Consider the following 115,343-nt stretch of genomic DNA (forward strand, 5'->3'; position numbering starts at 1 on the left):
GAAGCGCCTCACCCGAAGCAAAAACATTCCGCAGACTCGAGCACCCACCAGCACCCGACTCCGCCACGAACACCGACATCATCGACGGCACGAAATGCACCGTCGACACATGCTGATCCACAATCGTACGCACCAGATACGACGGATCACGATGACCATCAGGACGCGCGATCACCAAACGCGCACCCACCTGCAACGGCCAGAAGAACTCCCACACCGACACATCGAACGTCGCGGGCGTCTTCTGCAGGACCACGTCGTCGGCGGACAGCCCGTACTGGGCGTGCATCCACACCAGGCGATTCACGATCGCCTCGTGCGAGACCGCCACACCCTTCGGGCGCCCCGTCGAACCGGAGGTGAAGATCACGTAGGCGGTGTTCTGCGGGCGCAGCGGGCGGTGCCGTTCCGCGTCGGTCAGCGGCTCGTCGGAGAATCCGGACAGGTCGAGCCGGTCGATGCGCACCTGTCGCGACACCGTCGTGGTCAGATCCGCACCCGAGGTGAGCACGCACACCGGTCCCGCCGTGCGCAGGATGTGCTCGACGCGTTCGGCCGGATGATCCGGATCGAGCGGCACGTACGCGCCGCCCGCCGCGTTCACGGCGTAGAGGCCGACCAGTAGATCCAGCGAACGCCGCATCGCCACACCGACATACGACTCAGGGCCGACACCGGCCTGCTTGAGCCAGCGCGCGAGGCGGTGCACCCGACTCGCGAACTCGGCGTAGGTCAGACTCGTCCCCTCGAAGGTCAGCGCGGTCGAGTCCGGGGTGCGCAGGGCCTGCGCCTCGAACATCGAGACGAGCGTGCCCGCCGCCTCGCCCACCGAGGAGGTCAGCGCGGCGTCGACCGGGAATTCGCTGTCGTTCCAGCGCTCGAGCACCTTGGCGCGTTCGGCGTCGTCGAGCAGGTCGATATCGCCGAGGATCACGGCCGGATCGTCGGCGACACCGCGCAGCACCCGGAGGAATCGCTCGGCGAAGGAATCGGCGAAGCCCGCGTCGAAAAGGTCGGTGGCGTAAAGGAGTTCGGCGTCCATCGGCGCCGTGCCCGCTTCCCGCCCGAAGGCGTCGACCACTTCGCCCAGGGTGAGCTGGAGGTCGAATTTCGCGGTCGGCTGGTCGATCGCCAGCTCCGAGACCCGAAGGCCAGGCAGTTCGAGGGTGGTGCGGCCGAGGTTCTGGAACGACAGCATCACCTGGAACAGCGGGTGCCGCGACTGCGAACGCGCCGGGTTCAGCACCTCGACCAGCCGCTCGAACGGCACGTCGGTGTGGGCGAAGGCTTGCAGGTCGCGTTCGCGCACCTGGGTGAGCAGTTCGGCGAAGGAATCCGCCGGGTCGATCCGGGAGCGCAGGACCAGCGTGTTCACGAACATGCCGACCAGGTCGTCGAGCCCCTGCTCGCCGCGTCCCGCCGCGGGCACGCCGACCGCGATGTCGTCGGCGCCGGACAGGCGCGCGAGCAGCGCCGCGAAGGCCCCGTGCACGACCATGAACAGGGTGGTGCCGCTGTCGTGGGCGACCCGGTTCAGCCGTTCCACCAGCTCGCCCGGCACCCGGAAGCGATGGGTGCCCGCGCCGTAGGTCGCCACCGCGGGCCGGGGACGCTGCGAGAGCCGCAGTTCCTCCGGCAGTCCGGCGAGCGCGGCGCGCCAGTAGTTCAGCTGACCGGTCAGCAGCGAGTTCGAATCGTCCTCGTCGCCGAGGGTTTCGCGCTGCCATATCGCGTAGTCGACGTACTGCACCGGCAGCGGCGCCCACCCCGGCTCGGCGTCCGAGCGCCGCGCGATGTAGGCCGCCATCAGGTCGCGCACCAGCGGACGCATGGAGAAGCCGTCGGCCGCGATGTGGTGCACGACCACCGCGAGCACGGCGTCCTGGGTGGTGTCGCGCCAGCGCTTGCCGTTCTCGCCCTCGAGCTGGTAGATACGCACCCGCACCGGCGGTTCGGCGGTCACGTCGAAGCCGCGGATCACGAATTCGTAGAGCGCGCCGGGAAGTTCGTCCTCGCGGACCGCGCGCACGTCGAGTTCCGGAATCGCACGGGCCATCGGGAGCACCTGCTGATAGGCGATGCCCTCGTTGGACGGATAGATGGTGCGCAGCGATTCGTGCCTCGCGATCACGTCGGCGAGCGCGCCGCGCAGCGCGTCGAGGTCCAATTGGCCGTGCAGGCGCACCGCGACCGGGATATTGCTCGCCGCGGAATCGGTGTCGAAGCGGTTGAGGAACCAGATGCGCTGCTGCGCGGGCGACAGCGGCGGGAACTCGGGCCTGGTGCGCGCCACGAGCGCGGCGCGACCGCCGGTGCCCTCGTGCGCCTCCATGCGCGCCGCCAGCGCCGCCACCGTCGGCGCCTCGAACAGCAGGCGCACCGGGACGGAGGTGTCGAGCGCGGCGCTCAGCCGCGCGACCACCTGGGTGGCGATCAGCGAGTTGCCGCCCAGATCGAAGAAATCGTCGTCCAGACCCACCGGACGCTCACCCGACACACCCAATACCTCCGCGAAGGTATTGGCCACGATCTCCTCGATCGGCGTCGAGGGCGCACGGAACTTCTTCGCCTCGAAGACCGGTTCGGGCAGTGCCCGCCGGTCCAGTTTGCCGTTGACCGTCAGTGGCATCGCCGGGATAACGACGATGGCGGCGGGCAGCATGTAGGAAGGCAGCACCGCGCCGAGATACGCACGCAGGTCCTCGATGTCGAGCGCGGCGGCGGCATCGCCGGGCACCACGTAGGCCACGAGCTGATCGCCGGTACGGGCGTCGGACCGGACCAGCACCACGGCCTGCGCGACCGCGTCGTAGCCGGTCAGCGCCGACTCGATATCGCCGAGTTCGATGCGCAGGCCGCGCACCTTCACCTGGAAGTCGGTGCGCCCGAGGAACATCAACACGCCGTCGGCGCGCCGGGTCACCAGGTCGCCGGTGCGGTACATGCGATCGCCGGGCGGGCCGTAGGGGTTCGCGACGAAACGGTCGGCGGTCAGGTCGGGCCTGCCGAGATATCCGCGGGCCAACTGGAAGCCCGCGTGATACAGCTCGCCCGCGACGCCGACCGGAACCGGGTGCAGGCGCGAATCCAACACCAGCGCTTGGGTATTCCACAGCGGAACACCGATCGGCAGCGCGCTGTCGACCACGGCGGGCACGGGGTAGTGCGTGGTGTGCACGGTGGTCTCGGTCGGACCGTACAGGTTGTGGAGCGCGGTGTCGGCGACGCGACGCATCGCGTGCACCGCCTCGATCGGGAAGGTCTCGCCCGCCATCAACAAGGTGCGCAGCGAGGCAAGGGCGGTCCGCCCAGCGACCGGGTCGACACTGCCCGCGAAGACGGCGAGCATGGACGGCACGAACGAGGTCATGGTGACCCGGTTCGCCTCGATCACCGACACCAGGTACTGCGGATCGCGGTGACCGTCCGGGGTCGCCACCACCATGCGCGCGCCCGCGGTGAGCGGAACGAACAGCTCCCACACCGACACGTCGAAGGTCGCCGGGGTCTTGAACAGGATCGCGTCGTGGCCGCCGACGCCGTACTCGCCCGCGATCCACCGCACATGGTTCACCACCGCGAGATGCGGGATGGCGACGCCCTTCGGCCTGCCCGTCGACCCGGACGTGAAGATCACGTAGGCCGGATGCCGGGGACGCAGCGCGACGATCCGCTCCGCGTCGGTCACCTCGGCATCGGAGAACGCCGTGAGGTCGGCCTCGCCGAGCACGATGACCTCGATACCGGGAGCGACGAAACCGTCACGCGCGGTGGTGATCACGCATACCGGCGCGGCGGATTCGAGCACGTAGCCGATCCGCTCGGCGGGCTGATCCAGATCAAGCGGCACGTAGCCGCCGCCTGCCTCCAGCACCGCGTAGATCGCGACGACCAGATCCACCGAACGTCGCATGCCGAGGCCGACAAGGGATTCCGGCCCGACGCCGGAGGCGATCAGCCTGCGGGCCAGCCTGCGCACCCGACTCGCGAACTCCGCGTAGGTCAAGGTCTCGCCGTCGGGCCCGACCACGGCCACCGCGTCGGGCACGGCCCGCACCTGACGCGCGAAATCACCCGCGAGAGTCAGGGTGGAGTCCAACTCGTGCGCGGTGTCGTTCCACCGGTACAGCGCGAGTTCGGTCTCGGCGGCGTCGAGCAGGTCGATATCGCCGACCGGCACATCGGGATCGGCGATGATCGCCGCCAGGATGCGGTCCAGCCTGCTCGCGAAGCCCGCGATCGTCTCCTCGTCGAAAAGGTCGAGCGCGTAGGAGAATTCGGCCGACATGCCCGAAGGCTCGCCGTTCTCGTCCTGGATCTCCTGCAAGGTCAGCTGCAGGTCGAATTTGGCCAGGCCCGCGTCGTAATCGATGCCGTTGATGGAAAGGCCGGGCAGTTCGAGATTGGCCTGCTTGGTGTTCTGGAACGCCAGCATCACCTGGAACAGCGGGTGCCGCGCCTGCGAGCGGGCCGGATTCAGGACCTCGACCAGCCGCTCGAACGGCACGTCGGCATTGGCGAAGGCGTGCAGGTCCTTCTCGCGCGCGGTGGCGAGCAGATCGGCGAATCCCGCCGCCACGTCGACCTCGGTGCGCAGCACGAGGGTGTTGACGAACATGCCGATCAGGTCGTCGAGCGCGGCCTCACCGCGACCGGCCACCGGGGTGCCGATGGCGATGTCGCTGGTGCCCGACAGGCGGGCCAGCAACACCGCGAGCGCGCTGTGCATCACCATGAACGGCGAGGCGTTGTAGCGGCGGCCGAGTTCGACCAGCGCGGACTGGGTTTCGCCGGAGATCACGAACGGGTAGGTGCCGCCGCTGTAGGTGGCGGCCGCCGGACGCGGACGGTCGGCGGGCAGCACCAGTTCGTCGGGCAGCTCGGCGAGTTCGCGCGACCAGTACGCGATCTGGTTGGAGATCAGCGAAACCGGGTCGTGCTCGGAGCCGAGCACCTCGCGCTGCCACAGCGAGTAGTCCGCGTACTGCACCGGAAGCGCGGTCCAGGCGGGCGGCTCCCACAGGGTGCGCGCGGCGTAGGCGACCATGACGTCGCGGGCCAGCGGACCCATGGACCAGCCGTCGGCGGAGATGTGGTGCATCACCATGCCGAGCACGTATTCGGTCTCGCTGATTTCGAAAAGCCGTGCGTGCAGCGGCACTTCGCTGGTCACGTCGAAGGCCATGGAGGCCAGGTCGATCAGGTGGTCGAACAGCGTGTTCTCGGTGACCCGGTACGGGGTGAGGTCGGGCACGATCTGGGCGGCGTCGAGCACAACCTGCACGGGGCCGTTGACGGTCTCCGGGAACACCGTGCGCAGCGATTCGTGCCGGTCGATCACGTCGATCACCGCGACCTGCAGTGCCGCGACATCGAGTTCGCCGGAGAGCCGGATGGCGACCGGGATGTTGTTCACGGCCGATTCGGTGTCGAACCGGTTCAGGAACCACATGCGCTGCTGGGCCAGCGACAGCGGCACGTCCTCGGGTCGTTCCCGCGCCACCAGCGCCTTGCGCGCGCCGTCGCCCGCGCGCGACTCGACGCGCGCGGCCAGCGCGGCCACCGTCGAGGCGTCGAAAAGCATGCGCACGGGGACGCGGGTGTCGAGCGCGATGCCGAGGCGCGATGCCACCTGGGTGGCGATCAGCGAGTTGCCGCCGAGTTCGAAGAAGTCGTCGTCGACACCGATGCGGCCGATGCCGAGCACCTCGCCGAAGATCTGCGCGACGATCTCCTCGATCGGAGTCGACGGCGCGCGGAACACCTTGACCTCGAACACCGGCGCGGGCAGCGCCTTGCGATCCAGTTTGCCGGATGCGTTGAGCGGGAACGCCTCCAAGGTCACGAAGGCGTTCGGCACCATGTACGCGGGCAGCTCGTCGGCGAGTTCGCCGCGCACCGCCTCCACGTCCACCGCGTGTCCGGCGGCCGCGATGACATAGGCCACCAGCTGGTCGCCGAGGCGATCGTCGGAGCGGACCAGGACCACGGCCTGCGCCACCGAGTCCAGTCCGGTCAGCGCGGCTTCGATCTCGCCGAGTTCGATACGCAGACCGCGCAACTTCACCTGGAAGTCGGTGCGGCCCAAGTACTCCAGTTCGCCATCGGCGGTCCAGGTGACCAAGTCACCCGTGCGGTACATACGCCCACCGGCCGGATCGAACGGATTCGCCACGAAACGGTCGGCGGTCAGATCGGGACGCGCCACATACCCGCGCGCCAACTGCACGCCCGCGAGATAGAGCTCACCCGCGACACCTACCGGCACCGGATGCAGACGCGAATCCAATACCAGGACACGGGTATTGAACACGGGCGCGCCGATCGGCACGGAAACCGTATCCGCGTCGGTCACCTCGTGGAACGTCACATCGACCGCGGCCTCGGTGGGACCGTACAGGTTGTGCAGTCGAGCACCTGTCAGTTCCCGCAAACGCTGCGCCGTCGCCGCGGGCAAAGCCTCACCCGAAGCGAACACGTTCCGCAGGCTGACGCATTCGTCCGCACCGCCCTCGGCGACGAACACCGACAGCATCGACGGCACGAAGTGCGCGGTGGTGACCTGCTCCTCGGTGATGACGTCGACCAGATAGCCCGGATCGCGGTGCCCGTCCGGCTTCGCGACGACCAGTCGCGCACCGATCTGCAACGGCCAGAAGAACTCCCACACCGACACGTCGAAGGTCGCCGGCGTCTTCTGCAGCACGACGTCGGCGGCGGTCAGACCGTATTCGGCCTGCATCCACACCAGGCGGTTCACGATCGCGTCGTGCGCGACCGCGACACCCTTCGGGCGACCCGTCGACCCGGAGGTGAAGATCACGTAGGCGGTATTCGACGGGCGCAGCGGCGTGACGCGTTCCGCGTCGGTCACCGCGGCATCGGAGTATTCGGCGAGGTCGAGCGAGTCGATGGACAGCGTGGGCGCCTCGCCCGCGTCGAATCCGTCGCGCGCGGTGGTCAGCACGCAGACCGGCGCCGCCGTCTCCAGCACATATCTGGTCCGGTCAGCCGGGTGATCCGGGTCGAGCGGCACATACGCGCCACCCGCGACCGTCACCGCGTACATGCCGACGACGAGTTCGAGCGACCGGCTCATGCCGAGCGCCACCATGGACTCCGGGCCGACCCCGAGCGAGATCAGATGCCGGGCGAGGCGATTGACCCGCGCCGCGAACTCGGCGTAGGACAGAGTCGTACCCTCGAAGCTGACCGCGGGCGCGTCGGCGCTGGTCACGGCACGCTCGGCGAACATCGAGACCAGCGTCGCCGCCGGGATCTCGCGCTCGGTCCGGTTCCATTCGACGAGCACCTGATCGCGTTCGGCATCGTCGAGGATGTCGATGTCGTGCACCCTGGATTCCGGTGCGGCCACGACGGTTTCGAGCACACGTAGATACCTGCGGGCGAATTCCGCGACGGTGTCGGCGTCGAACAGGTCGGTGGCGAAGGAGACCACCGCGCCCATGCCCGCGGGTTCGCCGTGCGCGCCGCGCTCCTCGGTGACCGTCCACTGCAGATCGAATTTGGCGATGTCGACGTCGAGTTCGTCGGCGGTCACCGAAAGGCCGGGCAGTTCCAGGGTCGCGTGCGACATCTCCTGGAACGACAGCATCACCTGGAACAGCGGGTGCCGCGCCTGCGACCGGGTCGGGTTGATGACCTCGACCAGGCGCTCGAACGGCACGTCGGAGTAGGCGAAGGCGGCCAGGTCGGTTTCCCTGGTGCGGGTGAGCAGTTCGGTGAACGGCACCGTGCCGTCGACCTGCGAGCGCAGCACGAGCGTGTTGACGAACATGCCGATCAGATCGTCGAGCGCCTGTTCGCCGCGGCCGGCGACCGGTGTGCCGATGGCGATGTCGTCGGTGCCCGACAGCCGCGCCAACAGCAGCGCCAGTGACGCGTGCATCACCATGAACAGCGAGACGCCTTGCGCGCGAGCCAGTCCCGCGAGTCCGGCGTGCAGGTCGACGTCGATGTCGAAGGCGACCCGGCTGCCGAGGAAGCTCTGCGCGGGCGGGCGCGGGCGATCGGTCGGCAGGTCGATCTGATCGGGCAGTCCGGCCAATTGCCCACGCCAGTAGGCGATCTCCCGCGCGGCCAAGGATTCGGGATCGGATTCCGAGCCGAGCAGTTCGTGCTGCCAGAGGGTGTAGTCCTGGTACTGCACCGGCAGCGGCGACCAGGCGGGCGACGCACCCGCGGCCCGCGCGAGGTAGGCCGAGGCGACATCGCGCGAGAGCGGCCCGAAGGAGAAGCCGTCGGCCGCGATGTGGTGCACGACGAAAGCGACGGCGTGATCGGGAGTTCCGTTGGTGGATCCGCCGGTCACCTTGTAGATGCGAACCCGGATCGGCAGTTCCCGCGACACGTCGAAGCCGGTCGAGGCGAATTCGGTGAGCGTGGCCTGCAATTCGGATTCGTCGATGGAGGCGACCGAGATGGCGAGGTTGATCTCGTCGTCGGGCACCACCTGCTGGTAGCCGCCGTCACCGGATTCCGGGAACACGGTGCGCAGCGAATCCTGGCGCGCCATCACGTCGTTGAGCGCGGTGCGCAGCGCGGCCAGATCGACGTGGCCGCGCAACCGCACCACGAACGGCAGGTTGTAGGTGGGCGCGGTGGGATCGAACTGGTTGATGAACCACATGCGCTGCTGCGCGGGCGAGAGCGGCACGCGGCTCGGCAACGGCCGGGCGACCAGCGGCGGCCGCGCACCGTCGGCGGGAGCGGCCTGCTCGGCGCGCGCGGCGATACCGGCCACGGTCGGCGTCTCGAACAGCGCGCGCACCCCGATACTGGCGCCGAACGCCGCGCTCACCCGGGATACGACCTGGGTGGCGACCAGCGAGTTGCCGCCGAGATCGAAGAAGTTGTCGTCGATGCCGACCCTCGGCTGGGACAGCACGTCGGCGAAGATGCCCGCGACGATCTGCTCGGCCTGGGTGCGCGGCGCACGGAAACCCGCGGCGTCGGCGCTGAACACCGGCTCGGGCAGCGCCTTGCGGTCGAGCTTGCCGCTGGTGTTCAGCGGGAACGCCTCTAGCACCATGACCGAAGCGGGCACCATGTAGTTCGGCAGCCGCTCGGCGGCGAATCCGGTGAGTTCGGCCGGATCGACGGACTGCCCCGGCGTCGGCACCACGTAGGCGACCAGCTGCTGACCGGTTGCCGTATCGACCACGAGCACCGCGGACTGGCTGACCGACGGGTGCGCCAGCGTCACGGTCTCGATCTCGCCGAGTTCGATGCGCTGCCCGCGGAACTTCACCTGGAAGTCGGTGCGGCCGATGTATTCCAGTGTGCCCGAAGGGTTCCAGCGCACCAGGTCGCCGGTGCGGTACATCCGCTGCCCGTGCGTGCCGAGCGGATTGGCGACGAACCGGTCGGAGGTCAGGTCCGGCCTGCCTCGATAGCCGCGCGCCAGTTGCCGACCGCCGAGATACAGCTCACCCGGCGCGCCGACAGCGGCCGGACGCAGCCGCGAATCCAGAACGTAGACCTCGACATTCCACTCCGGGATGCCGATCGGCACGGTGACCGTGTCGGCGGCGGTGGCTTCCCAGTAGGTCACCGAGACCGCGGCCTCGGTGGGGCCGTACAGGTTGTGCAGCCCGGCCGAGGAGATCGCGCGCAGGCCCGCGGCCGTCTCCGGCGGCAGCGCCTCGCCGATCACGAACACCGCGCGCAGCGACTCACATTGCGCGGCAGTGGCATTGGCGACGAAGACGGTCAGCATGGACGGCACGAAGTCGGTGACGGTGACGCCGTGGCGGGCGATCGTCTCGGCGACGTAGAGCGGGTCGCGATGCCCGTCGGGGGTGGCGACCACCAGTTTCGCGCCGACCATCAGCGGCAGGAAATAGCCCCACAGCGAGACGTCGAAGGTGGTCGCGGTCTTCTGCAGGTAGATGTCGCCGGGGCCGATCCGGTACTCGTCGAGCATCCACAGCTGCTGGTTGACGATGGCGTGGTGGGTGACGGCGACGCCCTTGGGCCGACCGGTCGAACCCGATGTGTAGATGACGTAGGCGGTGTTGTCCGGCCGCAGCGGCGCCGAACGGTCGGCGTCGGTGACCGGGGCGGCGGAGAAGCCGGACACGTCGAGCGTGTCGATCCGCACCCGTCGCACCGTCTCCGGCAGCTCGAGGTCGTCGTCGGCCCCGGTGAGCACACACACCGGGGCGGCGGATTCGAGGATGTAGGCGGTGCGCTCGGCCGGGTGGTCGGGGTCGATGGGGACGTACGCGCCGCCCGCCTTCAGCACCGCGTGCATGCCGACGACCAGGTCGAGCGAGCGCCGCATGCCGAGCGCGACCAGCGCCTCCGGGCCGACGCCGTCGGCGATCAGCGCCCGCGCCAGCCGGTTGACCCGCGCGCCGAACTCGGCGTAGGTCAGCGTGTCGCCCTCGAAGTCGAGGGCGATGGCGTCGGGCGAGGCCGCGGCCTGCGCGTCGAGCAGCGCCGACAGGGTGGTGTCCGGCACGTCCCGCAGCGAGTCGTTCCACTCCAGCAGGGTGAGTTCGCGCTCGTCCTCGGTGGTGACCTCGAGATCCCACACCGGCGTTTCGGCGTCGGCGGCCAGGAAACGGCCGAAGAACTCCAGGAACCGCGCGTGGTGGGTGCGCGCCTCGTCCTCGGAGTAGAGATTCGGGTTGGTCTCGAAGTCGATGTGCGAACGGGTGCCCGCGACCGACTGGTAGAAGTTGACGCCGAGATCCTCGATGCTGCCGGTGGACAGCACATTGAGCTGCCCGACCATCGGGCCGAGCGTCATCTCGCTGTGGAACAGCATGATGTTGACCCACGGACCGAAGAACTCGGTGGTCACCACGCCGTCGCCCGCGCTGTCGCGGCGGATGTCCTCGTGCCGGTAGCGCTGGTGACGCAGCGCGCCCGACACCTCGACCGTGACGGCCTTCAACAAGTCGGCCACGGTGGTCTCGTGCGCGACCGTAAGGCGCAGCGGCACGATATTGGAGACCACGCCGCCGGAACGGCGCATGGCGGCGGTGGTGCGCGCCGTCACCGGGAGGCTCAGGATCACGTCCTGCGCGCCGGTCAGCTGGGCGAGGTAGGCCGCGAAGCCCGCGATCAGCAGCCCCGCGGGGGAATTGTCGTGGCGCCGCACGGCCGCGCCGAGCAGGGCTTCCTGGTCGGCGCTCAGTGCCGCGCTCGCCACCCCGTTCACCGGGGACGGCGGCGCGGAGCGACCCGCGAGACTCGACCCCTCCTCCAGGCCCGCGACACGTTCCGCCCAGTGCGCGCGGTCGGATTCGAAGCGGGTGCTGTCCCGGTAGGCGATCTCCTGCTCGTAGAGCGTGCGCAGATCGGTGGCCTTGGCCGGTTTCGCCTTCTCACCGGTCACGGCAGCGGTGTAGAGCTCGGCGATGCGCTGCATGAACGTCATCGCGCCGAAGCCGTCGAGCACGATGTGGTGCGCGCGCGAGTACCAGAACCAGTGGTCATCGGCCAAGTGCAGGGCGGCGGCGCGGATCAGCCGGTCGCCGACGATGTCGAGCGGGCGGCTGTACTCGGCCCGCATCCACTCGGCGGCGGCCGCCTCGGGATCGTCGGCGACGCGCAGGTCCACGTATTCGAGGGTGGAGTCGAGCGCGGGGTCGACGGTCTGCACCGGCTCGCCGTCGACCTCGACGATCTTCACGAAGCCGGAGCCCATCTCGACGGCGGCGTCGCGGCTGGCCTGTTCGAGCGCGCCTACGTCCAGAGCACCGCGCAGATCGACATACTGTGCGATATTGATCGGCACCTGCGGATCGACGTGCTGGGCATACCAGATGCCCAGCTGCGCGGGCGACAGTGGGAAGTATTCGCCACCAGCTTCGCCGTTCCCGCCGAAATCCAGCCGGTCCAACCGTAACCTCGCTTCCGGAACACCACGCAAGCGCTCCCCGACGACACCCGGACAGGACGCGCACCGTGTTACGGCGGCGTCTGTATTCCCAGGTTCAGTTCTCGTACATCAATCAAGCAAAATGTTCTTCTGGCACTATCTGCGCGGGGACGTTGTTGTTACATGGTCCCCGCTGTCCTACCTACACACCCAGTGCCACGAAACCCACCGACCGGCCGTGCCGGGACATCGAGTGCTGACCACCGCAACAATCTACCGTCGCGCACCGCGACCGACCAACCAAGATCCATAGCTGGGACACATCACCCCTGGCAGTCTCCACGTGTCGGGTTTGCTGGGCGCGTTGTCCGCGCGTCGGCCCCGGTCACCCGATGCGTTCGCGGGCGGGGTCGTAGAGATGGGACGTGACGCAGTCGACGGCCGGGGTGAGCGCGCGGCCGACCAGGATGACCGCGGCCCGGCGCAGATCCGCCGCCTCGACCCGGTCGGCGATATCGGCGAGCGTGCCGCGCAGCACCAGCTCGTCGGGCTGGGAGGCGCGGTAGACCACCGCGACCGGACAGTCCGCGCCGTACTCCGCCACCAGTTCGGCAGCCAACGGGCGGACGCGGGTCACCGCCAGATGCAGGGCGAGGGTCGCGCGAGTGCGCGCGAACCCGGCCAGCGCCTCACTTTCCGGCATCGCCGTAGACCGCGCGTGCGTCCGGGTGAGCACGACCGACTGCACCAGTTCCGGCACCGTCAACTCCACCCCGAGCGTGGCCGCCGCCGCCGCGTAGGCCGGAACGCCCGGCGTGACATCCCACGGGATGCCGAGGGCGTCGAGCCGACGGGTCTGCTCGGTGAGCGCCGAATACAGGGAGGGATCGCCCGAACACAACCTGGCCACGTCCCGACCCGACCGGTGCGCCCGGGCCAGCCGTTCGGTGATCTGCTCGATATCCAGATGCTGGGTATCGACCAGTTCGGCGTCCGGCGCGCACTGCGCCAACACCTCGGGGTCCAGGTAGGTGCCCGCGTACAGGCACACCGGGCTGGCGCGGATCAACGTGACCGCCCGCACCGTGAGCAGATCCGCCGCACCAGGTCCCGCTCCGATGAAATGCACGGTCATGCGGGTCAGTGTAGGTGCGGGCGGATGGCGACTCAGGCGGTGGCGTCGAAGTGGGCGATGACCTTCGTTGGGTGCACGCGCACCACGAGTTCGCCCGGCACGCCGTTGCGCTTGCCGAATTCCTCCGCGCGATCCGCGCCCATATAGCGGCCACCGAGCACGGTGGCGGTGCGCAACAGTTCCTCCGGATCCTCCGACAGGGTGACCGTGCCCTGGATCTGGACCGACGCGTACGGCGGTTCCTCCTGGTCGACCACGAGGGCGATCCGAGGATCACGGGCCAGCGCCTTGCCCTTGGCGGTGGACTTGCCGGTGTTGAAGAACAGCGTCGCACCGTCGACGGCGAACCAGATCGGCGTCACCAGCGGACGCCCATCGGCGGCGACCACCGCCACCTTGCCTGTCCGGGTGCCGTGGGAGAGGAATTCGCGAACACGGGGATCCGACAGATCTGCCATGCGATCAGCCTAGTTGCCCCAGCGCACGGGTGCGGCGCGCCGTATTCAGTCGCTGTCGAGCGCCGCGAGCGCCATCGCGCGCAGGATCGGTTTCGCGCGGGCGGCGGTGGCCGAGGTGGCGCTGTGCGGGGTGGAGTTCATCAGGCCGAAGGCGGCGTGCGCTCGGACGCGTGCGGCTTCCTCGGACAGGTCGGGGCGCAGTTCGCGCAGGACGCTCACCCAGATCTCGACGTAGCGGCGTTGGGTGCGGCGAAGTTCGCGGCGCGGGCCCGCGGGCACCTTGTCCAGGTCTCGGTCCTGGATGCGGATGAGTTCGGGCTCGCCCACCGCGAAGTCGAGGTGGAAATCCACCAGTGCCGCGAGGGCGATGCGCGGCGTCCCGGCCTCGTCGGCGACGCGTTCGCCGCCCGCGAGCAGGCGCAGGCTTATGCCGACGAGCAGTTCGGTGAGCAGCGCTTCCTTGCTCGCGAAATGCCGGTAGACGGCGGGACCGCTGATGCCGACGGCGGCGCCGAGATCGTCGAGGCGCACGCCGAGGAATCCGTGTTCGGCGATGAGCCGCGCGCCTGCTTGGAGCAGTTCCTTGCGGCGCTCGGCCTTCAACTGCTCGCGGCGAGTCAGCGCGCCCACCTCGATATCGGTCACCCGCCCTCCTTCCGCGACCCGGGCGTTCCGCCCACTCGAGACTCGGGCATTCCGCCCCCTGGACATCCCAGTTAATCAAGATTAACCTGAATTCCAGTTATCGGCGACTAACTGGACGGCGGGACGGCGTAATGACGGTTACCCATGCGGTCGACAATCGCGGCGCCCATCTGGCGCTGGTCGACGACCTGCGGGAGCGGCTTGCCGAGGCGGCGCTCGGCGGCCCGGCCAAGGCCAGGCAACGCCACATCGCGCGCGGCAAGCTACTGCCGCGCGAACGGGTCGACCAACTCCTTGATCCCGGCAGCCCCTTCCTCGAACTGTCCCCGCTCGCGGCCACCGGCATGTACGACGACGAATGCCCCGGCGCGGGCGTCATCAGCGGAATCGGGCGGGTGTCGGGGCGCGAATGCGTGATCGTCGCCAACGACGCCACGGTCAAGGGCGGCACCTACTACCCGATGTCGGTGAAGAAGCATCTGCGCGCCCAGGAGATCGCGCTGCAGAACAATCTGCCGTGCCTGTACCTGGTGGATTCCGGCGGCGCGTTCCTGCCGCGCCAGGACGAGGTGTTCCCCGACCGCGAACACTTCGGGCGCATCTTCTACAACCAGGCCACCATGAGCGCCGCGGGCATCCCGCAGATCGCGGCGGTGCTCGGCTCGTGCACGGCGGGCGGCGCCTACGTGCCCGCGATGAGCGACGAGGCCGTGATCGTGCGCGACCAGGGCACCATCTTCCTCGGCGGCCCGCCGCTGGTGAAGGCGGCGACGGGCGAGGTGGTCACGGCGGAGGAATTGGGCGGCGGCGCGCTGCATTCGCGCACCTCCGGCGTCACCGACCACCTGGCCGAAGACGACCGCGACGCGCTGCGCATCGTGCGCCGCATCGTGGCCACCCTCGGCCCCCGCCCCGCGAGCCCGTGGGCGATCACCGCGAGCACACCGCCCGCCGCACCGGAATCCGAACTCTACGACGTGGTTCCGGTGGATCTGCGCACACCGTACGACGTGCGCACGGTCATCGAAAGAATCGTCGACGGCGGCAGTTTCGAAGACGGTGACGGATTCCAGGAGTTCAAGGCCGAATACGGCAAGACGCTGGTCACCGGATTCGCCCGCATCCACGGCCATCCCGTCGGTATCGTCGCCAACAACGGCGTCTTGTTCAGCGAATCCGCAATGAAGGGCGCGCATTTCATCGAACTGTGCGACAAGCGCAAGATCCCGCTGCTGTTCCTGCAGAACATCACCGGCTTCATGGTCGGGCGCGACTACGAGGCGGGCGGCATCGCCAAACACGGCGCCAAGATGGTGACGGCGGTGGCCTGCGCGCGGGTGCCGAAGTTGACCGTGGTGATCGGCGGCTCCTACGGCGCGGGCAACTATTCCATGTGTGGGCGCGCGTATTCGCCGCGCTTCCTGTGGATGTGGCCGAACGCGAGGATCTCGGTCATGGGCGGCGAACAGGCCGCATCGGTGCTGTCCACCGTGCGCGGCGACCAACTCGACAGCGGCGGCAATCCCTGGTCGGCCGAGGACGAGGAGGCGTTCAAGGCGCCGATCCGCGAACAGTACGAACACCAGGGCAATCCCTACTATTCGACCGCGCGACTGTGGGACGACGGCGTCATCGACCCCGCCGACACCAGAACCGTTCTCGGACTGGCACTCTCGGTCTGCGCACAGGCCCCGCTCGATCCTGTTTCCTACGGCGTGTTCCGGATGTGATGACGACGATGCCAACGAACCCGGTGCCCGTGTACTCGGCGGCGAACCACCCGAATCCCGCCCCCGTCAACCGATCCCAGCCGGTGGCCTTCGACACCGTCCTGGTCGCCAATCGCGGCGAGATCGCGGTGCGCGTCATTCGCACGCTGCGCGCCATGGGCATTCGCTCCGTGGCCGTCTACAGCGACGCCGACGCCGACGCCAGGCATGTCCGCGAGGCCGATGTCGCGGTGCGGCTCGGCCCGGCGCCCGCGCGCGAGAGCTACCTCGACATCGACAAGGTCGTGGCCGCGGCGGTGCGCACCGGCGCGCAGGCGGTGCATCCCGGCTACGGATTCCTCTCCGAGAACGCCGCGTTCGCCGCGGCGGCAGCGGCGGCGGGCGTGGTCTTCCTCGGCCCGCCCGCGCGCGCCATCGAGGTCATGGGCGACAAGATCACCGCGAAGAACACCGTCGCCGCCTTCGACGTCCCCGTGGTCCCCGGCATCGCCGAACCCGGACTCACCGACGCCGCCCTGATCGCGGCCGCCGCCGACATCGGCTATCCGGTGCTGGTCAAGCCGTCGGCGGGCGGCGGCGGCAAGGGCATGCGCATGGTCGAGGATCCGGCGCTGCTGCCCGCCGCGCTGGTGAGCGCCCGCCGCGAAGCCGCGGCCGCCTTCGGCGACGACACCCTGTTCCTCGAGCGTTTCGTCACCCGGCCGCGCCACATCGAGGTGCAGATCCTGGCCGACCGCTTCGGCACGGTGATCCACCTCGGCGAGCGCGAATGCAGTCTGCAACGCAGGCACCAGAAGGTCATCGAGGAAGCGCCGTCGCCCCTGCTCGACGCCGCGACCAGGGCGCGGATCGGCGCGGCGGCCTGCAACACCGCGCGCAGCGTCGACTATGTCGGCGCCGGCACGGTCGAATTCATCGTCTCGGCCGACCGCCCCGACGAGTTCTTCTTCATGGAGATGAACACCCGCCTGCAGGTGGAACATCCGGTGACCGAACTGGTGACCGGCGTCGACCTGGTCGAATGCCAGGTCCGGGTGGCGGCCGGTCAGAAGATCGGCGCGGCGCAGCACGATATCCGCCTGGTCGGGCACGCGGTCGAGGCGCGCGTCTACGCCGAGGATCCAGGTCGCGGCTTCCTGCCGACCGGCGGCACGGTACTCGCGCTCTCGGAGCCAGAAGGCCAAGGGGTGCGCGTGGATTCGGGGCTGCGCGTGGGGTCGGTGATCGGCAGCGACTACGACCCGATGCTGTCGAAGGTGATCGCCCACGCGAGCGACCGCGCGGGCGCGCTGGCGAAACTCGATCGGGCGCTTGCCGATACGGTGCTCCTCGGCGTCACCGCGAACACCGAATTCCTGCGTTTCCTGCTCGCCGACCCCGACGTGGCGGCCGGGCGACTCGACACCGGCCTGCTCGACCGCCGCGTGGCCGACTACACCCCCGCGCCGGTCGGCGACGACGAGTTCGTCGCCGCCGCCGCACTGCACTGGCTGCGCCGTTGGCCCGCACCGGGTTCCGACCCGTGGTCGATCCCGTCGGGCTGGCGGCTCGGCTTCCCCGCGCCAACCACTCTGCGACTGGCCGCGGGCGATCTGATCAGGCACGTGCACTTCACCGGGACCCCGAACGCGGGCCGCGTCCGACTCGACGAGGACACCGCCGAATCCACGCTGACCGTCGCCCGCGCCGACGAGCCGGACACCATCACCGTCACCCGCGACGGTGTGCGCGCGAACGTCCGCGTCGTCGAATCCGGAGCCGAGATCTGGGTGGCGACCGGTTCGGGCGCGGCGCTGCTGCGGGTCGTGCCGGAGACCAGTGTGCGCGGCGGCGGTGATCACGTGGGTGATGCCGAGATCCGCAGCCCCATGCCTGGCGCGGTGATCGCGGTGCCCGCGACCTCGGGCGCGCCGGTCGCCGCGGGCGCGCCGGTGGTGGTGGTCGAGGCGATGAAGATGGAGCACACGCTCACCGCGCCGGTGGCGGGCACGGTGGAGATCCTGGTCGAGGCGGGCGAGCAGGTGCGCCTGGATCAGCCACTCGCGCGCATCGTCGCCGAATCCGAAACAGCCGCAGCAGAAACGGTCGCATCCGATCCAAGAGGTGCCGAGCGAGAGGGACTTTCCGCATGACCGACTACCTGTCCACCGGGTCACTGCCCGAGGACTACCGCGACCTCGCCCTCACGGTGCGGGATTTCGCCCGGTCGGTGGTCGCCCCGGTGGCCGCGGAACACGACGCGAACCACACCTTCCCGTACCGGGTGGTCGCGGGCATGGCCGAGATGGGCCTGTTCGGCCTGCCCTTCCCCGAGGAGTACGGCGGCATGGGCGGCGACTATTTCGCCCTGTGCCTGGCGCTGGAGGAATTGGGCAAGGTCGATCAGAGCGTGGCCATCACCCTGGAGGCGGGCGTGTCCCTCGGGGCCATGCCGGTCTACCGATTCGGCACCGACAAGCAGCGCGAGGCGTGGCTGCCCATGTTGACAAGCGGACGCGCGCTGGCCGCCTTCGGCCTCACCGAACCCGACGCGGGCAGCGACGCGGGCGGCACGCGCACCACCGCGGTCCTCGACGGCGGCGACTGGGTCGTGAACGGCAGCAAGCAGTTCATCACCAACTCCGGTACCGATATCACCGCGCTGGTGACGGTGACGGCGGTGACCGGCCAGACCGGCGGCAAGAAGGAGATCTCCACCATCCTCGTGCCCGCCGACACACCGGGCTTCGTCGCCGAACCCGCTTACAACAAGGTCGGCTGGAACGCCTCGGACACCCATCCGCTCAGCTTCACCGACGTGCGCGTGCCCGAGGAGAACCTGCTCGGCGAACGCGGCCGCGGCTACGCGAACTTCCTGCGCATCCTCGACGAGGGCCGCATCGCGATCGCGGCGCTTTCGGTGGGCGCGGCGCAGGGCTGCGTCGACGAGAGCGTGCGCTACGCCAAGGAACGGCTGGCCTTCGGTCAGCCCATCGGCCGCAACCAGGCCATCGCGTTCAAGATCGCCAGGATGGAGGCGCGGGCCCACGCCGCGCGCACCGCCTACTACGACGCGGCGGCGCTCATGCTCGCGGGCAAACCGTTCAAGAAGCAGGCATCGATCGCCAAGCTGGTGGCCAGCGAGGCGGCCATGGACAATGCCCGCGACGCCACCCAGATCTTCGGCGGCAACGGCTTCATGAACGAATACGCGGTGGCCAGACACTATCGTGACAGCAAGATCCTGGAAATCGGCGAGGGTACGACGGAGGTTCAGCTGATGCTGATCGGGCGGGAGCTTGGTCTGTGAAACGCATCGTGCAGCGCGGCCTCTGGTTCGAGGAGTTCGAGACCGACGTGGTCTACGACCACCGCCCGGGACGCACCATCACCGAGGCCGACAATGTGCTGTTCACCACGCTGACCATGAATCCGCAGGCGCTGCACCTCGACGCCGCGTTCGCCGACGCGCAGCCGCCGTTCAACCAGCGCCTGGTGAATTCCATGTTCACGCTGTCCACCCTGGTCGGCCTGTCGATCGGGCAGCTCACCCAGGGCACGCTCGTCGCCAATCTCGGCTTCTCCGATATCGCCTTCCCGAATCCGCTGTTCCACGGCGACACCATGTACGTCGAGACCGTGGTCAGCGACAAGCGCGAATCGAAGTCGCGTCCCGGCGAGGGCATCGTCTCCCTCGCGCACACCGCGCGCAACCAGAACGGCGATATCGTCGCAACGGCGACCCGCAAGGTGTTGGTCCGCAAGCAACCGGAGGATTCATGAGCTGGCAGATGCCGGGCACGGGGTGGCTGTTCTGCCCCGCCGACCGTCCCGAACGCTTCGAGAAGGCCGCGGCGACCGCCGACGTGGTCATCCTCGACCTCGAGGACGGCGTCGCGGCCGCCGACAAGCCCGCCGCGCGCACCGCGCTGATCGACACACCGCTCGATCCCGAGACCACGGTGGTGCGGCTCAACGGCGCCGACACCGAGGACCATTCGCGTGACCTCGAGGCCCTGGCCCGCACCGGATACCGGCGGGTCATGCTGTCGAAATCCGAAACCGCCGAGCAGGTCCGCAATCTGGCCGCCTACGAGGTGATCCTGCTGGTCGAGTCGCCGCTGGGCGCGCTCACCGTCGCCGAGACCGCACGGGTCGACAATGTGATCGGCGTCATGTGGGGCGCGGAGGATCTGGTCGCGGGACTAGGCGGCAAGTCGAGCAGGAACGCCGACGGCGGCTACCGGGACGTGGCCAAGCACGTCAGGTCCACCGCGCTGATCGCCGCCAAGGCGTACGGGCGTTTCGCGCTCGACTCGGTGTATCTGAACATCCGCGATCTCGACGGACTGCGCGCCGAGACCGCCGACGCGGTGGCCGTCGGCTTCGACGCCAAGGTCGCGATCCATCCAACGCAGGTGTCGGTCATCCGCGCCGGTTTCGCGCCGTCGGAGGAGGAAACGGCATGGGCGCGGCGGGTTCTGGACGCGGTGCCGCATCATCGGGGCGTGTTCGCCTTCGAGGGCCGTATGGTCGACGCACCGGTGTTGCGTCACGCCGAACAGATCGTCCGGCGCGCGGCCGGCGTGAGCTGACCACGAGCGGGAGGAGCCGGCGTGCAACCACAGTGGGTGCCGACCGAACGGGATGTCGCCGACGCGCGGATCACCGATTTCGCGCGGTACGTCGAATCCGAGACCGGCCGCGCCGCACCGGATTACCGCTCGCTGTGGCAGTGGTCGGTGGACGACCCGGCCGCCTTCTGGGGCGCGCTGTGGCGCTACTTCGAACTCGGCGAGATCGCCGGTGAGGTGCTCGCCAGCGCCGAAATGCCCGGTGCGCGTTGGTTTCCCGGCACGAAACTCAACTACGTCGATCAGATCGTGCGGCAGGCGCGCACCGACCGCCCCGCCATCGTCCACGTGCGCGAGGACGCCGAACCGCGCGAGGTCTCCTGGGTCGACCTGATCGAGGACACCGCCGCCTTCGCCCGCACCCTGCGCGCCCTCGGGGTCGGACCGGGCGACCGGGTCGCGGGTTACCTGCCGAACATTCCCGAGGCCGTGGTCGCCTTCCTCGGCACCGCGGCCGTCGGCGCGGTGTGGAGCGCCTGCGGACAGGACTACACGGCGAAGGCCGCCCTCGACCGGCTCGGCCAGCTCGAGCCGACGGTGCTCGTCACCGCCGACGGCTACCGCTTCGGCGGCAAGACGCACGACAAGCGCGCGGATATCGCCGCCTTGCGCGCCGGTCTGCCGAGCCTGCGCGCCACCGTCGCGGTATCCCAGCTCGACCTGCCCGTCGAGGACGCGACACCGTGGTCGGACGCGGTGCGCGACACCGACAATGCCGCCGCGCTGATCGAAACCGAGCCGGTGGATTTCGACCACCCGCTGTGGATCGTGTTCTCCTCCGGCACCACCGGCCTGCCCAAGGGCATCGTGCACGGACACGGCGGCGTGGTGCTCGAACATCTCAAAGCCATTGCCCTGCAATCGGATATCGGTTCCGAAGACACGTTCTTCTGGTACACGAGTCCGAGTTGGATGATGTGGAACTTCCAGGTCGGCGGCCTGCTGGTCGGCGCCACCGTCGTCTGCTACGACGGCAGCCCGACCTACCCGACTCCGGATGCGCTGTGGCACATCGCCGCGACGGTGCACGCCTCGGTGCTCGGCGCCAGCCCCGGCTACGTACTCGCCTGCATCAAAGCCGGTTCGGTGCCGCGCGCCGACCACGACCTGAGCGCGCTGCGCACGGTCGGGATCACCGGATCGGCCCTGCCGCCCTCCTCCGCGCTGTGGTTGAGCGAGAACGTCGGCGAGCACGTCCAAGTGTCCTCGATCAGCGGCGGCACCGACGTGGTCTCGGCCTTCATCGGCGGCGTGCGCACGGTCCCGGTGTGGCCGGGCGAGCTCTCGGCGCCGTACCTCGGGGTGGCGCTCGACTCCTTCGACCCGACGGGCGCCCCGGTGCGCGGCGAGGTCGGCGAACTCGTCGTCACCCGCCCGATGCCGTCCATGCCGGTGCGCTTCTGGCGCGACGAGGACGGCAAGCGCTACCACGACGCGTACTTCGACACCTACCCCGGCGTGTGGCGCCACGGCGACTGGATCACCATCACCGAACGCGGCAGCATAATAGTGCACGGCCGCTCCGACTCCACCCTCAACCGCCACGGCATCCGCATGGGCAGCGCGGACATCTACCAGGCCGTCGAACAACTCCCCGAAATAGCCGAAGCCCTTGTCATCGGCGCCGAACAACCCGACGGCGGCTACTGGATGCCCCTGTTCGTAGTGCCTGCCCCCGGCGTCGAACTCACCGACGAACTCCGCGCGCGCATAGCCGCGACCATCCGCACCGAAGTCTCCCCCCGCCACGTCCCCGACGAAATCCTGCTTGCCCCCGGCATCCCCCACACCCGCACCGGCAAGAAACTCGAAGTCCCGATCAAGAAACTCTTCCAGGGCGCCGACCCGTCCCGAGTGGTGGAACGCAGTGCCGTGGACAACCCCGACCTCCTCGACTGGTACGCCACCATCCGCCCGAAAACCACCTGAACGATTGTCCAGGGCGGCGACCCGCTGTTTCACCCACCGATCCGCGTACGCTCGCACCGATCGCGACCGACCACGGTCGAATCGACAGCGCGGCGCACCGGCCCGATGGCGATGCGGTTGGTGAGGTCGATTCGTGTATGCGTTCGACCTGGGCAAATCGTGGGCGGTGCGGTCTCGATACGATGGCGGGCATGAGTGTCGACAATCGCCGAACGGCGCGTCAGGCTGTCAGCGGCGAGGCGGCACCTCGGGAGATCCGGAGGCGGCCCAAGAATCGGCGGGCGCAGATCGCGGCGGCCTCCGCCGCGGCGTTCGGTTCGCTCGGTTATCACGGGGTGAGCATGGAGGACATCGCTTCGGGTCTCGGGATCAGTTCGGCGGCGTTGTATCGGCATTATCCGAGCAAGTACGCGTTGTTCCGCGAGGAGCTCATGCGGGTCGGGCGGGCGATGACCGAATCCGCTGAGTTGCCCGAGGAGGCCGCGCAGTGGTCGGCGCGGGAGCGTCTGAGTCGGATGCTCGACGCATTGATCGGGTCGACCATCGAGAACCGGGCCAGTGTCACGCTGGTGCGGTGGGAGGCGCGGTACCTCGAGGAAGCCGATCGGGCGTTGCTGTTGGAACAGCAGAAGGCGCTGCTGGACGCTTTCGGGGCCGAAATAGCCCGGCTGCGACCGGAACTGAGCGTCGACGATCTGCGGGTGCTGAGTGTCGCGATACTCAGCGCGGTCACCAGCATCGCCGATCACCACGCCACACTGCCCGTCAAATCCCTTGTCCGGCTGCTGTCCTCGGCCTGTGCGGCGATCTCGACGGCGCCGCTGCCGCCGCCGGTGGACAGCGTCGAGGAACCGGCGGCCGTCGAGATCCCGGAATCGTTCAAACACGAACTGCTGCTGCGCAAAGCGGTGGAGCTGTTCCACGATCGCGGCTATCCGAATGTCAGCGTCGAGGAGATCGCCACAGCGGCCGGTCTTTCCGCGGCGTCCGCGGTGTACCGCTTCTACCGGGGCAAGAGCGACCTGCTCGCCGCGGCCTTCCGGCGCGCCGCCGACCGGGTGTCGGCGGCCATCGGCCCCGCGGTCGCCTCCGCCACCGATCCCGAGGCCGCGCTCACCACCCTGATCGGCCACTACGTCGCGGGATCGTTCGCGGAGCGCGCGCTGACCTTCGTGTATTACACGGAGTTCCAACATGTTCCGATCGAGGAGCGGACAGCGCTGCGCAATATCCAGCGGCTCAGCGTCGAGGAGTGGGCGCGGTTGCTGCGCGAGGTCCGCACCGAGCTGTCGCCCGCCGAGGCGCGGTTCCTCGTGCACGCCGCCTTCGCGCTCGTCGTCGACCTCGGGCGCGCCTTCGGCTCGGCGCCGTTCGCCGCGCAGGCACGGGTGGGTCTGCTCATGCAGGTGGTGCTGTTCGGGCGCCCGTCCGAGACACCCGCCGACTCCTGATCCGCGCGTCTCCGCTGTGTCACCCCGGGGCGGAGCCATGTCGCGACAAGGCCACATATGTTATGTGAAATTCTTCCCCGTGATAGTTGGATCACCCACGTAGACACCGCCGTTACGCCACGCATGTGTTATTTAAGTCAACAATGATTCGTCCACGTCGAGGTCAGTTTGCGCGGCCGGATATTGGGTTACCATCGCTGCATGGACGCCCCGAAACGCCGCGCCCGCCCGGCGACGCAGGCCGACGACGCCGCGCCGCAGCGCGTGGTTCGCCGTCGCCCCCGCGATCGGCGCGCGCAGATCGCCGCGGCCTCCGCCGAGGCGTTCGGCGCCCAGGGTTACCACGGCGTCAGCATGGAAGACATCGCCTCCCGCCTCGACATCAGTTCCACCGCGCTCTACCGGCACTATCCGAGCAAGTACGCGCTGTTCCGCGAGGAAGCGCTGCGCCTGAGCGCCGCGAGCGAGGATTCGGTGCGCCTGCCCGACCACCTGGCCGACGCACCGCCGGCGCCGCGCCTCGAGCACACCCTCGACGCCGTCATCGCGACCTCGATCGCCAACCGCCGCAGCGCGGCGCTACTGCGCTGGCAGAGCCGCTATCTGCAACCGGAGGACTACCGCACGCTCATCGACCAGCTCGTCCGCGCCTACCGCGTGCTGAACGCGCTGCTGGCCGAGGTGCGCCCCGACCTCGACGGTGCCGACCGCGCTGTGCTGTCCACCGCGACGCTGAGCGCCATCGGAAGCATCGCCGATCACCACGTCGCCATGCCGGTGCGCACGCTCGCGACACTGCTGCGCTCGGCCTGCCTCGCGGTGCTGCACTCGGATCTGCCCGAGGTCGGCGCGCCGCCCGAAACCCCTGCGGCAGTCGAGATTCCACTCACGTTCAAACACGAGCTGCTGCTCGAGCGTGCCATCGAACTGTTCCACGAACGCGGCTATCCCAATGTGAGCGTCGAGGATATCGCGGCCGCCGCAGGCCTGCCCGCCTCCTCGGCGGTGTACCGGTTCTACCGCAGCAAAGGTCACCTGCTCGCCGCCGCCTTCCGCCGCGCCGCCGACCGGGTTTCCGCGGCCATCGGACCGGCCATCGGCGCCGCCGCCGGACCGGAACAGGCGCTGAACACCCTCATCGAGCTATATGTGCGCGGCTCCTTCGGCGAACGCGAACTCACCTTCGTCTACTACGCCGAGATCAGCAATGTGCCGCCGGAGGATCGCACGGTGCTGCGAAACATCCAGCGGCTCAATGTCGAAGAGTGGGCCAAGCTGGTGGTCGGGGTCCGCCCCGAACTGTCCGCCGCCGAGGCAAGGGTGCTCGTGCACGCGGCGCTCGCGCTCGTGGTCGACATCGGTCGGTGGCTCGGCGCCGAGAGTCCGATCTGTTCGCAGCCACGTGTCATCCGGCTCATGCAGGTCATCCTGTTCGGGCGCGAGACCACGGTCTGAAGCCGACCGCGTCACCTCACTGCGCCGAACTCGGCGCGAGCGGCGAATTCACCTTGCCGACAAGCCATTTCCCGTCGATCTTGGACATCCGCAGCACCATCGACAACTGGCCGGGCGCGGGTTTGCCCTGGGTGCCGACGCTGGTGATGGTCTGCCCGATCACGACAATGGCCTCGGCGGATGTCTCGTCACCGGATTTGATGGCGCACTGCACATCCGTGGCCTTGGAGACCACCTCACCCTGCGAAAGCACCTCTTTCAGTTCCTTGCTGGTGTCGTCGAACTGCTTCTTCCAATCGCCGGTCGCGCCCGCGAGCACCGCCGCGAAGTACTGGTCCAGGTTCTTGGCGTCGTATTCGGCGAGTACCGGGGCGTACGCGCAGGCCGCGGCGCGGGCCTGTTCGTGCGCGGCCAAGGTGGCATCGCTCTCGCGGTCCTGGAGGAAGTAATAGACCGAGGTCACCAGGGACGCGCCGAGTAACAACGCGAGGGCCGCGCGAATGGCGACAAGTCCTCTCGGGCCGGGCCGCATTCGGGCGAAGAGGGCAGCTGAGCCCGCCTTCGCACCGGATTCGTCGGTACCGGGGAACGATTCGGCATCAGCACCGGTGGAGTCGGCGGATTCAGCGGCCTTACCCAACTCGACGCCTGCGGACGCCTTACTCTCCGTCCGGGCGCTGTCTGCGACCGCGGCTTCCTCACCGACAGTCGCATTCTCGTTTTCTCTGTCGCTCACTGTCTCTCACTCCTCATCTACCCGGTGCGGGTCGGGACAATTCGTTGCCGGTCACACCGGGCGGCGGCCCGGAACCGTTGTCGGGCACGTTCGGTCGCGGCGCGTTCGCCGAACCGCGCACTTGCAGCGCCGGATTGTCGGTGACGCAGTAGTTGTAGAGCCGCACTCTCGTGTCGGTCTGTACGAGCGTCGGCGCGAGCGGTGTGGTCGGATAGTCGCAGGTCGGGCGCGGCCAAGGGTCGACCAAGGTGTGGAACGCGCCGTCGTAGGCGGGGATGCTGACCGCGCCGACGCCTTCGCGCAGCGAGGGGAACAGCGCCGCGATGGCGGGTGCGCGCAGTTTGGCGGAGCGGGTGATCGCGACGAAGTTGGTGACCAGGTCGGTGATCGGGTCCGTGGTGTCCTCGATGAATCCGCCGAGAGTGGCGAGTTGTCCCGGCGCGAGGTCGAGGAATCGGCGCACTTCCTGGTCGGCGGCGGTGAGCTGTTCGAACAGCGCGCCCGCGCCCGTGGTGAGGGTGGTCAGGTCGGGTTGGGCGTGCGAAGTGGTCTCGGCGATGACGCCGAGGTTCTCGATGAGCTGACGGGTCTGCGGGAGCAGATCCTCCAGTCCGGCCATGGCCCTGCTGATTCCGGCGATCATATTGCGCAGCCGGTCCGGCCCGCCCGCCAGCGCCTTGTCCAGTTCGTCGACGATCACGTTGAGCCGCTGCGGATTCAGCCCGCCGATCAGCCCGCTCAGGTTCACCAGTAGCGACTGCACCGCGACCGGCGCCGAGGTCTGCGACCGCTCGACCACCGACCCGTCGGCCAGGTACGGCCCGGTATCGGAATCCGGCCGGAAGTCAAGATACTGTTCGCCCGCCGCGGAGAGCCTGCCCACCGCGACGGTCCCGCCGACCGGGATCTTCGCGGCCCGGTCGATCTCGGCCACCGCGACAACACCGGTCTCCGAAGCGCGGACCAGCGCGACCTTGCCGACCCTGGTTCCTCGGAAGGTCACATCGTTGCCCGTCGACAGTCCGCCCGAGGTCTGCAATTCGACATCGACCCGGTAGGTGCTCGGCAGCGGATCGAAGCGCAGCACCGCCACCGCCAGATACGACGACCCGAGCACGAGCACGAGCACCAGACCCAGGTTCGCGACGCCGACGCGGTGGCGGACCAGATAGTTCCAGAGTGGGATGTTCATCGTCCGCCTCCCGGCCGCGGCGGGCTGTTCAGCCTGCCGAGCACTTTCTCGAGCACCTGGGTGAGGCTGCCGACGAACGCGGGCAGGTCACCGAGTTCCGGTGCGCGACTGCCGCTTCGGTCGGTCAGCGCGCCGACGCTCAGGAACGAGATCTGCGCCATGAAGGCCAGCGAAGGCCCGTCGAAGGAGGCCATGAGCGCGGGATACAGCTTGTCGAATCGCTCCAGCGCCTGCCCGAATTCGCCCGCCTGCGCGAAGCCCGACATGAGTTTCTGGATGCTCTCGAAGAGACTCACGAATTCCGGCCCGGTGGTGTCGGTGAAGTCGCCGAGCGCGGCCATGGTCACCGAGACCTTCTGGATGAGCGCGGTGATGTCGCGGTTGTTCTCCGCGACCAGGCCGAGCAGCGCCGGGAAGGTGTCGGCAGCCTGGCCGAGTTCGGTTTTGCGCCTCGCGAGTTCGCCGGTGAGCACCGAGATTCCGGACAGCACGCCGTCGATGTCGGCGGTGCGCTTGTTGAGCGCCTCGATGACCCCGCTGAGTTCGGTGAGCAGATGCGCCAATTGCGGTGCGCGCCCGCCGAACATCGAGTTCATCTCGGCGGTGATCCTGGCGGCCTGATTGAGTCCGCCGCCGTTGAGAAGCATGGAGACCGACACCATCAACTGTTCGACGGAGGCGCCCGCCGAGGTGAGTTCGGTGCCGATGGTGTCGCCGTCGCGCAGCAGTGGCGCGTTCGGATCGGGGGCGGGCAGTGTCATCGCCACGAAGATGTCGCCGAGCGGCGTCGCCTGTCGCAGTTCGGCCGTCGTGCCGCGCGGCAGCTGGATATCGGTGCGGATCAGCATCTCGATGTCGGCGATGAAGTTGGTGGTCTCGATACCGGTGACCACGCCGATATCGGTGCCGCCGATCTTGACGTGCGCTCGGTCCGGCAGGTTCAGCGCGTCGCGGAACGCCACGTGGATCGTGTAGCCATCACCGCCGATCCCCGGTTTGGGCAGCGGCACATTGTCGACGGTGACCGCGCACCCACTGGCGCCCACCGCGGCGACCGTGCAGACGGCGAGCACCGTGCGCGCCAGGTAATCCCGCGTGCGGGCGATCATTTCGTGATCCCGAGCAGCGCGGCGGTGAGTCCGAAATCCGGTCCCATGTCCTGAATCTTTCCGGTGCGGCAGCCGTCGAGGCGCATCTGCACGCGTTCGCAGAACAGCGCCAACGCCTCGCCGTCGAGCACCGCCTTGTCGAGCAGTCCGTGCACGCGCAGCGCGCGATGTTCCCGGCTGATCGCGTTCGACAGGTTCTGCAGGAACAGCGGCGCCACGTCGACGATCTCGGTGACGGCGCGGGCATTGGCGCGCATCTGCTCGGTGATCGTGACGAAACGCGTGACCGCACCGGCCAATTGGTCGCGGTTCTGGCCGACCACGGCGGAGGTGTTGGCGACGAAGTCGTTGAGTTGGGTGAGCACGGCGTGCAGCCCGGGAGCCTGTTCCCCGAGCAGACGTACCAATTCGGTGAGCCGGCCGCTGAAATCACGCACCGTCTGGTCGTTGGATGCGATCACCTGGGTGATCTCGTTCAATTTCACGATGGTGTTGGCGATCTGGTCCTTGTTGGCCAAGGTCACCTCGAACGCCGAGGACAGCGCGTCCAAGGTCTCGCGCAGTCGGTCGCCGTTGCCGTCGAGCAGCGGGAACAGCACCCGGCTCGCCATCGGACCGTGCTCGCTGTCGCCTTTCAATGCCGCGCCGAGCTGGTCGAAGTTCTCCAGTATGCGGTCGAGTTCGACAGGAGTCCTGGTGCGAGCCAGCGGAATATGGTCGCCGTCGGCCAGCGTGGGGCCGTCGCCGGTGTAGGCGGGCGCGAGTTCGACATGCCGGTTGGTGATGAGCTGCGGGGATATCAGCGCGGCCATGGCGTCGGCGGGAATCTTGACGCCTTTGTCGATGGACATCGTCACCTCGACATAGCTGCCGCGCGCGATGACCGTGTCGACCCGGCCGACCGGCACGCCCAGGATCGCCACCTCGTTGCCCGCGTACAGTCCCGCCACATTCTCAAAATCCGCACTGATGCGCACATGTTCGTTCAGATATCGGTCCGGCAGCGCCGTAACGCTGTCGGGCAGCAGCGAACACCCGGAGGCGAATGCCGCGGCCACGCACATCGCGGCGAGTTTCACGAACGCACGAATTCTCATCAGTTGCACCCCGGTACCGCTTGTGCGAAACACAGCCAGTTGTCCGGGAGGAACCACGGCGCCCAGACATCGCCGTACGGCCCGTTGCCGAGCGCGTTGTTGAACTGCCGGAAGGCCACCGGCATGATCTCGTAGAGGTGATCGAGGTTGTCCCGGTTCTTCTCCAGACCCTCGGTCATGGTGTTCAGATTCTCGATCAGCGGTCCGAGTTGGCCGCCGTTGTCCACACCCATCTCCTGCAGCAGCGCGGACAGGTCGGCGACATTGTCGAGCAGCTTGCGTAGCAGGTCCTGTCGCATCGCCACCGCGTTGCCGATCGCCTCACCCCTGGTCAGCAGCAACAACACGCTGTTCTGGTTGTCCGAAACCAGTTGTGAGACCTGGTCCATGCTCTTCAACAGCACATCGACCTCGTCACGACGCTCGTTGATCACTTTGGCGAGTGAGCCGATGCTGTCCAGCGCGGCGACGGTCAACTGCGGCGAATCGCCCATCTGGCGGTCGAGGGTGTCCAGCGCCTGCCGCAGTTTCGACGGATCGATGCGCTCGATGCGTTCGAACGAGGATTTGTACTGCGGGTCCTGGATCACCTTGGCCAAGTTGTACGGCACGGCCGTATTCGCGAGCGCGATCGTCTCGCCGGGCAGGCCTTTGCCGTTGCCGGGGACGAGGTCGACGTGCAGCCTGCCGAGGATGGTCGACATCTTGATCGAGGCGCGCGCGTCGGGCCCCAAGCGCAGGTCGCGACGGACCCGCAGATCGACCACGACCTTGTCGCCCACCAGCCGAACCGCACGCACCGCGCCGACCTCGATGCCGGAGACGTCCACCGTCGCGCCCGGCCGCAGCCCCGCGGCCTGGGCGAATTCGGCGTGGATCGTCTTGTCGGCGAGTCTGGCCTCCGAGATCACGCTCGAGCCGACCAGCAGCAGGCCAACGGCCGCGGCGGCCAGCACACCGAGCCACAGGAACCGGTTGCGCGAGTACCAGGGGAACCGAATCCGCGCCATCAGCGGCACACCTCCGATTGCGAATTTCCGCCGACCTGCGAGAACAGGCCGGGTGGCAGCAGCACGCCCCACAGCGAGACGTCGAGTCGGCACAGGTAGGCGTTGCCGTACGCGCCGTAGCCGGTGAAGCGAGCCAGGGCATTGAGGAAGGTCGGGAACTGCACGGCGGCCTTGTCGAGGGCCGCGCCGTTGAGCAGCAGCAGCGCGACACCGGCGGTGGCATCGTTCTGTGCGCCCGCCAGTTTCGGCTTGACCTCGGTGACCAGACCGACCAGCGAGTCGGTAGCGGTGGCGACCTGGGTGACCGACGACTTGAGCGATTCACCCTCCGCGTACAGTGCCTCGACCAAGGCGCGCGACTGGGTGATGAGAGTTTCCAGTTCCTGACTGCGGTTCGCCAAACCGCTGAGCACACTGCTCAGGTTGGAGATCACGTCGCCGAGGATGCGGTCCCGCTGGCCGAACGTGTTCGCCAGATCCGCGGCCTGGGTGATGAGCGTGCTCAGCGAGACGTTGTCGCCCTGCAATGCCTGGATAAGGGTCTCCGACAGCGAGTTCACCTGATCCGGTTGCAGCACGCTGAACAGCGGCTCGAAACCGGAGAGCAGCGCGGATACGTCGAACGACGGTTCGGTGCGCTCGATCGGGATATGCCCGCCCGCCTCCAGTGGCGCACCGTCGTCGTCGCCGGGCGCCAGCGCGATATAGCGCTGGCCGATCAGGTTCTGGTAGCGCACCAACGCCTTGGTGGTCGTGGTCAACCGCTGCCGCCGCTGGATGCGAATCTCGACGCGCGCCTTGTAGTCGTCTTCGAAATCGATGGCGTCCACGCGGCCGACCCGCACGCCCGCCATGCGTACGTCGTCGCCGACCCGCACCCCCATCACATCGGAGAAGGTCGCCGAATAGCTCGACGTGTCGCCGGGCACCGAGCGCTGCAAGGTCGACCAGATCGTGTAGGTCAACGCGATGGCGATCACGGCGAAGAAGCTGAATCCGAGCAGTGCCTTACCGGATTTCACGATCGGTCACCTCCCTTCGGTGTCGTAGACGGTGACGGTGCCGCCCGCGATGAGCGGGGTGAGCAGCAGCAGTTGCGCGGCGGTCGGATTGCCGCCGACCAGTGCGGCGACTCCCGCGTGCCCGCGCCCGCTCGCTACTGGCTTGGCGCCGGGCGCCACAACCGCACGACTCGAACCAGGCGCCGCGACAGCAGGATTCGAACCGGGCACCAGAGCAGCCGGACTCGATCCGGGCACCGGAACGGTCGGATTCGTACCGGGCGTCGGAACGGTCGAGTTCGGGGCGGGTGCCGGAACGGTCGAATTCGCTGCGGGCGCGGTGATTCCAGGAATCGAGGGAATCCCCGGAACAGCAGGCAAACCCGGAATCACAGGCACGCCCGGCACCGACTGCGGCACAATCGAACTCAGCACGGGAGCCGGACCGGCCGCATCGAGCCAACGCGGCATCATCTGCGCCGGATACTCCTGTTCGGGAGCCACTTCCGGCACCGTCGACCCACCGCAGCGCGGCCCCGGCATCTGACCGTAGTGCGGGCAGTCCTTCGCCGTGTACTGCTGGAACGGCGTGAAACTGACATCCATCACCCACACCATCTGCCGCGACGGCCCCCAGGTGAACACCGAGGCCATCTCGTTGAGCGTCTTGTTCAGATTGCTCACCGCGAACGGGATCGCATCGGTGTCCTGCGACAGCGAGCCGAACAGTTGATCCAGCCCTGGCACCAGTTCCTTGGCGGAGTTCGGATTCGCCGCGAACAGGCCGTTGACGGTGTCGATGGTGGCGCTCGCGTTCGCGAGCAGGGCAACCAGACCCGCGCGCCGCTCGGTCAATGTGCGCGCGGCGGTCACGGATTCGGAGAGCACGCCGACCAACTCGGGCGCGGACTTGCTCAGTTCGGTGGTGGCGCGGCCGAGATCGCCGAGCAGCTCCCCGACTCCGGGGGTCGCGTGCACCTCGGTCAGCCAGTGATCCAACCGCTCGACGGTGGATCCCGGCATCCGCGCGCCGGGTTCGAGCGCCGCGGACAGGGTGGCGAGCACCCGGCCGAGTTTCTCGGGCTGGATATTGTCGAGCACATCGCGCAGCACGGTCAGTGTGGTCTGCAACTGCACCGTGGCCGCGCCGGTGTCCTCGGGAATGGTCGCGCCCGCCGAAAGCCTGGCGCCCGAGTAGCCGTTGTCCACCAACTCGATGGCGGTGACACCGAACAGGTTGTTGGGCACCACCCGCGCCGTCACCGACGCCGGAATCATTCCGACCACATCGGGTTTCAGATCGACGGAGGCGCGTTGGCGCACCCCCTTGCCGACCACCTCCACATCGCTGACGGCCCCGACGACCATGCCGCGGAACTTCACGTCGGCCCGCGCGGGCAGACCGTCTCCGGTACTGGTCAATTCGACCGTGACCGGGACCTTCTGCTCGAAATATCCGGTGTAGCGCAACATCAGCAGCGCAAGCAGCAGCACGATCACGGCCAGCATGGCCAGCCCGGCCGTGGTCAGCTGACGCGCCGTGGCGCCGCGCCCACTGGGATCCAATAACACCGCGGCCCCTATCCCGAGATCCGGAATCCGGGGTCGATACCCCAGATGGCAAGGGTCAGAAACAGATTGGCGAAGACCATGACGACGATCACCATCTTGATCGCGCGCCCGGCGGCCACGCCGACGCCTTCGGGCCCGCCGCTGGCCGTGAAGCCGTAGTAGCACTGGATGAAGGTCGCCAGCAGTGTGAACAGCGCGACCTTGAGCAGGGAGAAGAACACGTCGGTGCCGATGAGGAACTGGAAGAAGTAGTGGTCGTAGGTGCCCGCCGAGGTGCCGCCGAGGAACAGCACCGACAGTTTGGTCGCGAGGTAGGCGGTGGCGAGGCCGACCGTGTAGAGCGGGATGATGGTCAGCGTCGCGGCGATCATCCTGGTGCTCACCAAGTACGGCAGCGGCCGGATCGCGATGGATTCCAGCGCGTCGATCTCCTCGGAGATGCGCATCGAGCCGAGTTGCGCGGTGAAGCGGCAGCCCGCCTGGATGGCGAAGGCGAGGGTGGCCAGGATCGGGGCGAGTTCCCTCGTGGTGGCGAATCCGGAGATGGCGCCGGTCAGCGGGCCCATGGTGAGCAGATTCAGCGCCGTGAACGATTCCATGCCGACGGTGATGCCGCCGAAGGCGCACAGGATGATCACCACACCGACGGTGCCGCCGCCGACGACGAGCGAGCCGTTGCCCCAGCCGACATCGGCGGTCAGGCGCAGCACTTCCTTGCGATAGTGCCTGAGCACGAACGGAATCGCGGCCAGCGCCTGGAAGAAGGTGATGACCTGGTGCCCGACGCGCTGGTTGACCTCGTATGGCACGGCGACCACGGCGCCGACCGCGCGGAACGGCCGCAGCGCGGGCGGTGTGTAGGGTGCGCCCATCTCAGATGACCTTCGTCGGGAACAGCGTGTTGTAGAGCTGCGTGAGAATGATGTTGGTGGCGAACAACATCAGCGCCGAGGTGACCACCGCGGAGTTGACCGCGTTCGCGACGCCGCCCGGTCCGCCCTTGGCGTGCAGTCCGACATCGCAGGCGATGATCGCGGTGAGCGCGCCGAAGATGGCGGCCTTGACCAACGCGACGAGCAGATCGTTGGACACCGCGAACGAGGCGAAGGAACCGATGAACGAGCCGGGCGTGCCGGACTGGGCGTAGACGTTGAACATGTAGGCGGTCGCGAATCCGACGAACACGATGAATCCGCACAGCAGCATGCTCACCAGGACCGCGGCCACCAGGCGCGGCGCGACCAGCCGCCGCACCGGGTCGACGCCCATCACCTTCATGGCGTCGATCTCCTCGCGGATGGTGCGCGAGCCGAGGTCGGCGCAGATGGCCGACCCGACCGCGCCCGCGATCATGAGCGAGGTGACCAGCGGCGCGCCCTGGCGGATGATGCCGAGTCCGGCGACCGCGCCGATGAAGGTGGTCGCGCCGACCTGATTCACCAAGGCGCCGACCTGGATCGAGACGACGACCGCGATGGGGATGGCGACGAAGACCGTCGGTGCGGCGGACACGCTGGACATGAACGCGCACTGCTTGATGAACTCGTGGAACGGGAACCGGCGCGCGAAGATCGCGCGGAAGAGCTCGATGACGGCGTCGCGACCGAGCACCACCTGGCGGCCGAGCGTCTCGAGCGAACGCTGCGGATGCCGCTGCCACAGGCCCTTCAGATCATCGACCGCCAGTTCGAGATCGGTGCGTTGTCGGGGGTGTTCGGTGATCGTCACTGGTGCCCGAGTCCTTTCTGGGCTGTCGGGTCGGCCGCCCGTCGACGTTGCCGAAAGCAGCGGATGTGCAGGGTATTTGCTGATTTTCAGCGTGGAAAGTGATGGGCCGCAGTCGACTACGCGTCGGTGAGCCGGTGCTGCAACAGCACGAGCAGCGCCCCGATTCCTCCGATCCCGGCGATCGCGACCGAGAGCACCGCGACCCAGAGCCCGTATCGCAGAACCGGATTGACCTTCGTCCGCCCACCGAGGATCTTGATTCCGATCACCAGGATGTCGATGAGCCACACCAGCGCCATCATCAGGTCATGCACACATTCGAGAAGGTGAGCACGGGCCAGCACACGATGGAACCGAGGAACGAGATCACGACGTCGATGCCGTGCATGTCCTTCAGGTGCGCGGTGTGGGTCAGGGTCCACACCGAACCGATCAGCCCGTAAGGGATTCCGATGAGGATGAGCGTCCCGATGAACTCGGAAACCTTCATCTCGTAGCTGAATATTCGATCCAGCTTGGCGAGCATGCCACTTCCTTTCCGCCTGCCGAGCCTTTCCGCCTGCCGAGCCTTCCAACTGGCCGAGCCCTCCGACCGGCCGAGCCTTCCGACACTCGATCGAACGAGCGGGTCGGTCCCGAAGCCGGGGCGACCCGACCGCTCGACGATCGGACGGGTGTGCACATGTTACGCACGATTCACATGATTTCGGAAGCCCCGAACCGCCGACTTCGTCGCCAGAAGACTCCAGTCATGAGAAATACCTGCGTGAACGATGGATTCCCCGCCATCAACGACGGCGCATACTTATCACACAAGTTGCCCATGAAACACTGACATTACGGAAGAATACCCACTAACATATCGACCACGAGGCCTCCGCCGGGCCACCGCGTCCACTCGAAAGGACTCCCCCATGACCGCTGCCGCGCACCCGACCGACCATCGCGAACCCGCGCCCCTGAGTGGCGACCGCACCCGCATCCACATCGGTTCCGCGCACCGGCCATGGACCAAGCGTCCCGTGAAACTCACCGACGCGCTGGACTTCTGGTCTTTCGCGGGCGCCGCGGCCAATGTGGCGATGCAGATGGCGCGCCCCGGCGTCGGCTACGGCGTCGCGGAGAGCAAGGTCGAATCCGGCTCGCTGATGAAACGTCCGTGGAAGCGCGCGCGGACCACCACCCAGTACCTGGCGGTGGCCATTCTCGGCACCGACGAGGAGCGCGCGGCCTTCCGCGAGGCGGTCAACGCCCAGCATCGGCACGTGCGCTCGGAGCCGGGCGCGAAGGTGAAATACAACGCCTTCGACCGGGAACTGCAGCTATGGGTCGCCGCCTGCCTCTACATCGGCTTCGAGGACACCTACCAGCTGCTCCAAGGACGGATGAGCGAGGAGCAGGCCGAGGCCTTCTACGCCTCGTCCTCGACACTTGGCACCACGCTCCAGGTCACCGAAGAGATGTGGCCCGCCACCCGCAAGGATTTCGACGAGTACTGGAACAAGGCGTGCGAGCAGGCCGTACTCGACGACTTCGTGCGCTCCTACGTCGACGACCTGCTGAATCTGCGGATGATCCACTGGTATCTGCGGCTGCCGTTCCGGAACCTGCTGAAATTCCTCACCACCGGATTCCTCGCGCCACACTTCCGCGAGGAGATGCGCTTGGAGTGGACGGCCGCCGATCAGCGCCGGTTCGAGCACCTTTTCGTCTTCGTCGGTTTCGTCAACCGGTTCATCCCGCGCTTCCTGCGCCACGGCGGCAGTCACGCGCTCATGGCCGACCTACGCCTGCGGATGAAAATGAAGAAGAATCCGGTATAGCCCTCTTGAAGTGAAACGCCAGCTTTGAACACCCCGGGCCCCCGCGCCGTTCCTCTGCGACGCGGGGGCCTTCGCCGCTTCGACGGCGCGTGCCCCTCCCGGACGTTTCGCCGCCAAAGCGTGCCTAACGGTCTATTTGTTACAACTTTTAATTCGCGTAACCCTCGGCGCGCGCGTCGGGCACGATGCGTCCCGCGTCGACCAGCGCGCGGAACGCGGCGGCCTTGCGCGGGCAGCCGTCGGCATCGCAGCCGCGATGGGACTGCATGACGTCGTGCGCCTGCGGCACCGTGAACGGCGACGCGGGCGAGTCGTGCCCGGCGCGGGCGGCATCACACCCGAACGAGGCCCCGACCATCGCGGCGGCCGCGACCAGCAGGCCGCAGCCGCCGAGGATCGCCCACAGCGACCCCATGACTCACCGCCGGGCGGCTCGACATGCGGAATGGGCGACCGCGGCTAGATACTGACGGCAGTGCGCGCCGTGACCGGCGTGCACGGCGCGGAGGAAACGCGCGTGTTCATCGTCGAGCGCGAGCGGTTCCTGCGCGCAATCGCGACTCTGGACCAGCCACAGTTCCCTGATATCCGAGTGCAACACGTCCATCGTTCACCTCCACATGGTTCAGTGCATCCGGCACCGGAAGGCGCCACCGGAAACCGCGCTCGAGACAGCTGGATCGGACCGTCTCGGGACCGTGCGCCGGGTTTTCCGGAGAGCGGGCGCCCTCGTAAGGTCTGGGCAGAACCCCGGTACCGGATGCGATTTCAAGAGTGCGCGTTGCGATTCGGTAGATAACAGTCCCGAATGCGGTAATTGCGAGTAATTTCCGATTGAATCAGCCTGGTGCAAGGAAGTAGGACCTATGGTTGAGGTCGACTGGACCGGTGAAGATGTTGTAGCACTTCGGGCGGCGATGCGGCGAAGTCGCTACGAGTTCGCGCGCCTGGTGGGCGTTACCCCGCGCACCGTCGTCTTGTGGGAGAAGGGCCGGACAACCCGGATGCATGCCGCAAGCAGGCGCTTACTCGACCGGGTGCTTTCGGAAGCCGATCCAGTCGTCGTCGCGCGATTCGAGCGGGCGATCACGGCGGGCCACGATGCGGCCAGTGACACCGAAGACACGAGCGCGGCGCTCGTTCGGAACACCAAGCTCGGTAGGGACAGCGCGCCGGAATACGCGGACATCCGCGCGGCGCCGATCGGGCTCGACAAGGAAGTCGAGGATGACGACGTGAGACGTCGAGAGTTGCTGGCTTACATCGGCGCGGGTCTGGCCGGCCATGCCGCCGACCTCGTCGCGAGTGAACCCGAGAAGTTGCTCGCGACCCTGGACGCAGGCTCCATCAGCGAACGCAGACTCGGGTTGCTGGAAGGGGCCGCCGACGTGCTCGGCAGCCAGGTCGTACAAGTACCACCGCACCAACTTCTGCAAACGACACTAGAGCAATTCCGCATAGTGCGTGGCTGTCTCGGCGAAAGACAGGCAACGCTGCATCAGATCCGGCTGGTTCGCACCGCCGGAAGACTGGCCAATGTCGTCGGGGAAATCCTGTTCAACGAAGGACATTTCGGTCAGGCTCGGAACTGGTACACCACGGCCATTCACGCGGCGCAGGACATCGGCGACCGCTATTCCGAAGATATCGCCCTCGCGGGCCTTACCTATCTGCCCACATACAGCGATCGCCCGCGCGAAGTACTCGATCTGCTCGCCCCGCGATTGGCCGAGGATCCGCGCACCGGAGCCGCGGCGGCCTGGCTCTGGGGCATGGCGGCGCGCGCGCACGCGACGCTCGACGATGCCGATCAATTCGCGTATTGCGTCGAGAAATCCGCGCTGTCGCTGGAAACTGTGGCCGGACAAGACCTTCCGGTCGGAATATTTTCTTTCCGGCCCGAGAAATTGGCTTTCTACCAAGCGGTCGGTTATGCCAAGCTGCGCCGACCGGTCGAGACGGCGCGCGCCGCCGCGCACGCCATGTCGCTCTACGATCCGTGCGAGACCATGGAACCGGCCCTGGTCAAGTTCGAACACGCCACCGCACTGCTCGACTCCGGCGAGATCGAGGAAGCCTGCTCGGTGGCGACCTCGGCCATCACCAACGGTCACACCTATATCGGAATGACGGTCACCAAGCGCGCCAAACAGTTCGACGAGGCACTGTCACCGCTGCGCCGCACCAGGGCGACGGCGGACTGGCGGGCGCACGCGGCCATCGCGCTGGACCCGTCCACGATCCGCGCGTAGTCGCACGCCCGGCCCGGACGGCCACCGAGGGGTTGGACCGGGCGCGCGCACGCGGGCGGGGTGAGGGGGCGGGGCGCACCGGTCGGCGGGGGGATGAACCGGTGCGCCCCGCATCATTCGGATGGCTTACAGCCGTTAGGTGACCTGCGGCCGGTTGTCCATGGCGGCGATCAACGAATTCGGGCGCATGTCGACCCAGTGCGCCTGCACGTAGGCCAGGCAGGCCGCGCGGGAGGCCGCGCCGTGCGCGATAGACCAACCGGTCGGCACGGTCGCGAAGACGGGCCACATCGAGTGCTCTCCCTCCGCGTTCACCAGAACGTAGAACTGCGCGTTGTCGTCGTCGAACGGACTGTGCATGGTGATCCTTTCCTCGGGGCCGCCGTCAGGCGTTGTCCCACAGGGCGGACAGGACGTGGCCGATGCGAGCGAGCGCGGCATCGGAGGTCATGCGCCAGTGGGTGGCCTGAACGGCGTGGTTGTGGACGGTGCCGTCCACCGCGTCCGCCCAACCCGACGCGCCGGTGGCGCCGGTGGGATCGTCGAGTGACGCGGTGAAATACACGAGATTCCCCTTGTAGGGCCTCGGCTGGTAACTGCCGATGAGTTCGAGGGCGCGGCCGCCCGCGGCGAGCAGGCGGGTCAGGCGGTCGGCACCGAAAGAGGCGAACGGTTCCGGCAGTTCGTCCATGCGCCGGACCAAGACAGCGGTGTCGGTGTTCTCGAGGACGGCGAGGTCGGCGTGCTCGTCCCGGTCGCCGAGCAGGCCGCCGACCAGATCCGCGAGCGGCACCGTCACCGACGCGTCGGCCGGGACCGTGCGCGGACTGTCCATCATCGCGAGCACCGCGACCCGCTGCCCGAGATCCTGCAGCCGCACGGCCACCGCGTGCGCGAGCACACCGCCCAGCGACCAGCCGAGCAGGTGATACGGCCCCTCCGGCTGCACGGACCGGATCTCCGCGACATAGCGAAGCGCCCAGTCCTCGATCGAATCCGGCAGCGGCCGGTCGGAGTTCAGCACCGGCGATTGCAAACCGTAGATCGGGCGGTCGGGGTCGATGTGCGCGGCGATGCCCGCGAAGGACCACGCCACCCCGCCCGCCGGATGCAGGCAGAACAGAGGTTCGGCCGCACCGCCGCGCCGCAGCGGCAACAGCACGTCGAAAGCGGCGTCGGCCTCGACCCGGCCCCGACCCGAGCGGGCCAGCGCGAGCTGCGCGACCAGTCCGGCCGGGGTCGGTGCGGCGAACAGCCACACCACCGCGACCCGTTCGGCCAGTTCGGCGCCGAGCCTGGCCGCCAGTCTGGTCGCCAGCAGGGAGTTGCCGCCCTGTTCGAAGAAGTTGTCGTCCATGCCGATCCGCTCGACCTCGAGCACCTCGGCGAAGACCGCGCAGACGGTGCGCTCCACCTCGGTCTCCGGTGCGCGGAACTCGCGTTCTCGGAGTTCGGGGCGCGGCAGGGCGGCGCGATCCACCTTGCCGTTGGCGTTGAGCGGCACGGCGTCCAGCCGGATCAACACCGAAGGCACCATATAGCTGGGCAGCAGTTCGGCCAGCTCCGAACGCAGCGCCGCCGCCTCGACCGGCGCGCTCGCGGTGAAATAGCCGACGAGCATGGCGTTCTCGTCACCGCCGCGATGGGCGAGCACGATCGCGTCGCCGACTTCGGGCCGCGCGCGCATGGCGTGTTCGACCTCGGCCAACTCGATGCGATAACCGCGCACCTTGACCTGGAAGTCGCGGCGCTCCACGTATTCGAGATCGCCGTCGGCGGTCCAGCGGACCATGTCGCCGGTGCGGTACAGCCTGGCGCCCGGCGCGCCGAACGGGTCGGCGACGAACCGTTCCGCGGTCAGCTCGGCCCTGCCGTGATAGCCGCGGGCCAGTTGCGCGCCGCCGAGATACAGCTCACCGGTGACTCCGGCGGGCACCGGACGCAGCCGATCGTCGAGAACGTATCCGGTATTACCCGCTTCGACCCGTCCGATCGGCACCACCGACCGCGCGGCGGACGCGTACTCCTCGGTGCGGTACCGGGTGACCGAGACGGCGGCCTCGGTGGGGCCGTACAGGTTGTCGATCCTGGCTTCGGTCGCGGCGGCGGCGCGCGCCAGGGTCGCGGCGGGCAACGCCTCACCGATGACGAGCAGCCTGCGCAGGCTCGACGGCATGGTGGGCGCGGCCTCGGTGAGCATCGCGAGCAGTGCGGGGACGAGGGTGACCGTGGTTACTCCGGCTTGCTCCACGAGGTCAAGTACCGCGTCCGGGTCGCGCTGGGCGCCGTGCGGAGCGAGTACGACCCGCGCGCCGGTGCGCGGGGCCCACCAGAACTCCCACACCGAAAGGTCGAAGGCGGCCGAGGTCATCAGCAGCGCGACATCGTCGGCGCCGAGCTGGTATTCCGACTGCATCCACGCCAATTGGTGGGTGACCGCGGCGTGCGAGACCGCGACACCCTTCGGCGCGCCGGTGGAACCCGAGGTGAAGATCACGTAGGCGGTGTTCGCCGGGGTCAGCGGAACGCGCCGTTCCCAGGCGCGCACCGGCCCGGCCGCGAGCATCGGATCGACCGCGGCCACGTCGACCAGCACTTCGTGCGCCGACACCGACACGGGCAGCATCGGACGTCGCGACGAGACCAGCACCAGATCCGGGGTCGCCGCCGCCAGTACCGCGGTGGTGCGTTCCAGCGGATGATCCGGGTCGAGCGGCACGTACGCGCCGCCCGCGGTCACCACCGCGTACATGGCGACCAGCAGGTCGACGCTGCGCGGCACCGCGACCGCGACCAGGCTCTCCGGGCCGATCCCGCGACTGATCAGCAGCCGCGCCAACCGGTTCACCCGAGCCGCGAACTCCGCGTAGGTCACCGACTCCGCGCCGTCGACCACCGCGACCGCGCGCGGCGACCGGGCGACCGCCGCTTCGAAAGCGGTTGCGAGCGTACCGGATTCAACCGTCCGGTCCGGACGGTTCCAGGTTTCGACGATGCGCTGCGATTCGGTGGCGTCGAGCAGGGCGATATCCCCGACCGGCAGTTCCGGTGTCGCGCAGACCGCGCCGAGCAGCCGGTGCAACCTGCCCGCGAAGCCCGCGACGGTGGATTCGTCGAACAGGGCCGTCGCGTAGGTGACGGAGGCGGCGAGTCCGGCGGGAGCGCCGTGCGCGTCGTAGCGGTCGGTCAGTACCAGGTGCAGGTCGAACTGGGAGACCTCGGAATCGAAGTCGACGGCGGTGGCGGTCGCGCCGTCCAGGGTGAATTGCGCCTCGGCCTGGTTGTGGAAGGAGAAACCGACCTGGAACAGCGGGTGGCGTGCGGTGGAGCGCTGCGGGTTCAGCACTTCCACCAGTCGCTCGAACGGTACGTCGGCGTGTGCCAAGGCCGCGAGGTCGGCGGTGCGCACCCGGTCGAGCAGCGCGGTGAAGTCCTCGCCCGCCGTCACCTCGGTGCGCAGCACCACGGTATTGACGAACATGCCGACGACCTCGTCGAGTTCGGCGGCGCCGCGACCGGCGACCGGGGTGCCGACCGCGATGTCGGAGGTTCCGGACAGGCGGGCCAGCAGCAGTGCGAAGGCCGCGTGCACCACCATGAACAGCGTCGCCCCGTTCGCGCGGGCCAGGTCGACCAGTGCGCGGTGCAGGTCCGCGTCGACGGCGAAGTCGATGTGACGTCCCCTGGTCGACACGATGGCCGGGCGCGGCCGGTCGGTGGGGAGATTCAGTTGGGGCGGCAGGTCGGCGAGGGTGTCGGTCCAGAAGCGCAGTTGCCGGGAGAGCAGGGAGTCCGGGTCGGATTCCGCGCCGAGCAGCGCGCGCTGCCAGAGGCTGAAGTCCGCGTACTGCACGGGTAGCGGCGGCCGGTCGGGCGCCTCACCGCGCAGGCGCGCGTCGTAGGCGAGCATCACGTCGCGGGCCAGCGGAACCAGTGACGAGCCGTCCGCCGCGATGTGGTGCACTACGACGACCAACACGTATTCCGGTGTGCGCGAACTCGATTCCACTGTTGGTTCGAAAAGCCGTGCCCGTAGCGGAACTTCGGCGGTGACGTCGAAGCCCGCGCTGACGAAGTCCGCCACCGCGGTGGCCAGATCGTCGGCGGGCACCGGGATCGGCGACAGCACGGGAGTGTTGGCGTCCTCGGGGGTGAGTACCACTTGGACGGGACCGGATTCGCGCTGCGGGTAGACCGTGCGCAGTACCTCGTGCCTGGTCACCACATCGGCGACGGCGGCATTGAGGGCGGCCGTGTCGAGCGTGCCGGTGAGGCGCACCGCCAGCGGGATGTTGTAGGCGGTGGACTGGCGGTCGAGCCGGTTGAGGAACCACATGCGCTGCTGGGCCAGCGACAGCGGGACCGGATCGTCGCCATGACGCGGGGCGAGGGCGGGGCGTGCGGGGTCGGCGGCGGAGCCGGTGTCGAGTGCGGCGGCAAGCGCGGCGACGGTCGGCTGTTCGAAGACCGCGCGCACGCCGACCGAGGCGCCGAACGCGGCGCCGAGGCGGGCCGCCAGCTGAGTCGCGGTCAGGGAATTGCCGCCGAGCGCGAAGAAGTCGTCGGCGCGCCCGACCGGCTCGGTGCGTCCGAGCACCTCGGCGACGGTCGCGGCGACCGTGCGCTCCGCCTCCGTGACGGGTTCCCGGAATTCGACGGCGCGGAACACCGGTTCCGGCAGCGCCTTTCGGTCCAGCTTGCCGACCGGGGTGAGCGGGATGGCGTCGATCTCGGTGATCGCCGACGGCACCATGTACGCCGTCAACGACCGTGCGGCGAAGGCGGTGAGTTCCTCGACATCGATCACCCGCCCCGGCGCCGCGACCACGTAGGAGACCAGCGTGGCCGCACCGTCCGCGTCGGAATGGCCTACGGTGACCGCGAACTCCACCGTCTCGTGCGCGGTGAGCACGGCGTCGATCTCACCGAGTTCGATGCGCAGGCCGCGAACCTTCACCTGCTGGTCGGACCGGCCGACGTATTCGATTGCGCCGGAAGCGTTCCAGCGCACCAGATCACCGGTCCGGTAGATTCGTCCGCCCGCCGGGCCGTGCGGGTCGGCGACGAAGCTGCCCGCCGAAAGTCCCGGCCGCGCATGATATCCACGCGCCACACCCGGGCCGCGCAGATACAGCTCACCGGTCACACCGACCGGGACCGGCTGCATCCGCGCGTCGAGCACCAGCGCCGCCATGCCATGGATCGGCGTGCCGATGTCGAAGGCGCCGTCCGCACCGAGCGGCTCGCTGATGGCGGTGATGACGGTGGTCTCGGTGGGGCCGTAGGTGTTGTAGAAGGCTCGCCCACCCGCGGTCACCTCGACGGCGCCGGGCAGACCGTGGTCGCCGGATGTCCAGCGGCGCGACGGCTCGGGTCCGCCGGACTCGCCGCCATGGATGGGCTGCTCACCTGCGGTCATCCCGGCGTCGTCGGATACCCAGCGGCGCACGAGATCCGGGCCGTAGGATTCGCCGCCGACGGTCAGGTGTGCCAGGTCGGGGAGTGCGGTGGGGTCGAGGGTGCGCAGTACCGCGGGGGTGATGAACGCGTGGCTGACCCGGGTTTTCCGCATCAGTTCCGTCAGCTCCGCGCCGCCGTAGACGCCCGAGGGCGCGACCACCAGCGCCGCGCCGGACGCGAGTGCGAGCAGGAATTCCAGCATGGAGGCGTCGAAGCTGGGTGAGGCCACGTGCAGCACCCTGGCGTCGGGGCCGACCCGGTAGCGCTCCCGCTGCGCCCGTGCCACGCCCGCGATGCCCGCGTTGGTGGCGACGACGCCCTTGGGGACGCCGGTGGATCCCGAGGTGTAGATCATCCACGCCGGATTGTCGACGCGCGTGGGGCGAACGAGCTCTGCCGCGGCGATCGGCGCGGCGCTGGTGTGCCGCAGTCGGGCCGCGGTGGTTTCGGCGTCCAGGACCAGCCATTCGGTGGCGTCGGGTAGCGCGGTGCGCGATGTTGCGATCGTGATGCCCACCGCCGCACCGGAATCGGTGAGCATGTGGGTGATCCGCTCGGCCGGATAGGTGGGGTCGACGGGCACGAACGCCGCGCCGGTGCGCGCAACGGCCCACACCGCGAGCACCCATTCCGTCGAACGCGGGATCGCGATGGCGACGACATCCTCGGCGCCGATGCCGAATCCGATGAGCATGCGCGCCAGACGCGCGGACCGCTCGTCCATCTCGCGGTAGGTGAGCGCGCGGTCGCCCGAGAGCAACGCGTCGCCTTCGGGATTCGCGGCGATCGCGGCCGTGACGAGTTCGGCGAATGTCACGGGCTCGACCGCGCCGCCGCGCCGGGTCAGCAGCTCGGCCCGTTCGGCGGGGGCGAGCAGGTCGACCGCGCCGACCGCGCGCAGCGGATCGGCGGTCAGCGCCGCGAGCACCCGGCCGAATCGGCGCAGCAGGCCATCGGCCGTCGCGGCGTCGAAAAGGTCGGTGGCGTAATTCAACTCGACACCGAGATGGCCGTCGGCGTCGGGTCCGGCGGCCACGGTGAACTGGAGGTCGAAACGCGCGACCGGTTCGTCGAATTCGACCGGCGACAGTTCCAGCCCCGGCACCGCGAAGGCGTCGGTCCCCGCGTCGAGATAGCTCAGCGCGACCGTGAACAGCGGATGGCGGGCCAGCGAGGTCTGCGCCCCGAGTTCTTCGGCCACCCGCTCGAAGGGGATGGTGGCGTTGGCGAAGGCGGCGAGGTCGACCGCCTTGGTCTCGGCGAGCAAGTCGGCGAAATTCAGCCCAGGTTCCGGCCGGGTCCGCAGCACAAGGGTGTTGACGAACATGCCGACCAGGTCGTCGAGCGCCGCCGCGCCGCGTCCGGCGACCGGCGTTCCGATCGCGATATCCGTCGACCCCGACAACCGCGCGAGCAGCACCGACAGCGCGGCGTGCACCACCATGAACGGGGTAGCGCCGTGCGCCGCGGCCAGCGTGCGCACCCGCTCGGCGATGCCGCCGCCGATCCGCGCACGCACGTTCCCGCCGTGCTTGGACGCGACGGCCGGACGCGGGCGGTCGGTCGGCAGCGTCAGTTCCTCGGGCAGATCGCGCAGCGTCGTCCGCCAGAACTCCACCTGCGCCGCGGCGACCTCCTCGACCGCACGGGCCTGCCACAGCGCGTAATCGGCGTACTGGGCGGCCAGTTTCGGCCACAGCGGTGCGGCGTCGAGCACCCGCGCGAGGTAGGCGCTGAGCAGATCGCGCAGCAGCGGAGTCATCGAATAGCCGTCAGCGGCGATGTGGTGCACGACCGCGACCAGCACGTGCTCGTCGGCGGCGACCCGCAACAGGGTCGCGCGCAGCGGCGGCGCGGCGGTGACATCGAAACCGCCGGAGAGGAATTCGGTGATTCGCGCGTCCAACGCGGATCGCTCGACAGATTCCATGACGAAGCGCGCTCGCGCCGATTCGACGGGCAGGATCACCTGGTGACCGACTCCTGCGGCGTCGGCGGGATAGATCGTGCGCAGCACCTCGTGCCTGGCGACCACGTCCGCGAGGGCCGCCGCGAGCGCGACCTCGTCCAGTTCGCCGCGCAGGCGCACCGCGACCGGGATGTTGTGCGCGGGCGAGGCCGGATCGAGCCGGTTCAGCAGCCACATGCCGTGCTGCACCGGCGCGAGCGGCACGGTATCCGGGCGCGGGCCCGCGATCAGCGGAACCACCTGCTCGCCCGCCTCGTCGGCGACCCGCTCGGCGAGCGCGCGTACCGTCGGTGATTCGAACAGCATCCGCACCGGGACGCGGCGACCGAGCCGTTCCCCCAGCCTGGCCAGCACCCTGGTGGCGCTCAGCGAGTTGCCGCCGAGTTCGAAGAAGCCGTCGTCGAGTCCGATCCGGCCGCCGAGCACCGCCTCGTAGGCCGCGGCGACCTGACGCTGCGCCGGGGTCACGGGTGCGACGTAGGCGACGCGATCGAAGACCGGGTCCGGCAGCGCGGCACGGTCGAGTTTCCCGGAGGCGTTGAGCGGGAACGCATCCAGCGCCATCAGCGCCGAGGGCACCATGTACGACGGCAACGCGGACGCCGCGGCGCCGCGCACCTCCGCATCGGTCACCATCGAGCCCGCGCGCCGAACCAGGTAGCCGACGAGATGATCGCCGCCGGGGGTGGCCACGACCCGCGCCGCGGCCTGCGCGATGCCGGGGACGGCCGCGAGCACCGATTCGATCTCGCCGAGTTCGATGCGCTGACCGCGGAATTTGACCTGGAAGTCGGTGCGCCCCAGGTACACCAGTTCGGCCGTGTCACCTCCGGTCTCCCAGCGCACCAGGTCGCCGGTGCGGTACATGCGTTCGCCCGGCTGCCCGAACGGATTGGCCACGAACCGATCCGAGGTCAGATCGGCGCGGTCCTGATAGCCGCGCGCGAGTTGGACGCCCGCGAGATAGAGTTCGCCCGCGACGCCGGGCAGCGTCGGGCGCAGTCGCGAATCCAGCACGTAGACACGGCTGTTCCACTCCGGGTTGCCGATCGGCATGACGGTGCGCTCGGTTTCGCCGGTCACCTCGCGGTAGGTGATGCTCACCGCCGCCTCGGTGGGACCGTAGAGGTTGTGCAGGCGTGCCGAACTCACCGCGCCGAAGGCTCGCACGGTCTCGGCGGGCAGCGCCTCGCCGATGACGAAGACGGTGCGCAGCGTGTCGAGCGCGGCGCGCGAGCCACTCGATTCCACCTGACCGGCGAAGACAGTGAGCATCGACGGCACGAAATCGGTGACGGTGACCCGATGCGCACCGATGATCTCGCTCAGGTAGCCGGGATCGCGGTGCCCGTCCGGGGTGGCGAGGACCAGGGTCGCGCCGACCCGCAACGGCAGGAAGTAGCCCCACAGCGACACGTCGAAGGTGGTCGCGGTCTTCTGTAAGTACACGTCGTCGGCGTCGAGGCGGTACTCCGATTGCATCCACGTCATCTGGTTGACGATGGCGGCGTGGGAGACGCTGACGCCCTTGGGTTTACCCGTCGACCCCGAGGTGAAGATCACGTACGCGGGATGGTCGGGGCGCACCGGCGCGGTGCGCTCCTCCGCCGCGACGGGACCGTCGTCGTAGCCGTCGTAATCGTCGGAATCCACCCGGATCACCGGTCCGAAGAATCCCGGTTCGGCGATCTGTCCCGCCGTCAGCAGGGCCGAGGGGCGCGCGGTGCGCAGGATGTGGGCGATGCGCAGGGGCGGGTGGTCGGGGTCGACGGGCACGTACGCGCCGCCCGCCTTGAGCACCGCGTACATCGCGACGACCAGCTCCGGTGAGCGCCGAATGACTAGCGCCACCAGCGATTCCGGTCCGACACCGGCCGCGATGAGCCGCCGGGCCAGCCGGTTGCTCCGCCGGTCCAGTTCGCCGTAGGTGAGCACGGTCGCCGCCGCGCCGTCGTCGGGGACGTACACCAGCGCGGGATCGTCGGGGGTCGCCGCGGCCTGCGCCTCGAATTCGTCGGTCAGCAGTTCCGCCACGAAGGCGGTGTGCGCCGAGTCGTTCCATTCGGTGACCACACGACGCAGTTCGCCCGCGTCGAACAGATCGATATCGCCGACGACCTGTTCGGGTTCGGCGGTGACTGCCGCGAGCAGACGCAGCAGGCGCGCGCCGAAGCCCGCGACGGTGTCCTCGTCGAAAAGATCTGTGGCGTAACTGAACCGCAGCGTGTCGGCGGTGACGGTGAGTTGGAGGTCGAAGCGGGTGGTCTCGTAGTCGACCGCGTACTCACCGATGCCGAGCCCGGCCACCTCGATGCCGGTCGGCGCCAGGTTCTGGTAGTACAGCGCCACCTGGAACAGCGGATGGCGGGCCTGCGAGCGTGGCGGGTCGAGCACCTCGACGAGGCGTTCGAAGGGCACGTCGGCGTTGGCGAAGGCGTCCAGGTCGGTGTCGCGGATCCGGCGCAGGACGGTCGCGAAGGTGTCCGAACCCGGTACGTCGGCGCGCAGGACCAGGGTGTTGACGAACATGCCGACCAGATCGTCGAGCGCGGCATCGCCGCGGCCTGCGACCGGTGCGCCGATCGCGATGTCGGAGGTGCCCGACAGCCGGGCGAGCAGGGTCGCGAAAGCGGCGTGCGTCACCATGAACGGGGTCGCGTCGAAACGCGCGGCGACCGCATCGATGCCCCTGCGCACCGCTGCGGGCAGCGCGAGGGTGGTCGCGGCGGCGGCGTGACTGGCGACAGCGGGACGTGGACGGTCGGCGGGCAGGTCGAGTTGCGCGGGCAGACCGCGCAGCGCCCGCCGCCAGTAGGCGAGTTGGCGGGCCGCGAGCGATTCGGGATCGGCCTCGTCGCCGAGCAGATCCCGTTGCCACAGTGCGTAATCGGCGTACTGGACCGGCAGCGGCGTCCAGTGCGGCGCCTCGCCCGCGACCCGCGCCGCGTAGGCGGTGGCGATATCGCGGGCCAGCGGGCCCATGGAGTAGCCGTCGGCCGCGATGTGGTGGATGACGAGGGCGAGTAGGTGTTCGCGTTCGGCGAGGCGGGCCAGGCCGACGCGCAGCGGCGCCTCGGCGGTCACGTCGAAGGGTTCGGAGACGAAATCGACCAGGGATTCGGTGATCCGCTGCGGCGCGAGCGCGATGATCCGCGGCGCGTCGTCGTCCAGGACGCGCTGGTAGCCGGTACCGCCGATATCGGGGTAAACGGTGCGCAGGGTTTCGTGGCGTCGCACCACGTCGCCGATGGCCGCGATCAGGGCCGCCTCGTCCAGCGCGCCGGTCAGCCGGATGGCGACCGGGATGTTGTGCACCGATTCGGCGGGATCGAAGCGGTTGAGGAACCACATGCGCCGCTGCGCGGGCGAGAGCGGGATCGGATCGGGGCGCGCGCCGACGGTCAGCGCGATGCGCGCCACATCCGACTGTTCGACCCGCGCGGCGAGCGCGGCGACCGTCGGCGCCTCGAACAGCGTCCGCACGGGGATCTCGACGCCGAGTTCCGCGCCGATCCGGGCGGCGAGGCGGGTGGCGACGAGCGAGTTGCCGCCGAGGGCGAAGAAGTCGTCGTCCGCGCCGACGGTGTCGACGCCGAGCAGTTCGCCCATGATCGCGGCGACCAAGCGCTGCGCGTCGGTCTCGGGGGCGCGGTAGGCGGCGGTCTCGAACACCGGATCGGGCAGCGCACGCCGGTCGAGCTTTCCGGAGGCGTTCACCGGCAGTTCCGGCAGCACGACCAGCGCCGATGGCGTCATGTACGCCGGGAGCCTTGCGGCCACGCTCGCGCGCACCGCGTCCTCGTCGATATCCGCGCCGACCAGGTAGGCGACCAGCCGATCACCGACCCGTTCGTCGGAGCGGAGCACCACGACCGCCTGGTCGACGGTGTCCACGGCGGTGAGCGCGGTCTCGATCTCGCCCAGTTCGATGCGCAGGCCGCGCAGTTTCACCTGGAAGTCGGTGCGGCCCAAATATTCCAGCTCGCCGTCGGCGTTCCAGGCGACCAGGTCACCGGTGCGGTACATGCGCGCGCCGCGTTCCCCGTACGGGTCGGCCACGAAACGGTCGGCCGTCAGTTCCGGGCGACCCACGTAGCCGAGCGCCACCTGCGCGCCTGCCAGATACAGTTCGCCGGGCACACCGATCGGCACCGGACGCAACCGCGAATCCAGCACCAGCGCGGCGGTGTTGAACACCGGCCTGCCGATCGGCACGCTGATCGTGTCGGCGTCGGTGACCTCGTGGAAAGTCACGTCGACGGCGGCTTCGGTCGGCCCGTACAGGTTGTGCACGCGCGCGCCGGTCAGCTGCCTGGCGCGCTGTGCGGTCGCGGCGGGCAGCGCTTCGCCCGAGGCGAATACCCTACGCAGCGTCCGGCATTCGGAGACGCGCGGTTCGGTGACGAAGGCCGCGAGCATGGCGGGCACGAAATGCACGGTGGTGATGCGTTCGGCGGCGATGATCGCCGCCAGGTAGCCGGGATCGCGATGGCCGTCGTGGTGGGCCAGCACCAGCCGTGCGCCGACCTGCAACGGCCAGAAGAACTCCCACACCGAGACGTCGAAGCCCGCTGGGGTCTTCTGCAGCACCGCGTCGTCGGTGCGCAGCGCGTAACGATCCTGCATCCACAGCAGGCGGTTGACGATCGCCGCGTGCGACACCGCCACGCCCTTGGGCCGTCCCGTCGACCCGGAGGTGAAGATCACGTAGGCCGGGTGGCCGGGACGCAACGCGGCGCGCAGTTCGTCGGGGCGCACCGGGTCGGTGGCGTAGCCGTTCAGGTCGAGCAGGTCGAGGCGGATCTGCCTGCTGGTGGGGGCGTCGAGAACGAAACCCGAGGTCAGCATGCACACCGGACGCGCGGTGCGCAGCATGTGCCCGATCCGTTCGGCCGGATGGTCGGGATCGACCGGAAGGTAGGCGCCGCCTGCGAGCACGACCGCGTACATGCCGACGACCAGGTCAGGGCCACGGCGCATGCCGAGTGCCACGGTCGTATCGGGCCCGACGCCCTGCTCGATCAGCCGGCGTGCCAGACGCCTTGCTCGACAGGCGAACTCGGCATAGGTGAGGTTGATGCCCTCGTAGCCGACCGCGACCGCGTCGGGTGTGCGGGCCACCTGCCGTTCGAACAACGAGGCCAGGGTCTGATCGCCGGGCAGCACCCGCTCGGTGTCGTTCCAACGGCGCAGCACCAGGCTGCGTTCGGCGGGGTCGAGCCATTCCAGATCGCCGACGGCGACCGTGGCGTCGGCGGTGGCGCCCGCCAGGATACGCAGGAATCGGGCCGCGAAACCGCGCACGGTGTCGGCGTCGAACAGGTCGGTGGCGTAGCGCAGCACGCCGCGCAGTTCGGTGCCCGCGTCCGCGCCGAATTCGGTGAGTTCCATGGCGAGGTCGAATTGGGCGATGCCGTTGTCGATCGGGTAGCCGCGCACCTCGAGGTCGGGCAGCCGCAGCACCGCGTCGTCGCGGTGCTCGAAGGTGAGCAGGGTCTGCACGATCGGCGAATGCGCTTGTGAGCGTACCGGGTTCAGTTCTTCCACGAGCCGTTCGAAAGGCAGTTCGGCGTGTGTGAAGGCCCGCACGTCGGCGGCGCGCACGGTGGCGAGGAGATCCGCGAAGGCGGTGTCGGGGCGCACCGCGGTGCGCAGGACGAGGGTGTTGACGAACATGCCGACCAGGTCGTCGAGCGCTTGTTCGGCGCGGCCCGCGACGGGTGTGCCGATGGCGATGTCCTCGGTGCGCGCGAGTCGGGCGAGCAGTGCGGCGTACGCCGCGTGGACCACCATGAACAGCGAGACACCCTGTGCACGCGCCAGTTTCGTTGCCGCCGCGGTGAGATCGGCCGGGACGGTGAAGGGCACGGTCGCGCCATGACCGGTCGCGACCGGCGGGCGCGGGCGGTCGGCGGGCAGTTCCAGCACCGGCGGTAGGCCCGCGAGTTCGTCGCGCCAGTGCGCGATCCGGCGCGACAGCAGCGAAGTCGGGTCGTCGGCCGAGCCGAGCAGCGCGTGCTGCCACAGCGCGAAATCGGGGTACTGCACCGGCAGCGGCGTCCAACTCGGCGCATCGCCCGTGCAGCGCGCACCGTAGGCGACCATGAGATCGCGGGCCAGCGGCCCGGTGGAGACGCCGTCGGCGGCGATGTGATGCACGACCACCACCAGTACGTGGTCGCGCGGATCGACCCGCAGCAGCGCGGTGCGTACCGGGACCCGCTCACGCAGGTCGAAGCCGACGCCGACGATGTCGAGCACGGTGGCGAGCAGATCCGCTTCGGCGACCTCGCGCACCCGAACGGGAGTGTGCGCGGCGGAACCGGAACGCACCACCTGATGCGGTCCGTCCGCATCGGACGGGAAGACTGTCCGCAGCGATTCATGCCGCTCGATCACATCGGCGACGGCCGCGCGCAACGCGGATTCGTCCAGCGCACCGCGCAAGCGGATGGTGATCGGAATGTTGTAGACAGCCGATTCCGGTTCGAGCCGGTTGAGCAGCCACATCCTGGTCTGCGCGGGCGAGAGCGGAATCCGTTCCGGTCGTTCGCCCGCCACCAGCGCGGGCAACTGCGCACCGGCACCGAGGCGCGAAGAATCCCGCACCCGCGCCGCGAGTTCGGCCACGGTCGGCGCCTCGAACACCTCGCGCACGGTCAGCGCGGAGCCGAACGCGGTGTTGGCTCGGGCAACCAGTCGCATGGCGAGCAGCGAATTGCCGCCGCGCGCGAAGAAGTCGTCGTCCGCCCCGAGCGGGCCGTTCAAGCCGACCAGATCGGTGATCAGCGCCGCCAACACCGATTCCACACCCTCGGTAGGCGCACGGAATTCGGCTCCGACACCGCTGAACTCGACGGCGGGCAGCGCGGCGCGATTCAGCTTGCCGACCGCGGTGAGCGGCATCTCGTCCAGTACGACCAGGTGCGCGGGCACCATGTAGCCGGGCAGCCGGTCGCGCACCGCGTCGAGCACGCTTCGCGCGTCGAGGTCGGCGCCGCTGACGTAGCCGACGAGTCCTTCGTAGCCGGAAGAGTCGGCGGCGAGCACGACGGCCGCGTTGGAGACGCCGTCCACCCCGGCGAGCGCGGCCTCGATCTCGCCCAGTTCTATGCGCTGGCCGCGCAGCTTGATCTGGAAGTCGTTGCGGCCCAAGTAGACAAGATCGCCGTCGCGGCTCCATTTGACCAAGTCGCCGGTGCGATACATGACCCGCCCCGGCACCCCGAACGGGTCGGCGACGAATCGTTCCGCGGTCAGGCCGGAGCGACCATGATAGCCGCGCGCCAACTGGTCGCCCGCGAGATACAACTCACCCGTGACGCCGATCGGCACCGGACGCAGCCGTGCGTCCAGCACATAGGTTCGGGTGTTCCAGCACGGCCGTCCGATGGCGACCTCGAGTCCGGAATCGGCATCGGCGTCGGTGAATTCGTGGAAGACCGAGGAGATGGCGGCCTCGGTGGGACCGTAGGAGTTGTGCACCTCGCCGCCCGCGTGCACGCGGATGTCGGCGAGCAGATCCGGCGTCAATGCCTCACCGCCGCAGTGCAGGTGGCGGAACGAGCCGAGCGCGTCGCCCATGCCCTCGCCGATCAGCGCGGCGAGCACCGACGGCACGTATTCGGCGATGGTTATGCCGTGTTCGCGCAGCAGTCCGGCGAAGTAGGCGAGGTCGAGATGCCCGCTCGGACGGGCGATCACCAGCGGCGCACCAACCAGGACCGGCATGAAGCATTCCCACACCGAGACGTCGAAGGTGAGCGGGGCGCGCTGCAGGATGCGGTCGTCGGAGGTGATCCCGTAGCGGAATTCCAGCCAGCGCAGCTGATTCATGATGGCGCGGTGGCTCACCGCGACACCTTTGGGCTTACCGGTGGAGCCGGAGGTGAACAGCACGTAGGCGGTGTTCGCGGTGCGCAGCGGCGCACGGCGCTCGGCCTCCGACAGCGGGTCGTCGGCGAATCCGGCCAGATCCAGCGCGGCGAGTTCGTGCACGGGTGCGGCGATGTCCTCGGGCAGGCGCGCGCCACCGACCGTGAGGATCAGCGCGGGGCTCGCGGTGTCGATCAGCTGGGCGATCCGGTCGGCCGGATGGGCGGGGTCGATCGGCAGGTACGCGCCGCCCGCGCGCACGATCGCGTACATGGCGACCACCATGTCCAGGCTGCGCAAGGCGCCGAGTCCGACGATGGACTCCGGCCCGACCCCGCGCTCGATCAGCCAGCGCGCCAATCGATTCGCCCGAGACTCGAGTTCGGCGTAGGTGAGCGACTCCGCGTCGAAACGCGCCGCGACGCCGTCGGGATCGAGGGCGACTCGCGCGGTGAGCAGATCGTCCAACGTCTCCTCGGGCAGCGCCCGCGCGGTGGCGTTACGATCGGAGAGCAGTAGACCGCGCTCGGCGACCGACATCAGCTCGACCTTGCCGACCCGTGTCCGCGGATCGGCCACCATGGCCCGCAGGATGCGTTCGAACCGGGCGAGGAAGTCGTCCACGGTCCGCTCGTCGAACAGGTCGAGGGCGTAATGCAGGTGGATGTCGATGCCATCGGGCTCGCCGTCCCCGTCGTAGCGGTCGGTCAGCGTCCAGTCCAGATCGAGCTGGATGGGCGCGGGTCCGACCTCGAGGGCCGCGAAACTCATTCGGTTCAGGTCGAATTCGGGTTTGGTCTGGTTCTGGAGGGTCATCGACACCTGGTACAGCGGTGCGTGCGCCTGCGAACGCACCGGATTCAGCGCGTCCACCAACTGCTCGAACGGCACGACCGCGTGGTCGAAGGCGGCGAGGTCGCCCGCGCGGACGGTCGCGAGCAACTCGGCGAGGGTGGCGCCCGCCCGCACCTCGGTGCGCAGCACCAGGGTGTTGACGAACATGCCGACGATCTCGTCCAACGCCTGCTCGCCGCGTCCGGCGACCGGGGTGCCGATCACCACGTCGTCGGTGCCGCCGAGCCTGCTCAGCAGCACCGCGAGCGCGGTGTGCAGCACCATGAACGGGGTCGCGCGGTGCGCGGCGGCCAGCCGGTGGATCTCGGCGTGCAGGCGCGCGTCGAGCTGCGCGGTGCGTGCGCCGCCGCGCGTGCTCGCCACGGCCGGTCGCGCGCGGTCCGACGGTGCCGAGGTGACCTCGGGCAGATCGGCGAGCCGACGGGTCCAGTAACCCAATTGCCTTGCGAGAACCGAACTCCGGTCATCGGGTCGGCCGAGCACTTCGCGCTGCCACAGCGCGAAGTCGGCGTACTGCAACGGAAGCGGCGCCCAGTGCGGTGCGGTGTTCGCACAGCGGGCGACGTAGGCGGCGGCCAGATCGCGGGTCAGCGGCGCGAAGGACCAGCCGTCGGCCGCGATGTGGTGCACGACGAACAGCAGGATGTGCTGCGGCCGCGCCGGGCCGTCCTGTTCCAGTCGCAGCAGGCGCACCCGCACCGGTACCTCGGCGGTCACGTCGAATCCCGCGGCGGTGACCGCGGTGACGAGGTCGGGCAGTTCGGCCTCGCGCACCGGCCGAACGACCAGGTCGACGAGTCGGGTTTCGGCGGGCAGCACCACCTGCGTCGCCTCGCCGCCGACCTCGGGATACAGGGTGCGCAGGGTCTCGTGTCGCCCGATCACGTCCGAGATCGCGGCGCCGAGGGCGGCCACGTCGAGCGGACCGGTGAGGCGCAGCGCGAACGGGATGTTGTAGCCGCCGCTCGCGCTGTCGAAGCGGTTCAGGAACCACATGCGTTGTTGGGCGATGGACAGCGGGATCGGGCCGCCGCGTTCCCGCGCGGTCAGTGGCGGCAGCGGCGCGCTCTCGGCATCCGGGTCGGCGTCGATCACGAGTCGGGCCGCGAGTTCGCGCACGGTCGGCGCGTCGAAAACGGCGCGCACCGGGACCTGGGAACCGGTGGCCTTGCTCAGCCGGGCGGCCAGCTGGGTGGCGACCAGCGAGTTGCCGCCGAGTGCGAAGAAGTCGTCGTTCGCGCCGACGCGGGTGGCGCCGAGCAGGATTCGGAAAGTCTGCGCGACAAGGATTTCCGCCTCGGTGTCGGCCGCGCGGAACTCCCGGGTCTCGGTCGGGGGCGCGGGCAGCGCCGCGCGGTCCAACTTGCCCGACGCACTCACCGGGAAGGCGTCGAGGACGACGAACGCGGACGGAACCATGTAGGCGGGGAGAGTGCGAGTCAGCGCCGCGCGCGTGTGGTCGAGGTCGAAATCGCCGTCTACGACCAGGTAGGCCACCAGTGCCGCGCCCGTGCCGTAGTCGTCGCGCGCGAGGACCGCCGCCCGGGCCACGGTCGGCTCGGCGAGCAACACGGACTCGATCTCTCCGAGTTCGATCCGCAGTCCGCGCACTTTCACCTGGAAATCGGTGCGGCCGAGAAATTCCAGTTCACCGTCCGCACGCCACACGACGAGGTCGCCGGTGCGGTACATGCGGGCGCCGCGGACCCCGAAGGGGTTGGCCACGAACCGCTCACCGGTCAGGTCGGCTCGGCCGAGATAGCCGCGCGCCAATTGCGCGCCCGCCAAGTACAGTTCGCCCGGCACCCCGACCGGCACCGGCCGCAGCCGTGCATCCAGCACGTACAACTGGGTGTTCCAGACCGGTGCGCCCATCGGCACACCGCGGGTGTCGGACTCGGTCACCTCGTGGTGGGACACCTCGACGGCGGTCTCGGTCGGCCCGTACAGATTGTGCACGCGCGCGCCGGTGATTTCGCGGGCGCGCGCGGCCGTCGCGGCAGGCAGCGCCTCACCCGAGCAGAGCAGATGCCGCAGCGACGGCGTCCTCGGGTCGTCGTCCAGGAACACCGAAAGCATCGACGGCACGAAGTGCGCCACCGTGATTCGTTCGCGCCGAATGAGTTCGGCGAGGTAAGCGGGATCGCGGTGGCCGTCCGGGCGGGCGAGGACGAGTCGCGCGCCGGTCTGCAACGGCCAGAAGAACTCCGGTACCGACACGTCGAAGGTCACCGGGGTCTTCTGCAACAGCGCGTCGGATTCGTCCAGCGCGATATGCGTGGATTGCAGCCAGCGCAAACGGTTCACGATGGCGGTGTGCGTCACCGCAACGCCCTTCGGGCGTCCGGTCGAACCGGAGGTGAAGATGACGTAAGCGGTGTTCGAGGCACGCAGCGGCGCGCGCCGGTCCGCGTCGGTGACGGGCGCGGCGGAGTAGCCGTCGAGGTCGATGCGGTCGATGCGCTCCTGCGCCACCGGGACATCCAGATCCGCGCCGGAGGTCAGCACCGTCACCGGGATGGCGGTGTCGAGGACGTGGATCGTGCGCTCGGCCGGATGGTCGGGATCGAGCGGGACGTAACCGCCGCCCGCCGCGGACACCGCGTACATGCCGACCACCAGGTCGATGCCGCGCCGCATACCGAGGGCCACCAGCGAGTCCGGGCCGACACCACGCGCGATGAGCCAGCGCGCGAGTCGGTTGACGCGCGCAGCCAGCTGCGCGTAGGTCAGGGTGACGGCATCGAAACGCAGGGCGGGCAGGTCGGGGGTGCGCGCGACCTGGGCGGCGAACAGCGCGGGCAGGGTCAGCGCGCGATCGAGGCGATACTCGGTGGCGTTCCAATCGTGCAGCACGCGGGCGCGTTCCGCGGCGTCGAACAGGTCGATGTCGCCGATCCGGGCGCGCGGGTCGGCGGCCACGGCGGTGAGCACGCGGCGCAGTCGGGCGGCGATGGCGCCCGCGGTGGCGGAGTCGAACAGGTCGGTGGCGTAGCGCAGACTGCCTGCGAGCGCCGCGTCCTCGGTCTCGTTGACGACCAGGTGCAGGTCGAATTTCACGGCGTCGTCGGGGATCTCGACGGGCTCGACGGTCAGCCACGGCAGGTCGGGGATCGGGAAGCGCGGTGCGCCGCCGTAACTCAGCATGACCTGGAACAGCGGGTGCGCACCGGTGCCGCGATCGACGGCGAGCGCGTCCACAAGACGTTCGAAAGGCAGGTCCGCGTGCGCGAAGGCGGCGAGATCGACTTCCTTGACCAGGTTCAGGAATTCGGTGAACGGCTGCTCGGCGTCGAACCCGGTGCGCAGGGCGAGGGTGTTGACGAACATGCCGATCAGGTCGTCGAGTTCGCGGTCGCCGCGTCCGCCGACCGGTGAGCCGATCACGATGTCGTCGGTGCCGCCGGATCGTGCGAGGGTGACCGCGAAGGCCGCGTGCAGCACCATGAACACGGTCGCGCCACCGCGTTTGGCGAGTGCGCGCAGCCGCGCCGCCGTCCCCGGTTCGATGGTGAAGTCGACCGTCGCGCCGCGTTGGGTCGGCAGCGCCGGACGCGGGCGGTCGGTCGGGATCATCAGGTCGCCGGGCACGCCGGCGAGCGTCTCGCGCCAGTACTGCAGCTGGCGGTGCGCGAGGGCGTCCGTGTCGTCCTCGGCGCCGAGCAGCCGATGCTGCCAGAGGCTGTAATCGGCGTACTGAATCGGCAATTCGGCCCAGTCCGGGCGGTGGCTGATGAGCCTGGCGCGGTAGGCGCGCAGCAGATCGGCGACCAGCGGGGTCATGGACAGCGCGTCGGCGGCGATGTGGTGCACCACGAAGACCAGGACGTGATCGCCGTCGACCGACAGCAGGGCCACCCTGGCGGGAATGTCGACCGTGACATCGAAACTCGCCACGACGACGGAGGTCATCGCCGCGACCAGCTCGTCGGCCGGTATCGGCGCGGGCGTGAGAGTCAGGCCGATATCGGCGCCGTCCAGGATTTCCTGACGTGGTCCTTCGTCGTCCTCGGGGTAGTAGGTGCGCAGCGATTCGTGCCTGGCCAGCACGTCGAGGACCGCGCGCTCGAGCGCGACGACGTCGAGCCTGCCGCGCAGCCGCAGCACGACGGGCAGGTTGTAGACCCCGGACTCCTGCGCGCGCCCGGACGCGACATCCTCGGTCTCGATCCGGTTCAGGAACCACAGCCGCCGCTGCGCGGGCGAGAGTGGCACTCGCGCGGGGCGGGGTTCGCGGGTGGGGGCCGGACGCGGCGTCTCGACCCGGCCCGCCGCGTCCACGGCCGCCGCGAAGGACTCCACCGTGGTCGCCTCGAACAGGGTGCGCACCGGGACACGGACGCCAACCGCCTCCCCGGCGCGCGCGGTGACCTGGGTCGCGTCAAGGGAACTGCCGCCGAGCGCGAAGAAGTCGTCGTCGAGTCCGACCCGTTCCACCCCTAGCACCTCGGCGAACACCGCCGCGACCAACTGCTGGGCGGCGTCGACGGGCGCGCGGAACTCTTTGACCCGCAAACGGGGAACCGGCAGCGCCTTACGATCCAGTTTGCCGCTGGCGTTGACCGGGAATTCGGGCAGGTCGATCAGCACCGTCGGCACCATATAGGCAGGCAATCGCCGGGTCAGGCCCTCGCGCACGGCGTCGGCGTCCCAGTGCGCACCCGTCGCGCACACCACGTAGCCCGCCAGGAAATCACCGTCGTCACCGGAGATCAGCCGCACCGCGGCCTGATTCACCTCGGGTGCGGCGAGCAGCGCGGTCTCGATATCCGCGAGTTCGATCCGCTGGCCGCGGAATTTGACCTGGAAGTCGGCGCGGCCGAGGTAGACCAGTTCACCGTCCTGACTCCAGCGCACCAGGTCGCCGGTGCGATACATGCGCGCACCGGCCGGACCGAACGGGTTGGCCACGAAGCGATCCGAGGTCAGGTCGACCCGGCCGTGATAGCCGCGCGCCAACTGGTCACCGGCCAGGTACAGTTCGCCGCGCACGCCGACCGGCACCGGGCGCAGCCGCGAATCCAGCACGTAGACCTGTGAATTCCATTCGGGCTCGCCGATCGGAACCGAAAGTGCGTCCGCGGCGGTGACTTCGCGGTAGGTGATCGACACCGCCGCTTCGGTCGGGCCGTACAGATTGTGCAGCCCAGCATCGCTCACCGCGTGGAAGGCCGCGACGGTCTCCGGCGGCAGCGCCTCGCCGATGACGAACACATCGCGCAGCGAATCCAGTTCGCCCGCGACGGCATGCGCGGCGAATACCGCGAGCATGGACGGCACGAAGTCGGTGAGGGTGACGCCATTGGCGGCGATGGTCTCGGCGAGGTAGCGCGGATCGCGATGGCCGTCGGCGGTGGCGAGCAGCAGCGTCGCGCCCGTGCGCAACGGCAGGAAGTAGCCCCACAGGGACACGTCGAAGGTGGTCGCGGTCTTCTGCAAGTACACGTCGCCGCGCTGCGGACGGTATTCGTCGTGCATCCAGGCCATCTGGTTGGTGATGGCGCGGTGGCTCACCGAGACGCCCTTCGGCTTGCCCGTCGACCCGGAGGTGAACAGGACGTAAGCCGGGTGTTCGGGTCGCAGCGTCGCCGTGCGCTCCCGCTCGGCGATCTTGGCGGACGAGAGTTCAGACAGGTCGAAGTCCTCCACACATCGCACCGGAACACCCTGCGGCGCACGGAATCCCGTGGCGCGAGTGGTGAGTACCGAATGCGGGCAGGCGGTGTCGAGAATGTGGCCGATGCGTTCGGCCGGATGCGTCGGATCGATCGGCACGTACGCGCCGCCCGCGCGCAGCACCGCGTACATGGCGACCACGAGTTCCACCGAACGCGGTATCGCGAGCACGACCAGCGATTCCGGGCCGACCCCGGAAGCGATCAGCGCACGCGCCGTCCGGTTGGCGCGGTCGGACAGTTCGGTGTAGGTCAGTTCGCCGCCATCGGCGTCGATCAGTGCGACCGCGTCCGGCGTGCGGCGCACTTGGTTCTCGAAACCCTCGTGCAGGAATCGTTCGGAGACCTTGTGCCCGCTGGCATTCCAGCTCGCGGTGACATAGTCGAGTTCGCCCGCGTCGAGGAGTTCGATATCGCCGATCGCGCGATCGGGTTCGGCCAGTGCGCCACGCAACAGCCGCACGAATTTGGTGGCGAACTCGTCCACCGTCGCGGCGTCGAACAGGTCGGTGGCATAGGTGAATTCGGCGCGGTAACCGGCGTCGGCCGTCGTCGGCTCGGAGATGGTGAGCTGGAGGTCGAATTTGGCGAATCCGGGATCGAAATCGACGGGTCGCACCGATAACTCGGGCAGGTCGAGATCCACCGACGCCATGTTCTGCATGAACAGCGCGACCTGGAACAGCGGATGCCGTGCGCGCGACCTCGCCGGATCGACGGCTTCCACGAGTTGTTCGAACGGCACCTCGGCGTGGGCGAATGCGCGCAGGTCGCGGGTGCGGACGTGGGCGACCTGCTCGGCGAAGGTCCGCGCCGCGGGCACCTCGGTGCGCAGGACCATGGTGTTGACGAACATGCCGATCAGCTCGTCGAGCGCGGCATCGCCGCGTCCGGCCACCGGGGTGCCGATCGCGATATCGGTGGTTCCCGACAGTCGCGCGAGCAGGGTGGCCAGCGCCGCGTGCACGACCATGAACGGGGTGGCGCCGCAGCGGACCGCGAGCGCTTCGATGGCGGCGCGCACGTCGGCGTCGAGCGCGAATTCTCGGGTGGCGCCGCGATAGGTGGATGCCGCGGGGCGCGGGCGGTCCGAGGGCAGATCCAATTGGGCCGGGAGATCCGCGAGTTCGGCCGTCCAGAAGGCGAGTTGGCGTGCGGCGGTCGAATCGGGGTCGTGCGCGTCGCCGAGGTATTCACGTTGCCACAGGGCGTAATCGGCGTACTGGACGGGCAGCGGGGTCCAAGCGGGCGCTCGACCCGCGCGGCGCGCCTCGTACGCGGTGAACAGGTCGGCCATGAGCGGGCCGAGGGACACCCCGTCGGCGGCGATATGGTGCACGACCAGCACCAGCGTGTGATCCTCGTGGCCGCCGCGCAGCAGCCGGACCCGCACCGGGATCTCCTCGGCCACATCGAATCCGCGCGCCGCCACGGCCGCGACCGTGTCGGCGAGATCTGCCTCGGGCACCTGCACCGGCGACAGGTCGAAGGCGGCGTGCACCGACCGCACCACCTGCACCGGACCGGATTCGGTCTGCGGGTACACCGTGCGCAGGATCTCGTGGCGCACGACAAGGTCGGTGACGGCGGCCGAGAGCGCGGGTAGGTCCAACGGGCCGCGCAGACGCAGTGCGAGCGGAATGTTGTCCACCGCGGCGGTATCCACATCGCGGTCGACGGAATCCGCGCCGAGCCGGTTCAGGAACCACATGCGCCGCTGCGCGGGCGAGAGCGGCACCAGCGCGGGACGTGCGGCGGCCACCAGTGGCAGGCGCGGCCCGGCCGCCGACGCCGCACGCGGCGGCACGGTGAGCGCGGCGGCCACCGACGCCACCGACGCCGCGTCGAAGAAGTCGCGGACATCGAGGGATACGCCGAGTTCCGCCCCGATGCGCGCGATCGCCCTGGTCGCCACCAGCGAATTGCCGCCGAGTGCGAAGAAGTCGTCGTCCGCGCCGACCCGTTCCAGGCCGAGCAGTTCGCCGTAGATCCGCGCGACCACACGCTCCGCATCTGTGCTCGGCGCGCGGTATTCGGCGGTGTCCGTGCCGAATTCGGGTTCGGGCAGCGCGCGCCGATCCAACTTTCCGTTCGCGTTGACCGGCATCGCGTCCAATGCGACGAGCAGCGAGGGCACCATGTAGTCGGGCAGCGAGGTACGTGCCTGATCCAGAACGGCCGCGATATCGACTCGGCCGTCCGCGCCGACTACGTAGCCGACCAGATGGTCACCGCCCGCGCGCCGATGCAAGACCACCGCGGCCTGGGCGACCTGCGTGTGGCGCAGCAACGCCGCCTCCACCTCGCCCAATTCGACACGCAGGCCGCGCAGTTTCACCTGGAAGTCGGTGCGGCCGAGATATTCCAGTTCGGCGGGGCCGCCGTCCACATCCGACACCCAGCGCACCAGGTCGCCGGTGCGGTACATCCGATCACCCGGCGCGCCTTCGGGATTCGCGACGAACCGGTCGGCGGTCAGACCCGCGCGCGCCACATAGCCGCGGGCCAATTGCACGCCCGCCAGATACAGTTCGCCCACCACGCCGCTCGGCACCGGACGCAGCGTGTCATCGAGTACCAGCAAGTCGGTGTCGTCGGCGGGCGCGCCGATGGGCACCGTGGTCACGTCGGCGGCCGTCACCTCGTGCGCGGTCACGTCGACGGCGGCCTCGGTCGGGCCGTACAGGTTGTGCAGGGTCGCGCCGCTGACGTCGCGGAAGGCGGCCGCCGTCGCGGCGGGCAGCGCCTCACCGGAGGCGAACACCAGGCGCAACGAGGTCACGGCCGTCTCCACCTGTGGTTCCGCGACGAACACGGCGAGCATCGACGGCACGAAATGCGCCACGGTCACGCCGTATTCGTCGATGGTGCGCGCCAGGTAGGCCGGATCGCGGTGGCCGTCGGGCGCGGCGATCACCAAGCGCGCGCCGACCTGCAACGGCCAGAAGAACTCCCACACCGAAACGTCGAAGGTGAACGGTGTCTTCTGCAGCACCACATCCGCGCCGCCCAGTCGGTACATCCGCTGCCGCCAGCGCAGATTCGCCATGATCGCGCGATGCGACACCGCGACGCCCTTCGGCCGCCCGGTCGAGCCGGAGGTGAAGATGACGTAAGCGGTGCTGTCCGCCGAGACCGCGCGCGAAGGCTCCGCGACCACGGGCGCCGCGCCGCCGAGATCGAGTTCGTCGATCCGCAGCACCGGAACCGCGGCGCCACAATCGGGTTCGTCGGCGGTGGTGGTGAGCACGAGCGCGGGCGCGGCCGTCTCCAGCACGTAGGCGATGCGCTCGGCGGGATGCTCGGGATCGATCGGGACGTAACCGCCGCCCGCCTCCAGAATCGCGTACATGCCGACGAGCAGATCGAAGGACCGCCGCACCGAAAGGCCGACCAGCACATCGGGCCCGACGCCGAGCGCACGCAGCCGCCGTCCGAGCGCACGCACCCGCGCGTCGAATTCGGCGTAGCTGAGCGTGCGTCCCTGGCATTCCAGCGCCACCGCGTCCGGTGTGCGCCGCACCTGCGCCTGGAATTCCGTGACGAGCGATTCCACCGGCGCGAACGCCGTCGACAGCAGATGGCCCGCCGCATCGAGCGCGTCATCGAGCATCTGCGCCATGACCGCACCGAGCACGCCGTCACCCGCCTCGAGCAAGGCCGGTAGCCGCGCCGATACGACCACGGGGACCAGCGCCTCCGCGCTCAGCCCCCCGCCCATCGCCTCCGACAGCGCGGCGATCTCCTCGGCCAGCACCGCATAGCTCACCCCGACACCGTCGTGACTGAGCGCGATCCGGGTCGGGTCGACCTCGGCGACCAGGTCGATCAAGCCCGGCAGGTCGTCGATTCCGTACGCCCGACGCAGCGCCGAATGGTGGTGCGGCGCGGTGGGATCGTCGGATCCGCTGGAGGTGAGCGATTCTGCTGAGGACATCAGCGCATTCCTTCCGAATCGACTTCCTGGTGGCCGTGCGCGGCGACCGACCGCGCGTCGTCGTGCAGGGTGCGCATGGCCTCGGCGAGACCTCCGCCGCCCAGCGCGGCCAGAACCCCGGGCACCAGCCCGGCGAGTGAGACATTGATCAGCGCTTCCGGTTTCGCCGCCGCGCCCATGGCCTTGGCCACCGTCGCCACCTTCGCGGCCAGCGCGGCGTAGGAGATGGTGTGCGCGCCGTGGGTGAACGCGATGGCGTCGGGAGCGGTGCGCGCGGCTGCCGCGATCAGGTCGGGCAGGTCGGTGAGAGCGGGTCGCTCGGCGACGGGCCGCCCGAATCGTCCAGTAGTCGGCTGCTCCGACCGGTCATCGGTGGTCAGCACCGATTCGCGGGGGGCGAACGATCCCCGCTGCCCAGCGGCCGGTTGCTCCCACCGCGCGGTAGCGGCGCCGCCCGACGCGTCGGGGGTCGGCCGCGCCGATCGGCCCGCGGAGAACAGTTTCGACTGCTCGGGCATCGGGATGGTCTCCCGCCGTGACGGCCTGTCGAACCAACCGGTCGATCCGGCTGCGGACCGCCCGGTGACCGCGGGTGCGCGTTCGGCTTCGGTGCGGATGTCGATGGTGCGCACCGCGACAGCCGGGTTCGCGGCGACTGTCTCGAAGACGATCAGCAGCCTTTCGGCCAAGCGTTCGACAGTAGCGGCGTCGAAAAGGTCGGCTGCGTAGCCGAATCGGAGGTCGAGGCCGGTGTGTGTGCCGTCGGCGGCGAATCGTTCGACAGCGGTGAGCTGGAGGTCGTACTTGGCTTCGCCGAGATCCGGGTCGAGGACTTCCACCGTGAGGCCGGGGAGGGTCAGCGGACCGGCCGACGGGTTCTGGAAGGTCAGCATGACCTGGAACAGTGGGCTGTACGCGCTGGACCTGGTGCGCCCCATGGCTTCCACGATCTGGTCGAATGGCGTCTCGACGTGGGCGAGCGCGGCCAGATTCCGATCGCGGGCCTGCCGCAGCAGATCCGCGAATCCGGCCTTCGGGTCGACCTCGGTGCGCAGTACGACGGTGTTCACGAACATGCCGATGAGATCGTCGAGTTCACGTGCCCCGCGCCCGGACACCGGAGCGCCGATCGCGATGTCGACGCCGCCGGACAGCTTTGCCAACAGCACCGCGAGCGCACTGTGCACAACCGTGAACATCGTGGCGCCGTACTCCCGCGCCAGTTCCGCGAGGCGCGTCGCGAGGTGCGCGCTCACCACGAAATCGACAGCTCCACCACGCATATCGCGACGCGCCTGGCGCGGTCGGTCCGTCGGCAAGGCCAGCAGTTCCGGCACGCCCGCGAGTTCCCGTGTCCAGTAGTCGAGTTGACGCGCGAGCAGACTCCGCGAGTCGGCGGCGACACCGAGCAGGTCGCGCTGCCACACGCTGTAGTCGGCATAGTCGACGGCGAGCGGCGCCAAGCCCGGCGCCTCGCCCCGAGCCCGATCGAGGTAGGCACGCATCAGGTCGCGAGCCATCGGCTCCACCGAGTACCCGTCCGCGGCGATGTGGTGCAGCACAACCACAAGCACGTAACTGTCCGTGCCCGTGCGCAGGAGCGCGGCGCGGACCGGCGGGGTGACCGTCACATCGAATCCGGTGGCGACGATGTCGCGGACACGCTCGGTGACCTCGTCCGGATCTACATCGACGGGGCTCAAGTTCACGGCGACCTGCCCGACGGGCAGAACCTCCTGTACCGGCCCATCGGCGGAATCCGGGTAGCGGGTCCGCAGGGTGTGGTGGCGGTCGAGGACATCGGTCACGGCCGCGGTGAGCACCGCAAGGTCGAGTGCACCGGTCAAGCGGATGGCGACCGGGATGTTGTAGGCCGCCGAATCCGGTGCGAGCCGATTCAACACCCACATGCGCTGCTGAGCGGGCGCGAGTGGCGCGGGTCCCGATTCGGTGCGACGCACCAGAGCCGGTCCGGTGAACGCGTCGAGCGCGCCGACGTATTCGGCGAGCCCCGACACCGTGGTCGCCTCGAACACCGCCGCCACCGGCACCCGCACCCCCAACGCCGCACCGAGCCGCGCGACGAGCCGGGTGGCGAGCAGCGAATTGCCGCCGAGCGCGAAGAAGTCGTCATCGAGTCCGGGCGCGGAAACCCCGATGACCTCGGCAAAGGTCTCGGCGACCAGCCGCTCGGTCGCGCTGACCGGCGCGCGGAACTCCGCCTCGGCGAACACCGGCTCGGGCAACCGCCCCCGGTCGACCTTGCCATTGGCATTGAGCGGCAACGCATCCAGCACGACAACCGTCGCGGGCACCATGTACCCGGGCAACTCCGCCGTCAACGCGGCCCGCAGCTCGACTCCCGCACCGCGCACACCGGCTTCCGAACCCCCGGCATCCGTTTCACGCCTGTCCGAATCGCCTACATCGGCCCCGGGCATACTCGCAGCCGAACCACCCGCATTCGAATCGCCCGCGGCTGACACCGACGAAGGCATGGCAGCGTAGGCGACCAGGCGGGTCCCTGCCCGCTCATCGCGATACGCCACCGCGACCGCCGCCCGCACACCGGGCTGACGACGCAACGCCGTCTCGACCTCACCGAGTTCGATGCGGAAGCCGCCGATCTGCACCTGGAAGTCGGCACGCTCGCGATATTCGAGTACGCCGTCCGCCCGCCTGCGCACGATATCGCCGGTCCGGTACATCCGGCCCGCGCCGGAACCGAACGGATCGGCCACGAAACGATCCGCCGTCAACCCCGGCCGCGCGTGATACCCGCGAGCCAATTGAGTACCAGCCAAATACAACTCACCGAAAACCCCGACCGGCACCGGCTGTAATCGCCCGTCGAGCACGTATACCCGACTGTTCCAGGCGGGCGACCCGATCGGCACCGTGTGCTCGGGCGCGCTCGCCACCTCGAAAGCGGTGATCGACACCGCGGCTTCGGTGGGACCGTACAGATTCCACAGCTTCGTACCGCCGCGCGCGACCCGCAAGAACTCGGACGCGGTGGCGGGAGCGAGCGCTTCACCGATCGCCAGCACATGTCGCAGGGATGTGGGCAGCGCGGCCTCCGACGCAGCCGCGGAGTCCGCGTTCGGTGTGGCGTTCGCGAACACCGAATCCCCGGTGCTCGACGCCACCGAGACGGTCGAAACCGCCAGGAGGAGGCCGATCAAGGACGGCACCGCGTGCAGGATGGTCACCTCGTGGCGTGCCATGAGATCGCGGAGTCGGTCGGGTTCGCGTTCGGTCCCCGGTTCGGTGACGATCAAGCGGGCGCCCGTGGTGAGCGGCGACCAGAATTCCCACACCGACAGGTCGAAGGTCGCGGGAGTCTTGAGCAGCACCGTGTCTCGGTCGTTCAGTGCGAAATGATCGCGTAGCCAAGTCAATTGGTTGACCACTGCGGCGTGGGACATGCTCACGCCCTTGGGGAGTCCGGTGGAGCCCGAGGTGAAGATGATGTAGGCCGGGTGTTCGGGACGCAGGGGGCGGGTCCGGTCGGTGTCGCGGATCGGGCGGTCCGAGTGACGGGTGAGGTCGATCCGGTCGACCTCGAGTACCGGGAGTTCGGTGGGCGCCGGGATGCCGTCGGCGGCGGTGGTCAGCACGCAGACGGGTGCGGCGGTGTTCAGGATGTGGGTGATGCGGTCGGCGGGGTGGTCGGGGTCGATCGGCACGTAGGCGCCGCCCGCGCGCACCACCGCGTACATGGCGATCACCAGTTCCAGCGAGCGCCGCATGGCGAGGATTACCGTGGTTTCCGGGCCGATGCCGTCTTCGATCAGTCTGCGGGCCAGCCGATTCACCGTCGAATCGAAGGTTCGGTAAGTCAGGCGTCGACCGCCATCGGCCTCGACCAGCGCCATCGCGTTCGGGGTGCGTGCGGCCTGTTCGGCCGCGAGGTCGGCGAGGGTCACGACGGGCACCGGGTGCGCGGTGCGGTTCCAGCCGTCGAGCAGACGCGCCCGGCCGGTCTCGCCGAGCAGGTCGAGATCGCCTATCAGGCTGTCGGTTTCGCGTGCCACGGCATCGAGCACGCGACGCAGTTGTTCGCAGACGCGCGCGGCGGTGGCGGGCAGGAACAGGTCGGTGGCGTAGCCGAGGGCCACATCGATGCCCGCGGGCGACCCGTCGGTGGCGTAGGTGTCGACGGCGAACAGATGCAGGTCGAATTGCGCGACACCGCTGTCGAATTCGATCGGACGTACCTCGAGTCCCGGCAATTCGAGGGCGCCGCGATCGTGGTTCTGGAAGGAGTACCCGACCTGGATCAGCGGATGCCGCGCGGTGGACCGTTCCGGGTTCAGCACCTCGACCAACCGTTCGAACGGCACGTCGGCGTGGGTGAAGGCGGCGACGTCGGCGGCCCGCACCGCCGCGAGCAGATCCTCGAATCCGCGCGCGGTGTCCACCCGGGTGCGCAGTACCAGCGTGTTGACGAACATGCCGATGACGTCGTCGAGTTCGGCGCGCCCGCGGCCCGCGATCGGCGTGCCGACGGCGATGTCGGCGCAGCCGGAGAGTCGGGCGAGCACCGCCGCGAACGCCGCCTGCACCACCATGAACAGCGTCGCGCCGCCACGCCTGCCGCGGGCGAGCAACGCCGCATGGGTGGCCGCGTCCACCCGCCATTCGACCTTGGCTCCGCGCAGGCTCTGGCGCGCGGGCCGAGGCAGGTCGGTCGGCAGCGACAGCTGATCCGGCAGGTCGGCCAGCGCCTCGGTCCAGTAGCGGATCTGTTCGGCGGCCGCCGAATCCGGATCGTCCTCGCTGCCGAGCGCTTCCCGTTGCCACAGCGCGTAATCCGCGTACTGCACCGCGAGCGGCGACCAGCTCGGCGCGCGGTGGTCGACGCGGGCGGCGTAGGCGAGCATCAGGTCTCGGGTGAACGGCGCTATGGACGAACCGTCGGCCGAGATATGGTGCAGCACAGCGGCAAGCACGTGGTCGCCGCCGATCCGCCACAGCCGCACCGAAATCGGTGCGTGCGCGGCGACATCGAAACGCGTCCGGGCGAGTTCACGCAGCAGCCCCGGCAGCGCGGCCTCGGTGATCTCGACCGGATACAGCGCGGGCACCGCTTCGGAGACCGGCACGATCACCTGCTCGGGTTCGCCGTCGACCTCCGGGTATCTGGTGCGCAGCGATTCGTGTCGAGCCATCACGTCCGCGAGCGCGGCGGCCAGCGCCGCCGCGTGCAGGTCGCCGGTGAGGCGCAACGCGATCGGGATGTTGTAGGCGGTGGATTCGCGATCGAACCGGTTGAGGAACCACATGCGCCGTTGCGCGGGCGAGAGCGGCAGCCTGCGCGGCCGCGCGCCCGCGACCAGCGCGGGCATCACCCGGCCGGATTCGAGCGCGGTGCGGGCGGCCAGGTCGGTGACCCGCGGCGCCTCGAACAGCGCCCGCACCCCGACCGAACGCCCGAGCGCCGCGCCGATCCTGGCGACCGCCTTCGCCGCGAGCAGCGAACTCCCACCGAGTTCGAAGAAGTCGTCGTCGGCGCCGATCCGCGCGTCCGGCCTGCCGAGCACCTCGGCGAACACCCCCGCCACGATCTCCTCGGCGACGGTGCTCGGCGCGCGATAGACGGTGCCGTCGAATACCGGCGCGGGAAGTGCCGCGCGGTCGAGTTTGCCGTTGACGGTCAATGGAATACGGTCGAGCACGACGACTGCCGCGGGCACCATGTGTTCGGGCAGTGCGCGCGCGAGTCCGGTGCGCAAGGCCGCGGTGTCGATCGCGTCGCCCACCACATAGCCGACGATTCGCGTCTGCTCCTGATCGGTGCGCACCACCGCGGCGGCTTCGCGCACCGACGGCGCGCCGACCTCGAGCAGCGCGGTCTCGATCTCGCCGAGTTCGATGCGGAAACCGCGCAGGTTGACCTGTTGATCGGCGCGGCCGAGATATTCCAGTTCGCCGTCGGCGCTCCAGCGGGCGAGGTCGCCGGACCGGTAGGCCAGTGATCCGTCGCCCGCGTACGGGTCGGCGACGAAGCGGCCCGCGGTGAGCGCGGGACGACCGAGGTAGCCGCGCGCCAACTGACCGCCGGACACGTAGATCTCGCCGGGCACGCCCACCGGAACCGGGCGCAGTCGCGCATCGAGGATCCGCACCACGAGGCCGGGAATCGGGGCGCCGATGACACTGGCCGCCCCCGATCCCGGCGCGAGTTCACGCCGGGTGACGTGCACGGTGGTCTCGGTGATGCCGTACATGTTCACCAGGCGCGGGCGGTCACCGTAGCGGGCGAACCAACCGTCCAACCGCTGCGGTTCCAGCGCCTCGCCGCCGAAAATAACCGTGCGCAGGGCGAATTCAGCGGGTTCGTGCGCGGCGTCGGCGGCGATCAGCTGATAGAACGCCGAGGGTGTCTGGTTCAACACCGTGACCCGCTCGCGCACCAGCAGGTCACGGAACTGCTCGGGGGAACGCGAGGTGAAGTAGTCGACGACGACCAGCCGACCGCCGTACAGCAACGCGCCCCACAGTTCCCACACCGAGAAGTCGAAAGCGTAGGAGTGGAACATCGTCCACACGTCGGTCGCGTCGAAGCCGAAGTCGGCGCGGGTGTTGTCAAGCAGGCGCAGCACCGAACGATGCGGTACGACAACGCCTTTAGGTCGACCGGTGGAGCCGGAAGTGTAGATGACGTAGGCGGTGTCGGCCGCGCGCAGCGGCGCGCGTCGATCGGCGTCGGTCAGCGAACTCGGGTCGAGATCGGCCAGATTGTCGGCGGCGACATCGAGTACAGGTCCGCCGAACCAGTCGCGGGGCAGGTCGGTGGCCGCGCCGCCGATGGCGCACAGCGGCGCGGCGTCGGCGAGCATGTACTCGATGCGGTCGGCCGGATAGTTCGGGTCGACGGGCAGGTATCCGGCACCCGCCTTGAGCACCGCGACCAACGCGACCACCAGTTCGACCGAACGCGGCAGCGCGACCGCGACCAGCGCGTCCGGTCCGACGCCCGCCGCGATCAGTCGGCGCGCGAGCCGGTTCGACCACGCGTCGAGTTCGGCGTAACTCAGCGTACGAGTCCCGGCGACGACCGCGACGGCCGCCGGATCGAGACAGGTCGCCGCGGCGAACCGGTCCGCGAGAGTGTCGTCGCCGATCGCTGAATCCACCGCGGTACGCGACCATTCGTGCAGCGCACGCTGCTGCTCCTCGGCGCTGAGCAGTTGGATGTCGCCGACCACCACCGTCGCGTCGGCGGCGATGGCCTCGAGCACCTGGGTGTAGCGGCGGGCCAGCACCGCGACCGTATCGGCGTCGAACAGCTCGGTCGCATAGCAGATCTCGATGTCGAGACCGTCGGCCCTGCCGTCCGCGTCATCGGATTCCAGGACGGTGAACTGGAGATCGAATTTCGCGGTCTCGGTGTCGAATCGCACCGGCGCGACCCCGAGTCCGGCCAATTCGACCGCGGGCATCGTGAAGTTCTGCCAGCTCAGCGCCACCTGGAACAGTGGATGCCGGTTGCGCGCCCGCGTCGGCGCGATCCGGTCAACGACCTGTTCGAAGGGGATGTCGGCGTGCGAGAGCGCGTCGAGGTCGGCGCCGCGCACCGCGTCGAGCACCGCTTCGAACCGCGCGCGCTGGTCGATGACGCTGCGCAGCACCACGGTATTGACGAACATGCCGACCACCGCGTCCAATTCGGCTTCGCCGCGGCCGGCGACCGGTGTGCCGATGGCGATATCGCCGCTGCCCGACAGCCGCGCCAACAGCACCGCGAGCGCCGCGTGCACGGTCGTGAACAGCGTGGTCTCACGTTTGTGCGCCAATTCGCGCAGTTCGCTGTGCAGGTCGGAATCGATGCGGAAGCGGTGGGTGGCGCCGCGGAAGTCCGAGACGGTCGGACGCGGGCGGTCCGCGGGCAGGTCGAGCTGTTCGGGCAGACCGTCCAGGGTCCGATGCCAGAACTCCAACTGTCGATGCGCGGTGGACGCGTAATCTTCCGGTGTGCCCAGAATTTCGGTGTGCCACAGGCTGTAGTCGGCGTACTGCACAGGCAGCGGCGCCCATTCGGGTGCGTAGCCGCCGCGCCTCGCGGTGTACGCGGTCATGAGGTCTGTGGCGAGCGGTGCGAGCGAGACGCCGTCGGCCGCGATGTGATGCAGGACGAGCACGAGTACGTGCTCGTCCGGTGCGAGCGCGAACAATTCGGCGCGCAACGGCAGGTCGGTGGTCAGATCGAAGGTCTGCGCGGCACACCGCCGCAGCCGCTCGGGCAACTCGGTTTCGGTTATCGACGCTGCTGCGATGATTCCCCGCACCGCGCCTGCTTCGACGTGGGCAGAATCTGTCGGCGCACTTCCCGCCGCCGAGAGATCGCCGCCGAGTGAGTCCGCCGAGGCGTGCGCGCCCGACCGATCCCGCGCACCCGATATGGCCCGCGCATCCGATGAATCCCGCGCACCGGACGAGCCACGCGCATGCCACGAGCCGAACTCTGGAGACGAGAATGTCTGTGCGACAGAGCGAATCACCTGCTCCGGGCCGTCCACACTCTCCGGATACACCGTCCGCAGTGACTCGTGCCGCTCGATCACATCACCGAGCGCGCGAGTCAACGCTTCCGCATCAAGGGCCCCGGTGAGGCGCAGGGCCAACGGAATGTTGTCCTGCGCGTCGCCGGGACCACCGTCGGCGTCGTTGAGGAATCGGTTCAGGAACCAGATGCGCTGTTGGGCCGGGGCGAGCGGGATGCGCGCCGGGCGGGGGCGCGCGGTCAGGGGGATCCGCCTGCCGTCGCCGCGCACCAGGTCGGCGTGTTCGGCCAGCGCCGCCACCGTCGACGCCTCGAACAGCACACGGACCGGAATCAGGCCGTCCACCACCGCGCCGACCCGCGCGACCACCTGCGCCGCGGACAGCGAATTGCCGCCGAGCGCGAAGAAATCGTCGTCCAATCCGACGCGTTGGATGCCCGGACGATCCAGGACATCGGCGAATACGCGGGCAACCGCGCGCTGGGTCGCGGTGACCGGCTCGCGGAAGGCGACGGGTTCCACATCGGGTGCGGGCAGCGCCTTGCGGTCGAGCTTTCCGGAAGCGTTGAGCGGGAATTCGGTCAGGACGACATAGTCCGAGGGCACCGTGTACGCCGGTAGTCGGCGGGTGAGGGCGGCGCGCACGGCCGCGAGATCGATCTCCCGCTCGGCGGCCACCAGATAGGCGACCAGTCGCCCGCCGTCGTGCACCGTGACCGCAGCCTGCGCGACCTCGTCGAGTGCGTTCGCGGCAGCTTCGATCTCGCCGAGTTCGATGCGCAGACCGCGCACCTTCACCTGGAAGTCGGTGCGGCCCAGGAACTCCAGCTCGCCGTCACGATTCCAGGCGACCAGGTCGCCGGTGCGGTACATGCGCGCACCGGGCGCGCCGAAGGGGTGCGCGACGAACCGGTCGGCCGTGAGATCGCGTCGCCCGAGGTAGCCGCGCGCCAACTGCGCGCCGGAAAGGTACAGTTCGCCGGGCACACCGGGCGCGACCAGCCGCAGCCGGTCATCGAGCACGTAGACCCCGGTATTGGCGACCGGAACGCCGATCGGCACGCTCACCGTGTCGGCGTCGGTGACCTCGTGGTGGGTGACATCGACGGCGGCCTCCGTCGGGCCGTAGAGGTTGAGCACACGCGCCCCGGTGAGCTCGCGCATCCGCCGCGCCGGTTCCGGCGGCAACGCCTCACCGGAGGCGAATACCAGCCGCAGGTGCGAACATTCGGCAGCCGCCGGGTCCGCGACGAAGACCGCGAGCATCGACGGCACGAAATGCACCACCGTGACCCGTTCGCGCCGAACGACATCGGCAAGGTAGGCGGGTTCGCGATGGCCCTCCGGCCGCGCCACCACCAGCCTGGCGCCGACCTGCGCGGGCCAGAAGAACTCCCACACCGACACGTCGAAGGTCGCGGGCGTCTTCTGGAGCACGGCGTCCTCGGGCCCGATCGGATACGTATCCTGCATCCACACGAGCCGATTCACGATCGCCGCGTGCGATACCGCGACGCCCTTCGGCCTGCCCGTCGAACCGGAGGTGAACAACACGTACGCGGTGTGCTCCGGCCGCAGCGGAGCGAGACGGTCGGCGTCGGTGAGCGGCGCGCCGGAATAGTCGTCGGTGTCGAGCACGTCGAGATCGAGCAGTGCCCACCTGCCGTCCGACGGCAGTTCCAGCCCGTCGTCACTACGGCTGAGCACACACACCGGCCGCGCACCGTCGAGCACCTCACCGATCCGCCGCGCCGGATGGTCGAGATCGAGCGGCACATAGGCCCCGCCCGCCACCACCACCGCGTGCAGTGCGACCACGAGGTCGATCGACCGACGCAGCGCGACCGCCACCGTGCGCTCCGGCCCGACCCCGATCGACACCAGCAGTCTTGCCAGCCGACGAACCCGACTCGCGAATTCCGCGCGGGTCAGCGACTCACCCTCGAAGGTGACGGCGACGGCGCGCGGATCGAGCTCGCAGCCCGCCTCGAACAGCGATGCCAGGGTGGCGTCGGCCGCGACCGGGTGCGCCGTGGCGTTCCTGGTCTCGAGCAACAGCACCCGTTCCTCGGCGGAGAGCGGGTCGATCGTCGCGATCAGCCGGTCACCGGCGGCGGCATCCATGACCCGGCACAGTCGCTCGGCGAAGGTCGCCACCGTGGTGGCGTCGAACAGGTCGGTGGCGTATTCGATGACCGCGTCCAGTCCGTCGGCGGATTCACGCAGGCTGAGATGCAGGTCGAATTTCGCTGTACCGGTATCGATCTCGAGGTCGGAGATGGTGAGTCCCGCGAGTTCGAGTGCGGTCTGCGCGGTGTTCTGGAAGTCGAGCATCACCTGGAACAGCGGGTGGCGCGCGGCCGAGCGCGGCGGATCGAGAACCTCGACCAGACGCTCGAAAGGCGCCTCGGCGTGTTCGAAGGCGCGCAGGTCGCTCGCGCGGACGGCGGCGAGCAGGTCGCCGAATCGGAGGTCGGGGTCGACCTCGGTCCGCAGGACCAGGGTGTTGACGAACATGCCGACCAGGCCGTCGAGCGCGCGGTCACCTCGGCCCGCGACCGGCGTGCCCACCGAGATGTCGCGCTGTCCTGACAGTTTCGCGAGCAACACCGCGAATGCCGCGTGGCACGCCATGAACAGCGACGCGTTCGCGGACGCGGCGACGGCGCGCAGTCGACAGGTGGTGACCGCGTCGATCCGGAAGCCGTGGCGCGCACCGCGTCCCGATGCGGCAGCCGGGCGGGGTCGGTCGGTGGGCAGCGCGAGCACGTCGGGTGCGCCCGCGAGTTCATCGGACCAGAAACGGATCTGGGTGGCCAGCGGCGAATCCGGGTCGTCCTCGGCGCCGAGTTCCGAACGCTGCCAGAGAGCGAAATCGGCGTACTGCACCGGAAGCGGCGACCAATGCGGCGCGTCGCCGCCGCTGCGGGCGGCGTAGGCGAGCATCAGATCGCGGGTGAGCGGCGCGAGGGACCAGCCGTCGGCGGCGATGTGATGAATGACCACGACCAGGACGTGATCCTCGGTCCCGACGCGCAGCAGCGCCAACCGCACCGGCGGTTCCCGGTCGACGGTGAAAGGCGTCGCGACTACCTCCGCGATCCGGGCCGACAATTCGTCCTCGGTCACCGATTCGGTCTCGAGGGCGTGTGTGACAGCATCGGCGGGCATGACCTGCTGCCGCGCGATACCGTCCACCGCCGGATACGCGGTGCGCAGGGTCTCGTGCCTGGTCACCACGTCCGCGACGGCCGCGCGCAACGCCGCGTGCGCGAGCGGACCGCGCAGTCGCAGGGCAGCGGCGAGATTCTCGGCCGCCGACGCGCCGTCGAGCTGATTGAGGAACCACATGCGCTGCTGCGCGTAGGACAGCGCGAGGACATCCGGTCGCGGACCGGCCACCAACCGACGCCGCGACCGCCCGTTCCCGCCTGCGGGCAGATGCGCGGCGAGGCCGGCCACCGTCGGGTATTCGAACAGCGACCGCACCGGCACCTCGGCGCCGACCGCCGCCGCCAGCCGCGCCGTGATCTGGGTCGCCACCAGCGAATTCCCGCCGAGGGCGAAGAAGTCGTCATCGAGGCCGACCCGGTCGAGTCCGAGCACATCGGCGAATTCCGCGGCGACCAAACGCTCTTCGTCGGTCTCGGGCGCGCGGTAGGACACCGTCGACCGTTCCGGTTCGGGCAGCGCATTGCGATCCAGCTTGCCCGAACTCGTCAGTGGCATGGCCTCCAACCGCACGTAAGCGGCGGGAACCATGTAGGAGGGCAGGATTCCGCGTAGATCAACGCTCAGGACATCGGCGAGGGATTCCTCGGGCAAGTCGGTCACCACATAGGCGACGAGAATCTCCCCGCCCGCCGCGCCGTGCACCCGCACCGCCGCCGCACGCACCGATTCCCGTGCCAGCAGCGCCGCCTCGATCTCCCCGAGCTCGATCCGCTGCCCGCGCAACTTCACCTGGAAGTCGCCGCGCCCCAGATATTCCAGCGCACCCGCACGAGTCCGGCGCACCAGATCCCCGGTCCGGTACATGCGCTCGCCCGCGGGCCGGTACGGATTCGCCACGAACCGCTGCGCGGTCAGCGCACCGCGTCCGTGATAGCCGCGCGCCACCTGAACGCCTGCCAAATACAGCTCGCCCACCACCGATTCCGGCACCGGACGCAGCCGCTCGTCGAGGACCAACACCCGGCTGTTCGCGACCGGTCCCCCGATGGGCGATGGCCCCGACGCCGCCGGATCGACCGGCGCGTGGGTCGCGTGCACCGTGAATTCCGTAGGGCCGTAGAGGTTGTGCAGTTCGGCGTCGCACACCGCGGCGAAGGTGGCCGCCGCCGCGCCCGTCATAGCCTCACCGGCGACGAAAACCGTACGCAGCGAGGAAATCTCGGCGGGCTCGACCAATCCGGCGAATACCGTGAGCATCGACGGCACGAAGGAGGTCATGGTCACGGCCTCGGCTTCGATCACCGAAGCCAGGTAGCGGGCGTCGCGGTGGCCATCATGTTCGGCGACCACGATCCGCGCGCCACGAGTGAGCGGCGCGAACAGCTCCCACACCGACACATCGAAGGTAGCGGGGGTCTTGAACAGGACCACGTCCGCACCGCCGATCCCGTACTCGTCGGCGATCCAGCGAACCTGAGCGGCCATCGACCCGTGCCGCACCGCAACGCCTTTCGGCCTGCCGGTGGACCCGGAGGTGAAGATCAGGTACGCGAGCCCTTCCGCGCGCGGACCGCGATGCGCGGCAGGCGCGGAGTCGATCGCGGGATCGACTCCGCCGACCGCGATCTCCGACACAGCACCGGATCCGTCGACCACGACTACCGGCGCGCCATCGGCCACGGAATCGAGCCCGTCGACCGCCGACACCAACGCGCGATCGGTCACGAAATCGAGCCCGTCGACCGCGAACACCGGCACATCGTCGGTCGCATCCCAGCCGTCGACCGTGCGCGTCAACACACACACAGGCGCGGCCTCGGCCACGATCTGCGCCAACCGCGCCGGGGGCTGCTCGGGATCGACCGGCACATACGCTCCGCCTGCGACGAGCACGGCATACGCGGCGGTGACGAATTCCAGCGAGCGCCGCATGCCGAGCACGACCGTGCGTTCCGCCCCGACACCCGTCGCGGAAAGCGCCCGCGCGAGCCGATCCACCTCTTCGGCGAACTCCGAGTAGGTGCGCGACCGCTGCCCATCGACCACCGCGATCGCATCCGGAGTGCGACGCACCTGTGCGTCGAAGGCATCGAGCACCGTCACCCCGGCATCGGGCCCACCGCGTGCACCCCGAGCCACAGCCGCGCGCAACCCCGCCTCGTCCAACAACGGCAGATCACCCACCGCCGCATCCGGATCGGCGACGATCCCTGCGAGCAATCGCGACAGCCATCCGGCGAGTTCGATGATCGTGTCCGCATCGAAAAGATCCGTCGCGTATCCGAATTCGGCAGCGACAGGATCGGACCCGGTGAACCCGCCGAACACCGTCAGCTGAAGATCGAATTTGGTGGCGCCGGTGTCGAGCACCTCGGCCGACACCTCGAGATCCGGCAACGTCAACTCGACCGACGCCGCGTCGTCGAAAGCGAGCAGCACCTGGAACAAAGGATGCCTGGCCTGCGACCGCACCGGATTCACGGCCTCGACCAGCTGCTCGAACGGCAGGTCGGCGTGCCCGAAAGCGGCGAGATCGGTGTCGCGCACCCGCCGCAGCAGCGCGGTGAAGGATTCGCCCGCACGGACGGCGGTCCGCAGCACCAGCGTGTTCACGAACATGCCGATGAGTTCGTCGAGCGCCCGCTCACCCCGCCCGGCCACCGGAGTGCCGATCACGATGTCCGCGCCACCGCCGATCCGCGACAACAGCGCCGCCAGCGCCCCGTGCATCACCATGAACGCCGAAACACCCTGCGCACGTGCGAGTTCGGCGACACCACGCGCCACCGCACCGGGAATCTCGAAGCGGTGCACCGCACCACGCCCCGAGGCGACAGCGGGCCTCTGCCGATCCGTCGGCAGCTCGAGATGATCCGGCGCTTGCGCCAACGCATCGGTCCAGAACGCTAGTTGCCGCGCCGCCCGCGAATCCGGATCCGCGGGCGACCCGAGCACTTCCCGCTGCCACAGGCTGTAATCGGCATACTGCACTTCGAGATCGGCGTAGCGCACCTCGAGACCGGCGTGCCGCGCGGTGTAGGCGAACATCACATCGCGGGCGAGCACCCGCAGTGACAATCCGTCGGCGGCGATGTGGTGCAGCACGATCACCAGCGCACAACTGCCGTCACCCACCTCGAACAGCCGGACCCGCAACGGAATCTCGCGTTCGAGATCGAAACCGGCCGCGGCGAATTCGTCGAGAGCGGCTCCCAGAGCGTCGGCCGCGACGGGCTCAGGCTCGTAGTCCGACACCACATGGGAAACCACCTGCTGGGCGGCGACACCGTCCGGGTGACCCACGGGAAGCGCCGGGAACAGGGTCCGCAGCACCTCGTGTCGATCCACCACATCGGCGAGCGCCCCGCGCAGCGCCGCGACGTCGACCCGTCCGCGCAACCGCACCACGAACGGCATGTTGTAGCCTGCGCCGTCGCGTTCGAACCGGTTCAGGAACCAGATCCGCTGCTGCGCGGGAGACAGTGGAACCAGCGGCGGCCGCGGCCGTGCCCGCAGCCGCGCGGCCGTGGCGCCGCCGGTTCCACCCGCCCGCTCGATCAGCTCGGCGAGGTCGGCCACCGTTGTCGCGGTGAAGACCTCGCGGACGCCGAGCGGGCAACCAAGGTCCGCGCTCAGGCGCGCGGCGACCCTGGTGGCCACCAAACTGTTGCCGCCGAGTGCGAAGAAGTCGTCGTCCCGGCCGACGAGCTCGACCCCGAGCACTTCGGCGAACACCCCCGCCACCGCCGACTCCACCGCGGTCGCGGGCGCGCGGTATTCGATCGCGACCCGTTCGGGCGCGGGCAGCGCGGAACGGTCGAGTTTGCCGGAGGCGTTCACCGGCAGCGCGTCGAGCACCACGTACGCGGCGGGCACCATGTAGGCGGGCAGCGCCCGCGCCGCCGCCGCGCGCAGCGCCGACGGCGTGACGGCGCCCGGCTCGGATTCCACCGCGTATCCGACGAGCTGCTCGCCGACCCCGGCGTCGTCACGTACGACGACGACCGCGCGCACCACCGAATCCACCCCGGCCAGCACCGCCTCGATCTCACCGAGTTCGATGCGAAGGCCGCGCAGTTTCACCTGGAAATCGGTGCGGCCGAGATATTCGAGTGCACCGTTCGCGGTCCAGCGCACCGAGTCGCCGGTGCGGTACATGCGCGCACCGCGCGCGAACGGGTCGGCGACGAACCGGTCGGCGGTGAGGCCGGGCCGGTCGACATACCCTCGGGCGAGCTGTACCCCCGACAGATACAGCTCGCCCGCGGCGCCGACGGGCGTCGGCCGCAATCGGGAGTCGAGAACGTAGAGCCGGGTGTTGAACACCGGCGCACCGATCGGCACAGTGAGAGTGTCGGCATCGGTGACTTCGTGGTGGGTGACGTCGACCGCCGCTTCGGTCGGACCGTACAGGTTGTGCAGGCGCGCGCCGGTGAGCACGCGTAGTCGCTGTGCGGTGGCGGCGGGCAGCGCCTCCCCTGAGGCGAATACCGTGCGCAGCGTGCCGTCGCGGTCGATGTCGCGGTGCGCGAGGAACGCCTCTAGCATCGACGGGACGAAATGCGCTGTGGTCACCCCGTATTCGGCGATGGTGGCGTGCAGCCGGTCCGGATCGCGGTGCCCGTCGGGTTCGGCGAGCACCAGGGTCGCGCCGACCTGCAACGGCCAGAAGAACTCCCACACCGACACGTCGAAGGTGGCGGGCGTCTTCTGCAACACCACGTCCTCGGCGGTGAGCCGGTAGGTCCGCTGCATCCACACCAGCCGGTTCACGATCGCGCCGTGACCGATCGCGACACCCTTCGGCAACCCCGTCGACCCGGAGGTGAAGATCACGTAGGCCGGGTGGTCCCGCCGCAGCGGCAACCGGCGTTCCCGCTGCGTGACAGGGGTATCCGAGATCAGGCCCCGGTCGAGGGCGAGCACCGTGCAGCCGTCGAATTCCGGTTCGCTTCCCGCCGCGCACAGGAGCAACGCCGGACGGGCGGTGGCGAGGATGTGACCGGTGCGCTCGACCGGATGGTCGGGATCGAGCGGGAGATACGCACCACCCGCCGCCACCGTCGCGTACATGGCGACGACCAGGTCAACCGACCGGCGGATGTGCAAGGCCACCAGCGTCTCCGGTCCGACCCCGGAGGCGATCAGCCGCCGCGCGAGCCCGCGGACCCGAGCGGCGAGTTCACGGTAGGTGAGCGCGACCCCCGCCGCGCGCAGGGCGACCGCGTCGGGTGTGCGTGCGACCTGCGCCTCGAACAGTGCGATCAGCGTGGCGTCCGCGCCGACCGCGCCCGCGACGTCGAAGTCGGTGGCGTTCCAGATCTCGGTGCTGACCTCGACCTCCAACGCGGTCGCGGCGTCGACCGAGATCACCGGCGCGTCCGGTTCGAGACCGGCGAGGCGCTCCAGATAGTCGAGGAAGCGCGCGTGGTGGCGGGCCAGGTCGTCGTCGCGGTAGAGGTTCGGGTTGGCCTCGAAATCGACGTGCACGCTGTCGCGCTCGCCGTAGTACACGTTGAGGCTCAGATCCTCGACCGGCCCGGTCGAGAGCACGTGATAACGCCCCGAGGTCGTGCCGAGGGTGAGATCACTGCTGAACAGCATGATGTTGGCCAGCGGGCCGAACAGCGCGCGGCGCGCGGGCCTGCCGTCGTGTTCGGCGTCGCGGCGGATGTCCTCGTGCCGGTAGCGCTGATGACGCAGCGCGCCCGCCACCTCGACCCTGGTGGCGCGCAGCAGATCACCCCAGCTCACCTCGGGTCCGACGCCGACCCGCAGCGGCACGATATTGGACAGCATGCCCGCCGAGCGTCGCATGACCGCCGTGGTGCGCGCGGTGACCGGCAGGCTCAGCACCACGTCGTCGCGATCGGTGAGGCGTCCGAGGTATCCGGCGAACGCGGCGAGCAGGACCACCGCGATGGTGGAATCCTGACTCGCGGCCAGCGCGTTCATCCGGTCGACCAGCGGCTGCGGCAGCGCTCGCCCGACGATGAGGTTGTGCGCCGAGCGCGCGGCCGTGCGGCCGTCGAGGCTGGTCGGCGCGTCGAGTCCGGCGACGCGTTCGGCCCAGTGCGCCCGGTCGGCGCCGAAGCGGCTGCTGTCGCGGTAGGCGAGTTCGCCACGCACCAGCGCGTCGAGGTCGCTCGCCCGCACCGGTTCCGGTTCGGCGCCGAGTACGCGCGCGGTGTAGCGCTCGGCGACCCGCATGGTGTTGGTCAGCGCGCCGAATCCGTCGAGCACGATGTGATGGGCGCGCAGGTACCAGAAGTAGCGCTGCTCGGCGATGCGCAGCACCGCGCCCGCGAACAGCCGGTCGCGCAACAGATCCACCGGTGCGCTCGCGTCGGCGCGCATCCAGGCGTGCGCGGCGGCCTCGGGGTCGTCGTGCGCACGGAGGTCGATGAGGGGGATGTCGATGCGCAGCGCGGGGTCGACGCACTGATAGGGCTCGCCGTCGCGGACGCCGAGGCGCACCAGCGTCGATCCGTAGTCGAGCGCGGCGGCGCGGGAGACCTCGGCGAGTACGCCCGCGTCGAGTTCGCCGCAGACGTCGACGTATTGGGCGATGTTGATCGGCGTATCCGGGTCGAGCAGTTGGGCGTACCAGAGTCCGAGTTGCGCGGGGGCAAGGGGAAACGGGGTCGGATCGGATGTCGCGGGGGGCGCCGCCTCCTCATGCAGAGCGCTGAACCCATTCGAGTCCGTACCGTGCACCAGAGCCTCCTCGATCGGTGAAACAACAGCAGCCGAACACTTTTCGGGCAGCACGAAACAAGCCGCCGTGTGGGCAGCACGAAATAGGCGCCGTGCGGACGTGCCGACACGGGGCATGGATGCCACCACTGGTGATTCGACGAATGCGCGGGACGTGAGCACGTCACCGGCGCGGGATCCAACAGATGTGCGTTGCGACGAGTTCGGTGACCGCCGTGGTCACCGCCGCGGCGGGCCGTTGCCGCCGTCGGTGTGTCTAGCCCTTGATCTTTCCTCCAACTCCGTCACCGTCGCGCCGGTCCTGCGCTGCGGCGATGTTTCGTGCGTCACACTAATGTGACCCGTGCATTGCGAACACTAAGCCCAAAGGTAATAAAAAGGAACCAATTCCATCAAAATCGTCTGGACGCTTGACCAAGGGGTTCGAGGTGGCGAAAAAGTCGGGGCACGCCTGTAACGGCGACCACATAACGGCCACATATGTGAGCTGTAACACTCACCGGTACGAACCCTAGGAGCCGGAACGTTGCATCCGCGTTGCATCGGCTCCGAGACGCCGGTCGAGCACTCGAATCTTGGCTTCGATCTGGGCATACAGCGGCGAACTCCGATCCACCGTCGCCCGGTAGGCGGCCCACGCCGCGGCATCGTCGCGCCCCTCAGGCCCTGCGGTCCACCGGCGCAGCACCGCCGAGTCGGTGGAGCCGAGCACCGCGGTGCGCAGCCGCACCCGCAGCTCGTCGCGGATGTCGATAATGCCCGGAGCGGTGGACCGAGGCAGCACCGGACCGGCGTACAACCGTAATGCATAATCGACATCACCGGAATCGAGGGCCGCGCGCAACGCCTCGACATCGGTTGCCACGTGCACCCGCAAACGGTATGGCCGGGAACCGAACACGTTCGACCCGACCACGGCGCGCAGCCGCGACATGGCCGCGCGGATGGTTCCGTTGTCCAGATCCGTGTCGTCGAGCAGCAGCGCGAGATGATCCGCGCCGAGCCCCTCGGGATGTTCGGCGAGCAGCAGCAGGATCTCGGCGTGCCGCTGCGACAGCGCCGAGCGTTCACCGGAGATCGTGACCTGCGGCTGCCCGAGCCCGAGCACGTCGAGTCCGATACCGCCCGATTCGCCCGCGGCCGACTCCCGCCGCAGCTCCCTCGGGCGGCCGTGCTGCTGGGCCCGCATGGCGGTGAGCACCAGATCCATTTCCGCTGCCGTGGCCGCCGCCTTCACCAGCGCGAGGATCTCCGGCTTGGCGACCCGCACCCCGCCCGCGATCATCAGTACACCGACCAGCCTGCCGTCAGGATCGTGCACCGGCGCCGCTGCCCCGGTGATCTGGTGCATGCGGTGCAGGAAGTGTTCCGGCCCGTGGATCCAGGTGGCCCGCCCGGTGCGGATCACGAGCCCGACCGCATTGGTCCCGATGCGCCGCTCGCTCAGGTCGTCGCCCGCACGCAGGCCGATCTCGGCGGCGGCGTTCACCTGGTCGGCATTGCCGTGCACGGTGAGCACCCGACCGAACTGATCGGCGACCACGACGATCAAACCCGTTCGCGCGGTGTCCTGTACGAGTAATTTGTCGATCAGCGGCATGAGGGGGGCAATTGGATGCGCGTCGCGATAGCGCTGTAGGTCGGCGCCGCGCAATCCGCGCTCGCTCAACACGTCCATCGGGTCTATTCCGCCGCGCAGGCTGCGCAACCAGGATTCGAGGACGAGCGGGCGCAGCAAACCGGCTAGCTGCGACAGTTGTTCACCGCCCGCGCTGAGATATCCGTGCGCCTGTGCGGCATATGCTTCGAGGGCGCCGAGTTGTGCACCCGGTTCCACCGTCGATCGATTGCCGCTTGGCCGTGGGGGCCACCCACCTGCTGGATTGCTGACCATTTGCCTTTCTTTCCGCCCCAAACTGTACCGGCGGGATTTCGCAGGCAAGCTCGGTTGGGACGGTTTGTCCGGCAGGTCACATCCGGTCACCTCCATCCGGAAATGTGACCCATTCGTCTTTCGCATTATGCGGCGAAGTGGTTCGCGACCTGCTGCGCGAGCATCATCACCGTAGCCTGCGGCCCGCGACTCAACGCCACCGGCGCCACCGACAGATCGACCACCGACACCCCGCGCACCCCGCGCACCCGGCACCGCTCGTCGACGACCGCCCGCTCGTCGTCGGCCGCACCCATCCGGCAGGTGCCCGACAAGTGTTGCGATGTAGCGAGATCGGCGTACAGCGCGCGATCCTCGACCCGCCCGCGCCACCCCGGCGACAGCCGCGCGCCCGGTATCGCGGCGATCAGATCGGCCGCGAGCGCCACCCCGGCGCGCAACGCGTCACGATCCGACGCCGAAGACAGATACCGGTGCTCGAGCCGAGGCGGCGCCGTCGGATCGGCCGAGACCAGCCGCAACCGCCCCGCCGCGCGCGGACGCATCAACGCGACGCCGACCCGATGCGTATCCGGGTCGGCGCCGAACCCGAAGGCATACGGGCGGATCTCGATCGCGTCGTGGTGCAACACGTACTCCACCGGCACTCCGGTCCCGCGCGCGATGCCCGCGCGCCGGTACTCGACGCCGATCTCGGGATGATCGGTGAACCACTCGCCCACCGGCGCGGGCGCCACCACGGGAATCCCGAGTTCGCGCAGCCGCGTCGGATCGCCGATACCCGAACGCAGCAGCAGCGCCGCCGATTCCACGGCGCCCGCGCACACGACGACCCGATCCGCGTCGAGCACGCCTGCCCGCCCCCGCGCCACGAACTCGACACCGACCGCGCGATCACCGCGAAACCGGATGCGGGTCACCGTGATCGCACCCGCGACCGTCAGATTCGGCCGCCCGGCGACGGGCAGCAGACAGGCCGGGCCGGTGCCGACGAGAACACCGTCCTCGACATTGCACGGCACCGGACCGAATCCGATCCTCGGCAGCGATTCCGGCGGGGCGTTCAGATCGGGTATTTCCGGAAAACCCGCGGCGGCGGCAGCGGCCGCGAATTCGAGACCGGCCGGTGCCGGATTCGACGTTCGCCGCACGGGAACCGGACCGTCATCCCCGTGACCGGGCGCGGCGCCGAAATCGAGATCGCGCTCGATTTGCCGGTACACCGGAAAAACAGCATCGGGAGACCACAGCGCCGAGCCGCCGACCGCCGCCGACCACGCCGCGAAGTCCTCGGCAATCGCCCGCACGAAATAGCCACCGTTCACCGCGCCGGACCCGCCCAGCAAACGACCGCGCACGAGTTCGGCATCGACATCGCGCGACCCGGAATCCGGGCCCGCATCGGCGAGCCGCGCCGGATACCGCCACACCCACGGCGACTCCGGTCCGATCGGCATCACATCGGCCCGCAGCACCTCGGAGGGCACCGCGCGCACATCCGACCACACCGGGCCCGCCTCGACCACGTGCACCCGATGCTCGGGACGCTCGCTCAGCCGCGCGGCCAACAGGCAGCCCGCGGTCCCGGCGCCGACGATCAGCGTATCGACCACGAGCGGCGCGTCCTGCGGCTCAGCGCGACGGCACGGTCGGTTTGAGCGCCTCGAGACTGCGCGCCCGGAACGCGCCGAGCCACAGCCCGGTGCCGTAGGCGATGTCGTCGAGACGTTTGTAGGCCAGATAGCGGAACGGGTCGAGGCCGCCCGCGTCGCGGTGGGTGAACCAGTCGGCGAAGCCGTCGGCCACCGCCATGGTCACCGCGATATTGCGGATCCGCCGCGAACAGATCATCGCCACCAAGGTCACCGGCCAATAGTGCCTGCACATCGCCGAGGCAAGCCGCCACAAGCCCGCGAAGAAGCCGCGCGCGAGGTAGACGGCCGCGATCCTGGTCGGGTTGTCCAGTTCGGTGAAGACCCGCCGCAGCCGGATCAGCGCCGTCAACAGGGTGACCAGTCCGCCGAACAGCCCCCACTTCGACAACGTGGCGAACAGGAAGGCCGCGAGCACCGTCCAGGACGGCACCGAGAGCGGTGAGACCATGCTCGGGTCGTGCCGCTCGCCGAGCGGCGCGGCGCCGGTGCCGTAGAACAGCTTTCGGCCGAACCAGGCGCGGAAGGAGATCCGGTGGTCGTGGGCCACGTGCGCGGCCGGTTCGTAACGCAGCCGCCAGCCCGCCTGCTCGAGCCGCCAGCACAGGTCGACGTCCTCGGCCACGTGCATGGACTCGTCGAATCCGCCCTCGGTGAGCAGCGCGCGCCTGCGCACCAGCAGCGCAGCGCTCGGCACGTAGGACACAACGCCGCGCGAATGCACCGCCGCCTCGCGCCTGCCGAGGTCGAGCGAGGACCTGGTGTGCTCGTAGCGCGCCAGCGCGTTGGACTCCGAATCCAGCGCGACGATGCGCGGCGCGACGAGCGCGACCTCGGGATCGCTGAAATGGCCGAGCATGACCTCGAGCCAGCCGCTGCGCGGCACCACGTCGGAATCGAGGAAGGCGACGAATTCGGTTGTCGCCGCCCGCAGCCCCGCGTTGCGCGCCGCGGCAGGCCCCTGCTTGCGGTCGTGGCGTAGCACCGTCACCCGGCAGCGGCTGCCTCGGCCGTCCGGAATGCGCACCGGCTGATCGGAGCCGTCGTCGACGACGATCACATTGTGTCCGCGCAGCACCGCGAGCAACCGGGCGAGACCGTCCGGGTTGTTGTGCAGCGGGACGATGACGGTGACGTCCTCCGGCGAGGGCAGCAACCGCGGGCGCGGGTTGCCGACGCCGGAGTCGAGCAGCCGTCTGGCAACGACGGCCGACTTGGGGCCGGTGACCTCGAGATACCCGTCGCCGATCATCTCGGCGGCCTCCGGGGCAAGTCGCAGCAACCGGGCGGGCGATCCGCCGATCAGGATGCGCCCCCCGGAGTATGCGCGTACTCGGGGATCGATCCGCACCCCGAATCCGTCGGGCAGGCGATCATGGCGCATTCCTGGCATGCTAGGCGGAGATTCGCGCGCGGGCATCATCGGTCCGGAAAATAGGCCGGAATTCCACGTGGAGTACCACGTCGAAGTCCGTCCGAACGGTCCGCGCGACCGACCGCGCCGAAGTCCGTCACATCCACCGTAATTCGTTTGCGACAGGGTTGCGGCAACTCGAAATCCCTCACTCGGCTACGAACGGGCAATTCTCGAATCCATCCTTGACGTTGGTCATCTTTCGGATTACCAGCACATCACCGGCAACTCGAAAGGCGGCGGCGTCGGCGGGCTTCGAGCGGCACATCAGGAAGCGGGTACATCGGGCGGGTACATCGAAAAGCGGGCACAGCACCGCCCGACCGCGGGACCACCCCCGCGTCAGGGCCGGACGGACTGCGCCACCACGGGCGCAGTACCCGCGGCGCCGAAGGTGCTCCGGCGCGCCGACGATCATCTCACCCCGAGCCCGTTGCGCAAACGCCCGGATGCACGGCGTGGCGCGTCGACTCAGCGCGTCGTGCGCCGGGTTCCACCGGGGCGGAACCGGACACGCACGCCGCACTCTAGACTTCGCGGTGGAGAACAGCTGAACAGAACGTGCCGGCGCCGATGCCGGCGGTGGTAGAGGTGGCATGGGAGTCGGACGAATGCAGGCGAGCGGGGGCGGCAATACGCTGTCGGAGTCCGAGATCGTCGAGGCGGCACTGCGCGTGGTCCGCGAGGACGGCGTGGAGAAACTATCGATGCGTCGGCTCTCCCGCGAACTCGGCGTCTCGCCGATGGCCCCGTACTACTACGTCGCCGACAAACGGGAATTGCTCGACCTGGTCGCCACCGCGGCGTTGACCGGGGTGCGCACGCCGCCGCCGGAGTCGGGGTCGTGGCAGCTCCGCCTGCGCGAACTCGTCGACCAGATCGACGAGAAACTGCGCAAGCATCCCGGACTCGGCGACATTCTGATCGAGCAGATGCTCGGCAAACAGCTCGACCTGATCACCGCGATCATGGAGATCCTGTTCGAGGCGGGATTCGGCGACCGCAATGTGCTCGCCGCGTACGCCACCATCCACACCTATCTGTTCGGCCGTCGCCGGGTGAATCCGCGCGAGGCCACCACATTGGCGGACGTCGCATTGCCCGACCCGGTGTCGAGAGCCGCGAAATACATCTCCGACCTGCGCGGAAAATATGTCTACGACTTCGGCATGGAGGTGCTGATCGCCGGGCTGGAGGCCCAACTTGTCCGGCAGGGCGACGCCGACGTACGATAAAACTGAAACACGTTCTAGTTTTCGAGAGGGCGAGATGACAACCGTCGAAGTTCCACACGGGTCGCGTTCGGTCGTGCTGCGAGTATCGGCCGTCATCGCCGAAACGGCCGACACCCACTCGCTGGTCTTCGACGTGCCCGAGGAATCGCGGGACCGCTTCGACTACAAGCCGGGGCAGTTCCTCACCCTGCGCATCCCGAGCGACCTGACCGGTTCGGTGGCGCGCTGCTACTCGCTGGCCAGCTCACCGCACACCGACGACAAACCCAAGGTCACCGTCAAACGCACCGCGGGCGGCTACGGCTCGAACTGGGTGTGCGACAACGTCGAAGCGGGCGACCAGATCGAGGTGCTGCCGCCGTCGGGCGTGTTCACCCCGAAGAACCTCGACGACGACCTGCTGCTCTTCGGCGCGGGCAGCGGCATCACTCCGGTGATCTCCATCCTCAAATCGGCGCTGGCCCGCGGCGGCGGACGCGTCGTGCTCGTCTACGCCAACCGCGACCCCGACGCCGTCATCTTCGCCGCCGAACTCGCCGAACTCGCCGCCAAGAATCCGCAGCGGCTGGTCGTCATCCACTGGCTGGAAACCCTGCAAGGGCTGCCGACCGCCGACGCGCTGGCCGCCCTCGTCGCCCCCTACGCCGAATACCACGCCTACATGTGCGGCCCGGCGCCGTTCATGGACCGGGTGCACGACGCACTCGCCGGACTCGGCGTACCCCGCGCGCGCACCCACGCCGAAGTGTTCAACTCCCTCGCGGGCGACCCTTTCGCCGACCACGCGCCGATCGAGGTCAGCGAAGCCGACGCCGCCGACGCCGCCACCGTGGAAGTGGAGCTCGACGGACAGACCCACGAACTGTCGTGGCCGCGCAACCAGACCCTCGTCGACATCATGCTCGCCAAGGGCATCGACGTGCCCTACTCCTGCCAGGAAGGCGAATGCGGGTCATGCGCCTGCACGGTCGTCGACGGCGAAGTGGAGATGGGCAACTCCGAAATCCTCGACCCCGAGGACATCGCGAACGGCTACATCCTCGGCTGCCAGGCGCGTCCGGTCACCGACCGGTTGAAGATCCAGTTCTGAATCAGCGCGCGCGATAGGCGGCGCGTTCGGCCGGATCCAGGTGTTCGGTCGCGTACGACAGCGCCGTGCGGCCCAGCGCCGCCGCGTGCGTATCGAGGAACCCGGTCAGCAGCGCGCGGTCAACGCGCTTGCCGACCTCGCGCAACATCCAACCCACCGCCTTCTGGATCAGATCGCGGCGGTCGGCGAGTAACTCCTCGGCAAGGGCGAGAGTGGTCGAAGCGTCACCGGCCTTGATGAAGGCGAAGGTGGCCAACAACGCCACCCGGCGCTCCCACAGCGAATCCGAACGCGCCAACTCGAACAGCAGATCGCGCGGACGGTCCAACAGCCACGGGCCGAGCACGTGCTCCGCCGACACGTCGACCAGATCCCAGTTGTTCACCCGCCCCCGATACACCGCGTCCAGATAGCGCCGCACGATCTCGGCCTGCGCGTCCACATCGCGGGTGCGCGGCTTCGCGGCCCTGGCGAATCGAGCGTTCAGAATCACCAGACCCGCCAGCCGATGCTCGTGCACCTCGCTGTCGAGCAAGGCGTCGATCTCGTCCAACGGCAGCTCCGCGAACCGCTTCGCCACCGCGCGAGTCGCGGGCACCCGCACACCGAGGAAGACATCACCTTCCCCGTACTCCCCCGGCCCGGTCTTGAAGAACCGCCCCAGATTTCGCGCGTCCTCGGGATCGGCGACCTCCGCCAACGCGGCCCGAACCGCTTCGGCCGTAGCACTGTTCACGACATGACCGCCGATCCGCCTGCCCGTCCCGCACTGTCGGCGCCATACCTGTCCTCCGCACTCGCGGCATCACACCCCGCGCCACCCACGACAACGCAGCCCGCGGCACTCACGGCAACGCGACCAGCGCCACTCGAAGCTGCGCGGCCGGCGCCACCCACGACAACGCCGCCAACGCCACCCACAGCAACACCGCCAACGCCACCCACAGCAACACCGCCAACGCCACCCACAGCAACGCGACCAGCGCCACTCAAGGCTGCGCGACCAACGCCACCCACGACAACGCCGCCAACGCCACCCACAGCAACGCGACCAGCGCCACTCAAGGCTGCGCGACCAGCGCCACCCACGACAACGCCGCCGGCGCCACTCACGGCAGCGCGCCCAGTGTTCGACCGGAGTCGAAAGCAGCTGCGGCCGAGGGTAATCGGCCGGGGCGACCACTGTTGAGCACCCGCACCTCGCCCGTGCCGGGCCGGTCGGCGGGGCGGTCCAGTGCGTCCATGCGCCGGATCGTTTGCGCGGCAACGGCTTGCGCGCTGTCGAAGAGCCGGACCCCCGGTGGCAGCGCCGCGAGGATGGTGTCGACGACGAGGGGGTAGTGGGTGCAGCCGAGGACCACGCCATCGACATCGGCCGGGGTCTGTTCGGCGGCGCGGGTGATGGCGTCCTTGGCCGCGACCAGATCACCGCGGTCGATCGCGTCGGCCAGACCGTGGCAGGCCACCCCGGTCACGTGCGCGCCACCGCCGAACCGCTCGATCAGATCCGCCTGGTACCGGCTCGCGGTGGTGGCGGCCGTGGCCCATACCGCGACCGAAGCGCAGACCGCCGCGGCCGGCTTGATCGCGGGCACGGTGCCGATCACCGGGACCTCGGCGCCGACCTCGGCCCGCACCTGCGCCAGGGCCGTGACGCTGGCCGTATTACACGGCAACACGATCACCTCGGCGCCGTGGCGCAGCGAGGTGCGCGCCGCGTCGACCACGCGATCGACCACCCACGGTTCCGGTTTCGGTCCCCACGGCGCGCCGTCGGGGTCGGTCTGCAAGAGGAGGTCGACATCGGGCCGCAATTTGCGCAGCCATGCCGCCGTTGGCAGCAACCCCAATCCGGAATCGATGAGCGCGACGATCACATCGACCACCGTATTACAAGGTCGTCGCGGGCCTTGACACGGCCGTGATCAGCGATCGACGCAGCTGACGATGCTCTCCCCGGTCTTCAATGTGCGCCGCGCCGACGCGGTGGCCCGTTCGGTGGCGACCTTCCAGGTGGGGCCGGTGGCCTTGGCCTGCACCGTGCGGTACCGCCCGGACTTCGATACGACCTCGCAGGTCACGGTGACCGTGTAGTCGGCCGACGCGACGCCGGTAGCGACGGTTGTCAGCGCGGCCGCCGACAGGACGACGGTCGCGAGCACCCTGAGAACATGCGACATGTGTTTCCCCTCCCGATTACGAGTATCGCTCGCCGCAACGGATCGGGCTCCCCATCCGAAGTCGCCGCACGGCGCGACCGACACTAGCAGAACGAGAACCCGACCGGCCGTGTCGTTTTCCGCTCGAGGGCAAAATCGGACCTGGCACAGGCGAATCGGGTTCTCGTCCGGTGTGAACTACGTCGCGGTGAGCAGTTCCGCGACCGGCGTGGCCGCGGCGACCTTGGCGCGCATCTTCATGACCGAGCCCGTCATACCCGCACCGACCACGCCGGTGAGCGCGCCGCCCTGGGAGAAGTAGGCGAGGAATTTGCGGCCGTCGTCGCTGACCACGTCGACGGTGTCGCCCGCGCCGGGAGTGCCGAGCGCCTGGATCTTGATCTCGTACTGGTCGCTCCAGAAGTACGGGACCCGGACCGCCGTCGGCAGATCGGCTCCCAGCAGCGCGCAGGACAGGATCTTGGCCTGTTCACCGGCGTTGGTCCAGTGCTCGACCCGCTTGCGGTCACCGGTGTCGTGCAGCCAGGCCGCGACGTCGCCGACCGCCCAGACCCGGTCGGCCGAGGTCCGGCCCACCTCGTCGGCGAGCACGCCGCCGCCCGCGGTCGGTTCGGCCAGTTCGATCCCGGAATCGACGAGCCAATCGGTGGTCGGCCGCGATCCGACGCCGATGACGACCAGATCCGCATCCACTTCCGAACCGTCCGAGAGCCGCGCACCGCGCACCTTGCCGGAATCTCCGATGAGGGTGTCGAGCCCGATGCCGCAGCGCAGGTCGACGCCCTCGGCGCGGTGCAGCCGCGCCACGAGTCCGCCGATGGTTTCGCCGAGCACCGACGCGAGCGGGGTCGGCTGCGGTTCCACCAGCACCACGTCGAGCCCTTCGGCGCGCAGGCTCGCCGCGACCTCGCACCCGATGAAGCCCGCGCCGACGATCAGCGCCGATTTCGCGGCGGTCGCGTCGGCGCGCAGGGCGAGAGCGTCGGCGTGGTCGCGCAGCACGTGCACGCCGGTGAGTTCGGGCAGTCCGGGCAGGCGGCGCGGGCGCAGTCCGGTGGCGATGACGAGGTGCTCGTAGGCGAGGGTTTCGCCGTCGGCGAGGATGACCGTGCGCGCGGCCGTGTCGACCGCCTTCGCCGCGCTGCCGAGCCGCAGTCGGATCTGCTTCTCTTCGAAGAATTCGGCCGGACGCAGCGTGGTGTCCTCGGTTTCGCCACGTACGAACTGCTTGGACAGCGGCGGGCGGTCGTAGGGCAGCAGCGGTTCCTCACCGACCAGGACCAGTTCTCCCTCGTATCCCGCTCGCCGCAGTTCCTCGGCGGTACGCAGGCCGGAGAGCCCGGCTCCGACGATCACGATCGGCGCTGTCATGCGGCCTTCCCTTCACCCGTTGGTAACGAGCACCCTAACGTCTGCTTGGTAGAAACGGTGTTCCTACATCCGCGCATGGATCGGGTGATCGCCGAACCATCGTATCCACGCACCCGACCCCTCCGGTGCTGCCGATTCGGTCACACCGGACAAACAGCCGCGAAGTGGGAGAATGCCCGCGACGGACACAGCAGAATTGAAACTCACACGTTTCCAATTTCGGGCGCGACCGCGTGATACTGATCCCCGGTGCAGATTCCGACGATCGATCGAAATCTTGTCTTCCGCACTCTCGGCGCCACGCTGATCAGCAGCGTGGCCGCGCTTCTCACCGTGGGATCCGGCCCCGCAACGGCCGGACCCCTATACCCCTTACCCGATCCCGACCCCATCTATGCCACCCCGTCCGATATCGCCGAAAAATCCCCCGGCGAGGTCATCGCCACCCGCGCGATGCCCCCGCTGATCACCTTCCCCGGCAGCACCGTCACCCTCGTGAAATTCCGCTCCACCAATTCGCGCGGACTCCCCATCGCGGCCACCACCACCGTGCTCACCCCGCAATGGCGAGCCCCCGACGGCCCGCTGCTGTCCTACCAGCACGTCATCAACGGCCTCGGCACCCAGTGCGCGGTCTCCCGCGAGCTCTACACCACCGACCCGAATCTCCAGATCCGCGAAGCCGTCGCGCTCAACGCCGCGCTCGCGCGGGGCTGGAGCGTCGCGCTGCCCGACCATCTCGGGCCGACCTCCGCCTACGGCGCCGCCCGCCTCGGCGGCCAGATCACCCTCGACGGCATCAGAGCCGCGCGCGCCGTCCCCGACCTCGGGCTGCGCGCGAGTCCGGTCGCGATGGCCGGATACTCCGGCGGCGGGATGGCCACCGCGTGGGCCGCCGCGCTCGCCCCGCGCTACGCGCCCGAACTGAAGATCGCGGGCGCCGCGACCGGCGGCGTGCCCATGAACCTGGTGCGCATGATCGAAGGGATCGGCACCAACCCGCACCCGGCCTTCGGACTCGTCATGGCCGCGGGCATCGGACTCGAACGCGAATACCCCGACAGATTCCCACTCAGCGAATCGATGAACGCCAGAGGTCTCGCGGCCAGAGAGAGCGTTTCCAACGGGTGCACCAACGATATTCTCGCCGTCGGCGCGGGCCGCAGCGTCACCGAATTCGCGAACAGCATGCGCTTGGTGACCGACGCCGACGCGCGCGCCGTGGTCGAGGAGAACAGCCTCGAACTCTTCGACGGCGTACCCGAAATGCCGATATTCGAATGGCATTCGGCCACCGACCCGCTGATCCCGGTGGACGCCATCCTCAATACCAACCGGCGCTACTGCGCGGCCGGGGTGCGGCTCCAGTCCGAACAGCTGCTGTCACCGGAACATATGACGACCGCGGTACTCGGCATACCCGCCGTCGTCACCTGGCTCGACGCCCGATTCCGCGGCGACCCGGCGCCGTCCAACTGCTGAACGAACTCACGACTCGTCGAGGAAATCGACGATATCGCGGGCGAATCGGGGATGGGTGATCGCGGCGACATGCCCGACATTCGGGTAGATCGACAGCAGCGAACGAGGAATTCCGTCGGCCGTGCGACGGAAACTCTCGGTCGAATAGAACTCGTCGCGCTCACCCCCGATCACCAAGGTCGGCGCCTTGATATCCCCGAGGCGGTCCGACAGGTCGAAAGCGTCCTCGGCGCGCACGAAAGCCAGTGTGTCGGCGGGATTCCGGGGACGCACGAACGGATCGAACAACCACATCGCCGCGGTGATCAAGCGATCCTTCACCGCCGCCGAATGCGGAGCCATGTGATGCAGCGCACGCCTGCCCGCAGCCGCCGCCTCCGCGTAATTCATCTGATCCGCACGCGCCTGCTCCTCCAGCCGATACCCCGACGCCGCGACCACGAGCCGCCGCACCACCCCCGGATGATCGGCAGCCAACTGCAACGCCACCGACCCGCCGGAAGAGATCCCCAGCACATCGACGGCGGCCCCGAACTCCGCGTCCAACGCCCGCGCGTGCTCCGCCGCGATATCGGCCATGCTCGTCCCCGCCGCCATCCCCGGCGCCCGCGTCACCGCGTACACCCGAAACCACCGAGCCAACGGCCCCAAGGTCTTGATCTCGGAATTCCGTATCCACCGCGACGGATTCGCGTGATCGGGACTGAACCACCGCAGGAACACCAGCGGCGGACCGGCCCCGAACGCGAAGTACGGCAGATCATGCGCCAAGACGCCCTCATCGACCGCCAAAGCACCGTCGAGTTTGCTCATACCCCCATACTCACCGACCCGACCGGATTCCGTCGCCCGATACCGCCCGATAGTCCGCCACGGACACCCGAACGTCACCACCGCCCCGAACAACAGGCCCGCCCGAGCCGCACTCCGATCCGTTCGTCCCGACACTCACCACCGGGCGGAGACCGACCGAATCGCGATCCCGCTCCCCACGCGGACCTACAGCAGCGAGATCTGGAGATCGAGGCCCGCGTCGAGGAGGCCCGCGTGCCCCAGTTCAGGGTCGATCTCGTCCTCGAGCCCCAGCGCGCGCACCAGACCCGTGTTGACCGCGTTGCCCTTGGCCAGATCCACATCCACCGACAACGACGCGTCGACCAGAACCTCGGTGTCCGCGCCCGTGGCGAACGCGGTACCGAGCGCTTCATTCACGACCGTGATGAATTCCTTCGTCAGCTCGAACCCGCCGTCCGCGAGGATCAAGGTCGCGGTGCTCGCCCCGTCGTCCTTGACGACCTCCGCGTGCGACACATCCGCCGCCGTCCCGATCCGCACATTGCGCCGCCCACCGAGTGACCCCGTGAGCACCCCTTTGTCCAGATCGACCGACAAATTCGAGGCGACGACTTTCTTGGCCCCCGCCGCCAACGCGATCCCACCCCGTACCAACACCACCCCGCCGACATTCCGCCCCCGCCAGGTGATCTTGCTCCCCGCCGCCACCGGAAAATTCACCCCGCCATCCACCTCGGAAGCCCCCTGCACCGCCGAAACCACAACCCCCGCCGCATCCAGATCCAACCCGCTCCCCAAATCCACCGTGAGCCCGACCCCACTCAACGCAGCAGCCTCCCGCTCCACCGGATCAGCCTGAGCCACAACAGATCCCACCCCCAAAGCAGCCACAACCGCCACCACCCCGGTAAATCCCCCGACTACCCTCCGAACAATCCCCATAAACCCGACTCCCATCACTCTCGACACAAACCGACACAGATCGATTCATATTCGAAGCGACATACTCCCCGGATCGGAAATACCCCAACCGGAACACAACCTCGAATTCGGCCCCACCCGCTTCCGTTACCACACAATGCTATTCGGTCGATTTCGGATGCCCCGCACCTGCGTAAGTAATCCATGCGGTGCGACGCTCGTCATCGATCAAGTACCAGATGCGCCCACCGCCGGTGACCTCGTACTGCCAGCGCTCGACCACGCACCCTTTCCAGGTGGCCGATCCCAGCACTCCCTTCAGGCGATGCTGCCTATCCGAATTCCCAACTCCCCGTGGACTCGCTCGAATCGCATCAAAAGCGCGACGCGTATTCGGACCAGCCTGTTTCGCCAACTGATCCCAGCCGTTGCAGGCTTCCGTCGTAGCGAAACGAAGTTCGTACTCGTCACCCACCGCAGGCGGCGCGACACGATCGCCACGCTTCGGGCTCATTCGGAGAAATCCTCCGTTCCAGGGCGAGGCACAGCTCCGAGATCACCTTCTGGTTCACGGGTCAAGATCGCGAGAAGTTCTGGGTCCGCGTGAATTTCAGCGGTGTGCCGCCATTGGGACAACAATGTAGCCAGCGGACCGAGATTCTCCAGAGCCGCCGCACCGCGCGCCACCTCCACCAGCTCGACAAGGAACTGATCGCGATCAGCGGGCGGCAGAAAGGTCACCCACGGTACGGCATCGGGGAGCGCGTCACGGACCGCCTCGATCCCCAGATTCCGCACGAGCCCCGCAAGCAGGCGGGCGGTGAAATCCACGACAACACCTTCGGCATCCAACTGCGCGATTCGCATGAGCGCCAAATCATCTGCATCGCGCCGACGCAGCCGAATAGCTCGCGCCCGCTCGAGCAGTCGAGTGGTAACAGCAGGCTTGTGCAGTAAATCACTGAACGGAACAACATCGTAGGCCGCACCCATAACATCCACACTACCTCGGATGTCACTGTTTGCCCAACGCTATGACCCGAACCTTCGCCCGGTACCCGGAACGCCGAGCGGCGCCACCCCTCGGGGTGACGCCGTTCGGTTGATCGGGTGATTCAGGGAATCACTTGATGATCTTGGTGACGCGACCGGCACCGACGGTGCGGCCACCTTCGCGGATCGCGAAGCGCAGGCCCTCGTCCATGGCGACCGGCTGGATCAGCTTGACCAGCATCTCGGTGTTGTCGCCCGGCATGACCATCTCGGTGCCCTCGGGGAGGGTAACGACGCCGGTCACGTCGGTGGTACGGAAGTAGAACTGCGGACGGTAGTTGTTGAAGAACGGGGTGTGGCGGCCGCCCTCGTCCTTCGACAGGATGTACGCCTGGCCCTCGAACTCGGTGTGCGGGGTGGTGGTGCCCGGCTTCACGACGACCTGGCCGCGCTCCACGTCCTCACGCTTGATACCGCGAACCAGCAGACCGACGTTGTCGCCCGCCTGGCCCTGGTCGAGCAGCTTGCGGAACATCTCGATGCCGGTGACCGTGGTCTTGGTCTTGTCCGGGCGGATGCCGACGATCTCGACTTCCTCGTTCACGTTGATCACGCCACGCTCGACGCGACCGGTGACGACGGTGCCACGACCGGTGATGGTGAACACGTCCTCCACCGGCATCAGGAACGGCTTGTCGGTCTCGCGGACCGGGTCCGGGATGGACTCGTCGACCGCGGCCATCAGTTCCAGCACCGACTCGGTCCACTTCGGGTCGCCCTCGAGCGCCTTCAGACCGGAGACCCGCACGACCGGCGCGTCCTCGTCGAACTCCTGCGAAGCCAGCAGCTCGCGGACCTCCATCTCGACGAGCTCGAGGATTTCCTCGTCGTCGACCATGTCGGACTTGTTCAGCGCGACCAGGATGTAGGGCACGCCGACCTGGCGGGCGAGCAGCACGTGCTCGCGGGTCTGCGGCATCGGGCCGTCGGTGGCGGCGACCACCAGGATGGCGCCGTCCATCTGCGCCGCACCGGTGATCATGTTCTTGATGTAGTCGGCGTGGCCAGGGGCGTCGACGTGCGCGTAGTGGCGCTTCTCCGTCTGGTACTCGACGTGGGAGATGTTGATCGTGATACCACGAGCCTTCTCCTCCGGCGCCTTGTCGATCTGGTCGAAGGCCGACGCCTCGTTCAGATCCGGGAACTTGTCAGCCAGCACCTTGGTGATCGCTGCGGTCAGCGTGGTCTTGCCGTGGTCGACGTGACCGATGGTGCCGATGTTGACGTGCGGCTTCGTCCGCTCGAACTTCGCCTTCGCCACTTTTGGGTCCTCCTGGACTTGTTGGTGCGTGCATGTGCAGCAGTGCGTGAATCTATCCCCGCGGATGCGAGGATCGGGGTGGTGCTTGCGCCCGGCTGTCCGGGGCCAAGTCTGACACTCGACCCCGTACAGGTCCTATTCGCCGGTCGCCTTGGCGATGATCTCCTTCGACACGTTGGCCGGAACCTCCGCGTACGAGTTGAACACCATGGAGTAGTTGGCCCGGCCCTGGGTCTTGGACCGCAGGTCACCGATGTAGCCGAACATCTCCGAGAGCGGAACCAGCGCCTTGACGACACGGGCACCACTGCGTTCCTCCATGGCCTGGATCTGGCCACGGCGGGAGTTCAGGTCGCCGATCACTTCGCCCATGTAGTCCTCGGGCGTGGTGACCTCGACCGCCATCAGCGGCTCGAGGATCACCGGACCGGCCTTGCGAGCCGCTTCCTTCAGCGCCTGCGAGCCGGCGATCTTGAACGCCATCTCCGAGGAGTCGACGTCGTGGTATGCACCGTCGAGCAGGATCATCTTCAGGTTGACCAGCGGGTATCCGGCGAGCACGCCGTACTGCATGGCGTCCTGCGCACCGGCGTCGACCGAGGGGATGTACTCCCTCGGCACGCGACCACCGGTGACCTTGTTCTCGAATTCGTAGTGCGCGCCGTCCTCGCCGACGAACGGCTCGATGGCGATGATCACCTTCGCGAACTGACCCGAGCCACCCGTCTGCTTCTTGTGGGTGAATTCGAGCTTCTCGACCGGCTTGGTGATGGTCTCGCGGTAGGCCACCTGCGGCTTGCCTACGTTCGCCTCGACCTTGAACTCGCGCCGCATGCGGTCGACGAGGATGTCGAGGTGCAGCTCGCCCATGCCACCGATGATGGTCTGGCCGGTCTGGTCGTCCAGCTTCACCGAGAAGGTCGGGTCCTCTTCGGCGAGACGCTGGATGGCGGTGCCGAGCTTCTCCTGGTCGGACTTGGTCTTCGGCTCGATGGAGACCTCGATGACCGGGTCGGGGAAGGTCATGGACTCCAGCACGATCTGGTTCTGCGGATCGCACAGGGTGTCGCCGGTGGTGGTGTCCTTCAGGCCGATGACGGCGTAGATGTGCCCCGCCTGGGCCTCGCCGACCGGGTTCTCCTTGTTGGAGTGCATCTGGAACAGCTTGCCGAGACGCTCCTTCTTGCCCTTGGTCGAGTTGATGACCTGGGCGCCGGAGTCGACCTTGCCCGAGTACACCCGGACGTAGGTCAGCTTGCCGAAGAACGGGTGCACGGCGATCTTGAACGCCAGCGCCGCGAACGGCTCGGTGACGCTCGCGTCGCGGTGCAGGACCTGGTCCTCGTTGCCGGGGAGGTGACCGTCGGTGCCGCCGTCGTCGAGCGGGGTCGGCAGGTAGTCGATCACGGCGTCGAGCATGGGCTGCACGCCCTTGTTCTTGAACGCCGAACCGCACAGGACGGGGTACAGCTCGGAGTTGACCGTCAGCTTGCGGATCGCGCCCTTGATCTCCTCGATCGTGAGCTCTTCGCCGCCCGCGAACTTGTCGAGCAGGTCCTCGTCCGATTCGGCGACGGTCTCGAGCAGTTCCTCGCGGTACTCCTCGGCCTTCTCCAGCAGATCGGCCGGAATCTCCTGGACCTCGTACTTCTCGCCGAGTTTGGTCTCGCCCTTCCAGACCTTGGCGTTCATCTCGACCAGGTCGACGATGCCCTCGAAGGTGTCCTCCGCGCCGATCGGCAGCTGGATGACCAGCGGCTTCGCGCCGAGGCGCTCCTTGATGGTCCTGACGGTGAAGTAGAAGTCCGCACCGAGCTTGTCCATCTTGTTGACGAAGCAGATACGCGGCACGTCGTACTTGTCGGCCTGACGCCACACCTGCTCGGACTGGGGTTCGACGCCTTCTTTGCCGTCGAAGACGGCGACCGCACCGTCGAGCACACGCAGGGACCGCTCCACCTCGACGGTGAAGTCGACGTGTCCGGGGGTGTCGATGATGTTGATCTGGTTGTCGTTCCAGTAGCAGGTGGTGGCCGCGGAGGTGATGGTGATGCCACGCTCCTGCTCCTGCTCCATCCAGTCCATGGTGGCCGCGCCGTCGTGGACCTCACCGATCTTGTACGTGATACCGGTGTAGAAGAGGATGCGTTCGGTAGTGGTGGTCTTACCGGCATCGATGTGGGCCATGATGCCGATGTTGCGGACCTTGTTCAGGTCGGTGAGCACGTCCTGTGCCACGGAAATCTTCCCCGCTCTGCTTGTCGTAGATCGCTAGGTGGGATCTTGGGGTACGAGACCCTGTCGGGTCATCACTATGTCAACGCCGGAAGCCGCACGAAAGTGCCGTCTCCGACTGTTTCGACCAGGCAGGACGCCTGTCCGGTGGCGACTGGCTGCCGCCACCGCGCGACAGTTGCCTGCCGTGTGCCTTCCCGCGCCGACACGAGCGACGGCCGGGCCGACATCACCAGCGGTAGTGCGCGAAGGCCCGGTTCGACTCGGCCATCTTGTGGGTGTCCTCACGCCGCTTGACCGAAGCGCCGAGGCCGTTGCTGGCATCGAGCAACTCGTTGGCCAGACGCTCGACCATGGTCTTCTCCCTGCGCGCGCGCGAGAAGTTGACCAGCCAGCGCAGCGCGAGGGTGTTGGCGCGGCCGGGACGGACCTCGACCGGCACCTGGTAGGTGGCGCCACCGACGCGACGCGGCTTGACCTCGAGCGACGGCTTGACGTTGTCCAGCGCGCGCTTGAGGGTGACGACCGGATCGGTGCCGGTCTTCTCGCGCGCCTGCTCCAGCGCGCCGTAGACGATGCGCTCGGCGGTGGACTTCTTGCCGTCCAGCAGGATCTTGTTGACCAGCTGAGTGACCAGCGGCGAACCGTAGACCGGGTCGTTGATCAACGGACGCTTGGGTGCGGGGCCCTTGCGTGGCATATCAGCTCTTCTCCTTCTTCGCGCCGTAGCGGCTGCGGGCCTGCTTGCGGTTCTTCACACCCTGGGTGTCGAGCGAGCCTCGGATGATCTTGTAACGCACACCGGGGAGGTCCTTCACACGACCGCCGCGCACGAGCACCATCGAGTGCTCCTGAAGGTTGTGGCCCTCGCCCGGGATGTAAGCCGTGACCTCGACCGCGCTGGTCAGGCGAACACGCGCGACCTTACGCAGCGCGGAGTTCGGCTTCTTCGGGGTCGTGGTGTACACGCGGGTGCACACCCCACGACGCTGCGGGCTCCCCTTGAGGGCCGCGGTCTTGGTCTTGGCGACCTTGTCGCGGCGCCCCTTGCGGACCAGCTGGTTGATGGTTGGCATAGACCGGCTTTCCTTGTTTAGTCCATCTCTGGCGTCTGGATCTCTGGCGTCTGGATCTTCATGTCTGCGTTCGTTCGGCACGGCGCCCCGCGTGGGAGCGCGAGCGCTCGCCACAGCCGGTTCCGTCGTTCATGCCGCTGTCATCGAGCCTTCACGTGCACGTCCGACCACGTTTCTCGCGTCCCGAGGTCGGGCGTGTCGCGCGCCGGACATTTCCCAACTTTCGGGCATGCCGGGAAGGTCGGCCGCTTTCGCTGGCTTACGTCAGAGCATGAAATTGCCCGCATCCTGCCGGGCACAGCGATCCACGATACCCGCGCCATGAAGACAGGGTCAAAGCGGGGTCGATACGCCGCGCCGGTCGTGCCGGTCTACCGCGCCAGGTTGAGGGTCATCTCGACCAGAGTCTTCGCCGCGCCGCACGGATCGGGGTGCGTGGAACCCGCACGGTAGTTGATCCACCACCCGACGACGCCCGTGTCGGCCGCGCTCGCGCTCACGCCGCAGGAATCGGGATCGTTGGGCCTGCGCACCTCGAGCGCCAACGCGCCCTGCACGGTGATGCTCGACGTGGAGTAGCCGAGCTTGTCGTTGTTGAGCCGCTCGTTGCGCAGATTGCCGTTCTCGTACCAGTTCAACGTCACCATGCCGGTGGCTGAGCCTTCCAGGTCCCACATGCAGACCGCGCCGAAGAAGGAGTCGTTGGCATAGGAGCCCGCGCCGCCCGCCGTCTCGGCGATCTTGTCGTCGGAGACCACCTCGCACTCGCGCAGCAACTTGTCGAAATTGGTGTTGATCCCGCCGCCGCCCGCGCCGACCGCCACCGCGTTCCCGTCGACGGTCTGCCCGCAACTCGCCGTGCCCGCGACCACCGCCGCCGCGGCGGCGAAGGCGAGCACACCGCGCACCGCGCCGCCCATCAGCCGAGCCGCTGCACGGTCAACTCGGCAAGCGCGCGACTGCGGTCACACGGATTGCCCGAGATGGTGCCGTACATCCCGTAGGAGGTCGACCATTCGAAGAAGTCGTCGTCGAGTTGCACCGCGAGGTCGCAGACCTGACCGCTGGGATCGAGCGCCGCGAAACCCGGCCGCCCGCCGACGCTGATCACCTCCGGCGGCCTGCCCTGCGTGGTGACCCAGGCGCGCTCGCGATCGATCGGACTGCCGCGATAGGACGCGAAGGTCACACTCGCCGAACCGACACCGGCGGCCTGCCAGTTACAGCCGACCGCGTTCTTGAACACCCGCGAGACCTGTCCGAGCCCGACGCGATCACGGACCTCGTCGTCGGTGACGTGCCCGCATTCGCCGACGAACGGACCGGGCGGCACGACCTTGGGCACCGGACGCGACGGCCCCGACGACGAGTCGTCGCCGCTGCCACCGCATGCGGTGACCGCGAGCAGACAGGCAAGCCCGGCGACCAACGCAGACATGATCCGCATGCCGTGAACTCTACCCAGAACGCGGCGACCGCGAGGATCCGATCTCGCGCGGGCGCTCAGAGGTTGCCGCGCGCCGCCTGTTCGCGTTCGATCGCCTGGAACAGCGCCTTGAAATTACCCTTGCCGAAGCCGAGCGAGCCGTGCCGCTCGATCAATTCGAAGAATACGGTCGGGCGATCGCCGATCGGTTTCGTGAATATCTGCAACAGATAGCCGTCCGCGTCCCGGTCCACCAGAATGCCGCGGCGGCGCAATTCCTCGACCGGCGCCCTGACCCGACCGATGCGTTCGCGCAGTTCGGGATCGCGGTAGTACGCGTCCGGGGTGTCGAGGAATTCCACACCGGTGCGGCGCAATACGTCCACGCAGGTCAGGATGTCGGCGGTGGCCAGCGCGACATGCTGGACACCCGGCCCGCGATAGAACTCGAGGTATTCGTCGATCTGCGAACGCCGCTGCCCCGCGGCCGGTTCGTTGAGCGGGAATTTCACCCGCCGACTGCCGTCCGCGACCACCTTGCTCATCAACGCCGAATACTCGGTCGCGATATCGTCGCCGACGAATTCGGCCATATTCGTGAAACCCATGACGCGGCGGTAGAACTCGACCCAGTGCTCCATCATCCCGAGCTCCACATTGCCGACCACGTGATCTATCGACTGGAACAACCGGGCCGGGCGCCCCGAGGAGGCGCGCGCCACATAGCCGGGCAGGTACGGCCCGTGATAGCGGGAACGGTCGATCAGCGAATGCCTGGTCTCGCCGTAGGTCGCCAGCGCCGCCATCCGCACCGTGCCGAATTCGTCACGTGCGGAATACGGTTCGACCAGTATCGTCGCGCCCCGCGCGCGGGCGTGCGCCACGCAGCGGTCGACATCGGGCACCGCGAGCGCGATATCGACGACGCCGTCGCCGTGTCGATCGTGATGGGCGACCAGCGCGCTGTCCGGGTCGACCGCGCCGCGCAGCACGAACCGGGCCGACCCGCTGCGCAGCACGAACGCCTTGTGATCGCGATTGCCCGTCTCCGGTCCCGAGTACGCCTCCAGCCGCATCCCGAAGGTCGTTCGCAGGAAATGCGCGGTCTGCGTGGCATTGCCGACGACCCACACCAGCGCGTCCACGCCGAGGACGGGAAACGGGTCAGCGTGATCAGTCCCGAGAACCCCGTGCGACGCGCCCGCGACCGGCGCCTGTTCGATGGTCATACACCAAGGAAATCGCCGGGTCGGCAGCTGGGCAACAGCGACCGTCCCGGATGGACATTGTGGTGAATCGGGCAGGCGGACCCCGCTCCATGCTGGACAATTCGACTAGCAGGGACCGAAGTGGATCCGCGCGCGACAGAGAGGCCCATCATGGCCGAGCCGACATTGGACGAACTCGATCTCGCCATCCTCACCGCGATGCACGAGTACCAGAAGGCCGGAATTCTCGAACTGTCCCGCCGCACCAAGGTCGCGCGGGCCACCGTGCAGGCCAGGATCGCGCGGATGGAGGCGGCGGGCGTGATCGCCTCCTATGATCCGCAGATCGACATCACCGCCGCCGGATTCGACGTGCAGGCGTTCGTGACGCTCGAGATCGCGCAGGGCGCACTGGATCTGGTCACCGCCGAACTCGAGGCCATCGCGGGCGTGCTCGAGGCGTACGCGACCACCGGCTCCGGTGACGTCCTGTGTCGCATCGGCGCGGACTCGCACGCGGGCCTGCAAGCGGTGCTGCTCAGCATCGACCGGGCAGGCGCGGTGGTGCGCTCGCACAGCGTCGTCGTGCTGTCCACGGTCGTGGCCCGGCGCACCCTGCCGCTGCTGCGCACCGCGACCCCGACCCACCACAGCAAGGCGCCCGCCTACCGAAGCGGACAGCGCACCTGAACACGCCCGACCGCACACCTCGCGGCTCAGGCCACCCACCTCACGGCCGCCGGCCGCACCTCACCACGCCGGCGGCGGCACCGCACCGGCGCGATCACGCCGGGCGCAGATCCTCCCCGACCTCGAGTATCTCCACTTTCCGCTCCCGGTCCGCTTCCAGGAAGTCGAGCAACGCCGACGCTTCCGCCGCGACCTCGTCGCGTTCGGCGCGCGACCATTTCACGGTCGGGCCGACGCGCAGCCGCGCCACCGAACCCTCGAGGAAGACCTTGTAGTACCCCGAGAGATACCCGTCGACCAGCACCGGTGACACCGCGGTGGCGAAGGCGCGCAACTGCGGAGCCGTGCCGTCGGGCACGATGCGCGTGCGGTCCTGATGCGAGAGCACCGCGTTGTCGTACCAGCCGAGCAACCGGACCGGCGCGGGCGCATCGGGATCGGCGAGCGGAGCGTCGGCGAGATCGTAGAGGGTGCGGCCGCGCTCGTCGGTGTAGGTGCGCACCCGCTCGCCCAGCGCGTCGACGGCGGCCTTGATACCGGTGAACTTCGACCAGGTCTGCATATCCATCGTGCTCGCGGGCCCGAACGCGCGCAGGTACCTGACCAGGATCTCGGCCAGCGGGTAGTCCGGTTCCAGCGGCGCGCCGAGCCACGGCTCGACCCGCGACCAGACCGGCCTGCTGTTGTCCTTCCACCGGCCGCGCGGCGGGGTCTGCAGGACCGGCAGCTGGTAGAGCCAGGTCTGCAACACCGCGCCCGCGTCGCGATCCGGATACAGCCGGGCCGCCACCGCGCGCAGTTCGGCCGCCGACACCGGCTCGTCGCCGAGCGCGGCCTCGCCGTGCGCGCGCACCTCGTCGGGATCGAGTCCGACCATGGCGCCGAAGTTGAAACCCTTGCGGAACGGGATCTTCTCCAGTTCCGGTTGGATGTGCGGCGCGATGCGCAGCGCGTCGCCCGGGGTGACCAGGTGAATGGTGCCGCGCATCAGAGTGATTCGGACCAGCGTGCGGTCTTCCAGCGCGCGCGACACCGTGGCCGGGTCGAATTCGGCCATCCGACTCCACAATCCGACGAACGGGGGCGGCACGTCCTGCGCCTGCAACCCGACCAGGTGCGCGCACATGTCGGGCACGCTCACCTCGGCGCGCTCGAGCAGGTGCTGACGGGCGAGCAGGGTCCGGTTCAGGACCCGATTGGACAGCTTCATGATGGGCACACCGTAACTCGCGGCGGTGACGAACTCTTCGGATCGGCGTCGGAATCAGCGCACCGTGACGACGACCTTGCCGAGGGCGCTGCGATTGTCCAGTGAGGCCACCGCTTCCCCGGTTCGCTCCAGCGGATACAGCACCGGCACGGGCGGTGCGATCGCGCCGGAGGCGAGCAGCGGCTCCACCTCGGCCCACTGCTCCTGGAGGTAGCCGGGATGCGTCATCGCCCACGCGCCCCAGCCCGCGCCGATCACCTCGACATTGTTGAGCAGCAGCCGGTTCACCTTCACGGTGGGGATCTCACCGCCCGTGAAGCCGACCACGAGCAGCCTGCCCGCCGCGGCCAGCGAGCGCACGCTGTCGGTGAAGCGGTCGCCGCCGACCGGGTCCAGCACGATGTCGACACCGCGCCCGCCGGTGAGTTCCTTGACCGCGGCGAGCCAGCCGTCGGTGCGCACCACGTCGGTGGCGCCGTTGGCGCGGGCGACCTCGGCCTTCTCCTCGGTGCTCACCACCGCGATCACCCGGCCCGCCCCGAGCGCGGTCGCCATCCGCAGCGTCGAGGTGCCGATTCCGCCCGCGGCGCCGTGCACGAGCACGGTCTCGCCCTCGGCCAGCCTGCCTCGAGTGCGCAGGCAGAAGTGCACGGTCAGGTCGTTGAAGAGGATGCCGGCACCCGCGTCCAGCGGAATGTTGTCGGGTAGCTTGAACACCATGTCCGCCGGTGTCACGGCGACCTCGGCGGCCGCGTTCCCCAGCATGGTCAATGCCACGACCCGGTCGCCCGGCGCCACGTGCGCCCCCTCGGGCGCCTCGCGCACCACACCCGCGATCTCGCCGCCGACGACGAAGGGGATCTCCGGCTTGAGCTGGTAGAGCCCGCGACTCATGAGGACATCGGGGAACGCGACGCCCGCCGCGTGCACGTCGATGACGACGCCACCGTCGAATCCCGCGGGTTCCGGGATGTCGACGACCTCGATCGCTTCCGGGCCCTTCAATTCGGCGATCCGAGCTGCACGCATGCGATGACCTCTCCGTCTGCACGCCACGGCGGTGTCCACGGCGTCATGATCAACCTATGCGCGGCGGCGCACCGCGCATAGACCGATCCTCGCACGGCCGCTCCGATCAACGAGAGGCGAATTCGATCATCGTCTCACTCGCGACGGTTCTGCCGTTCTGCACAACCGTCAGACCGGTCGGCGAGATCACATACTGGGTGCCGTCCTTGCGATTCGTCACGGTGAACCCACCATCACCGGTCGGCACCGGATCATCGAGTTCGATCCCGAGATTGTCGCTGTTGCGCACGCCCTTGTAGTAGTAGCGGCCGACACCGGTCCGGCAGACCACGATCCGCGAACCCGTGGTCCGGCCGATCGTGTACGCGGGATTCGCGGCATTGCAGCGCGGCCCGCCGATGAACCCCTGATCATCCGCGCCGCTGACCGAACCCGACAACGACGGCACGCTCTCCTTGCTCGTTGTCGGCGCCGGGGGCGGCGGCGCGACCTGAGGGGTGGTCGGCCGAGTCGTCACGACCACCGACGTCGGCGCCACGACCACCGCCGAAGACACCGACGTCGTGATCGCCGACACGGGCGAATCGTCGTGGCGAGAGTTCTCCCACAGGAACCACGCCACGATCACCGCGACCAGCACCACCACCGACGCCCCGAGCGCGCCCGCCAGAATCGGCGTCGTCTGCCCGCCGCGCCGCGGCGGCGGATTGCGCGGCGGCAGCGGCAACGGCGCGGAAGGATGCGTCCGCAGCGGACTGTGCCAGGTCGGATTCGGTTGCGAGACTTCCATCCCCGGCGCCACCCGCGTCGGAGCGGGCGGCAGCTGCGGCTGCGGCTGCGCGGGCCGGACCAGCGTCGGCGCCACCCGCCCGGCATTCGCCGCGACCCCGTGCCCGACCCGGCTCACCGCGGCCCGCGCCGCGGCGGCCAACTCACCCGCCGTGCGGTACCGCTGCCTGCTGTCCTTCGCCATCCCGCGCGCGACGACCTCGTCGAACGAGCCCAACCCGCCAACCTTCGCGCTCGGGCGCGGCGGCGGCAACATCTGGTGCGAATGGATGGCGACCGGGAAACTTTCCGCCGGGAACGGCACCTCCCCGGTCAGACTCTGATACAGCACACAGGCCAGCGAGTAGATATCGATCGTCGGATCGGACTTCGAATCCGAGTCGACGAACCGCTCGGGAGCCATGTACGCGAACGACCCGACCGCGCTCCCCGTACCCGTCAACTGCGCGTCGGAATCGGAGTAGGCGATCCCGAAATCCACGAGATACGCGAACGAACCCCTGGTCACGAGGATATTCGCGGGCTTGACGTCACGGTGCACGAGACCGACCTCGTGCGCGGCGTCGAGCGCGGACGCGATCTGCTCGAGTAGCGAGACCGCCTCCTCGGGCGGCAGCGGACCGCGCGAACGAATGTGGTCCTTGAGATCCTGACCGACCACGAGGCGCATATCGATGAAGAGGACCCCGTCGATCTCACCCCAGTCGTGCACCGGAATGACATGCGGCTCTTGTAGTCTCGCCGCCGAATGCGATTCACGGCGGAATCGCTCCACATAACTCGGATCCCTGGCGAGCCCGACATCGAGCAACTTCAACGCGACGGTGCGGCTCTTACTCGTGTCGTACGCCTCGTAAACCTCGCCCATACCGCCGACGCCGAGCAACCGGCGCAGTTCGTAGCGTCCGAATCGAGAACCCACCCTGGACCCCGTGGCCATTGGTCAAGGCTACCGCTCCCGGCGGCGCCACGTCGCCCGCGGATGCCCGCCCGCTGTTCAGGGGAAAGTCAGGTTGTGTTCGGCGGGGGCGGCGCCGAGCTTTACCATGGCGTTGGGGCCGATGCCGTGCGGGTCGGCCGCTTCACGTTCGGTCGGCGCGGTCAGGTCGGAAAGGTGGTGTAACCCGCGGCGGACTGTAGATACGGCTCGGCGCGAGGGTGTGATGTACGCCCCGTAAAGTCGTCTCGGAACAGCACCGTATGACGGTGCAGCTTAAGAAACCGCGGCACACCGTGCAGCGCGAGGAGCACAAGTGTCACTCGATCAGCCACTGGCCCCGCTTCCCCAGGAGGGCATGGGCTTCGCTTCGACGTGGCCCGTCCGGGCTGGTGACGTTGACCCCTACGACCGGCTGCGCTTCGACAGCGTCGCCCGGTATCTGCAGGATATCGCCTGGGAACAGTTGCATCAGACCTCGATGCACCGCACCGATCCGGCCTGGATCGTGCGGCGCACGGTCATCGACGTGATCCGGCCGATCCAGTGGCCCGACGATGTGCACCTGCTGCGGTGGTGTTCGAGCATGTCGACGCGGTGGACCAATATGCGGGTGCGCATCACCAGCGGAAAAGGCGGATTGATCGAGACCGAGGGTTTCTGGATCAATATCAGCGAGACCAACAACATGCCCGCCAGGATCAGCGACGAAGGACTCGCGTACCTGGCGCAGACCACCCAGGAGCACCGGCTGCGGTGGCGGCCGTACCTCACCGACGCCACGCCGCCGGAATCCGACACCGACCTGCCGTTCCCGGTGCGCGCCACCGATATCGACCAGTACAACCACGTCAACAACGCCTGCTACTGGCAGGCGGTGGAACAGTTCCTCATGGAATATCCGAAACTGGTGGCCGGACCGCACCGCGCCGTCGTCGAATACGTCGCCCCGGTGCTGGCCCGCCAACACGTGACGGTGCGCAGCCGCTACGAACCCGGGGACCGTTCGGGCCGACCGGTCCTACGCCTATGGTTCGTGGTCGGCGGAATGACGACCACGGTCGTGCGCATCATGCCCCTGCCCTGAGTCGAGGGCTTCTGGAATACCACGAACGCGGGCCGGATCCTACGATCCGGCCCGCGTTTCGTCGTGTGGTCAGCCGCGTGCGGCCTTGAGCAGGTCTTCCAGGGTGGTGATCTTGACGCGGGGGCGTCCGCCGGACTTGCCCGCGGTCTTCTCGGCGGTGTCGATGGCCTTCCAGCCCTCGCGGTCGACCAGGTCCGGCTGACGCTGGTTCAGCAGCGTCTTGAGCGCGGTCCGGTCGGCGGTCGGGGTCGGCAGGCGACCCGCGATGAAATCGGCGATGAGGTGCTCGACGGTTTCCTCGGAGTCGACACGGTTGGAGCCGATGACGCCGCGCGGCCCGCGCTTGATCCAGCCGCTGACGTAGACGCCGCTGACCGGACTGCCGTCGGCACCGGTGACACGCCCGTGCTCGTTGGGCACGACCCCGCGCGCGTCGTCGAAGGGCAGATCCGGGATCGGCGAACCCTTGTAGCCGATCGAACGCAACACCAACCCCGTCTCCAGGGTTTCGACGCGGTCGGTGGCGCGGGCCACCAACTGACCGTCCCGTTCGAACAGCTCGTTGTGGACGAACTCGATCGACTCGACCCGCTCGTCGCCGTGCACGGCGGTGGGCGAGGTCAGGTAACGGAACACGATCCGCTTGTTGCCCTCATTGCGCGCCGCGCCCGCGTACTCCTCGGCCAGCGTGTACTTCAGCTTCAGCGACGGTTCCACGTCGGGATCGTCGAGCAGGGTGCGACTGGCGTGGTCGAGATCCAGATCGGCGCCGTCGACGATCACGTCGATGCCGTGCAGGTGCGCCAACGCCAGGAACTCGGGGCTGGTGTATGCGGCCTGCAGCGGACCGCGCCGACCGAGGATCACCACCTCGCGGATGTTGGAGGACCGCAGCGCGTCCAGAGCGTGGTCGGCGATATCGGTCTTGGCCAGCACGTCGGGGTCGACGGTCAGCACGCGCGCCACGTCGAGCGCGACGTTGCCGTTGCCGACGATCACCGCCCGCTCACCCGACAGGTCGAACACCCGGTCAGCGTAGTCGGGGTGACCGTTGTACCAGGCCACGAACTCCGTCGCCGAATGGCTGCCGGGCAGGTCCTCGCCGGGCACGCCCATGCGCCGGTCGCTGGACGCGCCGACCGCGTACAGCACCGCGTGGTGGTGCTCCAGAAGTTCCTCGTGGGTGATGTGGGTGCCGATCTCGCAGTTCAGATAGAACTGGACCGTGTCGCGACGGAACGCGGACTCGAACAGCTTCGACACCGTCTTGGTTCCGGGGTGGTCCGGGGCGACGCCTGCGCGCACCAGGCCCCACGGGGTCGGGAGCCGGTCGAACAGCTCCACTTCCACGTCGGCGCGGCGTAGCAGCTCGTCGGCGGCGTAACAGGCCGCCGGGCCCGCCCCGACGATCGCGACGCGTAGCGTGCCGAGCTCCTTGGGCGGACGCGTCGGCGCGGTCATCGGCTCGAAATTCGACTCCAACGGGTGCCGCTGGAAGTAGGCGGCGTTGATGTCGCGGAACCGGGCCAGTGAAGCCGACAGATCATCCTCGGAGAAGATGGCCTCCACCGGGCACGCGTCCACACAGGCGCCACAGTCGATACAGGTGTCCGGATCGATGTAGAGCATCTCGGTGGTGGCGAACTCCGGCTGATCCGGCGTTGGGCGAATGCAATCGACCGGGCACTCGGAGACACAGCTGGCGTCATTGCAACAACGCTGCGTAATTACGTAGGCCATATTCTGCAAATCCTCAGAAGGTGCGTGGACTGTACGCCACCGTTCGTGGGTCGGGTGGACAAGCGGCGTCACGTCCGCACGGGGTGCGCGCGAAGTGTGACGCCGCTTTCAGTGTGCCTCGAGAGTGGCGCGAGACTCGCACCGGTCCGGCATCGCGCTTATCACACCCGGTCGACGGCAGGCCAGCCCCTACCACGACATCGGCCGCTCGTGCGCCTACCGTAGTGCCATGGTGCGGACTCTGATCCTCATGCGGCACGGCAAATCCGGCTACCCCGAAGGCGTCGCCGACCACGAACGCCCGCTCGCGCCGCGCGGCCTGCGCGAGGCGGGCCTCGCCGGGGCGTGGCTGCGCGAGACGCAACCACCGATCGACGCGGTGCGGTGTTCGACGGCGACCCGCACCCGCGAAACCCTCGCCGCCACCGGAGTCGGCGCGCCGGTGGTCTACGAACGCGGCATCTACGAGGCGTCGCCGCGATCGCTGATCGAGCTGATCCAGCTCAGCGACGACGACGTAGCCACCCTGCTCGTCATCGGACACGCGCCGGGCATGCCCTGGACCGCCTGGGAGCTGGCGGGCAACCGCGACTCCGATCAGGCGGTCGAACTCAGCCGCAAGTTCCCGACCTCCGCGCTCGCGGTCCTCGAATTCGACCGGCCGTGGACGCAGATCGATCCAGGCACCGGCGAGCTCGTGCGGTTCCACATCCCGCGCTGAGGTCGCGCCGCGCACAGCTCGCTCAGCGGGTGAGTTTGCCGCCGACCACGACGACCGCGCCGAGCACGACGAGCAGCACGAACGCGGCGAATCCGCCGAATATCCACCACACGAGTCCGAGCGCGACGACGAACGGCGCCACCGCGATCGCGGTGATCACCGGACTTTCCCTTACCGTCTCCAAGGCCGATTTCGCCCTGATCCGGTCGATGTTCTTACCTGCCATACCACAAGGGTAGGCCCGGAATAGCCGCCGTCACCCGCGAAGTTGTCCTTGCTTGGAGTGCACTCCAGGTGACTACCGTCGATCAGGTTCGACGAGAAGGGCGAAGGCAAGTGGGCGACATCGCGATTCGTGAACGTGACGACGAGTTCGAACGGCCGAGGTACTCGATCGGCGAGGTCTCGACACGCTCGGGACTGAGCCGCGACACGCTGCGGTGGTACGAGCGCATCGGATTGATGGACTACATCGGCCGCGACCACACGGGCCGACGGCGCTTCAGCGACCGCGACCTCGAATGGCTCACCCTCATCGGTCGTCTGCGCACCACCGGCATGTCGGTGGCCGACATGGTCCGCTACGCGGAACTGGTGCGGCTCGGTGACGACACCATGCCGCAGCGGCTCGCGATGTTCCGCAAGACCCGCGCCGACGTACTCGCCAAGATCGACGAACTCCGACAGACCGTGGCCGTGCTCGACTACAAGATCGACATCTATCGAAGCCGATCCGACGCGCCCACGGACGAACAAGCTACGCACGACAGTGAAGGGATCACGGTATGACGACGATCGGCACCCTCCCCACCACCGCACTGGGCGGCAGCGGCATCGAAGTGGGAATCCAAGGGCTCGGCTGCATGGGCATGAGCGAGTTCTACGGCCCCTCCGACCTCGACGAATCGAAAGCAACCCTGGAACGCGCCCTCGAACTGGGCGTCACCCTGTTCGACACCGCCGACGTGTACGGCTCAGGCCACAACGAGGAATTCCTCTCCGATTTCGTGCGCGCCAACCGCGACCGCCTGGTACTCGCCACCAAATTCGCCATCGTCCGCAAAGCGGGCGACCCGGCCTTCCGCGGTATCGACAACTCACCGGCCTACATCCGCGCCGCCGTCGACGCGAGCCTGCGCCGCCTCGGAATCGACACCATCGACCTGTACTACATGCACCGCCGCGACCCCTCGGTGCCGCTGGAAGACAGCATCGGCACGATGGCCGAACTGGTCACCGAAGGCAAAGTCCGCGCCCTCGGCCTGTCCGAGGTAACCGGCGCCGAACTCCGCGCCGCCGCCGCCATCCACCCCATCGCGGCCCTCCAGTCCGAATGGTCCCTGTTCTCCCGCGACGTGGAACACTCGGCGGTACCCGCCGCCGCCGAACTCGGCGTCACCTTCGTCCCCTACTCCCCCCTCGGCCGCGGTTTCCTCACCGGCTCCTTCGCCACCGCCTCCGACCTGTCCGACGCGAAGGACTTCCGCAAGGCGATGCCCCGCTTCACCGGCGACAACGCCGAACACAACGCCGCACTGCTGACCCCCCTTCGCGCCATCGCCGAAGCCCGCGGCGTCACCCTCGCACAGGTCGCCCTGTCTTGGGTCCACGCGCAGGCCGCCGTGCACGGACTCGCCGTAGTCCCGATTCCGGGCACCCGCAGCCGCACCCGACTGGCCGAAAACGTCGCCGCCGCGACACTGACGCTGACACCGGAGGAACTGGCCACCTTGGCACCCATCGCCGCCGAGGTCGCGGGACCGCGCTACGCGGACATGTCCTTCACCTCCGCCGGGCGGGAGTAACGGACGGGCGGGACGACCGCTTGAATCGAGCGCGGGCGCAGCCGCACGAAGGCTCGCTCCCGCGCCAGGTTCGCCTGCAC

General features: G+C 68.8%; 62 protein-coding genes. 18 read left to right on the top strand and 44 right to left on the bottom strand.

Features of this window, described 5'->3' with window-relative positions:
• The 4 genes from IT779_RS32060 to IT779_RS32075 all read right to left on the bottom strand — a co-directional run.
• On the bottom strand, nt 1-11,875 hold an 11,875-nt coding region (locus tag IT779_RS32060; RefSeq protein ID WP_196153229.1), incomplete at its 3' end, for a non-ribosomal peptide synthetase.
• A 364-nt stretch (nt 11,876-12,239) separates the two neighbouring features.
• On the bottom strand, nt 12,240-12,989 hold the full coding sequence (gene cobM, locus IT779_RS32065; RefSeq protein WP_196153230.1) for a precorrin-4 C(11)-methyltransferase: 750 nt from the start codon (nt 12,987-12,989) through the stop codon (nt 12,240-12,242).
• Nucleotides 12,990-13,021: 32 nt separating this feature from the next.
• A complete protein-coding gene (locus tag IT779_RS32070; protein WP_196153231.1) occupies nt 13,022-13,447 on the bottom strand; it encodes a PPOX class F420-dependent oxidoreductase in 426 nt (141 codons plus the stop codon).
• A 45-nt stretch (nt 13,448-13,492) separates the two neighbouring features.
• Entirely contained in the window at nt 13,493-14,092 is a 600-nt protein-coding gene (locus IT779_RS32075; RefSeq protein ID WP_332839062.1) for an SACE_7040 family transcriptional regulator, read from the bottom strand.
• A gap of 131 nt (nt 14,093-14,223) precedes the next feature.
• Here IT779_RS32075 and IT779_RS32080 point away from each other — a divergent pair, with 131 nt between their 5' ends.
• From IT779_RS32080 to IT779_RS32115, 8 genes are all read left to right on the top strand, one after another.
• The gene (locus IT779_RS32080) at nt 14,224-15,822 is read left to right on the top strand and encodes a carboxyl transferase domain-containing protein (RefSeq protein WP_196153232.1); all 1,599 of its coding nucleotides are present in this window, start codon (nt 14,224-14,226) and stop codon (nt 15,820-15,822) included.
• A gap of 8 nt (nt 15,823-15,830) precedes the next feature.
• A complete protein-coding gene (locus IT779_RS32085; RefSeq protein ID WP_196153233.1) occupies nt 15,831-17,954 on the top strand; it encodes an ATP-binding protein in 2,124 nt (707 codons plus the stop codon).
• Complete coding sequence (locus tag IT779_RS32090) at nt 17,951-19,111, top strand: acyl-CoA dehydrogenase family protein (RefSeq protein ID WP_196153234.1); 1,161 nt, start codon at nt 17,951-17,953, stop codon at nt 19,109-19,111. The genes IT779_RS32085 and IT779_RS32090 overlap by 4 nt, the downstream gene beginning before the upstream one ends.
• A complete protein-coding gene (locus IT779_RS32095) occupies nt 19,108-19,584 on the top strand; it encodes a MaoC family dehydratase (RefSeq protein ID WP_196153235.1) in 477 nt (158 codons plus the stop codon). Before IT779_RS32090 ends, IT779_RS32095 begins: the two co-directional genes overlap by 4 nt.
• Nucleotides 19,581-20,396 carry an HpcH/HpaI aldolase/citrate lyase family protein gene (locus IT779_RS32100; protein ID WP_196153236.1) on the top strand — a complete coding sequence of 272 codons (816 nt, stop codon included), beginning with the start codon at nt 19,581-19,583 and terminating at the stop codon, nt 20,394-20,396. The genes IT779_RS32095 and IT779_RS32100 overlap by 4 nt, the downstream gene beginning before the upstream one ends.
• Nucleotides 20,397-20,417: 21 nt before the next feature.
• Nucleotides 20,418-22,364, top strand: a complete 1,947-nt coding sequence (locus tag IT779_RS32105; RefSeq protein WP_196153237.1) for an acetoacetate--CoA ligase — start codon at nt 20,418-20,420, stop codon at nt 22,362-22,364.
• A 191-nt stretch (nt 22,365-22,555) separates the two neighbouring features.
• Nucleotides 22,556-23,815, top strand: coding sequence for a TetR/AcrR family transcriptional regulator (locus tag IT779_RS32110; RefSeq protein WP_196153238.1), 1,260 nt, complete (start codon nt 22,556-22,558; stop codon nt 23,813-23,815).
• Nucleotides 23,816-24,016: 201 nt separating this feature from the next.
• The gene (locus tag IT779_RS32115) at nt 24,017-25,270 is read left to right on the top strand and encodes a TetR/AcrR family transcriptional regulator (protein WP_196153239.1); all 1,254 of its coding nucleotides are present in this window, start codon (nt 24,017-24,019) and stop codon (nt 25,268-25,270) included.
• Nucleotides 25,271-25,286: 16 nt separating this feature from the next.
• Here IT779_RS32115 and IT779_RS32120 read toward each other — a convergent pair whose 3' ends face one another.
• From IT779_RS32120 to IT779_RS32170, 11 genes are all read right to left on the bottom strand, one after another.
• On the bottom strand, nt 25,287-26,006 hold the full coding sequence (locus IT779_RS32120; protein WP_196153240.1) for a hypothetical protein: 720 nt from the start codon (nt 26,004-26,006) through the stop codon (nt 25,287-25,289).
• A 13-nt stretch (nt 26,007-26,019) separates the two neighbouring features.
• Nucleotides 26,020-27,198: an MCE family protein gene (locus IT779_RS32125; protein ID WP_196153241.1), complete on the bottom strand. Its 1,179-nt coding sequence runs from the start codon at nt 27,196-27,198 to the stop codon at nt 26,020-26,022.
• Entirely contained in the window at nt 27,195-28,307 is a 1,113-nt protein-coding gene (locus tag IT779_RS32130; protein ID WP_196153242.1) for an MlaD family protein, read from the bottom strand. Before IT779_RS32130 ends, IT779_RS32125 begins: the two co-directional genes overlap by 4 nt.
• Complete coding sequence (locus IT779_RS32135) at nt 28,304-29,404, bottom strand: MCE family protein (protein ID WP_196153243.1); 1,101 nt, start codon at nt 29,402-29,404, stop codon at nt 28,304-28,306. The genes IT779_RS32130 and IT779_RS32135 overlap by 4 nt, the downstream gene beginning before the upstream one ends.
• Complete coding sequence (locus IT779_RS32140; protein WP_196153244.1) at nt 29,404-30,414, bottom strand: MCE family protein; 1,011 nt, start codon at nt 30,412-30,414, stop codon at nt 29,404-29,406. Before IT779_RS32140 ends, IT779_RS32135 begins: the two co-directional genes overlap by 1 nt.
• Nucleotides 30,414-31,436, bottom strand: coding sequence for an MCE family protein (locus IT779_RS32145; RefSeq protein WP_196153245.1), 1,023 nt, complete (start codon nt 31,434-31,436; stop codon nt 30,414-30,416). The genes IT779_RS32140 and IT779_RS32145 overlap by 1 nt, the downstream gene beginning before the upstream one ends.
• A gap of 6 nt (nt 31,437-31,442) precedes the next feature.
• Complete coding sequence (locus IT779_RS32150; protein WP_196153246.1) at nt 31,443-32,987, bottom strand: MlaD family protein; 1,545 nt, start codon at nt 32,985-32,987, stop codon at nt 31,443-31,445.
• Between the two features lie 8 nt (nt 32,988-32,995).
• The gene (locus IT779_RS32155) at nt 32,996-33,859 is read right to left on the bottom strand and encodes an ABC transporter permease (RefSeq protein ID WP_196153247.1); all 864 of its coding nucleotides are present in this window, start codon (nt 33,857-33,859) and stop codon (nt 32,996-32,998) included.
• A gap of 1 nt (nt 33,860) precedes the next feature.
• Nucleotides 33,861-34,715, bottom strand: a complete 855-nt coding sequence (locus IT779_RS32160; protein WP_196153248.1) for an MlaE family ABC transporter permease — start codon at nt 34,713-34,715, stop codon at nt 33,861-33,863.
• A gap of 116 nt (nt 34,716-34,831) precedes the next feature.
• Complete coding sequence (locus IT779_RS32165; protein ID WP_332839063.1) at nt 34,832-35,029, bottom strand: hypothetical protein; 198 nt, start codon at nt 35,027-35,029, stop codon at nt 34,832-34,834.
• Nucleotides 35,017-35,241, bottom strand: a complete 225-nt coding sequence (locus IT779_RS32170) for a hypothetical protein (RefSeq protein WP_196153249.1) — start codon at nt 35,239-35,241, stop codon at nt 35,017-35,019. The genes IT779_RS32165 and IT779_RS32170 overlap by 13 nt, the downstream gene beginning before the upstream one ends.
• Nucleotides 35,242-35,629: 388 nt before the next feature.
• On the opposite strand from IT779_RS32170, the gene IT779_RS32175 reads away from it, so the two are divergent.
• Nucleotides 35,630-36,538, top strand: coding sequence for an oxygenase MpaB family protein (locus IT779_RS32175; protein WP_196153250.1), 909 nt, complete (start codon nt 35,630-35,632; stop codon nt 36,536-36,538).
• A gap of 148 nt (nt 36,539-36,686) precedes the next feature.
• On the opposite strand, the gene IT779_RS32180 is transcribed toward IT779_RS32175, so the two are convergent.
• Both IT779_RS32180 and IT779_RS32185 read right to left on the bottom strand, forming a co-directional pair.
• Complete coding sequence (locus IT779_RS32180) at nt 36,687-36,953, bottom strand: hypothetical protein (RefSeq protein ID WP_196153251.1); 267 nt, start codon at nt 36,951-36,953, stop codon at nt 36,687-36,689.
• A gap of 3 nt (nt 36,954-36,956) precedes the next feature.
• A complete protein-coding gene (locus IT779_RS32185) occupies nt 36,957-37,145 on the bottom strand; it encodes a hypothetical protein (RefSeq protein ID WP_196153252.1) in 189 nt (62 codons plus the stop codon).
• 259 nt (nt 37,146-37,404) lie between these two features.
• On the opposite strand from IT779_RS32185, the gene IT779_RS32190 reads away from it, so the two are divergent.
• Nucleotides 37,405-38,790, top strand: a complete 1,386-nt coding sequence (locus IT779_RS32190; protein ID WP_196153253.1) for a helix-turn-helix domain-containing protein — start codon at nt 37,405-37,407, stop codon at nt 38,788-38,790.
• 135 nt (nt 38,791-38,925) lie between these two features.
• Here IT779_RS32190 and IT779_RS32195 read toward each other — a convergent pair whose 3' ends face one another.
• The 6 genes from IT779_RS32195 to mftF all read right to left on the bottom strand — a co-directional run bounded on the left by IT779_RS32195 (nt 38,926) and on the right by mftF (nt 87,892).
• On the bottom strand, nt 38,926-39,150 hold the full coding sequence (locus tag IT779_RS32195) for an MbtH family protein (RefSeq protein ID WP_196153254.1): 225 nt from the start codon (nt 39,148-39,150) through the stop codon (nt 38,926-38,928).
• A gap of 25 nt (nt 39,151-39,175) precedes the next feature.
• Entirely contained in the window at nt 39,176-64,561 is a 25,386-nt protein-coding gene (locus IT779_RS32200) for a non-ribosomal peptide synthetase (RefSeq protein WP_196153255.1), read from the bottom strand.
• Nucleotides 64,561-82,962, bottom strand: a complete 18,402-nt coding sequence (locus IT779_RS37305; protein ID WP_198429193.1) for a non-ribosomal peptide synthase/polyketide synthase — start codon at nt 82,960-82,962, stop codon at nt 64,561-64,563. The genes IT779_RS32200 and IT779_RS37305 overlap by 1 nt, the downstream gene beginning before the upstream one ends.
• A gap of 511 nt (nt 82,963-83,473) precedes the next feature.
• A complete protein-coding gene (locus tag IT779_RS32215; RefSeq protein WP_332839064.1) occupies nt 83,474-84,799 on the bottom strand; it encodes a GAF domain-containing protein in 1,326 nt (441 codons plus the stop codon).
• 182 nt (nt 84,800-84,981) lie between these two features.
• Nucleotides 84,982-86,469: a mycofactocin dehydrogenase MftG gene (gene mftG / locus IT779_RS32220; RefSeq protein WP_196153257.1), complete on the bottom strand. Its 1,488-nt coding sequence runs from the start codon at nt 86,467-86,469 to the stop codon at nt 84,982-84,984.
• Nucleotides 86,470-86,488: 19 nt separating this feature from the next.
• Entirely contained in the window at nt 86,489-87,892 is a 1,404-nt protein-coding gene (mftF, locus tag IT779_RS32225; protein WP_196153258.1) for a mycofactocin biosynthesis glycosyltransferase MftF, read from the bottom strand.
• Between the two features lie 626 nt (nt 87,893-88,518).
• Between mftF and mftR2 the strand changes: the two genes are divergently transcribed.
• Nucleotides 88,519-89,157: a mycofactocin system transcriptional regulator MftR2 gene (mftR2, locus tag IT779_RS32230; protein WP_232542315.1), complete on the top strand. Its 639-nt coding sequence runs from the start codon at nt 88,519-88,521 to the stop codon at nt 89,155-89,157.
• 34 nt (nt 89,158-89,191) lie between these two features.
• On the top strand, nt 89,192-90,247 hold the full coding sequence (locus IT779_RS32235; RefSeq protein WP_196153259.1) for a ferredoxin--NADP reductase: 1,056 nt from the start codon (nt 89,192-89,194) through the stop codon (nt 90,245-90,247).
• Nucleotide 90,248: 1 nt separating this feature from the next.
• On the opposite strand, the gene IT779_RS32240 is transcribed toward IT779_RS32235, so the two are convergent.
• From IT779_RS32240 to IT779_RS32260, 5 genes are all read right to left on the bottom strand, one after another.
• Entirely contained in the window at nt 90,249-90,983 is a 735-nt protein-coding gene (locus IT779_RS32240; RefSeq protein ID WP_196153260.1) for a DNA alkylation repair protein, read from the bottom strand.
• A 109-nt stretch (nt 90,984-91,092) separates the two neighbouring features.
• Nucleotides 91,093-91,236, bottom strand: coding sequence for a hypothetical protein (locus IT779_RS32245; RefSeq protein WP_196153261.1), 144 nt, complete (start codon nt 91,234-91,236; stop codon nt 91,093-91,095).
• 120 nt (nt 91,237-91,356) lie between these two features.
• Nucleotides 91,357-92,124: an aspartate/glutamate racemase family protein gene (locus IT779_RS32250; protein WP_196153299.1), complete on the bottom strand. Its 768-nt coding sequence runs from the start codon at nt 92,122-92,124 to the stop codon at nt 91,357-91,359.
• A 48-nt stretch (nt 92,125-92,172) separates the two neighbouring features.
• On the bottom strand, nt 92,173-92,427 hold the full coding sequence (locus tag IT779_RS32255; RefSeq protein ID WP_196153262.1) for a hypothetical protein: 255 nt from the start codon (nt 92,425-92,427) through the stop codon (nt 92,173-92,175).
• A 177-nt stretch (nt 92,428-92,604) separates the two neighbouring features.
• Complete coding sequence (locus IT779_RS32260; RefSeq protein WP_196153263.1) at nt 92,605-93,798, bottom strand: NAD(P)/FAD-dependent oxidoreductase; 1,194 nt, start codon at nt 93,796-93,798, stop codon at nt 92,605-92,607.
• A 303-nt stretch (nt 93,799-94,101) separates the two neighbouring features.
• On the opposite strand from IT779_RS32260, the gene IT779_RS32265 reads away from it, so the two are divergent.
• Complete coding sequence (locus IT779_RS32265; RefSeq protein ID WP_198429187.1) at nt 94,102-95,280, top strand: lipase family protein; 1,179 nt, start codon at nt 94,102-94,104, stop codon at nt 95,278-95,280.
• A gap of 6 nt (nt 95,281-95,286) precedes the next feature.
• Here IT779_RS32265 and IT779_RS32270 read toward each other — a convergent pair whose 3' ends face one another.
• From IT779_RS32270 to hppD, 11 genes are all read right to left on the bottom strand, one after another.
• A complete protein-coding gene (locus IT779_RS32270; RefSeq protein ID WP_196153264.1) occupies nt 95,287-96,093 on the bottom strand; it encodes an alpha/beta fold hydrolase in 807 nt (268 codons plus the stop codon).
• A 186-nt stretch (nt 96,094-96,279) separates the two neighbouring features.
• Nucleotides 96,280-96,921, bottom strand: coding sequence for a hypothetical protein (locus tag IT779_RS32275; protein WP_196153265.1), 642 nt, complete (start codon nt 96,919-96,921; stop codon nt 96,280-96,282).
• Nucleotides 96,922-97,156: 235 nt separating this feature from the next.
• Complete coding sequence (locus IT779_RS32280; protein WP_196153266.1) at nt 97,157-97,510, bottom strand: hypothetical protein; 354 nt, start codon at nt 97,508-97,510, stop codon at nt 97,157-97,159.
• Nucleotides 97,507-97,989 (bottom strand): hypothetical protein, encoded by a 483-nt coding sequence (locus IT779_RS32285; RefSeq protein ID WP_196153267.1) that lies wholly within the window; start codon nt 97,987-97,989, stop codon nt 97,507-97,509. The genes IT779_RS32280 and IT779_RS32285 overlap by 4 nt, the downstream gene beginning before the upstream one ends.
• 130 nt (nt 97,990-98,119) lie before the next feature.
• Nucleotides 98,120-99,310, bottom strand: coding sequence for an elongation factor Tu (gene tuf, locus IT779_RS32290; RefSeq protein ID WP_196153268.1), 1,191 nt, complete (start codon nt 99,308-99,310; stop codon nt 98,120-98,122).
• A 135-nt stretch (nt 99,311-99,445) separates the two neighbouring features.
• Complete coding sequence (fusA, locus tag IT779_RS32295; protein ID WP_196153269.1) at nt 99,446-101,548, bottom strand: elongation factor G; 2,103 nt, start codon at nt 101,546-101,548, stop codon at nt 99,446-99,448.
• A gap of 226 nt (nt 101,549-101,774) precedes the next feature.
• The gene (rpsG, locus tag IT779_RS32300; RefSeq protein WP_014353063.1) at nt 101,775-102,245 is read right to left on the bottom strand and encodes a 30S ribosomal protein S7; all 471 of its coding nucleotides are present in this window, start codon (nt 102,243-102,245) and stop codon (nt 101,775-101,777) included.
• A 1-nt stretch (nt 102,246) separates the two neighbouring features.
• Nucleotides 102,247-102,621: a 30S ribosomal protein S12 gene (rpsL, locus tag IT779_RS32305; RefSeq protein WP_014353064.1), complete on the bottom strand. Its 375-nt coding sequence runs from the start codon at nt 102,619-102,621 to the stop codon at nt 102,247-102,249.
• A gap of 371 nt (nt 102,622-102,992) precedes the next feature.
• The gene (locus tag IT779_RS32310) at nt 102,993-103,541 is read right to left on the bottom strand and encodes a DUF3558 domain-containing protein (RefSeq protein ID WP_196153270.1); all 549 of its coding nucleotides are present in this window, start codon (nt 103,539-103,541) and stop codon (nt 102,993-102,995) included.
• A complete protein-coding gene (locus IT779_RS32315; protein WP_196153271.1) occupies nt 103,541-104,068 on the bottom strand; it encodes a DUF3558 domain-containing protein in 528 nt (175 codons plus the stop codon). Before IT779_RS32315 ends, IT779_RS32310 begins: the two co-directional genes overlap by 1 nt.
• A 56-nt stretch (nt 104,069-104,124) precedes the next feature.
• The gene (gene hppD, locus IT779_RS32320; protein WP_196153272.1) at nt 104,125-105,276 is read right to left on the bottom strand and encodes a 4-hydroxyphenylpyruvate dioxygenase; all 1,152 of its coding nucleotides are present in this window, start codon (nt 105,274-105,276) and stop codon (nt 104,125-104,127) included.
• 150 nt (nt 105,277-105,426) lie between these two features.
• On the opposite strand from hppD, the gene IT779_RS32325 reads away from it, so the two are divergent.
• Nucleotides 105,427-105,945 carry an Lrp/AsnC family transcriptional regulator gene (locus IT779_RS32325; protein ID WP_196153273.1) on the top strand — a complete coding sequence of 173 codons (519 nt, stop codon included), beginning with the start codon at nt 105,427-105,429 and terminating at the stop codon, nt 105,943-105,945.
• A 94-nt stretch (nt 105,946-106,039) separates the two neighbouring features.
• On the opposite strand, the gene IT779_RS32330 is transcribed toward IT779_RS32325, so the two are convergent.
• The 3 genes from IT779_RS32330 to IT779_RS32340 all read right to left on the bottom strand — a co-directional run bounded on the left by IT779_RS32330 (nt 106,040) and on the right by IT779_RS32340 (nt 109,913).
• Nucleotides 106,040-107,155: a winged helix DNA-binding domain-containing protein gene (locus IT779_RS32330; protein ID WP_196153274.1), complete on the bottom strand. Its 1,116-nt coding sequence runs from the start codon at nt 107,153-107,155 to the stop codon at nt 106,040-106,042.
• A gap of 54 nt (nt 107,156-107,209) precedes the next feature.
• Nucleotides 107,210-108,184, bottom strand: a complete 975-nt coding sequence (locus tag IT779_RS32335) for an NADPH:quinone oxidoreductase family protein (RefSeq protein ID WP_196153275.1) — start codon at nt 108,182-108,184, stop codon at nt 107,210-107,212.
• Between the two features lie 106 nt (nt 108,185-108,290).
• The gene (locus IT779_RS32340; RefSeq protein WP_196153276.1) at nt 108,291-109,913 is read right to left on the bottom strand and encodes a serine/threonine-protein kinase; all 1,623 of its coding nucleotides are present in this window, start codon (nt 109,911-109,913) and stop codon (nt 108,291-108,293) included.
• A 313-nt stretch (nt 109,914-110,226) separates the two neighbouring features.
• Here IT779_RS32340 and IT779_RS32345 point away from each other — a divergent pair, with 313 nt between their 5' ends.
• Nucleotides 110,227-110,997 carry an acyl-[acyl-carrier-protein] thioesterase gene (locus IT779_RS32345; RefSeq protein ID WP_196153277.1) on the top strand — a complete coding sequence of 257 codons (771 nt, stop codon included), beginning with the start codon at nt 110,227-110,229 and terminating at the stop codon, nt 110,995-110,997.
• 69 nt (nt 110,998-111,066) lie between these two features.
• On the opposite strand, the gene IT779_RS32350 is transcribed toward IT779_RS32345, so the two are convergent.
• Nucleotides 111,067-112,737, bottom strand: coding sequence for an FAD-dependent oxidoreductase (locus IT779_RS32350; RefSeq protein ID WP_196153301.1), 1,671 nt, complete (start codon nt 112,735-112,737; stop codon nt 111,067-111,069).
• Between the two features lie 229 nt (nt 112,738-112,966).
• Between IT779_RS32350 and IT779_RS32355 the strand changes: the two genes are divergently transcribed.
• Entirely contained in the window at nt 112,967-113,458 is a 492-nt protein-coding gene (locus IT779_RS32355) for a SixA phosphatase family protein (RefSeq protein WP_196153278.1), read from the top strand.
• Nucleotides 113,459-113,480: 22 nt separating this feature from the next.
• On the opposite strand, the gene IT779_RS32360 is transcribed toward IT779_RS32355, so the two are convergent.
• Nucleotides 113,481-113,684, bottom strand: coding sequence for a hypothetical protein (locus tag IT779_RS32360; protein ID WP_196153279.1), 204 nt, complete (start codon nt 113,682-113,684; stop codon nt 113,481-113,483).
• Between the two features lie 110 nt (nt 113,685-113,794).
• Between IT779_RS32360 and IT779_RS38640 the strand changes: the two genes are divergently transcribed.
• Both IT779_RS38640 and IT779_RS32370 read left to right on the top strand, forming a co-directional pair.
• Complete coding sequence (locus IT779_RS38640) at nt 113,795-114,247, top strand: MerR family transcriptional regulator (RefSeq protein WP_196153280.1); 453 nt, start codon at nt 113,795-113,797, stop codon at nt 114,245-114,247.
• On the top strand, nt 114,244-115,263 hold the full coding sequence (locus tag IT779_RS32370; RefSeq protein ID WP_196153281.1) for an aldo/keto reductase: 1,020 nt from the start codon (nt 114,244-114,246) through the stop codon (nt 115,261-115,263). The genes IT779_RS38640 and IT779_RS32370 overlap by 4 nt, the downstream gene beginning before the upstream one ends.
• Nucleotides 115,264-115,343: the final 80 nt, after the last annotated feature.

Source organism: Nocardia bovistercoris, assembly GCF_015674855.1.
Classification (GTDB): Bacteria; Actinomycetota; Actinomycetes; order Mycobacteriales; family Mycobacteriaceae; genus Nocardia; species Nocardia bovistercoris.

What these genes read in the sequence shown, in the direction of transcription:
- cobM (WP_196153230.1), bottom strand. Translation starts at nt 12,989, where the DNA reads ATGACCGTGCATTTCATCGGAGCGGGACCTGGTGCGGCGGATCTGCTC.
- IT779_RS32070 (WP_196153231.1), bottom strand. Translation starts at nt 13,447, where the DNA reads ATGGCAGATCTGTCGGATCCCCGTGTTCGCGAATTCCTCTCCCACGGC.
- IT779_RS32080 (WP_196153232.1), top strand. Translation starts at nt 14,224, where the DNA reads ATGACGGTTACCCATGCGGTCGACAATCGCGGCGCCCATCTGGCGCTG.
- IT779_RS32085 (WP_196153233.1), top strand. Translation starts at nt 15,831, where the DNA reads ATGCCAACGAACCCGGTGCCCGTGTACTCGGCGGCGAACCACCCGAAT.
- IT779_RS32090 (WP_196153234.1), top strand. Translation starts at nt 17,951, where the DNA reads ATGACCGACTACCTGTCCACCGGGTCACTGCCCGAGGACTACCGCGAC.
- IT779_RS32100 (WP_196153236.1), top strand. Translation starts at nt 19,581, where the DNA reads ATGAGCTGGCAGATGCCGGGCACGGGGTGGCTGTTCTGCCCCGCCGAC.
- IT779_RS32110 (WP_196153238.1), top strand. Translation starts at nt 22,556, where the DNA reads ATGAGTGTCGACAATCGCCGAACGGCGCGTCAGGCTGTCAGCGGCGAG.
- IT779_RS32115 (WP_196153239.1), top strand. Translation starts at nt 24,017, where the DNA reads ATGGACGCCCCGAAACGCCGCGCCCGCCCGGCGACGCAGGCCGACGAC.
- IT779_RS32125 (WP_196153241.1), bottom strand. Translation starts at nt 27,198, where the DNA reads ATGAACATCCCACTCTGGAACTATCTGGTCCGCCACCGCGTCGGCGTC.
- IT779_RS32130 (WP_196153242.1), bottom strand. Translation starts at nt 28,307, where the DNA reads ATGATCGCCCGCACGCGGGATTACCTGGCGCGCACGGTGCTCGCCGTC.
- IT779_RS32135 (WP_196153243.1), bottom strand. Translation starts at nt 29,404, where the DNA reads ATGAGAATTCGTGCGTTCGTGAAACTCGCCGCGATGTGCGTGGCCGCG.
- IT779_RS32140 (WP_196153244.1), bottom strand. Translation starts at nt 30,414, where the DNA reads ATGGCGCGGATTCGGTTCCCCTGGTACTCGCGCAACCGGTTCCTGTGG.
- IT779_RS32155 (WP_196153247.1), bottom strand. Translation starts at nt 33,859, where the DNA reads ATGGGCGCACCCTACACACCGCCCGCGCTGCGGCCGTTCCGCGCGGTC.
- IT779_RS32170 (WP_196153249.1), bottom strand. Translation starts at nt 35,241, where the DNA reads ATGCTCGCCAAGCTGGATCGAATATTCAGCTACGAGATGAAGGTTTCC.
- IT779_RS32175 (WP_196153250.1), top strand. Translation starts at nt 35,630, where the DNA reads ATGACCGCTGCCGCGCACCCGACCGACCATCGCGAACCCGCGCCCCTG.
- IT779_RS32180 (WP_196153251.1), bottom strand. Translation starts at nt 36,953, where the DNA reads ATGGGGTCGCTGTGGGCGATCCTCGGCGGCTGCGGCCTGCTGGTCGCG.
- IT779_RS32185 (WP_196153252.1), bottom strand. Translation starts at nt 37,145, where the DNA reads ATGGACGTGTTGCACTCGGATATCAGGGAACTGTGGCTGGTCCAGAGT.
- IT779_RS32190 (WP_196153253.1), top strand. Translation starts at nt 37,405, where the DNA reads ATGGTTGAGGTCGACTGGACCGGTGAAGATGTTGTAGCACTTCGGGCG.
- IT779_RS32195 (WP_196153254.1), bottom strand. Translation starts at nt 39,150, where the DNA reads ATGCACAGTCCGTTCGACGACGACAACGCGCAGTTCTACGTTCTGGTG.
- IT779_RS32200 (WP_196153255.1), bottom strand. Translation starts at nt 64,561, where the DNA reads ATGTCCTCAGCAGAATCGCTCACCTCCAGCGGATCCGACGATCCCACC.
- mftF (WP_196153258.1), bottom strand. Translation starts at nt 87,892, where the DNA reads ATGCGCCATGATCGCCTGCCCGACGGATTCGGGGTGCGGATCGATCCC.
- mftR2 (WP_232542315.1), top strand. Translation starts at nt 88,519, where the DNA reads ATGGGAGTCGGACGAATGCAGGCGAGCGGGGGCGGCAATACGCTGTCG.
- IT779_RS32235 (WP_196153259.1), top strand. Translation starts at nt 89,192, where the DNA reads ATGACAACCGTCGAAGTTCCACACGGGTCGCGTTCGGTCGTGCTGCGA.
- IT779_RS32255 (WP_196153262.1), bottom strand. Translation starts at nt 92,427, where the DNA reads ATGTCGCATGTTCTCAGGGTGCTCGCGACCGTCGTCCTGTCGGCGGCC.
- IT779_RS32260 (WP_196153263.1), bottom strand. Translation starts at nt 93,798, where the DNA reads ATGACAGCGCCGATCGTGATCGTCGGAGCCGGGCTCTCCGGCCTGCGT.
- IT779_RS32270 (WP_196153264.1), bottom strand. Translation starts at nt 96,093, where the DNA reads ATGAGCAAACTCGACGGTGCTTTGGCGGTCGATGAGGGCGTCTTGGCG.
- IT779_RS32280 (WP_196153266.1), bottom strand. Translation starts at nt 97,510, where the DNA reads ATGAGCCCGAAGCGTGGCGATCGTGTCGCGCCGCCTGCGGTGGGTGAC.
- IT779_RS32285 (WP_196153267.1), bottom strand. Translation starts at nt 97,989, where the DNA reads ATGGGTGCGGCCTACGATGTTGTTCCGTTCAGTGATTTACTGCACAAG.
- rpsG (WP_014353063.1), bottom strand. Translation starts at nt 102,245, where the DNA reads ATGCCACGCAAGGGCCCCGCACCCAAGCGTCCGTTGATCAACGACCCG.
- rpsL (WP_014353064.1), bottom strand. Translation starts at nt 102,621, where the DNA reads ATGCCAACCATCAACCAGCTGGTCCGCAAGGGGCGCCGCGACAAGGTC.
- IT779_RS32310 (WP_196153270.1), bottom strand. Translation starts at nt 103,541, where the DNA reads ATGGGCGGCGCGGTGCGCGGTGTGCTCGCCTTCGCCGCCGCGGCGGCG.
- IT779_RS32315 (WP_196153271.1), bottom strand. Translation starts at nt 104,068, where the DNA reads ATGCGGATCATGTCTGCGTTGGTCGCCGGGCTTGCCTGTCTGCTCGCG.
- hppD (WP_196153272.1), bottom strand. Translation starts at nt 105,276, where the DNA reads ATGACCATCGAACAGGCGCCGGTCGCGGGCGCGTCGCACGGGGTTCTC.
- IT779_RS32325 (WP_196153273.1), top strand. Translation starts at nt 105,427, where the DNA reads ATGGCCGAGCCGACATTGGACGAACTCGATCTCGCCATCCTCACCGCG.
- IT779_RS32330 (WP_196153274.1), bottom strand. Translation starts at nt 107,155, where the DNA reads ATGAAGCTGTCCAATCGGGTCCTGAACCGGACCCTGCTCGCCCGTCAG.
- IT779_RS32335 (WP_196153275.1), bottom strand. Translation starts at nt 108,184, where the DNA reads ATGCGTGCAGCTCGGATCGCCGAATTGAAGGGCCCGGAAGCGATCGAG.
- IT779_RS32340 (WP_196153276.1), bottom strand. Translation starts at nt 109,913, where the DNA reads ATGGCCACGGGGTCCAGGGTGGGTTCTCGATTCGGACGCTACGAACTG.
- IT779_RS32350 (WP_196153301.1), bottom strand. Translation starts at nt 112,737, where the DNA reads ATGGCCTACGTAATTACGCAGCGTTGTTGCAATGACGCCAGCTGTGTC.
- IT779_RS32355 (WP_196153278.1), top strand. Translation starts at nt 112,967, where the DNA reads ATGGTGCGGACTCTGATCCTCATGCGGCACGGCAAATCCGGCTACCCC.
- IT779_RS32360 (WP_196153279.1), bottom strand. Translation starts at nt 113,684, where the DNA reads ATGGCAGGTAAGAACATCGACCGGATCAGGGCGAAATCGGCCTTGGAG.
- IT779_RS32370 (WP_196153281.1), top strand. Translation starts at nt 114,244, where the DNA reads ATGACGACGATCGGCACCCTCCCCACCACCGCACTGGGCGGCAGCGGC.